Annotated in this window: 107 protein-coding genes, 1 tRNA gene and 2 pseudogenes (2 of these 110 only partly in view); 39 read left to right on the top strand and 71 right to left on the bottom strand. The window is 74.2% G+C overall.

Annotated elements, in window-relative coordinates; translation table 11 throughout:
• The 4 genes from KIN34_RS00500 to KIN34_RS00515 form a co-directional block, all read right to left on the bottom strand.
• Positions 1–699 carry the 5' portion of a BMP family lipoprotein gene (locus tag KIN34_RS00500; RefSeq protein ID WP_214345777.1) on the bottom strand. It extends 423 nt beyond the left edge of the window, so 699 of the gene's 1122 nt are visible here — the first part of the coding sequence; its start codon is at positions 697–699; its stop codon lies beyond the left edge, outside the window.
• A 203-nt stretch (positions 700–902) separates the two neighbouring features.
• Positions 903–2147, bottom strand: coding sequence for an amidohydrolase (locus tag KIN34_RS00505; RefSeq protein ID WP_372449546.1), 1245 nt, complete (start codon positions 2145–2147; stop codon positions 903–905).
• Between the two features lie 73 nt (positions 2148–2220).
• Complete coding sequence (locus KIN34_RS00510; RefSeq protein WP_214345778.1) at positions 2221–2742, bottom strand: hypothetical protein; 522 nt, start codon at positions 2740–2742, stop codon at positions 2221–2223.
• Entirely contained in the window at positions 2739–3851 is a 1113-nt protein-coding gene (locus KIN34_RS00515; RefSeq protein ID WP_214345779.1) for a mannose-1-phosphate guanylyltransferase, read from the bottom strand. The genes KIN34_RS00510 and KIN34_RS00515 overlap by 4 nt, the downstream gene beginning before the upstream one ends.
• 229 nt (positions 3852–4080) lie before the next feature.
• On the opposite strand from KIN34_RS00515, the gene sdhC reads away from it, so the two are divergent.
• From sdhC to KIN34_RS00540, 5 genes are read left to right on the top strand one after another with little or no spacing between them, the layout of a single operon-like run.
• Positions 4081–4500, top strand: coding sequence for a succinate dehydrogenase, cytochrome b556 subunit (gene sdhC, locus KIN34_RS00520; RefSeq protein WP_214345780.1), 420 nt, complete (start codon positions 4081–4083; stop codon positions 4498–4500).
• A complete protein-coding gene (gene sdhD / locus KIN34_RS00525; protein WP_214345781.1) occupies positions 4500–4958 on the top strand; it encodes a succinate dehydrogenase, hydrophobic membrane anchor protein in 459 nt (152 codons plus the stop codon). The genes sdhC and sdhD overlap by 1 nt, the downstream gene beginning before the upstream one ends.
• Before the next feature lie 12 nt (positions 4959–4970).
• Positions 4971–6818 (top strand): succinate dehydrogenase flavoprotein subunit, encoded by a 1848-nt coding sequence (gene sdhA / locus KIN34_RS00530; protein WP_214345782.1) that lies wholly within the window; start codon positions 4971–4973, stop codon positions 6816–6818.
• Positions 6818–7579, top strand: coding sequence for a succinate dehydrogenase iron-sulfur subunit (locus KIN34_RS00535; RefSeq protein ID WP_214345783.1), 762 nt, complete (start codon positions 6818–6820; stop codon positions 7577–7579). Before sdhA ends, KIN34_RS00535 begins: the two co-directional genes overlap by 1 nt.
• Positions 7580–7594: 15 nt before the next feature.
• Complete coding sequence (locus KIN34_RS00540) at positions 7595–8347, top strand: phosphotransferase (protein WP_214345784.1); 753 nt, start codon at positions 7595–7597, stop codon at positions 8345–8347.
• A 4-nt stretch (positions 8348–8351) separates the two neighbouring features.
• Here the strand turns inward: KIN34_RS00540 and KIN34_RS00545 are convergent, their stop codons facing one another.
• The 7 genes from KIN34_RS00545 to sigE all read right to left on the bottom strand — a co-directional run bounded on the left by KIN34_RS00545 (position 8352) and on the right by sigE (position 14534).
• On the bottom strand, positions 8352–9371 hold the full coding sequence (locus KIN34_RS00545; protein ID WP_214345785.1) for a YihY/virulence factor BrkB family protein: 1020 nt from the start codon (positions 9369–9371) through the stop codon (positions 8352–8354).
• 56 nt (positions 9372–9427) lie between these two features.
• Positions 9428–10018, bottom strand: a complete 591-nt coding sequence (locus KIN34_RS00550; protein ID WP_214345786.1) for a 2'-5' RNA ligase family protein — start codon at positions 10016–10018, stop codon at positions 9428–9430.
• Positions 10015–11037: a tryptophan--tRNA ligase gene (trpS, locus tag KIN34_RS00555; protein WP_214345787.1), complete on the bottom strand. Its 1023-nt coding sequence runs from the start codon at positions 11035–11037 to the stop codon at positions 10015–10017. The genes KIN34_RS00550 and trpS overlap by 4 nt, the downstream gene beginning before the upstream one ends.
• Positions 11038–11130: 93 nt before the next feature.
• The gene (locus KIN34_RS00560) at positions 11131–11502 is read right to left on the bottom strand and encodes a twin-arginine translocase TatA/TatE family subunit (protein WP_214345788.1); all 372 of its coding nucleotides are present in this window, start codon (positions 11500–11502) and stop codon (positions 11131–11133) included.
• Positions 11503–11539: 37 nt separating this feature from the next.
• Positions 11540–12913 (bottom strand): S1C family serine protease, encoded by a 1374-nt coding sequence (locus KIN34_RS00565; RefSeq protein ID WP_214345789.1) that lies wholly within the window; start codon positions 12911–12913, stop codon positions 11540–11542.
• The gene (locus KIN34_RS00570; RefSeq protein ID WP_214345790.1) at positions 12910–13872 is read right to left on the bottom strand and encodes a zf-HC2 domain-containing protein; all 963 of its coding nucleotides are present in this window, start codon (positions 13870–13872) and stop codon (positions 12910–12912) included. Before KIN34_RS00570 ends, KIN34_RS00565 begins: the two co-directional genes overlap by 4 nt.
• Complete coding sequence (gene sigE, locus KIN34_RS00575; RefSeq protein ID WP_214345791.1) at positions 13869–14534, bottom strand: RNA polymerase sigma factor SigE; 666 nt, start codon at positions 14532–14534, stop codon at positions 13869–13871. The genes KIN34_RS00570 and sigE overlap by 4 nt, the downstream gene beginning before the upstream one ends.
• Positions 14535–14724: 190 nt before the next feature.
• Here sigE and KIN34_RS00580 point away from each other — a divergent pair, with 190 nt between their 5' ends.
• A complete protein-coding gene (locus KIN34_RS00580; protein WP_214351581.1) occupies positions 14725–15372 on the top strand; it encodes an O-methyltransferase in 648 nt (215 codons plus the stop codon).
• Between the two features lie 6 nt (positions 15373–15378).
• Here KIN34_RS00580 and KIN34_RS00585 read toward each other — a convergent pair whose 3' ends face one another.
• The 6 genes from KIN34_RS00585 to dapE all read right to left on the bottom strand — a co-directional run bounded on the left by KIN34_RS00585 (position 15379) and on the right by dapE (position 21580).
• On the bottom strand, positions 15379–16995 hold the full coding sequence (locus tag KIN34_RS00585; RefSeq protein ID WP_214345792.1) for a leucyl aminopeptidase family protein: 1617 nt from the start codon (positions 16993–16995) through the stop codon (positions 15379–15381).
• Between the two features lie 3 nt (positions 16996–16998).
• A complete protein-coding gene (locus KIN34_RS00590) occupies positions 16999–17166 on the bottom strand; it encodes a DUF3117 domain-containing protein (RefSeq protein WP_214345793.1) in 168 nt (55 codons plus the stop codon).
• Positions 17167–17310: 144 nt separating this feature from the next.
• Entirely contained in the window at positions 17311–18582 is a 1272-nt protein-coding gene (locus KIN34_RS00595; protein ID WP_214345794.1) for a hypothetical protein, read from the bottom strand.
• Complete coding sequence (locus tag KIN34_RS00600; RefSeq protein WP_214345795.1) at positions 18579–19565, bottom strand: dihydropteroate synthase; 987 nt, start codon at positions 19563–19565, stop codon at positions 18579–18581. The genes KIN34_RS00595 and KIN34_RS00600 overlap by 4 nt, the downstream gene beginning before the upstream one ends.
• The gene (locus KIN34_RS00605) at positions 19562–20449 is read right to left on the bottom strand and encodes an LOG family protein (RefSeq protein WP_214345796.1); all 888 of its coding nucleotides are present in this window, start codon (positions 20447–20449) and stop codon (positions 19562–19564) included. The genes KIN34_RS00600 and KIN34_RS00605 overlap by 4 nt, the downstream gene beginning before the upstream one ends.
• A 42-nt stretch (positions 20450–20491) precedes the next feature.
• Positions 20492–21580, bottom strand: a complete 1089-nt coding sequence (dapE, locus tag KIN34_RS00610; protein WP_214345797.1) for a succinyl-diaminopimelate desuccinylase — start codon at positions 21578–21580, stop codon at positions 20492–20494.
• A 136-nt stretch (positions 21581–21716) separates the two neighbouring features.
• Here dapE and dapD point away from each other — a divergent pair, with 136 nt between their 5' ends.
• Entirely contained in the window at positions 21717–22664 is a 948-nt protein-coding gene (gene dapD, locus KIN34_RS00615) for a 2,3,4,5-tetrahydropyridine-2,6-dicarboxylate N-succinyltransferase (RefSeq protein WP_214345798.1), read from the top strand.
• A gap of 1 nt (position 22665) precedes the next feature.
• Positions 22666–23571 (top strand): hypothetical protein, encoded by a 906-nt coding sequence (locus KIN34_RS00620; RefSeq protein WP_307858017.1) that lies wholly within the window; start codon positions 22666–22668, stop codon positions 23569–23571.
• A gap of 50 nt (positions 23572–23621) precedes the next feature.
• Here the strand turns inward: KIN34_RS00620 and KIN34_RS00625 are convergent, their stop codons facing one another.
• The 4 genes from KIN34_RS00625 to fdxA all read right to left on the bottom strand — a co-directional run bounded on the left by KIN34_RS00625 (position 23622) and on the right by fdxA (position 27075).
• Positions 23622–24050, bottom strand: coding sequence for a YrdB family protein (locus tag KIN34_RS00625; RefSeq protein ID WP_214345799.1), 429 nt, complete (start codon positions 24048–24050; stop codon positions 23622–23624).
• A gap of 4 nt (positions 24051–24054) precedes the next feature.
• Positions 24055–25353: a citrate synthase gene (locus KIN34_RS00630; RefSeq protein WP_214345800.1), complete on the bottom strand. Its 1299-nt coding sequence runs from the start codon at positions 25351–25353 to the stop codon at positions 24055–24057.
• A 189-nt stretch (positions 25354–25542) separates the two neighbouring features.
• Positions 25543–26694, bottom strand: a complete 1152-nt coding sequence (dapC, locus tag KIN34_RS00635) for a succinyldiaminopimelate transaminase (protein WP_214345801.1) — start codon at positions 26692–26694, stop codon at positions 25543–25545.
• Positions 26695–26745: 51 nt separating this feature from the next.
• A complete protein-coding gene (fdxA, locus tag KIN34_RS00640) occupies positions 26746–27075 on the bottom strand; it encodes a ferredoxin (RefSeq protein WP_214345802.1) in 330 nt (109 codons plus the stop codon).
• Positions 27076–27170: 95 nt separating this feature from the next.
• Between fdxA and KIN34_RS00645 the strand changes: the two genes are divergently transcribed.
• A complete protein-coding gene (locus KIN34_RS00645) occupies positions 27171–27422 on the top strand; it encodes a putative acetyltransferase (RefSeq protein WP_214345803.1) in 252 nt (83 codons plus the stop codon).
• A 49-nt stretch (positions 27423–27471) separates the two neighbouring features.
• Here KIN34_RS00645 and KIN34_RS00650 read toward each other — a convergent pair whose 3' ends face one another.
• The 7 genes from KIN34_RS00650 to KIN34_RS00680 all read right to left on the bottom strand — a co-directional run bounded on the left by KIN34_RS00650 (position 27472) and on the right by KIN34_RS00680 (position 38273).
• Positions 27472–30489, bottom strand: coding sequence for a VanW family protein (locus tag KIN34_RS00650; RefSeq protein ID WP_214345804.1), 3018 nt, complete (start codon positions 30487–30489; stop codon positions 27472–27474).
• A gap of 197 nt (positions 30490–30686) precedes the next feature.
• Positions 30687–31187, bottom strand: a complete 501-nt coding sequence (locus KIN34_RS00655) for a flavin reductase family protein (RefSeq protein ID WP_214345805.1) — start codon at positions 31185–31187, stop codon at positions 30687–30689.
• Positions 31184–31606: a hypothetical protein gene (locus KIN34_RS00660; protein ID WP_214345806.1), complete on the bottom strand. Its 423-nt coding sequence runs from the start codon at positions 31604–31606 to the stop codon at positions 31184–31186. The genes KIN34_RS00655 and KIN34_RS00660 overlap by 4 nt, the downstream gene beginning before the upstream one ends.
• A gap of 4 nt (positions 31607–31610) precedes the next feature.
• The gene (locus tag KIN34_RS00665) at positions 31611–32555 is read right to left on the bottom strand and encodes a PIG-L family deacetylase (protein WP_214345807.1); all 945 of its coding nucleotides are present in this window, start codon (positions 32553–32555) and stop codon (positions 31611–31613) included.
• Position 32556: 1 nt separating this feature from the next.
• Complete coding sequence (gene typA / locus KIN34_RS00670; RefSeq protein ID WP_214345808.1) at positions 32557–34488, bottom strand: translational GTPase TypA; 1932 nt, start codon at positions 34486–34488, stop codon at positions 32557–32559.
• Between the two features lie 85 nt (positions 34489–34573).
• Positions 34574–36367: an ABC transporter substrate-binding protein gene (locus KIN34_RS00675; RefSeq protein ID WP_214345809.1), complete on the bottom strand. Its 1794-nt coding sequence runs from the start codon at positions 36365–36367 to the stop codon at positions 34574–34576.
• 37 nt (positions 36368–36404) lie between these two features.
• Positions 36405–38273, bottom strand: coding sequence for an ABC transporter ATP-binding protein (locus KIN34_RS00680; RefSeq protein WP_214345810.1), 1869 nt, complete (start codon positions 38271–38273; stop codon positions 36405–36407).
• Between the two features lie 77 nt (positions 38274–38350).
• On the opposite strand from KIN34_RS00680, the gene KIN34_RS00685 reads away from it, so the two are divergent.
• The gene (locus tag KIN34_RS00685; RefSeq protein WP_214345811.1) at positions 38351–38947 is read left to right on the top strand and encodes a PH domain-containing protein; all 597 of its coding nucleotides are present in this window, start codon (positions 38351–38353) and stop codon (positions 38945–38947) included.
• Positions 38948–39006: 59 nt separating this feature from the next.
• On the opposite strand, the gene KIN34_RS00690 is transcribed toward KIN34_RS00685, so the two are convergent.
• From KIN34_RS00690 to KIN34_RS00700, 3 genes are all read right to left on the bottom strand, one after another.
• A complete protein-coding gene (locus tag KIN34_RS00690) occupies positions 39007–40113 on the bottom strand; it encodes an ABC transporter permease (protein ID WP_214345812.1) in 1107 nt (368 codons plus the stop codon).
• Positions 40110–41648, bottom strand: a complete 1539-nt coding sequence (locus tag KIN34_RS00695; RefSeq protein ID WP_214345813.1) for an ABC transporter permease — start codon at positions 41646–41648, stop codon at positions 40110–40112. Before KIN34_RS00695 ends, KIN34_RS00690 begins: the two co-directional genes overlap by 4 nt.
• A 189-nt stretch (positions 41649–41837) precedes the next feature.
• Positions 41838–43706: an ABC transporter family substrate-binding protein gene (locus KIN34_RS00700; RefSeq protein ID WP_214345814.1), complete on the bottom strand. Its 1869-nt coding sequence runs from the start codon at positions 43704–43706 to the stop codon at positions 41838–41840.
• A 391-nt stretch (positions 43707–44097) separates the two neighbouring features.
• Between KIN34_RS00700 and KIN34_RS00705 the strand changes: the two genes are divergently transcribed.
• The 3 genes from KIN34_RS00705 (at position 44098) to KIN34_RS00715 (ending at position 47538) form a co-directional block, all read left to right on the top strand.
• Positions 44098–44577, top strand: a complete 480-nt coding sequence (locus tag KIN34_RS00705) for a nitroreductase/quinone reductase family protein (protein WP_214345815.1) — start codon at positions 44098–44100, stop codon at positions 44575–44577.
• A 142-nt stretch (positions 44578–44719) separates the two neighbouring features.
• Positions 44720–47044, top strand: coding sequence for an exo-beta-d-1,3/1,6-glucosidase (locus KIN34_RS00710; RefSeq protein ID WP_237689139.1), 2325 nt, complete (start codon positions 44720–44722; stop codon positions 47042–47044).
• Between the two features lie 137 nt (positions 47045–47181).
• Positions 47182–47538 (top strand): DUF4180 domain-containing protein, encoded by a 357-nt coding sequence (locus KIN34_RS00715; RefSeq protein ID WP_214345816.1) that lies wholly within the window; start codon positions 47182–47184, stop codon positions 47536–47538.
• Between the two features lie 65 nt (positions 47539–47603).
• Here KIN34_RS00715 and KIN34_RS00720 read toward each other — a convergent pair whose 3' ends face one another.
• Together KIN34_RS00720 and KIN34_RS00725 are read right to left on the bottom strand one after the other, a co-directional pair.
• A complete protein-coding gene (locus KIN34_RS00720) occupies positions 47604–48251 on the bottom strand; it encodes a 4a-hydroxytetrahydrobiopterin dehydratase (protein ID WP_214345817.1) in 648 nt (215 codons plus the stop codon).
• Positions 48252–48298: 47 nt separating this feature from the next.
• Positions 48299–48973: a CGNR zinc finger domain-containing protein gene (locus KIN34_RS00725; protein WP_307858019.1), complete on the bottom strand. Its 675-nt coding sequence runs from the start codon at positions 48971–48973 to the stop codon at positions 48299–48301.
• Between the two features lie 7 nt (positions 48974–48980).
• Between KIN34_RS00725 and KIN34_RS00730 the strand changes: the two genes are divergently transcribed.
• The 5 genes and pseudogenes from KIN34_RS00730 to KIN34_RS00750 form a co-directional block, all read left to right on the top strand.
• Positions 48981–49607, top strand: a complete 627-nt coding sequence (locus KIN34_RS00730) for a hemerythrin domain-containing protein (RefSeq protein ID WP_237689014.1) — start codon at positions 48981–48983, stop codon at positions 49605–49607.
• A gap of 86 nt (positions 49608–49693) precedes the next feature.
• The gene (locus tag KIN34_RS00735; protein ID WP_214345820.1) at positions 49694–50119 is read left to right on the top strand and encodes an iron chaperone; all 426 of its coding nucleotides are present in this window, start codon (positions 49694–49696) and stop codon (positions 50117–50119) included.
• A gap of 133 nt (positions 50120–50252) precedes the next feature.
• Positions 50253–50654: a hypothetical protein gene (locus tag KIN34_RS00740; RefSeq protein ID WP_214345821.1), complete on the top strand. Its 402-nt coding sequence runs from the start codon at positions 50253–50255 to the stop codon at positions 50652–50654.
• 16 nt (positions 50655–50670) lie between these two features.
• Complete coding sequence (locus KIN34_RS00745) at positions 50671–51267, top strand: DUF8817 family protein (protein ID WP_214345822.1); 597 nt, start codon at positions 50671–50673, stop codon at positions 51265–51267.
• Positions 51268–51438: 171 nt separating this feature from the next.
• Positions 51439–51774 (top strand): annotated as a pseudogene (locus KIN34_RS00750) (DUF6924 domain-containing protein); the annotation flags it as partial.
• Between the two features lie 58 nt (positions 51775–51832).
• On the opposite strand, the gene KIN34_RS00755 reads toward KIN34_RS00750, so the two are convergent.
• The gene (locus KIN34_RS00755; protein ID WP_214345824.1) at positions 51833–52474 is read right to left on the bottom strand and encodes a maleylpyruvate isomerase family mycothiol-dependent enzyme; all 642 of its coding nucleotides are present in this window, start codon (positions 52472–52474) and stop codon (positions 51833–51835) included.
• Positions 52475–52628: 154 nt separating this feature from the next.
• The gene (locus KIN34_RS00760; RefSeq protein ID WP_214345825.1) at positions 52629–53198 is read right to left on the bottom strand and encodes a TetR/AcrR family transcriptional regulator; all 570 of its coding nucleotides are present in this window, start codon (positions 53196–53198) and stop codon (positions 52629–52631) included.
• An 82-nt stretch (positions 53199–53280) separates the two neighbouring features.
• On the opposite strand from KIN34_RS00760, the gene KIN34_RS00765 reads away from it, so the two are divergent.
• Positions 53281–53733, top strand: a complete 453-nt coding sequence (locus tag KIN34_RS00765; RefSeq protein ID WP_307858020.1) for an anthrone oxygenase family protein — start codon at positions 53281–53283, stop codon at positions 53731–53733.
• A 104-nt stretch (positions 53734–53837) separates the two neighbouring features.
• Here KIN34_RS00765 and ychF read toward each other — a convergent pair whose 3' ends face one another.
• From ychF to KIN34_RS00795, 6 genes are all read right to left on the bottom strand, one after another.
• Positions 53838–54914 carry a redox-regulated ATPase YchF gene (gene ychF, locus KIN34_RS00770; RefSeq protein ID WP_214345826.1) on the bottom strand — a complete coding sequence of 359 codons (1077 nt, stop codon included), beginning with the start codon at positions 54912–54914 and terminating at the stop codon, positions 53838–53840.
• A 31-nt stretch (positions 54915–54945) separates the two neighbouring features.
• Positions 54946–56505, bottom strand: a complete 1560-nt coding sequence (locus KIN34_RS00775; RefSeq protein ID WP_214345827.1) for a hypothetical protein — start codon at positions 56503–56505, stop codon at positions 54946–54948.
• Positions 56481–57326: an ABC transporter ATP-binding protein gene (locus KIN34_RS00780; RefSeq protein WP_372449511.1), complete on the bottom strand. Its 846-nt coding sequence runs from the start codon at positions 57324–57326 to the stop codon at positions 56481–56483. Before KIN34_RS00780 ends, KIN34_RS00775 begins: the two co-directional genes overlap by 25 nt.
• A 30-nt stretch (positions 57327–57356) precedes the next feature.
• Positions 57357–58784: a DNA recombination protein RmuC gene (locus KIN34_RS00785; protein ID WP_214345828.1), complete on the bottom strand. Its 1428-nt coding sequence runs from the start codon at positions 58782–58784 to the stop codon at positions 57357–57359.
• 73 nt (positions 58785–58857) lie between these two features.
• Entirely contained in the window at positions 58858–59886 is a 1029-nt protein-coding gene (locus KIN34_RS00790; protein WP_372449547.1) for a 4-hydroxy-3-methylbut-2-enyl diphosphate reductase, read from the bottom strand.
• Positions 59887–59915: 29 nt separating this feature from the next.
• Positions 59916–61223: a hypothetical protein gene (locus KIN34_RS00795; RefSeq protein ID WP_214345830.1), complete on the bottom strand. Its 1308-nt coding sequence runs from the start codon at positions 61221–61223 to the stop codon at positions 59916–59918.
• A 99-nt stretch (positions 61224–61322) separates the two neighbouring features.
• Here KIN34_RS00795 and xseA point away from each other — a divergent pair, with 99 nt between their 5' ends.
• From xseA to KIN34_RS00810, 3 genes are all read left to right on the top strand, one after another.
• Entirely contained in the window at positions 61323–62576 is a 1254-nt protein-coding gene (xseA, locus tag KIN34_RS00800) for an exodeoxyribonuclease VII large subunit (protein ID WP_214345831.1), read from the top strand.
• Between the two features lie 92 nt (positions 62577–62668).
• The gene (locus KIN34_RS16535) at positions 62669–63037 is read left to right on the top strand and encodes an exodeoxyribonuclease VII small subunit (RefSeq protein ID WP_307858021.1); all 369 of its coding nucleotides are present in this window, start codon (positions 62669–62671) and stop codon (positions 63035–63037) included.
• A complete protein-coding gene (locus KIN34_RS00810; RefSeq protein WP_214345832.1) occupies positions 63034–63981 on the top strand; it encodes a carbohydrate kinase family protein in 948 nt (315 codons plus the stop codon). The genes KIN34_RS16535 and KIN34_RS00810 overlap by 4 nt, the downstream gene beginning before the upstream one ends.
• A gap of 32 nt (positions 63982–64013) precedes the next feature.
• Here KIN34_RS00810 and KIN34_RS00815 read toward each other — a convergent pair whose 3' ends face one another.
• Genes KIN34_RS00815 through KIN34_RS00830 form a run of 4 tightly spaced genes read right to left on the bottom strand, consistent with a single transcriptional unit; the run spans position 64014 to position 68408 of the window.
• Complete coding sequence (locus tag KIN34_RS00815; RefSeq protein WP_214345833.1) at positions 64014–65276, bottom strand: ABC transporter ATP-binding protein; 1263 nt, start codon at positions 65274–65276, stop codon at positions 64014–64016.
• Between the two features lie 14 nt (positions 65277–65290).
• Positions 65291–66124 carry a carbohydrate ABC transporter permease gene (locus KIN34_RS00820; RefSeq protein WP_214351596.1) on the bottom strand — a complete coding sequence of 278 codons (834 nt, stop codon included), beginning with the start codon at positions 66122–66124 and terminating at the stop codon, positions 65291–65293.
• Between the two features lie 8 nt (positions 66125–66132).
• The gene (locus tag KIN34_RS00825) at positions 66133–67119 is read right to left on the bottom strand and encodes a carbohydrate ABC transporter permease (protein ID WP_214345834.1); all 987 of its coding nucleotides are present in this window, start codon (positions 67117–67119) and stop codon (positions 66133–66135) included.
• Positions 67116–68408 carry a sugar ABC transporter substrate-binding protein gene (locus KIN34_RS00830; protein WP_214345835.1) on the bottom strand — a complete coding sequence of 431 codons (1293 nt, stop codon included), beginning with the start codon at positions 68406–68408 and terminating at the stop codon, positions 67116–67118. The genes KIN34_RS00825 and KIN34_RS00830 overlap by 4 nt, the downstream gene beginning before the upstream one ends.
• Positions 68409–68541: 133 nt before the next feature.
• Between KIN34_RS00830 and KIN34_RS00835 the strand changes: the two genes are divergently transcribed.
• Complete coding sequence (locus tag KIN34_RS00835; protein ID WP_307858022.1) at positions 68542–69177, top strand: carbonic anhydrase; 636 nt, start codon at positions 68542–68544, stop codon at positions 69175–69177.
• Between the two features lie 10 nt (positions 69178–69187).
• Here KIN34_RS00835 and KIN34_RS00840 read toward each other — a convergent pair whose 3' ends face one another.
• Positions 69188–69535: a DUF2087 domain-containing protein gene (locus KIN34_RS00840; protein WP_214345836.1), complete on the bottom strand. Its 348-nt coding sequence runs from the start codon at positions 69533–69535 to the stop codon at positions 69188–69190.
• Positions 69536–69572: 37 nt separating this feature from the next.
• Here KIN34_RS00840 and KIN34_RS00845 point away from each other — a divergent pair, with 37 nt between their 5' ends.
• Complete coding sequence (locus KIN34_RS00845; RefSeq protein WP_214345837.1) at positions 69573–70991, top strand: class II fumarate hydratase; 1419 nt, start codon at positions 69573–69575, stop codon at positions 70989–70991.
• Between the two features lie 125 nt (positions 70992–71116).
• Here the strand turns inward: KIN34_RS00845 and KIN34_RS00850 are convergent, their stop codons facing one another.
• Together KIN34_RS00850 and KIN34_RS00855 are read right to left on the bottom strand one after the other, a co-directional pair.
• Complete coding sequence (locus KIN34_RS00850) at positions 71117–72832, bottom strand: DHA2 family efflux MFS transporter permease subunit (RefSeq protein WP_214345838.1); 1716 nt, start codon at positions 72830–72832, stop codon at positions 71117–71119.
• A 143-nt stretch (positions 72833–72975) separates the two neighbouring features.
• Positions 72976–73605 (bottom strand): PadR family transcriptional regulator, encoded by a 630-nt coding sequence (locus tag KIN34_RS00855; RefSeq protein WP_214345839.1) that lies wholly within the window; start codon positions 73603–73605, stop codon positions 72976–72978.
• A 210-nt stretch (positions 73606–73815) separates the two neighbouring features.
• Here KIN34_RS00855 and KIN34_RS00860 point away from each other — a divergent pair, with 210 nt between their 5' ends.
• Genes KIN34_RS00860 through KIN34_RS00875 form a run of 4 tightly spaced genes read left to right on the top strand, consistent with a single transcriptional unit; the run spans position 73816 to position 81626 of the window.
• Positions 73816–77106, top strand: coding sequence for an ABC transporter permease (locus KIN34_RS00860; protein WP_214345840.1), 3291 nt, complete (start codon positions 73816–73818; stop codon positions 77104–77106).
• A complete protein-coding gene (locus KIN34_RS00865; RefSeq protein WP_214345841.1) occupies positions 77103–79874 on the top strand; it encodes an FtsX-like permease family protein in 2772 nt (923 codons plus the stop codon). Before KIN34_RS00860 ends, KIN34_RS00865 begins: the two co-directional genes overlap by 4 nt.
• Positions 79875–79893: 19 nt before the next feature.
• Positions 79894–80913, top strand: a complete 1020-nt coding sequence (locus KIN34_RS00870) for an ABC transporter ATP-binding protein (RefSeq protein WP_214345842.1) — start codon at positions 79894–79896, stop codon at positions 80911–80913.
• Entirely contained in the window at positions 80910–81626 is a 717-nt protein-coding gene (locus KIN34_RS00875; RefSeq protein ID WP_237689016.1) for an ABC transporter ATP-binding protein, read from the top strand. The genes KIN34_RS00870 and KIN34_RS00875 overlap by 4 nt, the downstream gene beginning before the upstream one ends.
• A gap of 47 nt (positions 81627–81673) precedes the next feature.
• Here KIN34_RS00875 and KIN34_RS00880 read toward each other — a convergent pair whose 3' ends face one another.
• The 3 genes from KIN34_RS00880 to KIN34_RS00890 all read right to left on the bottom strand — a co-directional run bounded on the left by KIN34_RS00880 (position 81674) and on the right by KIN34_RS00890 (position 84840).
• Positions 81674–81925: a TM2 domain-containing protein gene (locus tag KIN34_RS00880; protein WP_214345843.1), complete on the bottom strand. Its 252-nt coding sequence runs from the start codon at positions 81923–81925 to the stop codon at positions 81674–81676.
• Between the two features lie 123 nt (positions 81926–82048).
• Positions 82049–83449 carry an RNA 5'-3' helicase PhoH2 gene (phoH2, locus tag KIN34_RS00885; RefSeq protein WP_214345844.1) on the bottom strand — a complete coding sequence of 467 codons (1401 nt, stop codon included), beginning with the start codon at positions 83447–83449 and terminating at the stop codon, positions 82049–82051.
• Between the two features lie 629 nt (positions 83450–84078).
• A complete protein-coding gene (locus tag KIN34_RS00890) occupies positions 84079–84840 on the bottom strand; it encodes an isoprenyl transferase (protein WP_307858023.1) in 762 nt (253 codons plus the stop codon).
• 203 nt (positions 84841–85043) lie between these two features.
• Between KIN34_RS00890 and trhA the strand changes: the two genes are divergently transcribed.
• On the top strand, positions 85044–85769 hold the full coding sequence (gene trhA / locus KIN34_RS00895) for a PAQR family membrane homeostasis protein TrhA (protein ID WP_214345845.1): 726 nt from the start codon (positions 85044–85046) through the stop codon (positions 85767–85769).
• 19 nt (positions 85770–85788) lie between these two features.
• Here trhA and KIN34_RS00900 read toward each other — a convergent pair whose 3' ends face one another.
• Genes KIN34_RS00900 through mca form a run of 3 tightly spaced genes read right to left on the bottom strand, consistent with a single transcriptional unit; the run spans position 85789 to position 87822 of the window.
• Positions 85789–86616, bottom strand: coding sequence for a carbon-nitrogen hydrolase family protein (locus KIN34_RS00900; protein ID WP_372449512.1), 828 nt, complete (start codon positions 86614–86616; stop codon positions 85789–85791).
• Between the two features lie 16 nt (positions 86617–86632).
• Entirely contained in the window at positions 86633–86968 is a 336-nt protein-coding gene (locus KIN34_RS00905; RefSeq protein ID WP_214345846.1) for a hypothetical protein, read from the bottom strand.
• A complete protein-coding gene (gene mca, locus KIN34_RS00910; RefSeq protein WP_214351608.1) occupies positions 86965–87822 on the bottom strand; it encodes a mycothiol conjugate amidase Mca in 858 nt (285 codons plus the stop codon). The genes KIN34_RS00905 and mca overlap by 4 nt, the downstream gene beginning before the upstream one ends.
• Positions 87823–87993: 171 nt before the next feature.
• On the opposite strand from mca, the gene KIN34_RS00915 reads away from it, so the two are divergent.
• The gene (locus KIN34_RS00915) at positions 87994–88398 is read left to right on the top strand and encodes a DUF4307 domain-containing protein (protein ID WP_307858024.1); all 405 of its coding nucleotides are present in this window, start codon (positions 87994–87996) and stop codon (positions 88396–88398) included.
• 221 nt (positions 88399–88619) lie between these two features.
• Positions 88620–89105, top strand: coding sequence for a transcription elongation factor GreA (gene greA, locus KIN34_RS00920; RefSeq protein ID WP_214345848.1), 486 nt, complete (start codon positions 88620–88622; stop codon positions 89103–89105).
• A 176-nt stretch (positions 89106–89281) separates the two neighbouring features.
• Here the strand turns inward: greA and ilvA are convergent, their stop codons facing one another.
• Both ilvA and KIN34_RS00930 read right to left on the bottom strand, forming a co-directional pair.
• Positions 89282–90481 (bottom strand): threonine ammonia-lyase, encoded by a 1200-nt coding sequence (ilvA, locus tag KIN34_RS00925; protein ID WP_214345849.1) that lies wholly within the window; start codon positions 90479–90481, stop codon positions 89282–89284.
• On the bottom strand, positions 90478–91893 hold the full coding sequence (locus tag KIN34_RS00930) for an AI-2E family transporter (protein WP_214345850.1): 1416 nt from the start codon (positions 91891–91893) through the stop codon (positions 90478–90480). The genes ilvA and KIN34_RS00930 overlap by 4 nt, the downstream gene beginning before the upstream one ends.
• 380 nt (positions 91894–92273) lie before the next feature.
• Between KIN34_RS00930 and msrA the strand changes: the two genes are divergently transcribed.
• Complete coding sequence (gene msrA, locus KIN34_RS00935; protein ID WP_214345851.1) at positions 92274–92951, top strand: peptide-methionine (S)-S-oxide reductase MsrA; 678 nt, start codon at positions 92274–92276, stop codon at positions 92949–92951.
• Positions 92952–93156: 205 nt separating this feature from the next.
• Here the strand turns inward: msrA and KIN34_RS17225 are convergent, their stop codons facing one another.
• The 3 genes and pseudogenes from KIN34_RS17225 to KIN34_RS00945 form a co-directional block, all read right to left on the bottom strand.
• A complete protein-coding gene (locus KIN34_RS17225) occupies positions 93157–93342 on the bottom strand; it encodes an Rdx family protein (RefSeq protein WP_307858025.1) in 186 nt (61 codons plus the stop codon).
• 59 nt (positions 93343–93401) lie between these two features.
• Positions 93402–93503, bottom strand: a pseudogene (locus KIN34_RS16985) (Rdx family protein); the annotation flags it as partial.
• A 97-nt stretch (positions 93504–93600) separates the two neighbouring features.
• The gene (locus KIN34_RS00945; RefSeq protein WP_214345852.1) at positions 93601–94008 is read right to left on the bottom strand and encodes an FKBP-type peptidyl-prolyl cis-trans isomerase; all 408 of its coding nucleotides are present in this window, start codon (positions 94006–94008) and stop codon (positions 93601–93603) included.
• 184 nt (positions 94009–94192) lie between these two features.
• On the opposite strand from KIN34_RS00945, the gene KIN34_RS00950 reads away from it, so the two are divergent.
• Positions 94193–95032 (top strand): CPBP family glutamic-type intramembrane protease, encoded by an 840-nt coding sequence (locus tag KIN34_RS00950; protein WP_214345853.1) that lies wholly within the window; start codon positions 94193–94195, stop codon positions 95030–95032.
• A gap of 34 nt (positions 95033–95066) precedes the next feature.
• Positions 95067–96362 carry a D-arabinono-1,4-lactone oxidase gene (locus KIN34_RS00955; protein WP_214345854.1) on the top strand — a complete coding sequence of 432 codons (1296 nt, stop codon included), beginning with the start codon at positions 95067–95069 and terminating at the stop codon, positions 96360–96362.
• Between the two features lie 4 nt (positions 96363–96366).
• Here the strand turns inward: KIN34_RS00955 and KIN34_RS00960 are convergent, their stop codons facing one another.
• The 3 genes from KIN34_RS00960 to KIN34_RS00970 are packed head-to-tail and all read right to left on the bottom strand — an operon-like array spanning position 96367 to position 99242.
• On the bottom strand, positions 96367–97353 hold the full coding sequence (locus tag KIN34_RS00960; protein WP_214345855.1) for a transglutaminase-like domain-containing protein: 987 nt from the start codon (positions 97351–97353) through the stop codon (positions 96367–96369).
• Between the two features lie 55 nt (positions 97354–97408).
• Positions 97409–98398, bottom strand: coding sequence for an acetylxylan esterase (locus tag KIN34_RS00965; protein ID WP_214345856.1), 990 nt, complete (start codon positions 98396–98398; stop codon positions 97409–97411).
• Between the two features lie 49 nt (positions 98399–98447).
• Complete coding sequence (locus tag KIN34_RS00970; RefSeq protein WP_214345857.1) at positions 98448–99242, bottom strand: Bax inhibitor-1/YccA family protein; 795 nt, start codon at positions 99240–99242, stop codon at positions 98448–98450.
• 238 nt (positions 99243–99480) lie between these two features.
• Between KIN34_RS00970 and KIN34_RS00975 the strand changes: the two genes are divergently transcribed.
• Together KIN34_RS00975 and KIN34_RS00980 are read left to right on the top strand one after the other, a co-directional pair.
• Entirely contained in the window at positions 99481–100488 is a 1008-nt protein-coding gene (locus tag KIN34_RS00975) for an ABC transporter ATP-binding protein (protein ID WP_214345858.1), read from the top strand.
• Entirely contained in the window at positions 100485–101327 is an 843-nt protein-coding gene (locus KIN34_RS00980; RefSeq protein WP_214345859.1) for an ABC transporter permease, read from the top strand. The genes KIN34_RS00975 and KIN34_RS00980 overlap by 4 nt, the downstream gene beginning before the upstream one ends.
• Before the next feature lie 151 nt (positions 101328–101478).
• Here the strand turns inward: KIN34_RS00980 and KIN34_RS00985 are convergent, their stop codons facing one another.
• A complete protein-coding gene (locus tag KIN34_RS00985) occupies positions 101479–102708 on the bottom strand; it encodes an MFS transporter (RefSeq protein WP_214345860.1) in 1230 nt (409 codons plus the stop codon).
• Positions 102709–102833: 125 nt separating this feature from the next.
• On the opposite strand from KIN34_RS00985, the gene KIN34_RS00990 reads away from it, so the two are divergent.
• From KIN34_RS00990 to KIN34_RS01000, 3 genes are all read left to right on the top strand, one after another.
• Positions 102834–103277, top strand: coding sequence for a MarR family winged helix-turn-helix transcriptional regulator (locus KIN34_RS00990; protein WP_214345861.1), 444 nt, complete (start codon positions 102834–102836; stop codon positions 103275–103277).
• Between the two features lie 90 nt (positions 103278–103367).
• Positions 103368–104189 carry a siderophore-interacting protein gene (locus KIN34_RS00995; protein ID WP_214345862.1) on the top strand — a complete coding sequence of 274 codons (822 nt, stop codon included), beginning with the start codon at positions 103368–103370 and terminating at the stop codon, positions 104187–104189.
• Between the two features lie 47 nt (positions 104190–104236).
• Positions 104237–104310: transfer RNA gene (locus KIN34_RS01000), tRNA-Leu, on the top strand.
• A gap of 56 nt (positions 104311–104366) precedes the next feature.
• On the opposite strand, the gene KIN34_RS01005 is transcribed toward KIN34_RS01000, so the two are convergent.
• From KIN34_RS01005 to eno, 8 genes are all read right to left on the bottom strand, one after another.
• Positions 104367–105833 carry an NAD(P)/FAD-dependent oxidoreductase gene (locus KIN34_RS01005; RefSeq protein WP_214345863.1) on the bottom strand — a complete coding sequence of 489 codons (1467 nt, stop codon included), beginning with the start codon at positions 105831–105833 and terminating at the stop codon, positions 104367–104369.
• A gap of 89 nt (positions 105834–105922) precedes the next feature.
• Positions 105923–107458: a GH1 family beta-glucosidase gene (locus KIN34_RS01010; protein ID WP_214345864.1), complete on the bottom strand. Its 1536-nt coding sequence runs from the start codon at positions 107456–107458 to the stop codon at positions 105923–105925.
• 217 nt (positions 107459–107675) lie between these two features.
• Positions 107676–108638 (bottom strand): Ppx/GppA phosphatase family protein, encoded by a 963-nt coding sequence (locus KIN34_RS01015; protein ID WP_307858026.1) that lies wholly within the window; start codon positions 108636–108638, stop codon positions 107676–107678.
• Between the two features lie 64 nt (positions 108639–108702).
• Positions 108703–109203: a DUF501 domain-containing protein gene (locus tag KIN34_RS01020; protein WP_214345866.1), complete on the bottom strand. Its 501-nt coding sequence runs from the start codon at positions 109201–109203 to the stop codon at positions 108703–108705.
• A gap of 109 nt (positions 109204–109312) precedes the next feature.
• Entirely contained in the window at positions 109313–109852 is a 540-nt protein-coding gene (locus tag KIN34_RS01025) for an FtsB family cell division protein (RefSeq protein WP_214345867.1), read from the bottom strand.
• A gap of 441 nt (positions 109853–110293) precedes the next feature.
• Positions 110294–111559, bottom strand: coding sequence for a hypothetical protein (locus tag KIN34_RS01030; RefSeq protein ID WP_214345868.1), 1266 nt, complete (start codon positions 111557–111559; stop codon positions 110294–110296).
• Complete coding sequence (locus KIN34_RS01035; protein ID WP_214345869.1) at positions 111556–111885, bottom strand: PadR family transcriptional regulator; 330 nt, start codon at positions 111883–111885, stop codon at positions 111556–111558. The genes KIN34_RS01030 and KIN34_RS01035 overlap by 4 nt, the downstream gene beginning before the upstream one ends.
• 380 nt (positions 111886–112265) lie before the next feature.
• Positions 112266–113518, bottom strand: the 3' portion of a protein-coding gene (gene eno / locus KIN34_RS01040; protein WP_214345870.1) for a phosphopyruvate hydratase. The gene runs 28 nt beyond the window's last position; the window shows 1253 of its 1281 coding nt (coding positions 29–1281); the start codon falls outside the window, past its right edge; its stop codon occupies positions 112266–112268.

The following is a 113518-nucleotide window of genomic DNA, read 5'->3' on the forward strand; positions in this document are numbered from 1 at the left end:
CGCGAAGCCACCGGTGAACGAGCCCTTGTCGCCGCCCTCGAAGCCGACGACCTGGACGCTCGCGCCCTTCTGCTTGTTGTAGTACTCGACGCCCTGCTTGAAGCCGTCCATGAAGATCGTGACGGTCGGGTAGGGCTGGCCGCCGAAGGTGCCGACCTTGCCGGCCTGCGAGTAGCCGGCCGAGAGGTAGCCCGCGAGGAACGCGGCCTGCGCCGTGTCGTAGAGGAGCGGCTTGATGTTCTCCGCGTCCTTGGTGCCGTCGAAGTCGTTGTCCGCGGCGTCGTCGACCAGGATGTAGTGCAGGTCGGCGTTGTCCGTCGCCGACGTGACCGTGTCGGCCGACAGCGCGAACCCGACGGAGACGATCGTGTCGCAGCCCTCGGAGACGAGGCTCTGCAGGTTGCCCGCGAACTCGGTCGCCGCGTCGGACTGGACCTCGGCGAACTGGCCGCCCAGCTCGGTGACGGCCTTCTTCGCGCCCTCGTAGGAGAGCTGGTTGAAGCTCTTGTCGTCGAAGCCGCCCTCGTCGGAGACGATGCAGCCCTTGAAGTCCGACGTCGCCGTCGTGGGCTCGGCGGAGCCGGCCATGGTCTCCGTGCCGCCCGGGGTCGAGGTGGTGTCGTCGGGGGCGTCGCCGCACGCCGCGAGCGCGAGGGCGACGGCGCCGCTGAGCGCGGCCACCTGGATGAGCTTCTTCACGCGTCTCTCCTGATTGTCGTCAGAACGCCTGACCGCGTCGGTCCGGGCCCCGCGGGGCTCCCGGGCGCGCGCCGGCATCGATGACTGGACTCTAGTGAGCGGTGGATGACGCGCAGGTTACCGGCGGGTATCTCCGCAGGTTCCGTTACGGAGTTGGAACATCGGCCCAGGTGGCGGACCGAGGTTCCGCGATGCGAGACGCGTCAGGGCCGGGCGCCGGCGAGGAGCGCCGCACGCGCCAGGAGGAGCGCACCGGCCTCGACCGCCCGCTCGTCGACGACGAGGTCGCCCTGGTGGATGTCGTACGTGCGCCCGCCGGGGGTGCGCGTGCCGAGCCGCGCCATCGCGCCCGGCACCTTCTGCAGGTACCACGCGAAGTCCTCGCCACCGAGCGACTGCTCCGTGAGCGTGACCGACGCCTCCCCGAGCACGTCGCGCGCGGCGGCCTCGAGCACACCCGTGGCGCGCTCGTCGTTCTCCACCGGCGGGACGCCGCGCTGGTGCCGGATCTCGACCTCGACGCCGTAGGGGGCGACCACCTGCTCCACCGCGTCGTGGAACACCTGCGACGCCTTCTCCCACGCGCGCACGTCCAGGCAGCGCAGCGTGCCGCGCACCGAGCCGGAGCCGGGGATCACGTTGTGCGCGACACCGGCCTGCACCGCACCCCACGTGAGGTTGACGCCCGAGCGCGGGTCGAGCCGCCGGCCCAGGATCGCGGGGACCTGCGTCACCACCTGCGCCATCGCGTAGACCAGGTCGCCCGTCAGGTGCGGTCGCGACGTGTGACCGCCGGGCCCGGTGAACGTGACCGTGACCTCGTCGCTGGCCGAGGTGATGGGGCCGATGCGCGTGCCGACCAGGCCGACGTCGAGCTTCGGGTCGCAGTGCACCGCGAAGATCGACGAGACGCCGTCCAGCGCGCCCTCGCGGATCACGTCGAGCGAGCCGCCGGGCTGCACCTCCTCCGCGGGCTGGAAGACGAGCCGGACGCCCGCGGCGAGCTCGCCGGCGGCCGCGAGCTCCGCGAGCGCGAGCCCCGCCCCGAGCACGGCCGTGGTGTGCACGTCGTGGCCGCACGCGTGCGCGACCCCCCGGTGCGTCGACGTCCACGGCAGGCCGCACTCGTCGGCCACCGGCAGCGCGTCGAGGTCGGCGCGCAGCGCGACCCGGCCCCGACCCGTGGCCGCGTGGCCCGGGCCGATGTCGCACACGAGCCCGCTGCCGGGCAGCAGGTGCGGCTCGAGCCCGGCCACCCGGAGCCGGTCCGCCACCACGCGCGTGGTGCGCTCCTCGGTGCGCGCGAGCTCCGGGTGGGCGTGCAGGTCACGCCGGGTCTCGACGAGCTCGTCGCGCAGCGAGGCGACCAGCTGCGTCAGGCGCAGCGCCGCGGCCGTGGCCGGCGCGGGGCGCAGGGAGTCGAGCGACGGGACGGTGGGACCGGGCAGCACAGGCACCACGCGAGGTTATCCCCGCACCGGTGCGCGGGGTCGACGCGTCCCACCCCGCGGCGCCCCGCCCTCAGCGCTGCGCGCGCTCGGTGACCTGCGCGGCGACCTCCGGTGCGGGCAGCTCGAGCATCTCGGTCGGGTACGCGCGACGGCGCCCGTCCGCGCTGTGCAGCTCCAGGTGCTCGCCGAGCGCCGCCGACGGCCGCACCTGGGCGGTCGTGCCCGCGGTCGGCCAGGACTCGGCGGGCACGGCCTGCATGGTCGCCGCTGCCGACGGCTGCTCCGCGAACCGGATCTCGTCGTCCCCGACGACGAACGCGACCTCGTCGAGCACGGCCGGTGCGGCCCGCAGGCGCTCGCGGCCCCACCACGCGAGCAGCGGCAGCGGGACCAGGACCAGCAGCAGCAGGAGCGAGACCGCCTCGAACCCCTGCGTGGCGTTGACCACGACGAACGGGACCAGGACCAGCAGCGCGACCAGGACGCTCAGCCCGATCGCGGCGCGCCCCCGGCTGACCCGCTCCTGCGTCGACCGGCGCGCGAAGTCCGCGCGGGCCTCGGGCCGGTACCGCACGACCAGCGGCTCGGTCACAGCAGGTCGTCCCGCCCCGCGCCGCGCCAGCCGTCGACGGCGCCCTTGACCTGCTGCGCGTGCGCGCGCGTCGTGACCAGGAGCGCGTCGGCGGTGTCGACGACGACCGCGTCCGGCAGCCCGACGACGCTCACGGTCCGCCCGGCGGCGGGGACGACGAACGCGTCCGGCGCCCCGACGCGCAGGACCGCGGCCTCGTCGCCGAGCGTCGGCGTCGCCAGCAGCGAGGCGAGCGAGGCGAAGTCGCCGACGTCGTCCCAGCCGAACTCGCCCGGGACCACCGCGACGCCGCCCGCCGCCGCGACCGGCTCGGCGATCGCGTGGTCGATCGCGATCCGGGTCAGGGCCGGCCACACGCGCGCGAGCACCTCGTCCCGCGCGCCCGTGTCCCAGGACCGCGCGATCTCCCGCAGGCCCTCGGCCAGCGTCGGGAGCTGCGTCTCGAGGTGCTCGAGCAGCACGTCGGCCCGGACGACGAACATGCCCGCGTTCCAGCGGTACTCCCCCGTCGCGAGGTACTCGGCCGCCGTCTGCGCGTCCGGCTTCTCGGTGAAGCCGGCGACGTGGCGCGCGCTCGGGGCGCCGTCCAGCCCGAGCGGCGACGCCGAGCGGACGTAGCCGAACGCCGTCGACGGCCCGGTGGCCGCGATCCCGATCGTCGCGACGAAGCCGGCGCGCGCCGCCACGACCGCCTCGCGGACCGCGCGCTCGAACTCCGCCGACCCGTCGATGACGTGGTCCGCCGCGAAGGAGCCGATCACGACGTCCTCGCCGTGCCGCTCGAGCAGCACCGCGGCCGCGAGCCCGATCGCCGCCATCGAGTCGCGCGGCGAGGGCTCGACGAGCAGCCGGCCCCGCTCGTCGCCGGCGGCGAGCCCGGGGACCTGCTCCGCGACCGCGGCCGCGTGCCGCGTGCCCGTCACGACGACCACGCCCCGCGGGCCCGTGAGCGGGACCAGCCGGTCGACCGTGGCCTGCAGCAGCGTGCGCCCGGACCCGGTGAGGTCGAGCAGGAACTTGGGGTGACCGGCGCGGGACAGCGGCCACAGGCGCGTGCCGGCACCGCCCGCGGGCACGACGGCGTGGAAGCCGGGGATGGGCGTCGACATGCGGGTCAGGGTAGCCGCGGCGTCCCGGCAGGGCGGTCGTTCCCGGGTCGCCGGAGCCGCGTCTACGCGGCCGGCGGGTCGGGCTGCCGCGCCGTCCCATCCTGTGGACTTGCTCACACGGAGGGACCTTGGGCCCACCGCGGTAGGGCGACGCCCGTCGCGGTCGTTACAGTGAAGCAGCCCACGGGACGACGCCGTCCCACCCCTGACTCGCCAGGAGGCACCCCCCGTGTCCGCAGCGCCTACCGCGCCCTCCTCGCCACCCGCGAGGAAGAAGGCGCCCGTCGGCACGCTCTACCGAGGCCGTGAAGGCATGTGGTCGTGGGTCGCGCACCGCGTGACCGGCGTCGCGATCTTCTTCTTCCTCCTGGTGCACGTGCTCGACACCTCGCTCGTGCGCGTCTCCCCCGAGGCGTACAACGACGTGATCGGCACCTACAAGAACCCGATCATGGGCCTCGGCGAGGCCGGCCTCGTCGCCGCGATCGTGTTCCACGCCTTCAACGGCATCCGGATCATCCTGGTCGACTTCTGGGCCAAGGGCCCGAAGTACCAGCGCGTGATGCTCTGGGTGGTCCTCGGCCTGTTCGTCGTGACCATGGCCGGCTTCCTGCCGCGGCACCTCATGCACGTGTTCGGAGGCGAGTGATGACCACCATCGCCGACCCCAAGGCGCCGCGTCCGCCGCGCGCCCGCCCGTCGCGCCTCACCACGCGCGGCAACACCGAGCTCTACGGCTGGGTCTTCATGCGCGCGTCCGGCGTGCTGCTCCTGATCCTGATCTTCGGGCACCTGTTCGTGAACCTGGTCGCGGGCGAGGGCGTCAAGGCGATCGACTTCGGCTTCGTCGCCGGCAAGTGGGCGTCGCCGCTGTGGCAGGTCTGGGACCTGCTCATGCTCTGGCTCGCGATGATCCACGGCACCAACGGCATGCGGACGATCGTCAACGACTACGCGGAGAAGGACGGGACGCGCCTGGTGCTCAAGGGCCTCCTGTACCTCGCGTTCGTCGTGACCGTGGTCCTCGGCACGCTCGTGATCTTCACGTTCGACCCGTGCCCCACCGACGCGCCGCTCGACCTGCTGCCGTCCTTCTGCACGGCCTGAGAGGAACCCCGGATGCAGACCCATCAGTACGACGTCGTGATCGTCGGTGCGGGCGGCGCCGGCATGCGCGCCGCGCTCGAGTCCTCGACCCGCGTGCGCACCGCCGTGATCAGCAAGCTCTACCCGACCCGCTCCCACACCGGCGCGGCGCAGGGCGGCATGTGCGCCGCGCTCGCCAACGTCGAGGAGGACAACTGGGAGTGGCACACGTTCGACACCGTCAAGGGCGGTGACTACCTGGTCGACCAGGACGCCGCCGAGGTGATGGCCAAGGAGGCCATCGACGCGGTGCTCGACCTGGAGAAGATGGGCCTGCCGTTCAACCGCACGCCCGAGGGCCGGATCGACCAGCGCCGGTTCGGCGGGCACACGCGCAACCACGGCGAGGCCGCGGTGCGCCGCTCCTGCTACGCCGCGGACCGCACGGGTCACATGATCCTGCAGACGCTCTACCAGCAGTGCGTGAAGAACGAGGTCGAGTTCTTCAACGAGTTCTACGTCCTGGACCTGCTGGTCGACCACGACCTCGCGGCGGGCCACGTGCCCGACGGCGAGGAGGTCAACGTCTCCGGCGTCGTGGCGTACGAGCTCGCGACGGGCGAGATCCACGTCTTCCAGGCCAAGTCGGTCGTGTTCGCCACCGGCGGCGCGGGCAAGATCTTCAAGACGACGAGCAACGCGCACACCCTCACCGGCGACGGCATGGCCCTGGCCTACCGGCGCGGCATCCCGCTCGAGGACATGGAGTTCTTCCAGTTCCACCCGACGGGCCTGGCCGGCCTGGGCATCCTGCTCTCGGAGGCCGCGCGCGGCGAGGGCGCGATCCTGCGCAACTCCGAGGGCGAGCGGTTCATGGAGCGCTACGCCCCGACGATCAAGGACCTGGCGCCGCGCGACATCGTCGCCCGCTCCATGGCGAACGAGGTCCGCGAGGGCCGCGGCGCCGGGCCGAACAAGGACTACGTCCTGCTCGACCTCACGCACCTCGAGCCCGCACACATCGACGCCAAGCTCCCGGACATCACCGAGTTCGCCCGCACGTACCTGGGCATCGAGCCCTATACCGAGCCCGTCCCGGTGTACCCCACCGCGCACTACGCGATGGGCGGCATCCCGACGAACATCGAGGGCGAGGTCCTGCGCAACGAGACCGACGTCATCAAGGGCCTGTACGCCGCCGGCGAGGTCGCGTGCGTCTCCGTTCACGGCTCCAACCGCCTGGGCACCAACTCGCTGCTCGACATCAACGTCTTCGGCAAGCGAGCCGGCAAGGCGGCCGCGGCGTACGCGGCCACGGCGTCGTTCGTCGAGCTGCCGCAGGACCCCGCGGTCGTCGTGGAGGCGGAGCTCGAGACGATCCGCACGCGCGGCGACGGCGAGCGGGTCGCGGACATCCGCCGGGCGCTGCAGGAGACGATGGACGCCAACGCCCAGGTGTTCCGCACCCGGGACTCCCTGACGCAGGCGCTCGACGACGTCAAGGCGCTCCGCAAGCGGTACCAGGCGGTCTCCGTGCAGGACAAGTCGCGCACGTTCAACACCGACCTGCTCGAGGCGGTCGAGCTGGGCTTCCTGCTCGACATCGCCGAGACCGTCGTCGTCGGGGCGCTGCGCCGCGAGGAGTCGCGCGGCGGTCACTTCCGCGAGGACTTCCCCGACCGGGACGACGAGAAGTTCATGCGCCACACCATGGCGTACCGCCGACCCCTGCAGGCCGACGGCCGGCAGTGGGGCGGTGACTCCGACGGGGACGCCGAGGGTCCCTTCCACCACACCGAGGTCTTCGACGGGTACCAGCTCGTGCTGGGCTCCAAGCACGTCAACGTGACCCGCTACCAGCCGATGGAGCGCAAGTACTGATGACTGCCACGCTCGAGGGCGCCCCCTCCGAGGTCGGTGCCGTGCCGTCGTTCACGGTCACCCTCCGGGTCCTGCGCCACCTGCCCGCCGACGACGGCACGGCCGTGACCCGCTGGGACGAGTTCCAGGTCCAGGCGCACGGCACCGACCGCGTGCTCGACGCCCTGCACAAGGTCAAGTGGGAGGAGGACGGCTCGCTCACGTTCCGTCGCTCCTGCGCGCACGGCGTGTGCGGGTCCGACGCGATGCGGATCAACGGCCGCAACCGTCTGGCCTGCAAGACGCTGCTGAAGGACCTGGACCCGAGCAAGCCGATCACGGTCGAGCCCATCAAGGGCCTGCCCGTGGTCAAGGACCTCGTGGTCGACATGGAGCCGTTCTTCGCGTCGTACCGCGAGATCATGCCGTTCCTCATCACCACGGGGAACGAGCCGAGCAAGGAGCGCCTGCAGTCCGCCGAGCAGCGCGAGCGGTTCGACGACACCACCAAGTGCATCCTGTGCGCCGCGTGCACGTCGTCCTGCCCCGTGTTCTGGACCGACGGGCAGTACTTCGGCCCCGCCGCGATCGTCAACGCGCACCGGTTCATCTTCGACAGCCGCGACGAGGGCGGTGCGCAGCGCCTCGAGATCCTCAACGACAAGGAGGGCGTGTGGCGCTGCCGCACGACCTTCAACTGCACCGAGGCGTGCCCGCGCGGCATCGAGGTGACAAAGGCGATCCAAGAGGTGAAGCGCGCGATGATCACGCGCGCCTTCTAGGGCCGGGGTCTCCTGATGGACGTCGAGGTCCCGCTGCCGGGCGGCAACGTCGGCGGGGCGGTGCTCGTCGGGTCGACCGTGCGCCGCCCGACGGGACCGTGGACGCCCGCGGTGCACGAGCTGCTGGGCTTCCTGCAGGCCGCCGGGCTGCGGGCGGTCCCGCGCGTGCACGGGTTCGACGAGCAGGGCCGCGAGGTCCTGGACTACCTGCCCGGCGAGGTGGTGCCCGTCGGCGAGCGCGCGCTGACCGACGCCCAGCTCGCCTCCGCCGCGCGCTGGCTCCGCGACTTCCACGCGGTGGTGGCCGGGTTCGACCGCGGCCCGCGCCGGTGGCGCTTCGTCGAGCGCGCCCTCGCGCCCGGTGAGATCGTCTGCCACCACGACGCGGCGATGTACAACCTCGCGTTCGACGGCGACGAGCTCGTCGGGGTCTTCGACTGGGACGTGGCCGGCCCGGGGGTCCCGCTGGACGACCTGGCGATCCTCGCGTGGGTCTCGCCCCTGCTGTTCCCCGACGACGACGCCGGCCGCATGGCGCACGGGCTGCGCGTCATCGCCGACGCCTACGGCGACGTGGAGCCCGCCCGGCTCCTGCGGCACGTGGAGCGCCGGATGCGTGACGCCGCGGACCGCATCGCCGGGGGCCAGCGCGCGGGGGACGCGGGCATGCTCCGGCTCGGGGAGATCGGCGAGCCGGCGGCGACGCTCGCCCGGCTCGAGGTCCTGGTGGCCCGCACCGACGAGATCGTGGACGCCCTCGGGCGCTGAGGCCTCAGGCCTCGTCGGGCGCGTCCTGGGGCGGGTTCGCGACCCACGCCGACGCGAGCAGCATGATCCGCGCGATGAGGTTGACCCACAGCAGCAGGGTCACGATCACCGCGAACGGCGCGAGCGCGGGGTTCTTCGAGATGCTCCCGGCGACCACCGAGGTGCCGAGGTAGCGGACCACACCGATGCCCACGGCAGCGATGAGCGCCCCCCACAGGAGGTCGCGGGTCGGCGGCGACTCTCCTGCCAGGACGCGCACCACCAGCACGAACACACCGAGGTCCACGACGAGCGCCACCAGGATCCCGACGGCCTGCACCGCCACCGTCGCGACGCCGCCCCAGTCGAGCCCCTGCAGGACCCACTGCGCGGCGGCCGTCGCGCCCGTGGTCAGCAGCACCGAGAGCAGGATCGCGAACGCGAACCCCGCGAGCCCCGCGAGCTGCCGCAGCTTCCCGAGGACCGCGTTGTCACCGCCACCCGCCTCGTCGGCGAACATCGCGCGCACCCCCGTGCGCAGCGCGCCCGTCGCGGCGAGCGCGGAGAGCAGCAGCACCACCACCGCGATGATGCCCGCGACCGTGAGGCCGGCGCTGAGCTGGAGGTCGTCCGGAGAGATCACGCCGTCGTTGCTGCCGTTGTCGACCAGGCCGGGCAGCGCCTCGTCGATCGCGTCGAGCACCTGCTGGCGGAGCTCCTTGTTCCCGCCGAGCACCGCCATGAAGACGGTCCAGGCGAACGTCAGCGCCGCGAAGACCGAGAACAGCGTGGCGTACGCGATGCCACCCGTCAGGACCCCGCCGCCACGGGCGCCGAACCGCGCGTTGGCCCGGGCCGGGCGCGTGCGCTGCCACCACGCGAGCGCGGCCTTCGCGCGGTCGACCAGGCTCGGGCCGTGGCTGCCGACGGGGTCGCCCGTCGCGGCCGCCGCCCGGCGGTGCGCCGTCCCGGAGCCCGCGGCGGGCTCGACGACCTCGGCGCTCGCCTCAGGTGCCTGCGTCCTGCCCGCCTCGCGTTCGTCCACGTCACGAGGCTAGGCGCGGCCCGGTGGCTCGGCACCCCGAGCGGAGGGACTGGCGGTCAGACGTCCCAGACCGACGCCGCGTCCGCGGGGGTGTCGTGCCGCCGGGCGCGGCCGGTGAGGCGGTACTCCGCCTGCGGGCGCCAGACCTCGTCGTCCCCCCGCTGGTAGCAGTGGAAGCGGGTGACGACGAACGAGGCGTCGAAGTCCGCGAGCTCCTCGAGCGCGGCGTCGAGCTGCTCGTCCGAGAGCTCGTGCGCGACGGTGACGTGCGGGTGGTAGTGGAACCGCAGCTCCTGCGCGAGGGGGCCGCTCCGGATCGCGGTCTCCAGCTCCTCGCAGCCCGCGATGCCGTCCGCCACCTGCACGAACGCGACCGGCGAGACGGGCCGGAACGTCGCCGTGCCGCGCAGCCGCAGCACGAACGGGCTGCACCGCGACGCGACGGCCGCCAGGTGCGCGTCCACCTCGGCCGCGTCCGCCGGCGCCACCGCCGTGGGGCCGACGAGCGTCACGTGCGGCGGGATGAACGCCGCCCACGGGTCGCCCAGTCGTGCGCGAGCCTCCTGCAGCTGGGCGCCGTAGGGCTCGGGGACGGTGATCGCGACGCCGACGATCACCTGGTCGCCGGATCGCTCCGGCAGCCTCATGCGCGCCCCGGCCGACGAGCCAGCAGGCCGGTGCGCTCGTACACGCGGTCGAGCGTCACGGACGCGATCTCCCGGGCCCGCTCGGCGCCCTTCGCCAGCACGTCGTCGAGGTGCGCCGGGTCGTCGAGGTACTCGTGCACGCGCGCCTGGAAGGGAGTGACCCAGTCGACGACGACGTCGGCGAGGTCCACCTTGAGGTCGCCGTACCCCTTGCCCGCGTAGTCGGCCTCGAGCTCGGGGACCGTGCGGCCCGTGAGCGCGGAGTAGATCGTCAGCAGGTTCGAGATGCCGGGCTTGGCCTCGGGGTCGAAGCGGATCTCCCGGCCCGTGTCGGTCACCGCCGAGCGGATGCGCTTCGCGATGGTCTTCGGGTTGTCGAGCAGCTCGATGAGCCCGTTCGGCGACGCCGCCGACTTGCTCATCTTGGCCGTCGGGTCCTGGAGGTCGTAGATCTTGGCCGTCGCCTTGACGATGTGCGGCTCGGGGACCACGACGGTGTCCTTGCCGAAGCGCGCGTTGAGGCGCTGCGCCAGGTCCCGCGTGAGCTCCAGGTGCTGGCGCTGGTCCTCGCCCACCGGGACCGAGTGCGTGTCGTAGAGCAGGATGTCGGCGGCCATCAGCACGGGGTAGGTGAACAGCCCTACCGTGGTGCCCTCGGCCCCCTGCTTGGCGGACTTGTCCTTGAACTGCGTCATCCGGGCGGCCTCGCCGTAGCCCGTGAGGCAGGACAGCAGCCAGGCGAGCTCGGCGTGCTCGGCGACGTGCGACTGCACGAACAGCAGCGAGCGCGCCGGGTCCACGCCCGCCGCGAGGTACTGGGCCGCGGTGCGGCGGGTCCGCTCGCGCAGCACGGACGGGTCCGGCGCGACCGTCAGCGCGTGCAGGTCGACCACGCAGTAGATCGCCTCGTTGCCCTCCTGGAGGGCCACCCACTGCGTCAGCGCGCCCAGGTAGTTGCCGAGCTGGAGCGAGTCCGACGTGGGCTGCATCCCGGAGAAGACGCGCTGAGGCTGGGGCACTGCGAGACCAATCTGTGGCGGTGGTGGATCAGGGTCCTGGTGAGCGTACGGGGTCGGCGATCCCGCAGGCCACGTCGTTCTGGGGGGTGGGTGTCAGGTCGCCTCGTCGTCGAACGGCGCCGGCCCGACGAGGGGCGCGGCGGCCGCGGGCCGCGGCTGCGTCGCGGCGGCCATGGCCGCTGCCGCGGTGGACCGGCTCGCGCCCGATCCGGCCGGCTCGGGGTCGAGCAGCGCGTCGCGGACGATCCGCCGTGGGTCGTACTTGCGGGGGTCCAGCGCGGCCCAGTCCACGCCCAGGTCGCCGGCCTCGTCGTCGATCCGGGTGCGGGCCTGCGAGATCCAGTCCCGGCCCCGGCGCACCAGGGAGGCGAGCTGCTCGGCGTAGCCCGGCAGGCGCTGCGGTCCGATCACCAGAGCGGCGACGACGAGCAGCACCAGGAACTCGCCGCCGTTGATGTCGAACACCGGCACAGGCTACCTCCCGCGGCCGGGGGTCCCGACGTCAGGGGGACTCGTCGAGCTCCACCCGGACGACGCGCTCGTCGCCGTCCGCCCGCAGGGTCAGCTCGACGACGTCGCCGGGCTCGTGGGCGCGGATCGCGACGATCAGCTCGTCGGGGTCCGTCATCGGCCGGCCGTCGATCTCGACGATCACGTCGCCCGGCCGGATGCCGGCACGGTCGGCCGGCCCGCCCGGCGTGACGGCAGGCTGCCCGCCCTGGTCCTCGGTCGAGACCCGGACGCCCTCGCCCGCGTACTGCGAGTCGAGCAGCACGCCGATGATCGGGTACGTCGCGCGGCCGGTCTCGATGAGCTGGGTCGCGGTGCGGCGCGCCTGCTCGGCCGGGATCGCGAAGCCGAGGCCGATGCTGCCCCCGGCGGTGGACTGGCCCGGCGGCTGCGCGATCGCGGAGTTGATGCCGACGACCTTGCCGTTCGCGTCCACCAGCGGACCGCCGGAGTTGCCGGGGTTGATCGCCGCGTCGGTCTGGATCGCGTTGATGAACGCGGTGTCGGTCTGGTCGCCCGCGGACACCGGCCGGTTCATCGCGGACACGATGCCCGTGGTGACGGTGCCGGCGAGGCCGAGCGGCGCGCCGATCGCGACCACGGGGTCGCCCACGCGGACCGCGTCGGAGTCACCGAGCGCCAGCGGCACCAGACCCTCGGCGTCCACCTTGATCACCGCGAGGTCGTACTCGACGGTCCGGCCCACGATCGTCGCGGGCAGCTCCCGGCCGTCCGCGAACGTCACGACGAGCTCGCCGTCCGCACCGTCGGCGCCCGCCACCACGTGGCTGTTGGTGAGCAGGTAGCCGTCCTGGCGCAGGACGAACCCGCTACCCGTGGCGACGCCCGCGTCGTCCGTCGCCTCGATGGACACGACGCTGGGCAGCACGCTCGCGGCGATCGCCGCGACCGAGACCACGTCACCGGTCGGTGCGCCGGCACCCGGGCTGGCCTGCGGGACGGCGGCGGGCAGGCCGGCGTCGGCCAGGTGGTCGTCCTGCGCGAGCCGCGCCCCCACGACGCCGCCGACCAGGCCGGCGACGAGGGCCAGCAGCACGAGCGGCACCACCCAGGCCATCGACAGCGCGCGACGAGGCCGGCGCGGCCGCATCGGCGCGGGCTGGGTCACGGGGACGGGGCCCGGGGCCGGAAGGAACCCCGGACCCGGAGCGGCGTCGGGGCCCGGACCCGGAGCAGCGCCGGGCCAGCCGGGCGCCGGGCGGGCCGCCGGAGGGCCCCACGGCCCCGGGGGCGGCGCGCCCTGCGGGAACGGCTGGGGCTCGCCCGCGGGACGGGTCGGTGCACCGGTCACCCGGCCGGGAGGCGCGAACAGCGGCACCTCGCGGTCCTGCTCGGGCGTCGTCATGATCCCTCGAGGGCTCCCGTCACGGTCGACCAGCCGCGCCAGATGCGCGCCGGCACGCCGTCGTCGTACGCGCCGCCCGGAAAGGCTGCCACGATCGACGACGCGTCGCCTCCCGCGACCACCTGCACGACGGTGTCGTCGCACTGCCACACGGCGTGCCACGGCGCGTAGGACAGCACGTACGCCTGCCGGCCGCCCACCTCGATGACGTCCGCGCCGTCGAGCGCGGCGAGGTCCAGGCGGCCCTCCTGCTCCGTCACGACGAGCGTGCCCTCGGGGCCGGCGAGGTCGACCTCGAGCACGGGCGCGCCGTCGGTCTCGTCGGACCACCGCACGTCCGCGACGGACCAGCCCGTGGGCAGGCTCGTCGGGAAGCTCCAGCCGCCGTCGCGCAGCGCCGCCGCCACCTCCTGACCGTCCTGGCCCGCGAGTCCCGCGGGCATGCCGTCCGCCAGGGCCGTGGTGCGCGCCGAGGTGGCGGCCGCCGCGCTGCCCAGCAGGTCGAGGTCGGTGCCGGGGTGCCCCACGGGGACGACCGCCGGCTGCTCCCCCATCACGAAGAGCATCGCCGCGAGCGCCCCGACGCCGGCGAGCGAGGTGGCGGCGATCCGGGACACGGAGCGGTGCGCGGCGACGTCGCCGCGCAGCGCGCGCGCCTGCCGTCCGTGCAGCGCCGGGACCGTCAGCGACGGCGGTGCGAACGGGTCGCGCGGCGGGGGCGGCGGCACGGCGGACGGTGCGGGCGCCGACGACGCGAGCGAGAGGAGCCGGGCGGTCAGGTCCGGGGCGGGCGGGACGTCGTCCGCGCACTCCGCGAGGGCTCGTCGTGCCGCGCGCGCGTGCGCGAGGGCCTCCGCGCACAGCGCGCAGGACGCGACGTGCGCGAGTGCGCGCTCGGTGGCGTCGACGGACAGCTGGCCGTCGACGAGCGCCGAGATGCGCGACCCGAGGTGGCTCACGACCAGGCTCCCCCGACCGACGCGGACTCGCGCTCGACCACCGATGGTGTGCCGTCGTGTGTGGTCACGGCCTGTGTGGTCACGTCCTGCGTGGTCACGGCCTGCCCGGGTCCGACGTGCTGCGGCGCGCGGTGCTCCAGGGACTCGCGGAGGCGGGCGCGCGCGCGGTGGATGCGGGAGCGGACGGTGCCGAGCTTGATCCCGAGGGTGACCGCGATCTCCTCGTAGGACAGGCCCTCGATGTCGCACAGCACGACGGCCGCGCGGTACTCCGGCGGCAGCTCGGCGAGCGCCTGCTGCACGTCGGTGTCGAGGTTGCCGTGCTCGAAGGCGCGCTCCGGGGCGCCGAGCTGGTCACCGCTGACGTAGCGGTCGCTGTCCTCGCCCATCGCGTCCATGCGGATGCGCTGCCGGCGCCGCGCCTGGTCGAGGAACAGGTTCGTCGTGATCCGGTGCAGCCAGCCCTCGAACGTCCCGGGCGCGTACGTGTGCAGGGACCGGAACACGCGCACGAACGTCTCCTGCGTGAGGTCCTCGGCGTCGTGCTGGTTACCCGTCAGGCGGTAGGCGAGCCGGTACACGCGCGCGGAGTGGTCGCGCACGATCTCCTCCCACGTGGGGGGCTGCCAGCCCGCGGGGGCCGGGTGGTCCGTGCTCGGCACTGCTCTCCTGTCTCGGGTGGTGCTCTCGTCCTGGTCCTGACGTCCAGTGTCCCAGGCGTCGGGAGTAACCGCTGCAACGCGCGAGCCGCCGGGATCGTTCCCCGCGCGCGGGCTAGGCTAGCCACGGCCCGCGCCCGCGGGCGCTCGCTAGCCCGACCTGTCGCCCCGACCCGTCCCCCGGAGGCCCGCCATCACCGCCGACAAGGCCAGCAGCTGGGTGTACGCCGAGGAGTTCCTGGGCGAGGACGACGTGCTGCTCGCGGCACGCGAGCGCGCAGCCCAGCTCGGCACGGGTGCGGTGCTGCCCGGCACGGGCGCCGCGCTCGGCGTCCTGGCCGCCGCGGCCGGCGCGCGCGCGGCGGTCGAGATCGGCACGGGCACGGGCGTCGCCTCGCTCTACCTCCTGCGCGGGATGCCCGACGACGGCGTGCTGACGACGATCGACGCCGAGGTCGAGCACCACCGCGCCGCCAAGGAGGCGTTCGCGGAGGCGGGCCTGCGCCCGACGCGCACGCGCACCATCTCCGGGCGCGCGCTCGAGGTCCTCCCCCGCCTGACCGACGCGGCCTACGACCTGGTGCTGCTGTCCCTCACCACGGCCGGCGGCATGCTCGAGGCGGCCCCCGAGTACCTGGCGCAGGCGGTGCGGCTGCTGCGCCCGGGCGGCGTGCTGGTGATCGACCACGCGCTGTGGCACGACCGGGTCGCCGACCCCGCGCGCCGCGACGAGGCGACGACGGCCGTCCGCGAGCTCGGCCGCGCCGTCCGCTCCGACGACCGCCTGCGCCCCGCGCTGCTGCCGGTCGGCGACGGCCTCCTGGTGGCCGTCCGCCGCTGACCGGGCTCAGACCAGGTCGGTCAGGTAGCGCAGGAGGAGGCGGGCGCCGAAGCCGGTGGCGCCCTCGGTGACCTCGTGCTTGTCCGCGGTGGACCGGGCGGGTCCCGCGATGTCCAGGTGCGCCCACGCGCGGTTCCCGACGAAACGGCGCAGGAACAGCGCCGCGGTGATCGAGCCGCCACCGATCTTCTTGTCCGTGGGCACGTGCCGCAGGTCCGCGACCGTGCTGTGCACGGCCTCGTCGTACTCGTCGACCAGCGGCATGGGCCAGGCCAGCTCGCCCGACTCGTCGCCCGCGCGGCGCAGCGCCGCGACCAGCGCGGGGTCCGTGCCGTAGAGGGCGGCGTGCTGCTTGCCCAGGCCGAGGGTCGCGGCGCCGGTGAGGGTCGCGACGTCGATGAGGACGTCCGGCTCGAGCTCGGCGTCCGCCCAGGCGAGCGCGTCGGCCAGGACCAGCCGGCCCTCGGCGTCGGTGTTCGCGATCTCGACGGTCGTGCCGCCGTACATCGTCAGCACGTCCCCGGGGCGGTAGGACGCCGCGCCGAAGTGGTTCTCCGCGAGCGGCAGGACGGCCGTGACCTTGTGCAGCGCGCCGGCCTCCGCGGCCGCGAGCACCGCGGCGAGCACGACGGCGGCGCCGGTCATGTCCGTCTTCATGGGGACCATCGCCTCGCGCGGCTTGATGGACAGGCCGCCCGTGTCGTACGTGATGCCCTTCCCGACGAGCACGACGTGGCGGCCGGTGCCCCCGCGCGCACCGGCGGCGAACGTCTCGGGCGTGTACGTCACGGTGACCAGGCGCGGCGGCGACGCCGAGCCCGCGCCGACCGCGAGGATGCCGCCGAAGCCCGCGGCCGTGAGCTCGCGCGGCGTGCGGACGGTGACGTCGAGCCCGCTGCGACCCGCGAGGCTGCGGGCCTGCTCGGCGAGCCACTGCGGGTTCTTGGTGCTCGAGGGCGTGCTCGCCAGGTCGCGCACCAGCCAGGTCGCGGCGGCGGCCGTGCGCGCCGCGGCCACGGCCGCGGCGACGCGGGTGCCGTCGCGGCCCAGGAGGACGAGGTCCGCCGCCGGCTTGGCGGGCGGCTTGGCCGCCAGGCTCGGCGGCACGTAGGCGGCGAGCAGGTAGCCCTCGACGAGCGCCCGCGCCGCGCGCGCGGACTGCTCGGCGGACTGGCCGGCGTCGTCGCCGATCGTCGTGACGACCCGGCGCAGGCCGCGGGACGCGCGGGCGAGCGCGGCGCCCGCGCGGCGGAGGTCGGTGTCGGTGCTGCGGCCGACGCCGATCAGCACGATGCGGGGCGGCAGGCCGGTCCAGGGCAGCGTGATGCCCGAGCCCGCGGGCCGCGGGAGCTGGGCGACGTGCTGCTCGCCGGCGGCGCCGGTCAGGCCCGCGCGCTCCGCGAGGTCCGCCAGGTCGATGCCGTAGCGCGCGGCCGTCGAGGCGGCACCGCGTCGCGGCTGCGGACCCTCGTCGCCGTCACCCGCCGGCGCGAGCGGGACGGCGACGGCGTCGACGTCCGGCTCGAGCAGCAGCGGGCTGTCGGCGACGACCCCGCCCGTGAGCGTGACGGACGGAGGAGTGCGGTCGGTCGTCGGGCGACGGCCGGCCTGGGAGCCGGCCACGCGTCAGCCGACGACGGACGTGAGCGCCTCGCCGAGCTCGGAGGCCTCGGTCGCGTTGAGCTCGACCACGAGCCGGCCACCGCCCTCGAGCGGGACGCGCATGACGATGCCGCGACCCTCCTTGGTCACCTCGAGCGGTCCGTCGCCGGTCCTCGGCTTCATCGCGGCCATGCGGGCCTCTCCTTCGCCTCGAAAGTCCGGCCCGTGCGGCCCGTGACCAGGCAGGGCGCGAGGCTCCTCGCCCCGTCCGCGCCGGTCACCGACCGGCCCGTGGTGCCGGTTGTCCGGGGTCCATCCTAGTTCACGCGCCCGACGTCACGGTGGCCAGCCGCTCGTCAGGCGCCAGAACCGCCACACCCACACCGCCTGCAGGACCAGCATGAGCAGCACCACGCCCGCGAACCAGGCGCGGCGGGCGGCCGGCGGCCGCGTCACGACGCCCGCCGTGACGGCGCCCAGCGGGAACGCCAGGACCAGGAACCGCGCCAGGCTGCTGCCCGGCTCCACCGCGGCGGCCAGGTACAGCAGGTAGGCGGCGGGCCAGGCGTGCAGCTCGGGTCCCAGCCGCCACGCGGCGGGCACGACGAGCACGGCGACGACGAGCGCGACCGCCCCGGCCAGCACCCACCAGCCGGCCGAGCCGAACCAGAACTCCAGCACGTAGTCCCAGCCGCCGAACGGGGTGACCTCGCGCAGCCCGCGCCACGCCTCCTGCGTGCGCAGGTAGGCGCCGGGGACGCCGGTGACCCACTGGCAGATCGCCGGCCACACGAACCCGGACGCCACGGCGACGCCGCCCAGGCCCAGCATCGCCGCCCAGTCCCGCGGCCCGAGCTCGTCGTCTCCCCGCCGGGCGGCGCGCCACCGGGCCAGGACGTGCACGCCCACCACGACCGCCATGGGCAGCGCGACGGCGCGCGTGAACCCGAGCAGCACCAGCACGCCGGCGGTCGCGAGGTACTGCCGGCGGACCAGGAGGAGCAGGGCAGCCGCGACCAGCAGGAGCGCGAGGGCCTCGGTGTACGCGACCTGGAGCACGACGGCCGTGGGGAAGACGCTCGTGAGCGCGACGGTCGCGAGCGGGAGGCCGGGCCGGGCGGCCACCGCCCGTGGCGCGCCGACGGCCACCGCGCGGTGCACCAGCAGCACGGCCGCGGCGCCCAGCAGCAGCGACGTCGTCGGCGCGACCACCTCCCACGGCAGCGTCGTGATCGCCATGAGGCCGCGCACGAGCATCGGGTACAGCGGGAAGAACGCCCAGGCGTTCTGCTGCACGGTCCCGTCGTCGCCGATGGGCAGGGTTCCCGGGTAGCCCTCCTCGGCGATCCGGTGGTACCAGCCGGCGTCCCAGAAAAGCCCGGTGACCTGCGTGTACGTCGGATGGTCACCCGCCCACGGCGTGGGTCCCTGCGCCGCGGCGGCGACGAGCAGCAGCACCGCGGAGACGGCGCGCGCGGCGGCGTAGACCGCGAGCACCTGGACCCACCACCGCCAGGTGCGCGCGTCCCACCACGGGCTGCCGGCGGGCGTCGGGCGCTCGGGCGCGACGGCTCCGGCTCCGGGTACCGCGGTGCCCGGTGCGCTCATGCGAGCCCCCGCACGGCGCGCTCCGGCGCACGGTCGCCGCGGATCGTCGCGACCATGTCGAGCGTGCGGCGCGTCGCCCGCACGTCGTGCGTGCGGAAGACGCGCGCGCCGAGCCACGCCGCGACCGACGTCGCCGCGAGGGTCCCCTCGAGCCGGTCCTCGGGCGGCAGCCCCAGGCTCTCGCCGACGAAGTCCTTGCGGGACAGCGCCATGAGGACGGGGTGGCCCAGCGCGACGAGCGCCCGGGTGCGACGCACCAGGTGCAGCGAGTGCCACGTGTTCTTGCCGAAGTCGTGCGTCGGGTCGACGAGCACGCTCGCCGGGTCGACGCCCAGGGCGACCGCGCGGCGGGCGGCCGCGGCGAGCGTCGCGACCACGTCGTCCACGACGCCGTCGAGCGGATCCGCACGCTCGTCGAGGGCACGCTCGTCGAGGGCACGCTCGTCGGCTGCACCCTCGTCGGGAGGACGCCGGTGCGCGGTGCGCACCGGGTACGCCACGCGGAACGGGTCGGTGCGCGGCAGCGCGCCGCCGGTGTGCGAGCAGACGACGCCCAGGCCGTGCTCGGCGGCGACCGCCACCAGCTCGGGGTCGTGCCCGGCCCAGGTGTCGTTGAGCAGGTCGGCGCCCGCGTCGGCCGCAGCGCGTGCCACCGAGGACCGCCACGTGTCGACACTGACCAGCAGGTCGGGATGGCGCGCGCGGACGCGGGCGACCAGCGGCACCACGCGCGCGATCTCCTCGTCGGCCTCGACGCGCGGCCCGCGTCCGGCGCGGACGCCCCCGAGGTCGACCACGTCCGCCCCCTCGTCGGCCGCGCGCGCGACCGCGGCGTCCGCGCCCGCCTCGTCGTACCGCGCGGGCGCGTAGAACGAGTCCGTGGTGCGATTGACCACGGCCATGACGACGGGCCGGTCCGGGCCGAACGTCCGGTCCCGCAGCCGCACGGCCGCACCGGCCGCGGGCACGCCCGCGAGCGTCATCGACCCGCGTCGGCCGGGTCGACGTCCCCGGGCACCCCGTCCGGGCGCGTGCTGTCCTGCGAGCGCCCGGTCGAGTCGTCCGCCTCCTGCTGCGCCGCGCCCGCCTCCCGCGTCGCGGCGAGCTCCTGCGCCCGCAGCTCGGCGCCGCGCTCGACGATCTCCGCCACCGCCTCCTCGGCGGTGTCGACCACCTTGATCAGCTGCTGGTCGGGCGGCGAGATGAGGCCGCGCCCTGCCACCGGCCCGGCGAGCCAGTCGAGGAGCCCCTGCCAGTGGTCCCGCCCGACGAGCACGATCGGGAACTGGATCACCTTGTGCGTCTGCACCAGCGTCAGCGCCTCGAACAGCTCGTCGAGCGTGCCGAAGCCGCCCGGCAGCACGACGAAGCCCTCGGAGTACTTCACGAACATCGTCTTGCGCGCGAAGAAGTAGCGGAAGTTCACGCCGAGGTCGACGTAGTCGTTCATCCCCTGCTCGAACGGCAGCTCGATGCCGAGGCCGATCGAGACGCCGCCCGCCTGCTTCGCACCCTTGTTGGCCGCCTCCATGATCCCCGGGCCGCCGCCCGTGATGACCGCGTAGCCCGCGTCGACGAGGCGCGCGCCGACCTCCACCGCGAGCGCGTACTCGGGGTCCGAGCCCGGCGTGCGCGCGGAGCCGAACACGCTGACCGCGGGGCCGACCTCCGCGAGGGCGCCGAATCCCTCGACGAACTCGCTCTGGATGCGCATCACGCGCCACGGGTCGCCGTGCAGCCAATCCGCGCTCTCGGTGCGCGAGAGCAGCCGCTGGTCGGACGTCGTGGCGGGGATCTGCTGGCCGCGCAGGAGCACAGGCCCCTTGCGGTAGCCGCGCCCCGGCGCTGGGGTGCCGTCGTCGCTCATGCCTCGCACTCTAGGCGGGCGCACCGTCCTCGCGGGGGCGTGTCACGTCGTGAGCCACGTGCGCAGGGCCTCGTACGACGAGACGACCTGGTCGACCGGGCACCGCTCGTCGTCCGTGTGCGCGAGCAGGGGGTCACCGGGGCCGAAGTTCACCGCGGGCACGCCGAGCGCCGAGAAGCGGGCGACGTCCGTCCAGCCCTGCTTGGCCTCGGGCCTCCCCCCGGTCACCGCGAGCACCGCCTCGGCGAACTGCCGCGCGGCGGGGTCGTCCAGGCCCGGGCGCGCGCCGGGCGCCGCGTCCGTGACCACCACGTCGTACCCCGCGAAGACCTCGCGCACGTGCGCCTCGGCCTGCGCCACGTCGATCGACGGCGCGAACCGGTAGTTCACGGTGACCACGCACCGGTCCGGGACGATGTTGGTCGCCGTCCCGCCGCTGATCAGCACGGCCTCGAGGCACTCGCGGTAGACGAGCCCGTCCACCTCGACGTCCCGGGCCGTGTAGGCCTCGAGCCGGCGCAGCACCTCCCCCGCGGCGTGCACCGCGTTGACGCCCGACCACGCGCGCGCCGAGTGGGCCGCCACGCCGTGCAGCCGGACCTCGGCGCGCAGCGTCCCCTTGCAGCCTCCCTCGAGACCGCCGTTCGTCGGCTCCCCCAGGACCGCGAAGTCGCACGCGAGCCAGTCGGGGTGCTCGCGGACCAGGCGACCGAGGCCGTTGAGGTCGGCGGCCACCTCCTCGTGGTCGTAGAACACCCAGGTCACGTCGCTCGTCGGGGCCTCGAGCCGCACCGCCAGCGCGAGCGCGACCGCGACGCCGCCCTTCATGTCCACGGTGCCGCGTCCCCACAGCTCGCCGTCCTGCAGCCGGGTCGGCAGGTTGTCCGCGACCGGCACGGTGTCGAGGTGGCCGGCCACGACGACGCGCGTGGGCCGGCCCAGGTGCGTCCGCGCGACGACGGTGTCGCCGTCGCGCAGGACTTCGAGGTGCGGCGCCGTCCGCAGGGCCGCCTCGACCAGGTCCGCCAGCGCGGTCTCGTCGCCGCTGACCGACGGGACGTCGCAGATCGCCCGCGTCAGCTCGACGACGTCCCCGCGCGGATCGAGAGCCGGTGCCTGCGGTGTCGTCATGGACGCCGAGCGTAGCCCCGCCCCCGCCCCCGCCCACGCCCACGCCCGCGGGCTCGACCCGAGCACGGCGAGGGGCGGGACGGGGGTACTCGGCGGTAACCCGGGAGCGGGGTCCGGGGCGCCGTAGGGTGGCCGCATGACCTCTCGTCCCGCCTGGGGGTTCGGTCTCGCGACCACCACCCTCGACGGCGTCACCCTCGACACCTGGTACCCCGCACCCGCGCTCGGCGAGCCCGACGAGGACGCGGCGGCGCCCACCGACCTGCACGAGCACGTCGACGAGGCACGCCGCGTGCGCGTGCACGTCGTGCGCACGGTGATCGACCTCGACTCCGCCCCGTCCGGCACCGAGGACGCCTACCTCCGCCTGCACCTGCTCTCGCACCGGCTCGTCGCCCCGCACGGGCTCAACCTCGAGGGCGTCTTCGCCGCGCTCCCCAACGTGGTGTGGACCGACCGCGGCCCGTGCGCGGTCGACGGCTTCGAGGAGACGCGCGCCCGCCTGCGCGCCGCCAACCAGGCCGCACCCACGGTCTACGGCGTCGACAAGTTCCCGCGGATGGTCGACTACGTGCTGCCGACCGGCGTGCGGATCGCCGACGCCGACCGGGTCCGGCTCGGCGCGCACCTGGCGCCCGGCACGACGGTGATGCACGAGGGCTTCGTGAACTTCAACGCCGGCACGCTCGGCACCTCGATGATCGAGGGCCGCGTCTCGGCGGGCGTCGTCGTGGGCGACGGCTCCGACGTCGGCGGGGGCGCCTCGATCATGGGCACGCTGTCCGGAGGCGGGCGGGAGGTCGTCTCCATCGGCCGGCGCACGCTCCTCGGCGCCAACGCGGGCCTGGGCATCGCGCTCGGCGACGACTGCGTGGTCGAGGCCGGGCTGTACGTGACCGCGGGCACCAAGGTCGCGCTCGTCGGGTTCGGCGGGGACGACGAGGCGCCGCGCGTCGTCAAGGCGCGCGAGCTGTCCGGGTCGAACGGCGTGCTGTTCCGGCGCAACTCGCTCACGGGTGGGGTCGAGGCGGTCGCCCGCGCGGGCACGGGCGTCGAGCTCAACGCCGCCCTGCACGCGAACTGACGTGCCTGCTGGTCGGTCGCGCCGGCCGCAGCGTCGTCGGCGCGCGGGCCGCGCCCTGCTCGGCGTGACCGCGTTCGTGCTGCTCCTGGGCCTCGCCGCGGGCGGCGTGCTGCTCGCGCTGCAGCGGCTGTCACCGCCCGCGCCCGTGACGCAGCGGTGCGAGGCGACGGTCGACGGCTCGACGTACGCGCTCGGGCCCGACCAGGCGCAGAACGCCGCGCTGTTCGCCGGTCAGGCCGCCCGGCGCGGGCTGCCCGCACGCGCCGTGACGATCGCGATCGCGACGGCGCTGCAGGAGTCGCGCCTGGAGAACATCGACTACGGCGACCGCGACTCGATCGGGCTGTTCCAGCAGCGTCCCTCGCAGGGCTGGGGGTCGGTCGAGGAGATCATGGACCCCGTCTACGCCACGGGCCGGTTCTTCGACGGCCTGGTCGAGGTCGACGGCTACGAGGACATGGCCGTGACCGACGCCGCGCAGGCGGTGCAGCGCTCCGCGTTCCCGGAGGCCTACGCCCAGCACGAGCAGCGCGCCCGCGCCTGGGCGTCCGCGCTCACCGGCTTCTCGCCCGCCGCCGTCACCTGCACCCTCCGGGAGCCGGAGGCGCCGGGCGCGCTGGACGCCGCCGTCGCACGCGTGGCGCGGGACCTGGGCGACGTCGCGGTGGACCCGCGGGCCGCGCGCGACGACGAGCCGGCCCGGCTCGTCGTGCACGCCGAGGACCGGGGTGACGCGCCCGCCCGTCAGGCCTGGGCGGTCTCCGCGTGGGCCGTCGCGACCGCCTCGGTGCTCGGCACGACGCGCGTCGAGGTCGCCGACCGCGTGTGGGAGCGGTCGACCGGCGCCTGGACCACCGACCCGGAGGGCCGCGCGCTCCCGACGGGCCGGGTCCGCATCACGCTCTGAGCCGGAGGCGGGTCAGTCGGCCGGAGGCGGGTCAGACGGCCGGAGACGGGTCAGTCGGCCGGGGGCGGCGGCACGGGGCTCTCGCCGCCGCGCGAGACGCCGAAGGCCACCGCCGCGAGGAACGCGAGCACCGCGCCCCACCAGCCGAGCCCGACGGCCGCGGCGAGCAGCCCCACGACCACGAACGGGGCGAGCTGCGTGAGGTAGCGCTGCGGCCACGGGAGGCGGGACGCCGAGCGCGGCGCGTTCCACCGCGCCCACACCACGACGACGGCGACGACCAGGACGATCGCGACCACCACGGACAGCGCGGTCCGGCTGGGCACGTCGAGGCGCTGGCCCAGGCGCCAGCCCACCACCGCGGTGAGGACCAGGAGCGCCACCTCGCACGCGAACGCGAGGACCGCCAGCGCGCCGAGGGGCCCGGGCGGGATCCCCGGGACGGTCCGTCCCGTGCTGCCCGGCCCCCCGGCGGTCATGACGTCAGCGCTCGTCGAGCGGCGTGTAGGGGCGCTCGGTCGCGCCCGTGTAGACCTGGCGCGGACGGCCGATCTTGGTGGCCGGGTCGAGCATCATCTCGCGCCACTGCGCGATCCAGCCCGGCATGCGCCCGAGCGCGAACAGCGGCGTGAACATCGACGGGTCGAAGCCCATGGCCTTGTAGATCAGGCCGGTGTAGAAGTCGACGTTCGGGTACAGCTTGCGCGAGATGAAGTAGTCGTCGTGGAGCGCGATCTCCTCGAGCTTCATCGCGATGTCGAGGAGCTCGTCGTTCGCACCCAGCGCCGTGAGGACCGCGTGCGCGCTCTCCTTGACGATCGCCGCGCGCGGGTCGTAGTTCTTGTAGACGCGGTGCCCGAAGCCCATGAGCCGGACGCCCTGCTCCTTGTTCTTCACGCGCGTCATGAAGTCCGTCGCGTCGCCCCCGTTCGCCTGGATCTCGGCGAGCATCGACAGGACCGCCTCGTTGGCGCCGCCGTGCAGCGGGCCGGAGAGGGCGTTGATGCCCGCGGCGACGCTCGCGTACAGGTTGGCGTGCGAGGAGCCGACGATGCGGACGGTCGACGTCGAGCAGTTCTGCTCGTGGTCGGCGTGCAGGATCAGCAGCTTGTCGAGCGCCTCGACCACGACCGGGTCGGGCTCGTACTGCTGGTAGGGCACCGCGAACGTCATGCGCAGGAAGTCCTCGACGTACCCGCGGCTGTAGTCCGGGTAGAGCAGCGGCTCGCCCTTGGCGGTGCGGTGCACGTAGGACGTGATGGTGCGCGTCTTGGCGAGGATGAGCACGGTGGCGAGCTCGACCGTCTCCTCGTCGAACGGGTCCAGCGACTCCGGGTAGAACGTCGACAGCGCGTTGATGGCCGAGGACATCACGGCCATGGGGTGGGCGCCGCGGGGGAACGTGCCCATGAACGTCCGGAAGTCCTCGTGCACCAGCGTGTGCCGGTTCACGCGCTCCTCGAACGCCTCGAGCTCGGTGGGCGTGGGCAGCTCGCCCTTGATGAGCAGGTAGGCGACCTCGAGGAACGACGAGCGCGACGCGAGCTCGTCGATCGCGTACCCGCGGTAGCGCAGGATGCCCTGGTCGCCGTCGATGTAGGTGATCTTCGACTCGCAGGAGGCCGTGTTCATGAAGCCCGGGTCGACCGTGACCAGACCCGTGTCACGCAGCAGCGTCGAGACCACCACGCCGTCGTTGCCCTCGGTGGCGGTGACGACCGGCAGGTCCTTGGTCTGGCCGTCGACGACCAGCTGGACCGGCGTGGTGAGGGTCTCGGACATGGCGTTCCTTCCTGCGAACGGCGCTCGCGCTGGTGCGCGGCGGCGTTGCCGACGTCGGCCCGCGGGCCGTGTGCGGCCTCCGTTGGCCTGAGGCGACGGTACCTGCGGCCGGCGTGCCCTGACGAATCCTGGGACGAACCCGAGGATCGCTGTGACCGGAGTCACAGTCGCGCGCTCAGCGCGCGGGGATCAGGCGCCGCGCAGGCGTGCCGCGGCCTCGGCGATCGCGTCGTCGGACGCCGTCAGCGCGATGCGGACGTGACCCGCGCCGGCGGGGCCGTAGAACGCGCCGGGCGCGACCAGGATGCCGAGCCCCGCGAGGTCGGCGACCGTCTGCCAGGAGTCCTGCGCGCCCTGCTCCGGCCGCACCCAGAGGTAGAGGCCGGCGTGCGAGGAGTCGACCGCGTAGCCGGCGTCCTCCAGGGCACCCCGGAGCAGCCCGCGGCGACGGCGGTACCGCTCGCGCTGCGTCGCGACGTGCTCGTCGTCGTCGAGCGCGACCGCGGTCGCCGCCTGGACGGGACCGGGGACGATCATCCCGGCGTGCTTGCGCACCTCGAGCAGGGCGGCGACCACCGCCGGGTCGCCCGCGACGAACGCGGCGCGGTAGCCCGCGAGGTTGGACTGCTTGGACAGGGAGTACGCCGCGAGCAGGCCGGTCACGTCCCCGTCCGTCACGCGCGGGTCCAGCAGGCTGGGCACGCCCTCGGTCGCCCAGGGGGCGTCCCACGCGAGCTCCGCGTAGCACTCGTCGGAGACGACGAGCACCGGCCGGCCGTCGCGGGCCGCGGCCGCGCGCGCCGCCAGGACGACCGCCCGCAGCTGCGCGACGTCGAGCACCGAGCCGTCGGGGTTGCCCGGCGAGTTCAGCCAGACCAGGCGCACGTCGCCCCGGCCCTGCGCGAGCCGCGCAGCGGGGTCGAGCGCGGGCTCGGGGGTCGCCCCGGCCAGCCGGGCACCCACGTCGTACGTCGGGTAGGCGACCGCGGGGTGCAGGACGACGTCACCCTCGCCGAGACCGAGCAGCGCCGGCAGCAGCGCGACGAGCTCCTTGGAGCCCACCGTCGGCAGGACGGCCGCCGGGTCGAGCCCCGGCACGCCGCGTCGGCGGGCGAACCACCGGACGACGGCCTCGCGCAGCGCCGCGGTCCCGTGCGTCGTCGGGTAGCCCGGCGAGTCCGCGGCCGCGACCAGCGCCGCGCGGACCACGTCGGGAGTGGGGTCGACGGGGGTGCCGACCGAGAGGTCGACCAGCCCACGCGGGTGGGCGCGCGCCCGGTCCGCGTACGGGGTCAGCGTGTCCCACGGGAAGTCCGGCAGCGCACCGGTCAGCAGGCCCATCGAGGCAGTCCCCTCCCGGCGGTCGACGTGGTCGCGGCGGTCCGGCGGCGGTCAGTCGTCGCCGTGCACACGCAGCGGCAGCGTCGCGATGATCGGGTGGTCCTTGTCGATCTGGCCCATCTTCGCGGCGCCGCCCGGGGAGCCCAGGTCGTCGAAGAACTCGACGTTCGCCTTGTAGTACTCGGTCCACTGCTCCGGGACGTCGTCCTCGTAGTAGATGGCCTCGACCGGGCAGACCGGCTCGCACGCACCGCAGTCCACGCACTCGTCCGGGTGGATGTACAGCGACCGCTTGCCCTCGTAGATGCAGTCCACGGGACATTCTTCGATGCACGCCTTGTCCTTGACGTCCACGCAGGGCTCGGCGATCACATACGTCACAGGTCGGTCCTCCACTTGCCGGGGGTCGTCCCTAGTATTCCCCACATGCGAGCGCCTGCCGTCCGGTGTCCACGTCCGCTGCCCCGGGCGGCGACGTGACGTCGCCCACGAGCCACGGCGGCTGGCGCGACATCCCCACCGGCGTCCGCGTCGTCCTCCGGCACCGGCTGGCCGAGCCCGAGCCCGGCGGCCCGCACCTCACCGACGTCCTCGGCACCGTGGCGCGGGTCGACGACGAGGGCGTCGTCGTCGAGACCCGGCACGGCGCCGTCCGGGTGCCCGGCCCGGACGTCGTCCTGTGGAAGCCGGTGCCGCCCGCCCCGGAGCGCCGCGGCGCCCGGTCCTGACGGACGGCCGCGGACCGCTCCGGACCGGCTCAGCCCCGGTCCGTCGCGGTCAGCTCTCCTCGTCCTCGGAGGACGGCGGGTCCCCGCACACCACCGCGTTCTGCGGCCGGTAGCGCCACGTCTTCGACGTCGTCTCCTGCAGGTCGCCCTTGAGGTAGAGCTCGCGCGTGACCGTCACGGTGAAGCCCGGGTTGCCCGCCGACTGCGGCGAGCAGGTGTCCGAGTCCGAGTACACCGTGGTCGGCTGCACCACGCCGGAGCGCCCGCTCGTCGTCGACTCGACCGTGAAGTACTTCGTGCTCCAGATCCGCACGTACGCGCGGCCGTCGGCCACCCAGCCCTGGAGCAGCGCGCCGTAGGGCGTGGTGTTCTTCCACCGCATGTCGAGCACGCCGGTGAAGATCGTCGCCTCGCGGCCCTCCGGGTACCGGCTGAACCACTCGCTGTGCGGCGTGTGCTCGACGTCCTCCATGCCCGCGAAGTACGCGGCGTTGAACGTCGTGGTCGACACCTGCGACAGGCCGCCGCCCCACGCGTCGGTGTGCTCGCCGTTCACGATCGCGCCGGCCTGGACGAACCCGTGGGCGGCGTCGAGCGGCCCGAGCGCCTCGGTCAGCGAGAACGTCTCGCCCGGCCGGACCAGCACGCCGGTGATGTTCTCCAGGCCCTGCGTGATGTTGATCGTCCGCTGCGGCTCGCTGGTCAGCGGCGTCGAGAACTCGGAGACGACCTCCTTGACCCCGAGCTTCTTCATCGCCTCGCTGGTGTTCTCTGGGTCCGTCTCGGTGACCGCCACGGCCGCGGTGCGGTCCTGCGCGGTGCTCGCCTTGCCGAGCGCCTTCGCCAGGTCGTCGGGGTCCACCGTGGTCCCGACGCGGCCCGGGACCAGCACGGGCTTGTCGTCCTTGAAGCCGAAGTGCGCGTCCGCGGCGGTCTTCAGCGTGCCGTCGGGCAGCTGCGAGACGACCTCGTCGGCCAGCGCCTCGCCGTCCAGGTGCAGCACCAGGCTGCCGTCCTCCGGCTGCATCGACGCGGCCGCCGAGACGTCGGACGGCTGGAGCACCGCGAGCTCGCCCTCGACCGTCACCGAGATCGGCGCGTCGACCAGCGGCTCCGCCACGTCGTGCAGCGCCGCGTCGGTCTCCGCCTGGGTGATCGCGGGCTCGACCGTCGTGGTCGGCAGCTCGATCGGCTGCGCCGCCTCCAGCCACTCCGCGGCGACCGCGTCGGCCGCACCCTCGGCGTCCAGCGCCCAGCCGTCGGCCGCGTCGGTCGCCTGCGCCGAGCCGTCGACGAAGACGATCGCGCCGTCCACGGGCGCCTGCGAGAGCGACGTCTCGAGCGACTCGACCGCCCGGTCGAGCGCCGCGTCGTCGACCGTGGTGACCGGCTCGCGGTCGGCGACGCCGACCACCTGGTGCCACAGCCGCGACGGGTCCGCGAGGTCGACGCCGGTCAGGCCCTCGACCGTCGCCTGGGCGTCGAAGCCGAGCCCGGCCTCGACCGGGTCGATCGTCGCCTGCACCTCCTGCGCCACGACGTCGACCGGCGAGTCCAGCGTCGACGCCAGCTCGTCGTCGAGCCGCGCGACCGCCTCCTCCTCGGTCAGGCCGCCGACGTCCACGCCCGCGACGGTCGTCCCGCGGGGCACGCGGTCCGCGGTCGCGTAGCACGCGCCCACGTACGCGCCGCCCAGCACGACGAGCGTGGCGGCGCCGATCAGCAGGCGACGCGGCCACCGACGCACGGGCGGCTCCTCCTCCTCGAACGAGTCCAGCGGCGACTCGCGTCGCGCCTGGGGCACGGGGCCCCCGGTCACCTTCGACGACCCCGCCAGCGCCGGCGGCACCGGGGCACCGGGCCCGGCGGGCGCGGGCTGCGCAACGGCGGGGCCCGCGGGACCGGCGGATGTGGCCGCCGTCGGTGCGGGCTCGGCGCTGGCGGCCGGGGTCGGTGCCGCGGGGTCCGGCGAGGGCGCGTTCCTCCCGGGCATCGCGCTGGTGCGGACCGGCGCACCGGCGGCGGCGGACGCGGCTGCCGAAGCGGCGGCTGCCGAGGCGACGGCAGCGGAAGGGGCGGCTGCGGAAGGGGCGGTCGTGCGGCCGTCCGCGCTCTCGTCGAGCGGGGGCAGGACGGTGGTCGCGGCGTCGCGCGCCGCGTCGGGCTCGCGCACCGAGACCGCCTGCGCACGTGCCGCGGCTGCGGGGGTGGGCAGCGCGCGCGTCTCGGTCGCCGACTCGTCGGACGGCTCGGCGCCGTCGGTCGGCTCGGCGTCGTCAGTCGGCAGGGTGGACGCACCCTCGCGGTCAGCCGTGTCGCCGCGCGGCTCGTCGAGGTCGGCCGACGCGGTCGTCGACGTCACCGGGACCTGGCGCGTGGAGTCGTCGACGCCGTCCCTGGGCTCGTCGCGCGCGGGCGCCTCATCGGCGCCCGGCACCTCAGCCGGGGACCGGCCGTCCTGCGCGCCGCGCTCCTCGGCCGGGACCTCGACGGACTCGTCGGTGGCCGGGGTCTCGTCGGCCCCGTCGGTGGCCGGGGTCTCGTCGGCCCCGTCAGCAGCCGGGGTCTCGTCGGCCCCGTCAGCAGCCGGGGCCTCGTCCGTTTTGTCGGCAGCCGCGGCCTCGTCCGTCTTGCCCGCAGCCGGGGCCTTGTCGGCCTCGTCAGCGACCGGGGCGTCGTCGGACTCGTCGGCGACCGAGACGGCGTCTGACGCCTCGGCGACCGGGGCGTCGTCAGTCTCGTCGGCGACGGGCACGGCGCCCGTGGCAGGCATCTCGTCCGGAGCCGCCGCCTGGTCCGGGGCGGCGGCGTCGTCGGAGGGCTCGGCGACCGTCTCGGCGGACTGGTCAGCCGGCAGCGCCTCGCCGGGGGTCTCGCTGCGTGTCTCGCTCCGGGTCTCGTCGGACGTCGTGCCGGGGGTCTCGTCGGACGGCTGCGGGCGGCCGGCGCCGCTCGTCGCGCCCCAGACGGGCCAGGCGGCGGACGACGTCGACGACGCGGCGGGAACCGGCGGTCCCTCCGGCTCCTTGCCCTGCGGCCGGTCTGCTGGGTCGGTACGGTCGGTCATCGCTTCCCCTGCTCGGTCCTGGTCACGCCGCGGGCGAGTCTACGTCGCGCTCCCGTGCGGCCCGGGCGAAGCGCCGAGTCGTGATCGGACCGCGACCAACCGCTCGCACGACGCACACACCTGCGCACAGGTCGGCACCCGGGAGCCACACGAGCGGCACCCCAGCGGCACCTCACGCGTCCGCGCACCCGCGCGCCTCAGCGCAGGTCGCGCAGGCGCCCGTCGAGGTGCACCAGACCACCGGTCCCGCGGGTGCCGCGTTGCGCGGCGAGCACCTCCCCGACGACGACGTCGTGGTCGCCCGCGGGGTGCACGGCGGTCGTGCGGCAGTCGAACCAGGCCGCGGCGCCGTCGAGGCGGGCGCCGGCGGCGAGCACGGGGTCATGGTGCGGCACGCGCGCGAGCTGGTCGACGGCGGGCCTGCCGGGGGACGCGAGCCAGTCCGCCACCGGTCCCTGGCCGGCGGCCAGGACGCTCAGGGTCCAGGTCTCGACCTCGTCCAGCGCGTCGCGCAGGCGCGCGTCGGCGTGCACGCAGAAGAGCAGGAGCGGGGGGTCGAGCGACACCGAGGCGGCCGAGCTCACCGTCATCGCCCACGTGGTGCGCCGCCAGGTCGTCGTGACGACGGCGACGCCCGCCGGCAGCGCGGCGACGGCGTCGCGGAAGCCGTCCGCGGGTGCCAGGGGCTCCGGCGTCACGGCTGGTCCGGCGGCACCACGCTCGACGGCGGGACCGGCGCGGAGCGGGGCGCGTCCGAGAACCAGCGTCGCGGGGCGAGCGCGGCCAGGACCAGCGCGCCCATCGAACCGCCGAGCCACACGCCACCCAGCCAGACGTCGTTCACGTTGTCGCCGCTGGGGACCAGGACGTCGCCGCCCGGCCCCGTCTGCGTGAGCACCATGACCGCGAGGAACACGCCTCCCGCGACGCCGACGAACGCCGGCCAGCCCGCCCACGCGCGCATGGTCACGGCCGTCGCGAGCACGAGCCCGATCGCGGCGACCACGCCCCAGGGCGTCACCGCACGGTGCACCACGGTGCCGATGGTCCCGACGACGACGCCGAGCAGGAACGCGACGAACGCCCGGACGAACGCCTGGGGGGTCATGGGCTGCACGGCGTCAGGCTACCCGCGTGACCCCGGCGGGCCGGACGAGCGCGTCGAGCGCCCCCTCCGAGGTCCCGGTGGCCAGGCGGTACTGCTCGACGGGAAGGATCGGCTCGGACAGCCCCAGGCTCAGCGCGTACGTCCCGGCGAGGGCCGGCTCGTCGTCGACCGCCGCGACGTGCTGCACCTGCGTGGCGTGCGCGCGCAGCGCCGCCAGCACGGCGTCCCGCACGGCGCGCGTGTCGACCGCGACCGCCACGTGCTCGTCGTCCACGACGACCGATGCGAACACGTCGTCGTCGGCCGGGAGCGTCGCCCCGGACCCGTCGGCGCGACCGCGCCGCCGCAGCGCGGCACGCGCGGCGCCGGCGGCCGACCGCCCCTGCGCGGCCCACAGGACCACCGGGACGTCGACGGACGCCGCTCGCGCGAGCTCGACCGCGCGCTGCGTCACGTCGTGCGCCCGCACGTGGTCGGGGTGGCCGTACCCGCCGCGGGGCTCGTACGTCACCACCACGTCGGGGCGGCGCACGACGAGCAGCTGCGCGAGGGGGGCCGCGAGCGCGTCCAGCTCCTGCGCGGCGAAGGCCGTGCCCGCCGCCACCGCGTCGGGCGCGGCGACGGCTCGTCGGCCCTCGTCTGCCCAGGCCATGCCGGAGTCCTCGAGCCGGCCGCCGGTCCAGCCGGGCAGCGTGTCGAGGAACGCGTGTTCGCGGACGCCGAGCGCCGCGAGCGCCGCTGCCAGCTCGGTCTCCCGGTGCCGCGCGAGCGCCGGGCCGTCGCCCTGCAGGTGCGCCAGCGCGGCGCCGATCACCTCGCCGCGCTCGCCGCGCGTGCCGGTCACGACCATGACCGGGCGACCGGCTGCCGCCCAGGTGGCGAGCAGCGCGCCGGTCGCCAGGGTCTCGTCGTCCGGGTGCGCGTGGACCGCGACCAGCCCGCCCGACGGGACCCCCACGTCAGCCCTTCTTGTTGCGCGCCGTGATGCGGGCGCGCTCCGTCTGGTCGAGCACCACCTTGCGGATGCGCACGATCTCCGGGGTCACCTCGACGCACTCGTCCTCGCGCGCGAACTCCAGCGACTCCTCGAGCGTGAGCTTGCGCGGCGGCACCAGGTTCTCGAAGTTGTCCGCCGTGGAGGAGCGCATGTTGGTGAGCTTCTTCTCCTTGGTGATGTTCACGTCCATGTCGTCGGCACGGGCGTTCTCACCGACGATCATGCCCTCGTAGACCTCCTGCGTCGGGTCCACGAAGAAGGAGCCACGCTCCTGCAGGTTGATCATGGCGAACGGCGTGACGACGCCCGCACGGTCCGCGACCAGCGAGCCGTTGAGACGCGTCTCGATCGCGCCGGCCCACGGCTCGTAGCCCTCGGCGATCGAGGACGCGATGCCGGTGCCGCGCGTGTCGGTGAGGAAGCGCGTGCGGAAGCCGATCAGCCCGCGCGCCGGCACCACGAACTCCATGCGCACCCAGCCGGTGCCGTGGTTCGACATGGTCTCCATGCGGCCCTTGCGCTGCGCCATGAGCTGCGTGACCGAGCCGAGGTACTCCTCCGGCACGTCGATCGTCATGCGCTCCATCGGCTCGTGCACCTTGCCGTCGACCTTGCGCGTGACGACCTGCGGCTTGCCGACCGTGAGCTCGAAGCCCTCGCGGCGCATCTGCTCGACCAGGATGGCCAGCGCCAGCTCGCCGCGGCCCTGCACCTCCCACGCGTCGGGGCGCTCGGTGGGCACGACGCGGAGCGAGACGTTGCCGACGAGCTCCTTGTCCAGGCGGTCCTTGACCTGGCGGGCGGTGACCTTGTGGCCCTTGCCGCCCTTGCCCGCGAGCGGGCTGGTGTTGATGCCGATCGTCATCGAGATCGCGGGGTCGTCGACCGTGATGAGCGGCAGGGGCCGCGGGTCGTCGGGGTCCGTCAGCGTCTCGCCGATCGTGATGTTCTCGATGCCGGCCACCGCGACGATGTCGCCGGGGGCCGCCTGGTCCGTGGGGACCCGCTCGAGCGCCTTGGTCTCCAGCAGCTCGGTGACCTTGACGTTCTGCATCGTGCCGTCCGCGCGCGCCCAGGACACGACCTGCCCCTTGCGCAGGGTGCCGTTGAAGATGCGCAGCAGCGCCAGCCGGCCCAGGAACGGCGAGGCGTCCAGGTTCGTCACGTGCGCCTGCAGCGGGTGGCCCTCGGTGTACGTCGGGGCGGGGATCTTCTCGAGGATCGTGGCGAACAGCGGCTCGAGGTTCTCGCTGTCCGGCAGACCGCCGTCCGCGGGCTGCGTGAGCGACGCCCGGCCGGCCTTGGCGGCGGCGTAGACCACGGGGACGTCGAGGATCGCGTCGAGGTCCAGGTCCGGCACGTCCTCGTGCAGGTCGGACGCGAGGCCCAGCAGCAGGTCGGTCGCCTCGTGGACGACCTCCTCGATCCGCGCGTCCGGCCGGTCGACCTTGTTCACGACGAGGATGACGGGCAGCTTGGCGATCAGCGCCTTGCGCAGCACGAAGCGCGTCTGGGGCAGGGGCCCCTCCGACGCGTCGACCAGCAGGACGACGCCGTCGACCATCGACAGGCCGCGCTCGACCTCGCCGCCGAAGTCCGCGTGGCCCGGGGTGTCGATGACGTTGATCGTGATCCCGTCGGGCTGGCCCGCCGCGGCCGCCGCAGGGCCGGCGTACCGGACCGCGGTGTTCTTCGCGAGGATCGTGATGCCCTTCTCGCGCTCGAGGTCGCCCGAGTCCATCGCGCGCTCGTCGACGTGGTCGTGCGCGCCGAAGGCGCCCGACTGCCACAGCATCGCGTCGACGAGCGTGGTCTTGCCGTGGTCGACGTGCGCGACGATCGCGACGTTGCGCAGGTCGGACCGGACAGCGGTGCCCGAGGTGGACGAAGGCATGCGAACTCTTCTCGAGAAGGGGTGTGGGGTGCACGCCGACATCGGCGCCGATCGATCTTACCGGACCCTCCTCGGTCCACCCCACTCAGCCGGTCGCCCAGGCCCACCAGCCGGTCTGGTCCGCCCGGGACAGCCGCAGCGCCTCGACGTGCCCGACGTCCGGCAGGCCGGGCGTCGGCGTGCCGCTCTCCGGTGCACCCGCCACCGCCGTGAGGGCCGGCCCGCTCGTCAGCGGGAGCAGGGCGCCCGCGTCCGCCAGCCGGCGGGCGACCGCCGCGTACGCGTCGGCGAGACCGTCGGGGTCGGTGGTGGCCAGGAGGTCCGCGACCGCGTCGTCGGTCGCCTCGTCGGACCACGCCGTGGCGTTCGCCGCTCCCCCGGTGCCCCACGTCGCCGCGACCGCCGCGGCCGGGAGCGCGGACTGCGCGACGGGCACGAGGGCCACGTCCCACGCCTGCGGTGCGGTCCACAGGTCCGTCGCCGGGTCGCCGACCGTCGACACCGTGAAGCCCGCCGCCGCCGCCGCGGCGGTCAGGTCCTCGACCGCCCGGGCCCGGACCGGCTCGGCCGTCGACGCCAGGAGCCGGACGGGCACCGGCAGGGTCACCCCCGCGTCCGCGAGCAGCGAGCGCGCGCGGTCCAGGTCCGCCGCGGCCGTCGCGACCGCCCCGCCGGCGGCGGGCCCGACGACGGGCAGCACGCTCGTCGTCGTGGCCGCGTCGGGCCACAGCGGGACGACCTCGGCGACCACCTCCTCCCGCGGGACCGTGAGCCAGAACGCCTCGCGCACGAGCGCGCCGCGACGCGCGGCCGCCTCGTCCTCGTCGTCCGCCGCGAACACACCAGGGCCCGCGCCGCCGGTCCGCGCGACGAGCTGCCACGCGGCGTCCCCCGCGGTCGTCGTGACCGCGCCGGCGTCGTCCAGCGCCGCGCGCACGTCCGCCGTCGCGACCGGCGCGACCACGTCCACGTCGCCGTCGGCCAGCGCCGCCGCCTGGTCGAGCGGGTGCAGGTCGCTGCGGACCACCACGGTGTCGAACCGCGCGGGACGCGAGCCGCGGTACCCCGGGTTGCGCGCGAGCTCGACCCGCTGGTCCGGCAGCACCGCCGAGACCACGTACGGCCCCGTGGTCACGGCGTCCGCGGTGCTCGCGCCGAGCTGGTCGTCGTCGAACAGCGTGCGCCACCCGTGCGCGACGGCGCCGAGCGCCTCCGTGTCCCCCGCGTCGATCGCCGCGGTCACCGCCGCTGCCGGGTCGGTCGCGGCGCCGAGCGCCGTGCGCCCGAGCACGTGGGCGGGGACGTTGACGTCCAGCGCGACCGGCCAGTCCGGCACCGGGCGGGCGTACACGACGACGAGCCTGCCCTCGTCGTCGACGGTCGGGGGCTCCTCGGCGTGCACGAGCGCGGGCGACGTCGCCGCGAACGCCACGCCTGCGTCGAGCTCGTCGGTGTTGGTGATCTCCCCCTGCTCGCCGAGCCGGGGCACCACGTCGTCGAACGACCCGGACCGCGCGGCCCACTCCAGCAGCAGGTCGTCGGCGGTGACCGGCACGCCGTCCGACCACGTCGCCGTGGGGGCGATCGTGTACCGCACCGTCAGCGGGTCGTCGTCGATCTTCTCCACCGTGCCGAACGTCTCGTCGGGCACGGCGACGCCGTCCTGGTCCAGCGAGACGAACCCGTCCTGCACGAGCGCGCGGACCAGCTCGCTGCCCGGAAGGCGGCCGTCCGGCGTCGCGGGGTTGAGCGAGCCGAACGGCACGTCCACCGCGACGATGACGTCGGCCGCCCGGTCCGGGCGCGGCGCGGGCGGCGGCGACGAGGTGCACGCCGCGAGCACCACGACGACCGCGGCCAGGCCGACGACGCGCCTCACGCCCACCCCCTCGACCGGCGCTGCCGCCGGGCCGTGCTCAGAAGCCGCGACCCGCCTCGCGCTCGTTGTCGACCTCGGAGATCTCGTGCACCTCGCGCCGGGCGGCCTCGCCCGCGTGCTTCGCCTCGTCGCGCTCGAGCTCGAGGCGCTGCGCCTCGAGCAGCGCGTCCCGGCGCTCGCGGCGCTCCTGCTGCGCGGCCGGGTCCGGGACCGGGACCGCCGCCAGGAGGCGCTGCGTGTAGGCGTCGCGCGGGTGGTTGACGACCTGCGCGGTCTCCCCCACCTCGACGAGCTTGCCGTTGTGCATCACCGCGATGCGGTCCGAGAGCATCTCGACGACCGCGAGGTCGTGGCTGATGAACAGGCACGCGAACCCGTGCTCCCGCTGCAGCTCCTGGAACAGCTCGAGCACCGTCGCCTGGACGGAGACGTCCAGCGCCGAGGTCGGCTCGTCGGCCACGAGCAGCTGCGGCTCCAGCGCGAGGCTGCGCGCGATGCCCACGCGCTGGCGCTGGCCGCCGGACAGCTCGTGCGGGTACCGGTTGCGCATCGCACGCGGGAGCTGCACCTGGTCGAGCAGCCGCTCGACCTCGCGCTGCAGGCCCTGCCCCTTGGTGCCGCGGTGCAGCAGCAGCGGCTCCGCGATCGACTCGCCGATCGGCAGCCGGGGGTTGAGCGAGCTGCCCGGGTCCTGGAAGACGATCCCGACCTTGGTGCGCAGCGGCTTGAGGTCGCGCATCGAGGCGCCGACCATGTCGTGCCCCACGATCTCGAGCTTGCCCGCCGTGACCGGCAGGAGCCCGACGACCGCGCGCCCGATGGTCGTCTTGCCCGAGCCCGACTCGCCGACCAGGCCGACGACCTCGCCCTTGCGGATCTGCAGGCTCACACCGTCCACCGCCCGGAACGCGGGGGTCCGACGACGCGCGGGGTACTCGATGACCATGTCGACCGCGTCGAGGACGACCTCGCGGCCGTCGGCGGAGGTCGTCGCGCCGGCGGCGTCCGTGGTGGCGCTCGTGCCGGCGGACGTGGCGGACGTCCCCGCGGCAGCCTCGGCCGCGGCGGCCTCCGCGCTGCGCCCCAGGTGGGGCACGGCCTCGAGCAGCTTGATCGTGTACGGGTGCTGGGGGTTGGCGAACAGCGCGCGCGCCTCACCCTGCTCGACGACCTGGCCGTCCTTCATCACCAGGATCTTGTCCGCCATGTCCGCGACCACGCCCATGTCGTGCGTGATCAGGACGATGCCGGAGTCGATCCGCTCGCGCAGGTCGCGCATGAGCTTGAGGATCTCGGCCTGGACCGTCACGTCGAGCGCGGTCGTCGGCTCGTCCGCGAGCAGCAGCTTGGGGTCGCACGCGAGCGCCTGCGCGATCATCGCGCGCTGGCGCTGGCCGCCGGACAGCTGGTGCGGGTAGGAGTCGACGCGCTTCTCCGGGTCCGGGATCTCGACGAGCGTGAGCAGCTCGATCGCGCGGGCGCGGGCCTCGGCCGGCCCCATCTCGAAGTGGGTGCGCAGGGTCTCGACGATCTGGAAGCCGATCGTGAAGACCGGGTTCAGCGCCGTCATCGGCTCCTGGAAGATCATGGCGACCTCGCGGCCACGGATCCGGCGGAGCTTCGACGAGGGCATGCCGATCAGCTCGCGGTCACCCAGCCGGGCGGAGCCGCGGGCGCGGCCGTTCGGCGGCAGCAGACCCATGAGCGCCATCGACGACTGCGTCTTGCCGGAGCCGGACTCGCCGACGATCGCCAGCACCTCGCCCGGGCGGACGTCGTAGGTCACGCCCTGGGCGGCGGGGTACCAGGTGCCGTCCACGTAGAAGTCGACGCCGAGGTCGCGGACCTCGAGCACGGGCGTGCTCGTGTCGGCGGGGACGGGGGCGTCGGTGGTGTCGATGGCCACGGTCAGGATCCTTCCTGCATCAGGTGCCGACGCCCGGTCCGGGCGGCGCTCACCTGCGGGTCTGGGAGCATGGCGGGGTGGGTCCCACGCTGAGGTTCTCGTCGAGGTACGGACGGTGGCTGACGATCGCGGCCGGTGTCGCGGGTGTCGTCGCCGTGGTGGCGGTCGCCGTGTCGGACGGCCCGGTGGCCGGCCTGCGCGCGCTGCCCGTCGCCGGGGTGGTGGTCCTGCTGACCTGGGCGCTGTTCTGGCGACCCGAGGTCGAGGTGGCCGACGGCGGCGTCACGGTGCGCAACGTCTGGCGCACCGTCGTGGTGCCGTGGCCGACGTACCGCGGCGCCGAGGTGCGCTTCGGCCTGCGCGTCGAGACGAGCGACGGCACCGTCGAGGCCTGGGCACCGCCGCGGAGCAGCAGCTCGGCCCGCTGGTTCACCCGCGGACGCGGGTCCACCGGCACGCTGCCCAACGAGGACGCGCGCGTGGACGCCACCGCCGAGACCGCGCTCCGCGCGATCGTGGACCGGCATGCCGCGCTCGAGCGCGCCGGGCACCTGGCGGGTGCGCGGGCAGCGGTCGCCGCGGGCGCGGTGCAGGTCCGCCGGACCTGGCACCTGCGCCTCGCGGCGGCCACGCTCGTCCTGCTCGTCGCGAGCGTGCTGGCGCTCACGATCTGAGCGGGCCCCTGTCGCCCCGGCGTGACGCACCGGGGTCATCGGGACCGTGGTCCGAGGCACTAGCCGCCCATTCCCGCGTTGCGGACGTCGTCCTGCGGTCGCACCGTCGAGACGTACGCACGACGACCCGTGCCGTCCTCCGCCATGGCCTTCGCCATCTTGCGCTCCGAGGGGATGCGCTTCTGGCGCGGGTCGAACGCGTCGCGCAGGCCGTCGCCGATGAAGTTGACGGTCAGCGCGATCACGACGATGAACAGGCCGGGCCACCAGAACAGCCACGGACGCGTGGAGAACGCCTGCTGGTAGTCGTAGATCAACTTGCCGAGCGAGATGTCCGGCGGCTGGATCCCGAAGCCCAGGAACGACAGCGCGGTCTCCAGCAGGATCGCCGAGCTCATGAGCAAAGTCGTGCTCACGATGATCGTGCCGATCGCGTTGGGCAGGATGTGCTTGAAGATGATCCGGCGGCTGCTCGCGCCCGCGACGCGCGCCGCGTCGACGAACTCGCGCTCGCGCAGCGCCAGGAACTCCCCGCGCACCAGGCGAGCGAGACCGGTCCACAAGATCAGACCGAGCGCCACGGCGAAGAGCCAGCCGCTCACGCGTCCCGCGATCTTGCCGATGACCGCGCCGATGACGATCGTCGGCACGGTGATGAACAGGTCCGTCGTGCGCATGAGGAGCGTGTCGAGCCGGCCGCGGTAGAAACCCGCGAGCGAGCCGACGAGCACGCCGATCGCGCACGCGACGATCCCGATGATGAACATCACCATGAGCGAGGTCTGCACGCCGTGCATCACCCGCGCGAACATGTCGCGGCCGAGCTCGTCCTGCCCGAACGGGTGCGAGCCGATGGCGAAGCCTTCTCCGCCCAGCCACGTGGGCATCTGCAGCGTGGGCGCGCCGCCCGGGTTGACGATCGCGAGGGTCGTCTCCTTGCCGGTGAACTGCCACCAGCCCGGGATCGGGCCGACGCCCACGGACGTCAGCGCCAGGAGGGCGACCGCGACCAGGACGACGAGCCCGACCATCGCCCCCTTGTGCCGGAAGAAGCGACGCCGGACGATCTCGCCCTGCGAGAGACCGACGACGTCCTTCAGCTCGATCTCGTTCTCGGTGCGGCCGGCCTGGTCGGCGGGCAGCTGCGGGTCGGGTGAGGTGCTCATGCGTCCAACCGGATTCTCGGGTCGATCACCGCGTAGATGAGGTCCGCGACGATGTTGGCGATGATGGCGAGCGCGGCGGTGACCAGCAGGTACGCCATCACCACCTCCTGCTCGGCCTCGAGGAGTCCGCGCACGAAGAGCTGGCCCATACCGGGCCGCGCGAACACGGCCTCGGTGATCACCGCACCACCGATCAGGGTGATGACGTCGATCGGGACGATCGTCGCGAGCGGGATCAGCGTGTTGCGGAACCCGTGCCGGACGACCACCACGCGCTCGGGCAGGCCCTTCGCGCGGGCGGTGCGGATGTAGTCCTGGTTCATCACCTCGAGCATGCTCGAGCGCGAGTACCGCGTGTACGCCGCGAACGCGATGAGGACGAGCGTCGCCGTCGGCAGCATGAGGTGGGTGAACGAGTCGAGCACCTGGACCCAGTAGTTGCCGCCGAGGCCGGGTGTCTGGTCACCGAAGGTCGGGATCGGTCGTCCGCCGAGCGCCTTCGAGTACGGCGGCCAGACCTGCATGACCTGGTCGACGAAGGTGAGGAAGGCCATGACCAGAGACACGGCCACGCCCACCTTCGCGGACACGCCCCAGTCCGGCCCGCCGAAGAGCCGGCCGATGACCCATCCCACGACGGCGGTGGCGACCGCGAGCCCGAGGAGGATCCAGAAGGCGCCCTGGCCGTCGACACCGAAGGGGTCGAGGTCGAACACCGACTGCATCGGGAAGTACAGGACGAACCCGAGCACGACCGACGAAAGTGCCGTCCACAAGGCACGCCTGTTGTGCAGTCCGGCGAACACCCCGACGACCGCGAAGCCGATGGCGCCGCCGAGCACGAGCAGGAGGATCGGCCCGATCTGGGGCTCGAGCCACCAGTTGGAGAGCTGGAGGTAGGCGAGCATCGCTGCGGTCGCCACACCGGCGACCAGGAAGACCTGAACGCGCCGGAGGGTCGTCCCGCCGATCGCGAGCGACCACAGGAAACCCATGACGGCGGCGATCACCGCGATCGTCAGCCACGCCAGGTTCGGGTCCCGCAGGAAGTCGTTGAACCCGATCGCGACCCACTGCTTGAGCATGACCGCGACCCAGAAGGACGGCAGCGAGTACAGCAGGAAGGACAGGAAGATGATCAGGTAGTCGAACGTCGCGTACTGCCGCAGCGCGCTCACGATGCCGACGGTGATGCCGAGCAGGAGCGAGAGGAAGGTCGCGGCTGTCACGAGCTGCAGGGTCGACACGATCGCGTGCCCGAGCAGCGCGCTCACGGACTCACCGGTGCGCCATGCGACGCCGAGGTCACCCTGGAGCAGATCGCCGACCCACTTGAAGAATCGGACGACGGCGTTCGTGTCCAGGTCCAGCTGCTCGATCCGAGCGGCGATGAGCTGCTGCTTGTTCGGCGCGGTGCTCTCGCGCAGGTCCTGCAGCGGGTCGATCGCGCGGGCGACGAGCAGGTACATCAGGAAGAGGGCCACGAAGAGCGTGGCCAGGCCGGCCAGAAGCCGGCGGGTGAGGAATCTCAGCACGGGTGGGCTACCTCTTGTTTGGTGCACCGCGGTCTCGGGGATAGTAGTCCCCGCGGCGGCCACGGTCCGGGTCGAACCGGTCGTGCACACGCTCAGGGCGCTGGGATGGTGCTCCCAGCGCCCTGAGCAGGAGTCACAGGCCGGCGACGCCCGGCCCCGCCACGGAGGCGGGACCGGACGTCACGGGAATCACTCCGAGGCAGCCTCGCCGGCCGTCCAGTTCCAGAAGCCGTAGAAGATCGTCGGCGCGATCGTCAGCTTCGAGACGTTGCTGATCTTCTCCGGGTTCCAGGCGGTGACGCCGGGGAACTGGAAGATCGTGACACCGAAGGCGTCCTTGACGAGCTCGGCCTCGACGTTCGACAGGATCTCCTCCTGCGCCGCCGGGTCGGTCTCGACCTGGAGCTTGTCGAACTCGGCGTCGACCGTCTTGTTCGAGTAGCCGTAGAAGTTGTTCGTGGCACCCGTGCGGTAGTTCGCGTCCGACTCGGTCACGGCCGTCGACGTCGACTGCCAGCCGAACAGCGCCGCGTCGTAGAAGTCGGTCGCGTTCGACAGGTCGGTGCCCCAGTCGGTCTGGACCTCGTACGGGACGACCTTGAAGCCGGCCTGCTCGGCCGAGGCCTTGATGAGCTCGAACTCGTTCTGGCGGCGCGTGTTGTTCGGGTCGAACAGCACGCGGACCGTCACGTCCTTGGCGCCGGCCTCGGACAGGAGCGACTTCGCCGCGTCCACGTCGACCGTGCCGTACTCGTCGGACTGGCCGTTGGCGCCGACGATGCCGTCGTACATCGGCGAGCCGGGGACCTGCGTGAAGGAGTCACGCGTGGTCGTCATCGTCGGGTCGAGCGGGGTGACCAGCTTGTCGACGATGTCCTGGCGCGGGATGGTCTTGAGGAACGCCTGGCGCACCTTGAGCGCCTTGGCCGCGTCGCCGCCGTAGGACTTCGGGTCGAACGGGCCGCCGTTGGCGAACTGCAGGTCGACGTGCTCGTAGGTGCCCTCGGCACCGGTCGCGACCTCGACGCCGTCGAGCTTCTGGACCGCCGTCAGGAGGTCGGCCGTGGCCTGCGGGTTGATGAGGTCGACCTCACCGTTCTGCAGAGCCGTGACCTGGCCCATCGGGTCGCCGTTGTAGCGGACGGTGACCTTGTTGATCGCGGCCTTGTGCTCACCCTCGTAGTCGGGGTTCGCGGTCAGGGTGATGTACTGGTCCTTCACGAAGTCCGTGATGGTGTAGGCACCCGAGGTGACCAGCAGGTTCGCGTCGGCCTCGGCCGGCATCGACGCGTAGTTGAAGTCGGTGCTCCACACCTTGGAGATCTTCGAGACCGACGCGGTGTCGTTGTCCTGGATCGCCTTCACCAGGGCGTCGGCCGCCTCGGCGCCGTCCTCGATGCCGAGGGCGCGCTGCGCGACGACGTGCGCCGGCAGGTTGACGCCGATGGCCGTCTCCCAGTCCGCGAACGGCTTGGTGTAGGTCATGGTGATCGAGTTGCCCTCGATGACCGGGGTCTCCTCGATCAGGGCGACAGCCGGGCTCGCGGCGTCGAAGTACACGCCCGCGTCCAGCTCGTCCTGGTTGGTGATCTCGCCGGTCTCGGGGTCGGTCTCGGCCTCGACGTTGTTGAACTTCCCGCTCTGGGCGGCCCACTCCAGGAGGAGGTCGGCGGGGCCCGCCGCGACGCCGTCCGACCACTTCGCGGTGTCCGCGAAGGTGTACTTGATCGTCAGCGGGTCGTCGGAGACCTTCTCGTACGAGCCGAACGAGGTGTCCTGCACCAGGTTCAGGTCCTCGTCGTAGTAGTTGAAGCCCGAGTTGAGCATGTACAGGATGACGTTGTTGGCCGTCGCGTTGCCCGTGATGCTCGTGCCGTTGGCCGAGTAGAAGGGCTGGTTCCACGCGATGTTGACCGACGTGTCCTGGCTGATGCCGGCGTTGTCGCCGTCGCCCGTGGCGTCGTCGTCGGCGTTGCCGCCGTCGCTCGAGCATGCGGCGAGCGACAGCGCGCTGACCGCCGCGATCGCGGCGAACGCGACCTTACGGTTGATCCTCAATTGATCCTCCTGGAGAAGGTGGCGAGGCGTTCCGGTCCCGGCCGCGACGAGCACGCGACCCGGCCCGGGCGGCAGACCCGCCAGGGTTGAGAGCAACGGTAGTCAAGTGAAATCGGGCATAACGGGCCAGCGGAGGCGCTTCGACTGATCGTTACCCGATTGATACTGACCGGTAGCGTCCGCATCGTGAGACAGGCCCGGGGCTTCGCCCCGTTTTCATCGTGTCCACGTGCGTGATCTCGGTCCACCCGCTGTCAAACCGACGCCGCTCTCCTCGGGCCTGTGTTATGCGCCCGAAACACGACTGGTACGGCAAGTTCACACGCGGGCTCGCGCCACGGCCGGCTCCGGCCACGCTCCGGCCTCGCGGCACGGCCCCGAGAATGTCGGGGTGAACCTCAGCGACCTGGCCCGCAGCCTCGGCAGCACCCGCGCGTTCGCCCGCGTCGGCCGCGCCGCCTCTCGACTGGACCGTCGGATCCAGCGCGCCACGGACGGCCGCTGGTCGGTGCTCGGCCGAGCGCGGCTCCCCCAGCTCGTCCTCACCACCACCGGGCGCCGCACGGGCGAGCCGCGCGACGCGGTGCTGCTCTACGGGCGCGACGGCACCGCCTGGGTGGTGCTGGCGTCCAACTGGGGCCAGGGCCACGACCCGGCCTGGGCGCTCAACCTCCTCGCCGAGCCGCACGCGAGCGTCACGGTCGGCGGCGTCACCACCCGCGTCGTCGCGCGGCCCGCCTCCGACGACGAGCGCGTACGCCTGCTGCCGCGCATGCGCGAGATCTGGCCGGGGTACGAGGCCTACGCCGAGCGCGCGGGCCGGTCGCTGCCCCTGTTCGTGCTCGAACCACGGCTCGACCCGCGCTCCTGACGGCGGCAGCCGGATCGCTGCACGAACACTTACCACGCGGTAAGCCGAGTCGCGCTAGGCTCCCCCGTGGAAACGCTCCCGCACGCCGCGGGGACCACGCCACCGAAGCCGTGACGCCGACGAAGGACTGCCCGTGACCGCCCTGCACACCGATCCCGCCCAGGACCCCGCCGCCACGTCGGAGCCGCCCTACCTCGATCCCGCCCGCCCGGTCGCCGAGCGCGTCGCGGACCTCGTCGGACGCATGACGCTGGCCGAGAAGGTGGGCCAGATGATGCAGCTCGACTCGCGTGACAACGTGCGCGAGCTGATCGAGGGCAGCCACGTCGGGTCGATCCTGCACACCTCCCCGGCGGCCGTCCGCGAGGCGCACGAGGTGACGGCGACCACGCGCCTGCGCATCCCGCTGCTCATCGCCGAGGACTGCATCCACGGCCACTCGTTCTTCGAGGGCGCCACGATCTTCCCGACCCAGCTCGGCATGGCCGCCTCGTGGGACCCGGAGCTCGTCGAGCGCGCCGCGCGGATCACCGCCGTCGAGGTCGCCGCCACGGGCATCCACTGGACGTTCTCGCCGGTGCTCTGCATCGCGCGCGACCTGCGCTGGGGCCGCGTCTCGGAGACGTTCGGCGAGGACCCGTTCCTCATCGGCGAGCTCGCGTCCGCGATGGTCCGCGGCTACCAGGGCGAGGGCCTGGGCGACCCGACCGCGATCCTGGCGACGGCCAAGCACTTCGCGGGCTACTCCGAGACGCAGGGCGGGCGGGACGCGACCGAGGCGGACATCTCCCGTCGCAAGCTCACGGCCTGGTTCCTGCCGCCGTTCGAGCGCGTGGCGCGCGAGGGCTGCGCGACGTTCATGCTCGGCTACCAGTCGATGGACGGCACGCCGATCACGGTCAACGACTGGCTGCTCACCGACGTCCTGCGCGGCGAGTGGGGCTACACCGGCACGCTCGTCACCGACTGGGACAACGTCGGCCGCATGGTCTGGGAGCAGCAGATCCAGCCCGACCACGCGCACGCGGCCGCCGCCGCGGTGAAGGCGGGCAACGACGTCGTCATGACGACGCCCCAGTTCTTCGCGGGCGCGCAGCGGGCGGTCGCCGACGGCCTGCTCGACGAGGCCGCGATCGACGCCGCCGTCTCCCGCATCCTCACGCTCAAGTTCCAGCTCGGCCTGTTCGAGGAGCCGCGCCGGCCCGACGACGCGCGCATCGCCGAGGTGCTGGGCGTCGCGGCGCACGAGGCCGTGAACCTCGAGCTCACCCGCCGCTCGGTGGTCCTGCTGCAGAACGACGGCGTCCTCCCGCTCGCCGGGGGCTGCACCGCGGCCGCCGGCGACGACGAGCGCGCGGTCGCCCCGGCCGGCGCCGAGCGCCGCCGCGTGCTCGTCGTGGGCCCGAACGCGGACGACACCGACACCCAGCTCGGCGACTGGGCCGGGCGCTCGGGCCAGGCGGACTGGCTGCCCGACGGCCACCCGCGGCACATGATCGAGACCGTCCTGGACGGTCTGCGCGAGCGCTCGCCGGAGGGCTGGGACGTGACCTACGCGCGTGGCGCGGACATCCTCACGCTCGCGCCGGACCCCGAGGGCGAGCTGTTCCCGGACGGGCAGCCGCGCCCGCAGGTCGTCGTGCCGTGCGCCCCCGACGAGGCGCTGATCGCCGAGGCCGTCGCGGCCGCGCGCGACGCCGACTACGTCGTGGCGGTCGTGGGCGACCGGATCGAGCTCGTCGGCGAGGGGCGCTCCACCGCCACGCTCGAGCTCATCGGCGGCCAGGTCGCGCTGCTCGACGCCCTGGCGGCGACCGGCACCCCGATGGTCGTCGTCGTCGTCGCGTCCAAGCCGCTGGTCCTGCCGGACTCCGCCCTGGACGCCGCGGCCGTGGTGTGGGCGGCGAACCCCGGCATGCGCGGCGGGCAGGCGATCGCGGAGATCCTGCTCGGGCTCGTCGAGCCGTCGGGCCGCCTGCCGATCTCCTTCGCGCGGCACGCGGGTCAGCAGCCCACGTTCTACAACCAGCTCCGCGGCCAGCACGGCACGCGCTACGCGGACCTGACGCAGCGCCCGGCGTTCGCGTTCGGCCACGGGCTGACCTACACCACGGTCGAGTACGACGAGCTCGAGGTGCTGACCCCCAGCGTGGCCGCCGACGGCGACGTCCGGGCACGGGTCACGCTGCGCAACACCGGCTCCCGGCCGGCCCTGGAGACCGTGCAGGTCTACGTCTCCGACCTGGTGACGACGACCATGTGGGCGGAGTCCGAGCTCAAGGCCTACCGGCAGGTCGCGGTCGCGCCCGGCGAGTCCGTCGTCGTGGACCTGGCGGTGCCCGCCGCGGCCTGCTCGATCGTCGACGCGGACGCGCGCCGCGTGGTCGAGCCCGGCGACTTCGAGCTGCGGGTCGGGCCGTCGTCGGTCCGCGACGCCCAGCTCGTCGCGCGGTTCGCGATCGCCTGACCGACCGGGAGGAGCGCGGGCCCGGCGAGCTGTCGCCGGGCCCGTGTCCGGGCGGTGGCCGGATCGTTGGACGACCGTGACGTGCCCGAGTCCCGGAACCGCTCCCGTGGCGCGCCGGGCCCGGTTACGGTGGGCCCATGCACGTCGAGGTCATCGGTGATCAGCGGGTTCTCGTCCTGGACCCCGCGGGGGCTCCCGTCGGTGCCGCCACCGCGACCGACCTGATCGGTGACGCGTGGGGTCACGGCGTGCGGGTGGTGGTGGTCCCCGTCGAGCGCCTCGACCCCGCGTTCTTCGAGCTGCCGACCGGCGTCGCGGGCGAGCTCACGGGCAAGCTCGAGCGCTATCGGCTCCACCTCGCCGTCGTGGGCGACATCGCCGCCCAGGTCGCCGCCTCGGACGCGCTGCGCGCGTACGTGAGCGCATCCAACGAGGGCCGGCACGTGTGGTTCGTCGCGGACGGCGACGAGCTCGAGTCCCGACTGAGCGCCTGAGCCGCGCGGGCCGCCGAGTCCTGCCGAGCGCCGCCGAGCACCGCCGAGCGCCGTCCAGGGTTCGGTCAGCCGCGGTCCTGCCACGTGCACAGGCAGACGCGGTTGCCCTCGGCGTCCGCCAGCACCCAGAAGCTCGGCGCCGCCTCGTCGTCCACGAGCCGTCCGCCCGCCGCGACGGCCGCGTCGATCCGCGGCTGCACCTGCCCGGGGTCGACCCACACGTCGAGGTGCCAGCGCTGCCGCGGCTCCTCGGACCCCGACTCCTGGAACCAGACCGGGGGCAGCGCGCCCGCGGCATCCCGCACCTCGTCGTCCATCCCCTCACGCGGCTCGAACCCGAGGACGGCACCCCAGAACGGCAGCACCTGCGCCCGGTCCGGCGTGTCGAGCGCGAGCTCGAACCGGCTCACGTCCGCGCCGTCGAGCGCATGGCCCGCCGCGTGCGCGTACGCCGTGACCACCCGCGCGAGCGCGACGTCCCGCTCGGTCACCCCGCCGGCGTCGTGGCTGGTCAGCCGCACGTCCACGAAGCCGTAGCGCAGGTCGACGTCGGGGTGGTGGTCGCGAGCCTCCGCCTCCTCCCCGATCCGGTTCACCAGAGCGAGTCCCGCCGCGAAGTCACCCGTCGCGACGCGTGTGTGCAGGCTCCCGCCCAGGTTGACCCAGCCCGTCAGGCCGGCGTCCGCGACCTGCTGTCCCGTCAGCGTCTCCATGAGGCCATGGTGACGAGGACCACCGACACGCGCACGTCAGCGGGAGGTCACGCCCCGGCCCGCGAGCGCGCGCGGTACGCGCGGGCCTTCATGACGTCGCCGCACTCGCCCATCGAGCACCAGCGTCCCGACCGGTTCCGCGACGCGTCGTAGTACACCCACTGGCAGGCGGGGTTGGCGCACGCCTTCAGTCGCTGGAGCCGCCCCGCGCGGTGCTCCTCCAGCACGTCGACGAGCAGGCCGGCGACGTGGTCCTCCTCGTCGGACGGGACCAGTGCCGGACCGTCCGCAGTCACCCGGAGCACCAGCCGGTGCCCGGCGGCGACCCGGTCGAGGGCCTCCTGCTCCCCCGCCACGACGTACGCGCGCAGCCCGTCCCGCAGCTCGCGGAGCCCCGCCGGCGCCTGCGCGCCCAGGCGCTCGACGCCGTGGAACCGGTCGTCGGTGTTCAGCAGCGCGCGCACGCGCTCGAGCCGGCCGGGGGCGACGCCGGGCTCGGTGCCGAGGGTGATCCAGGGCTCGAGGGTGTTGACGGGCGGCACGGTGCCCAGCATAGTCGTCACCGTCGTTCGTTGTTCACTAGTGACGTTGGAGCCGACCATGACCGCCCCCAGCACCGCCCGCGCGTCCCGCAGCTCGTCGAGCCGGTCGTCGAACCGGTCGTCGAGCAGGTCGTCGAACCAGTCGTCGGCGCGTCCCGCCGAGGCCCCCGGCTGCGACACCTCCGACATGCTCACGATCCACGCGCTGTTCCGGCGCGCGTTCACCGACGCACCGGACCTGGTGCGCGGTGTCGACGACGGCGACGTCGAACGCGCGCTCGTCGTCGCGGCGCACGTCCGTGAGGTCGCGGGCGCGCTGCACCACCACCACTCGGGCGAGGACGAGCTGCTGTGGGAGACGCTCGAGACGCGGGCGCCGGCCTGCGCGCTGCACGTGGGCCGGATGCGTGCCCAGCACGCCGCGACGGCGGCGCAGCTGCGCGGGCTCGACGAGGTCCTGCCCGCGTGGGAGCACGCCGCGCGCGCCGACTCGCGCGCGGTCGTCGCCGCGACGCTCGACGCGATCCGGGACACCCTGCTCACGCACCTGGGCGACGAGGAGAGCGCGATCCTCCCGACCGCGTCGACCGTGATGACGCAGCGCGAGTGGGGCGCGCTGCACGAGCACGGGATGTCCACGATCCCGCGCGACAAGCTGCTGCTGCAGCTCGGCTGGATCCTCGAGGTCGTCCCGGCCGACGAGCGGGCGGGCTGGCTGCGCGGCAACCTCCCGCTGCCGGGCCGGCTCGCGTGGCGGCTCGTCGGGCGACGGCAGTTCGCCGCCCACCGGGCGCGCGTCTACGGCACCGCCTGAGCGCGTCAGGAATCGAGAAGCACGGCCCGCAGCCGCCTCCCTAGCCTGGTGGGACACCGACCAGGACGACGAGGGAGCACGACGACATGGCGACGAACGACGAGAACGACGGCTTCACCGCCGAGGAGCGCGCGGCGATGAAGGAGCGGGCGAAGGAGACCCGCGCGACGAAGGGCAAGGTCGACCCGGAGGCCGAGGTGCTGGCGAAGATCGCCGAGCTCCCCGACGACGACCGCGCGATCGCCGAGCGGATCCACGCGCTCGTCGCCGAGCACGCCCCCGCCTTCGCGCCGCGGACCTGGTACGGCATGCCCGCGTACGCCAAGGACGGCAAGGTCGCGGTGTTCTTCCAGCCCGCGTCCAAGTTCAAGGCGCGCTACGCCACGCTGGGCTTCAACGACTCCGCCGCGCTCGACGACGGCTCGATGTGGCCGACGTCCTTCGCGATCACGACGCTGACCCCGGCCGACGAGAAGCGCATCGGCGAGCTGATCGCGCGCGCCGCAGGCTGACCCCCGCCCGCGAGGTCGTGACCTCCCGTCGAGATCGTTCTGTCGAGCTCACGACCGCAACGGGACGTCGCGACCTCGCCGCTGTCCGACCTTGCCGGTGGACCGGGACGCCGGCCGGGGCGAGCATGTCGTGATGACGCGCTTCGCGATCGACGCTCCCGCCCTGCTCCGGCTCGTCGACCAGGACCGCCCGCCGGCCGCCGACGTCCAGCTGGTCGCACCCAAGTCGATCCTGGTCGACGCCCTGCAGCTCCTGCTCGACGACGTGCGCGGCGGCCGCCGTGACCGCGCCGACGCGCTGCTCACGCACACCCGCATGACGGAGACGAAGATCCGGCTGCTCGGCGACCGCGTCTCGCGGCGCCGGGCGTTGGACCTCGCGCTCGAGCACGGCTGGGCGCAGGTGCGCACCGCCGAGTACGTCGCCGTCTCCCAGCTGCAGGCCGACGCGCTCGTCGCGGTCGACCCGGAGCTCCGCGCCGCCGTCACCGGGCTCGTGCCCCTCGCCTCGCCCGACGACCTCGTCGCCGGCTGACCCCCGGGAACCCGGCATGCCGCCTCCGCAGACCGTCCCGCTGCTGCCCTGCGCCGACATCGACGAGATCGAGCCGTTCTTCGCCGCGATGGGGTTCCGCACCACGTTCCGCCAGCACCGCCCGTACGCGTGCCTCGCCCTCCACGGCCACGGGTTCGACCTGCAGTACTACGGTCTGGACGGCCACGTCCCGGAGGCGTCGCACAGCTCGTGCCTCGTGATCGTCGACGACACCGGCCCGATCTGGGACGAGCTCGCGGCGGGGCTGCGGCAGGCCTACGGGCGCCTGCCCGTCGCGGGCTTCCCGCGGATCACGCGACCACGCCCCCGCAAGAATGCCGACGGCGTCACCGGCTTCAGCCTCGTCGACCCGGCAGGGAACTGGATCCGCTTCTTCCACCGCGGCCGCGGTGCGCCGGCGCCCGCCGCCGAGCTCAGCCGGCTCGGCGAGGCCGTGCAGAACGCCGTCGTCCTCGCCGACAGCAAGGGCGACGAGGCCCAGGCGCTCAAGGTCCTGCAGGGCGCGCTGCGGCGCGCCCCGGCCGACGACCCCGCTCTCGAGGATGCGCGCGAGCTCCTGGCCGAGCTCGAAGAGCGCCAGGTCGAACGCTGACACCCACCGGCGCGGCTCCGGCGGGTGCGCCGCCGAAGTGGTCGGCCGAACCACCCCTGGGGCGGTCGTCGAGATGGGAGGCTCGCTCCATGGCGACTCTCCGCGCACCCGACGGCGGATCTCCACTGATCCGCACCCACTTCACGGACGACCCCGCGTAGCTGGCAGCCCTCGCGGCGGCGACGGCGCCGGTCGAGACCCCCGTACGGCCCGCACGAGGCATACCTCGTCCCGGTCGAGGATCCCGCCCTCGCCGGGATGCGGCCCGAGGACCTGGCCGGGCTGGACCGCTCCGGCGATCTCTCCTACGCGTTCGTCGCTGACGCGCAGACGATGGTCGACAGCACCTTCGTCGTGCTCAGCCTCGGTGCGGAGAACGGCCGGTGGTTCCGCTGCACCGCCGCCGCGGTCTACGCGATCGAGACGAACCTCTCGGTCGCGAACATGGACTTCTTCGAGTTCGCCGACTCTGCGGGCGAGGACGGCGTGTTCCGCGGCTGGGAGTGACGCCCGCGGCAGGGCACCACGCGGTGGCGCCGCTGAGACGGTTCTGGTGTCCGCCTCGTCAGGAGAGGCGGCGCTCGAGCTCGACGACGCCCGGACCGCTCAGGTGCGGGAGGTGCGACCGGCGCCCCGAGGCGACCAGGAGCAGGGACGTCAGAGGACCGCGCACCGCTGGTCCGCTCCCCACAACGACGTCGGCGTCGTCGGCCTCGAGCGCCAGGCCGACGACATGCTGGCGACCGCCGCCGAACGACACCGAGGTCCGCGCCTGGTACCGCAGCGCGCGCTCCACCGCCTGGTGCGGGTAGTGCCCGGTCGCTCCGAGCGGTACCCGGACGTCCTCGCCGTGCACGACGGCCTCGACCAGCCGGGTCTCCGGGGCCGCCGGAGGGGACGCCGTCAACCCTGTGACCGCCCGCAGACGCTCCAGCGTGATCGCGGGCGTGGCGCCCCGCTCGCGCGCGACCCCCTTCGCGTTCTGGCGGTCGAAGTCGAAGCGCGCCGCCGCCAGACCGACGACGAAACGTCGCCGCGTGGTCCGCGCGGTGTCGACGAGGTGCGCGACGACGTCGTGCACGCTCCATCCTTCGCACAACGACGGCGTCGCCCAGCGCTCCTCGGCGAGCGGTTCCAGGAAGGACACCAGTGCCTGCCGCTCGGCATGCACAACCGGCCAGACGTCGCTCGTTCGCACACCCGACATCATGCACGTCCCCGCAGCCCCAGACGTGTCCGAGCCCCTCGCGATCGCGCGGCGCCGGCGTGAGGTCCGTGCGCTGCCCTGGTGCACGCCGCTCGCCGGGTGCACGCCGAGCTCGCTCGGACCCGTGCCGACGATGAGCCACTGAGCGGGGTCGTCACCCCCTGGGCGCCGCGAACCGCGTCCCGAGCTGGGCGACCCGCCACGGACGAGCCTCGACGCGCATGCGCTCGGCGCGCTCCAGGAGGCTGATCCCGTGCAGGGCGCCCCAGAAGACCTCGGTCGCGGAGCCGTCGCCGTCGTCGCCGACGGCCGCCGCCAGGACGTCGAACCCGGCGCGTAGGTCGGGCACCGTGTCCTCGCTCGCGAACCGAGTGCCGATCGGCTGCTGGAACATGGCCTCGTAGACGGCGGGGTGCTCGCCGGCGAAGTCCAGGTAGGCGACGGCGACCGCCTCGACCGCCTCCCTGCCGCGCCGGTCGCCCAGCGCAGCCCGGCAGCGGCGCGTGAGCTCGACGAAGCCCTCGAGCGCGACGGCGAGCATGATCTCGGGCTTCCCGCCGGGGAAGTGCCCGTAGAGGACGGGCTGCGTGTAGCCGATCGACGCGGCGAGGTGGCGGGTCGTGACCGCGGACCACCCGTCGGCGTCGGCACGGTCGCGCGCGGCGTCGAGGATGCGACGCCGCCGTTCGGCGTGGCGCTGCTGGCGCACCGTCTGCTCCGGCATCGGCTCTCCCTCTTGCGCTGCGGTCGGGACAGCCATACGTTAGCACTGCTAGAAATTCTAGCGTCGCTAGATAGGAGTTCTCGTGGAGACTGCTCTCGCTGTCGTCACCGTGACCGTGGTCGGCCTGATGGTCGGCGTCGAGCTCGCGGTAGCCGTCGTGATCAACCCGATCCTGCTGCAGCTCGACGCCGGGGCGTCCCTGACCGCGCGGGCCTACGGCGCCCGGATGCTCGGGCGCGCGATGCCGTTCTGGTACGTCGGCTCACTGGTCCTGGCGGGCGCCCTCGCGGCCGTCGCGTGGGGCACGTCGGCAGCGACCGCGTCGCTGGTCGCGGCCGCACTTCTCGTCGTCACGGTCCTGATGTCGGTGCTCTGGCTGGTGCCGATCAACAACCGGTCGTCGAGCTGGACCGCCGAGGACCACCCCGCCGACTGGCGCGAGCAGCACCGGCGCTGGGACCGGCTGCACATCGCCCGCGTCGCGTTCCTCGTCGCCGCGTTCGCGCTCGTCGGGCTCGCTGCGGCCCTGATCTGACGGCGCCCCGGGCCTCGAGCGCGAGGTCGTGAGGTCCGGCGAGGTCGTCACCTCAGGATGACGATCTCGGCCGGAGATCACGACCTCGCTCGGCCGCCCTGGGCTCAGACGTTGAAGCGGAACTCGACGACGTCGCCGTCGTGCATGACGTAGTCCTTGCCCTCGACGCGGGCCTTGCCGGCGGCGCGGGCGGCGGCGACGGAGCCGGCCTCGACGAGGTCGTCGAAGCCGATGACCTCCGCCTTGATGAAGCCCTTCTGGAAGTCGGTGTGGATCACGCCGGCGGCCTGCGGGGCGGTCCAGCCCTGGCGGATGGTCCAGGCGCGCGACTCCTTGGGGCCCGCGGTGAGGTAGGTCTGCAGGCCGAGCGTGTGGAAGCCCACGCGCGCGAGCTGGTCGAGGCCCGCCTCCTCCTGGCCGTTGGCCTCGAGCATCTCGGCGGCCTCGTCGGGCTCGAGCTCGACGAGCTCGGACTCGAACTTGGCGTCGAGGAAGATCGCGTCGGCGGGGGCGACGAGCGCGCGCAGCTCGGCCTGCATCGCGGTGTCGGCGAGGCCGGCGTCGTCGGTGTTGAAGACGTAGATGAACGGCTTCGAGGTCATCAGCTGCAGGGCGCGGACCTGCTCGTCGTCGCCCAGACCGGCGGCGAACAGCGTCTGGCCGGTCTGCAGGACCTCGAGCGCACGGCGCGCGGCGTCCAGGACCTCGGGCTCCGTCTTCTTGCCGCGGACCTCCTTCTCGAGGCGCGGGATCGCGTTCTCGAGGGTCTGCAGGTCCGCGAGGATCAGCTCGGTCGAGATGATCTCGATGTCGTCCTTCGGGTTCACCTGGCCGGAGACGTGCACCACGTCCGGGTCGGCGAAGGCGCGGGTGACCTGGCAGATCGCGTCGGCCTCGCGGATGTTGGCGAGGAACTTGTTGCCCAGGCCCTCGCCCTCCGACGCGCCCTTGACGATGCCGGCGATGTCGACGAACGACACGGTCGCCGGGACGATCCGCTCCGAGCCGAACACCTCGGCGAGCTTGCCGAGCCGCTCGTCGGGCAGCGGGACCACGCCGACGTTGGGCTCGATCGTCGCGAACGGGTAGTTCGCCGCGAGCACCTGCGCACGGGTCAGGGCGTTGAAGAGGGTGGACTTGCCGACGTTGGGCAGGCCGACGATGCCGATGGTGAGTGCCACGACGGGCAAGTCTACGGGGGTGCGGACCGGCTCAGGCGAACGCGAGGATCCGCTGGAGCAGCACCGGGCCGCGCCGGTCGAGCTCGCGCCCGCCCACCCGCACGCCGACGACGAGCAGGACCGACCCGAGCACCAGACCGACGACGAGCGCCGCCCAGCCGAGCACGGCCGACGACCGAGCGACCGCGAAGCCCGCCAGCAGCGCCTCCGGCAGGCTCGCGAGCGCCACGACGAACCAGCCCGCGGTCTGCGAGAGGACGGTCGTGAGCGACGTCCCCTGCCGGGTCTGGAACGGGCTGTCCCCCGGCTGCTGCACGGCCTGCACGACGAGGGCGGACACCACGCTGGCGCCCGCGTACGAGGTCAGGAGGACCCCGGCCGCGACGCCGAGGAGCGCCGGCAGGTCCGCCGCATGGTCGGTGAGCAGGGCCGTGACCACCGTGATCAGCGTGACCGTCGGCACCGCGATGACCGCCGACGCCAGCACCCGGCCCAGCCGGTCCACCGTGCCCGGGACGCCCGCGCTCACGTGCGTCCAGAACGCGCTGCCGTCGTAGGACACGTCCGCCGAGACGCCCCACCCGCACAGGAACGCCGCCGCGGCGCCGGACAGCAGGACCAGCGCCCCGCCGCGGCCCACGACCCACAGCAGCAGCGGCGTGAACGGCACGATCGCGATCGCCATCGCGTACCGGGGGTCGCGGATCCAGTAGACGAGGCAGCGCGCGGTGACCGCACCGAGCGGGGTCGCAGGCAGCCGTCCGAACGGGCCGAGCCCGGTGCGCCTGGCGGTCGGCGCGTCCCGGATCGGCTCGACGAGCGTGCGGGCCAGCGCGCGGTCCCAGGCGAGCAGCGCGACGAGGACCGTCGCCGCGGCGATGCCGAGCCGCGCGAGCGCGAGGCCCCAGTCACCGGCGGCGACGTCGGCCGGAGCGGCGAAGGCCGCCCCTGCGGGTGTCCACGCCAGGACGCCGGCGACCTGGGCGAACGTCTGGCGCGAGGCGCTGAACGAGCCCTGCAGCCCGGACACCGCGGGGCCGATCATGACGATCACGAGCAGCGCACCGACCGCCAGCAGCTCCCGCACGCGCCGGCGCGACGCGAACGGGGAGGCGACCGCGACGAGCGCGCGGCCCCCGACCACGGCGGTCGCGAGACCGAGCACGGCGCCGACGAGGCCGACGAGCAGCGCGGCGGGGTGCTGCCACCACGCGAGGCTGGTCGACAGCGCGGCGACGGCGCTCAGCGCCCCGGTCAGGCCGACAAGCGCGGCGAGGGACAGGCCCAGGAGGAGCGGACGTCGCGGGATGCCGAAGGTGGCGAACCGTTCCGGGTCGAGGGTCGCGTCCACCCCGAACGCCAGGAGCGGCACGAACCACCAGCCCAGCACCAGCGCCGAACCGACCAGCGTCGTCACGGTCCGCTGGAGCGCCACGTCCTGCAGGCTCACCGCGACCATCCCCGCGACGACGAGCACCACGATCCCGAGCCCGTACAGCCCGCCGAGCACCAGCCCGACCAGCTGCCAGACGCTGCGACGCAGCCCGTTGCGGAGCAGGGTCAGCTTCAGGCGGACGAGGTGCGCAACCACGCGAGCCCCTCTCCCCCGACCCGTCCGCCGACCAGGTCCACGAAGCGGTCCTCGAGGCTCGCCCCGGCCCGGACCTCGTCGACCGTCCCGGCCGCGAGGACGTGCCCGCCCGCGACCACCGCGACGTGGTCGCACATGCGCTGCACCAGGTCCATCACGTGCGAGGAGACGATCACGGTCCCGCCCGAGCCGACGTAGCCGGCCAGGATGTCGCGGATGTTCGCGGCCGACACCGGGTCGACCGCCTCGAACGGCTCGTCGAGCACCAGCAGGCGCGGGGCGTGCACCAGCGCGCACGCGAGGGCGACCTTCTTGGTCATGCCGGCCGAGTAGTCGACGACGAGCGTGCCCGCGTCCGCCACCAGGTCCATCGCCACCAGCAGGTCACGCGCACGCTGGGCCGTCGTCTCACGGTCCAACCCGCGCAGCAGGCCGGCGTAGGTGATGAGCTGCTCGCCCGTGAGCCGGTCGAACAGCTTCACCCCGTCGGGCAGCACGCCGAGCAGCGCCTTGCCCGCCACCGGGTCCGCCCACAGGTCGTGGCCCAGCACGCGCACCGTGCCGGCGTCGGGCTGCAGCAGCCCGGTCGCCATGGAGAGCGTGGTCGTCTTCCCCGCCCCGTTCGGCCCGACGAGCCCGTAGAACGACCCCGCGGGCACGGTCAGGTCGATGCCGGCGACGGCGACCTTCTGACCGAACCGCCGCCACAGCCCGTGCAGCTCGAGCGCCGGGGTGGGTGCTGGGGTGGGTGTTGGGGTCGGTGTTGGGGTCGGTGCGGAGGTCGACGAGGGCGGGGGCTGCGGCGTCACGTCGTCGGGCACCCGGCCAGCATAGGGACGCCCGGCACGCGCTCAGGCACCGGCGACGGCACCCGGCGCGGACCCACCCGGCTGCGGGGTCGCGGCGCCCGCCGATCGGGTGACCTCCGCGTCCAGCGCCCGCGCGTCACGTTCCGCGCTCGTGTCGAACCCCTCGAGGCTGACGAGCTGGTCGGCGGCCGACGCCAGCAGCTCGGGCGCGCTGATCGCGGACAGCTGGGGGTTCGCCGCCGCGGGCGTCTCCAGCGGCGCGTCCACGACGCCGAGGTCGGCGAACCGGCGGGCGCTGACCAGCACCCGCGTCTCGAGGGAGCCGACCGTCTGGTTGTACGCCTGCGCGGCGCCGTCGAGCGAGCGGCCGAGGCGCGCCAGGTGCCCGCCCAACGTGGCGAGCCGGCCGTGCAGCTGCTTGCCGAGGTCGAGCACCGCCTGTGCGTTGGCCGCCAGCGCGTCCTGGCGCCAGCCGTAGGCGACCGTCCTCAGGAGGGCCAGCAGCGTCGTCGGGGTCGCGACGATCACGTTGCGCTCCGCTGCGTACTCCCACAACGACGCGTCCTGCTCGAGCGCGGCGTGCAGGAACGCCTCCGCGGGGACGAACATCACGACGAACTCGGGTGCGGGGGCGAACTGGTCCCAGTACCGCTTGGCCGCCAGCTGGTCGACGTGGGTGCGCACGTGGCGGGCGTGCGCCGCGAGCCGCTCGGCCCGCGTGCGCTCGTCGGACGCCTGCACGGCGTCGAGGTACCCGAGGAACGCGACCTTGGCGTCGACGACCACCTGCTTGCCCCCGGCCAGCCGCACCACCATGTCCGGCCGCTGCAGCCCGTCGTCGGTCCGCACCTGCTCCTGCTCGACGAAGTCGACGTGGGCGAGCATGCCCGCCGCCTCCACGACCCGCCGCAGCTGCATCTCCCCCCACCGGCCCCGGACCTGGGAGGCCCGCAACGCCGTGGCGAGCTGCGCGGTCTCGGTGCGCACGCCCTCGGAGACCGTGCGCATGGCCTCCACCTGCTCGCGCAGCGCGGCGTCGCTCTCGGCACGCGAGCGCTGGACCGCGGTGAGCTGGCCCCGCACCTCGTCGAGCGTCCGGGTCAGCGGCTCCACCAGCGCCCGGACGGCCTGCTCACGCTGGGCGAGCTCGCCCACCTGGGTCTGCCGGTCCGCGGCGAACCGCTGCGAGGCGAGCGCGAGGAACTGCTCGGAGCTCTGGGACAGGGCGTCCGCCGCGAGCGCCCGGAACTGCTCGGCCAGCCGCTCGCCGTCCCCGAGCGCCGCCGCGAGCCGGTCCGCGGCCGCCGCCCGCTCCGACTCGAGCCGTGCGGTGGCCTGCGCGGCCGCGACATGCGCGGCGCCCACCTGAGCCTCCGCGCGCCGGGCGGCCACCGCCCACGCGACGGCGGCACCGACCGCCCCGCCGAGCGCCAGGCCGACGACGAGGCCGAGAAGCATCTGTCCGTCCATGCCGCGCACGCTGCCAGACACCACCGACAGACGCTCGGCGCCCTGCCCGTGCCCGGCGCCCGCAGGCCCGGCGTCAGACGGGGGTGATGTCCAGGGTGCGCCGGGCCTCGCGGCGCGGGCGCGCCGGGGCGTGGCCGGCGGCCTTGAGGTCGGCGCGCAGCTCGCGCGGCAGCGAGAACATGAGGTCCTCGGTGGCCGTGCGGACCTCCTCGACGGTGCCGAAGCCGAGCGACGCCAGCACGTCGAGCACGTCGCGCACCAGGATCTCGGGGACGGACGCGCCGGACGTCACGCCCACGGTCTCCGCGCCCACGAACCACGCCGGGTCCAGCTCCGCGGCCTTGTCGATCCGGTACGACGAGCGCGCGCCGCTCTCGAGCGCGACCTCCACCAGGCGGACGGAGTTCGACGAGTTCGCGGAGCCGACCGTGATGACCACGTCGCACTGCGGCGCGATCTTCTTCACGGCCACCTGGCGGTTCTGCGTCGCGTAGCAGATGTCGTCGGAGGGCGGGTCCTGGAGCGCGGGGAACCGCTCGCGCAGCCGCCGCACGGTCTCCATCGTCTCGTCGACCGACAGCGTGGTCTGCGAGATCCACACGACGCGCTCGGGGTCACGGACCACCACGTCGTCGACCGCGTCCGGCGAGTTCACGACCTGGATCCGCTCAGGCGCCTCGCCCTGCGTGCCCTCGACCTCCTCGTGACCCTCGTGCCCGATCAGCAGGATGTCGAAGTCGTCGGCGGCGAACCGGACGGCCTCCTTGTGCACCTTGGTGACCAGCGGGCACGTGGCGTCGATGGTCTGCAGCGACCGCGCCGCGGCGGACGCGTGCACCGCCGGCGAGACGCCGTGCGCGGAGAACACGACGCGGGCGCCCTCGGGCACCTCGTCGGTCTCGTGCACGAAGATCGCGCCGCGCGCGGCGAGGGACTCGACCACGTACTTGTTGTGCACGATCTCCTTGCGGACGTACACGGGGGCGCCGTAGTGCTCGAGCGCCTTCTCGACCGCGTCGACCGCGCGGTCGACGCCGGCGCAGTACCCGCGCGGGGCGGCGAGGAGCACGCGCTTGGTGGGGGGAGAAGTCGTCACGACCACCGAGTCTACGGCGGTCTGCCGCACACCTCTCAGCCGGCGACCGGCAGCACCGCGAGGTGGGACTTGTCCTGCTCCACCCAGCCCGCCGCGCCGGCCGCGACACGGGCGGAGGAGACGACGCGCACGTCCGACGAGCACCCGGCCCGCACCCGGAACCGGACGGACAGGTCGAGCTCGTCGTGGTGCACCTCGGTGTCCACGCCGAGCTTGCGCCAGGTCGGCCCGGCGAGCTGCACGCAGCCGGCCGGGTACGGGGTGCCGTCCGCCTGCACGATCGAGACCCGCCCGACGAACAGGGAGCGCAGCCCGCCGGTGCCGACGTCGCTGCGCCTGCACGGGCTGACGCCGCCCTGGAGGCCCGCGCAGGTCGTCACGCGCAGGGTCGCCTCGGCGCGCATCCACCGCGTCGGCGCGTTCGGCCCCGGTCGCGGCACGCTGGTCCGGAGGCGGTTGACCGTCGTGGACGCCGCCAGCGGCTCGAGCCGCTCGTCGTCCAGCGGCAGGGCCCCGCCGAGGCAGCCCGAGGGCCGCGAGCCGGTGCGCTGCAGGTCACGCCAGAAGCACTGCACGGCGGACGTCGCGTCGTTCAGCGGCGCGGACACCACCACCGACCCCGTGCCGCTCATGACGACGCGGTCACCGTCGGTCGCGCCCGGCGACCGCGCCCCCCACGTGGCGAAGCAGGTGTAGCGCCCCGGCGCGGTGAAGTCGAAGACCGCCCGGACGGTCGCGGTGTGCGGCCGGCCCGGCACGACGTTGCGCAGCGCGGCCATCCAGTCGGTCGAGCCGTCCGCGAGCAGGTCCTTGCCTGCGCCGGAGACCCGCGCCGTGAGCGCCCACCGGGTCGGCTCCACGTCGCTGCGGATGTTGGCGCGGCGCGGGCTGTACGCCTCGCTCTGGACGCAGCGGACCTTCCAGATCGTCATCGCGAGGATGTCCGGGTCGGACTTCCAGATGGTCTGCCCCGCGGCGTTCACCCGCACCACGCGGGACGGCACGGTCAGGGTGACCGTGCGCTTCTCGCCGGCCGTGCCGACACGGAACGTGGTGGCGCTGCCGCGCAGGGTCGCGAAGTTGGTGTCGAAGCCCTGACCGACCGCGATCGACAGCGCGCGCCGCGCGTCGGCCGGGCCGGTCTGCAGGAACCGGCGCGAGACGGCGCCCGAGGCGACGGGCGCGGAGGGCACGAGGGCCTCGACCGCGGAGGTGTCGACGAGCCCCGCCACGGGTCCGGCGAAGGGGCCCGCGAGGGTCGGCAGGAGCTGGGTGAGACTCGCCGTGACCAGGGCCACGGCGACAGAGACCACCCGCGATCGGGTCAGTCTCGTCCTCAGCACGCCCGCACGGTAACGGGTCCGACCCAGGATCGACGATCCCCGTCGCGTGTCAGTCGGCGTGGCGTGGGCGATGTCACCCCCGTGGTGCAGTCTGGTCGGGTGACGGAGCAGGACGACGCCCGCCGTGAGCCCCTCCCGCTCCGGGCGGCCGAGACGACGCCGGACCGGCCGTGGCCGGTGCGGCACCTCGCGCCCAAGATCGCGGACTACGTGCAGCGCATGCCGCCCGTGTGGATCGAGGGTCAGGTGCTCGACCTCAAGCGGTGGAACTCGACGTGCTTCCTCACGCTGCGGGACACGGACGTCGACATGTCGATCTCGGTCACGACGAGCGCGGCCGTCGTCGCCCGGCTCGGCAAGGGCGTCGGGGACGGGGCGCACCTCGTCGTGCACGCCCGCCCGACGTACCACCTCAAGCGCGGCAGCCTCGCGTTCGCGGCCGACGACGTGCGGCTGGTCGGGCTCGGCGAGCTGCTCGCGCGGATCGAGCACCTCAAGGGGGTGCTCGCGGCCGAGGGCCTGTTCGACGAGCGGCGCAAGCGCCCGCTGCCGTTCCTGCCGCGCGTCGTCGGGCTGGTGTGCGCGCAGCAGGGCGACGCGGAGCACGACGTGGTGTCCAACGCGCGCCTGCGCTGGCCCGCGGTGCGCTTCGAGATCCGCCGCGTCACGGTGCAGGGGCCGCGGGCGGTGGCGGAGGTGGGCGCCGCGATCGCGGAGCTCGACGCGCGCCCGGAGGTCGAGGTCGTCGTGGTCGCACGCGGGGGCGGGTCGTTCGAGGACCTGCTGCCGTTCAGCAACGAGGCGCTGGTGCGCGCCGCCGCCGCGTGCCGCACGCCGCTGGTCAGCGCGATCGGCCACCACCTGGACGCGCCGCTGCTCGACCTGGTGGCGGACCTGCGGGCCTCGACGCCGACCGACGCCGCCAAGCGGATCGTGCCGGACGTCGCCGAGGAGCGGGCACGGCTGGCGCAGGTCCGCCTGCGCACGCGCGCGGCGCTGACCCAGCGCCTCGCCCGCGAGCAGGCCGGGCTGGACCACTGGCGCTCGCGTCCCGCGCTGGCGCGGCCCACCACGCTCGTGGACGCGCACGCGGCGCGGGTCGCGACCCTGCGCGACCAGGGCCGCCGCGCGCTGCACCACGCGGTCGAGCACGCGTCGGCCGAGGTCCGCGGGCTCGCGGCGCAGGTGCGCGCGCTGTCGCCGGCCGCCACCCTGGACCGCGGCTACGCCGTGGTGCAGCGCGCGGACGGCGGCGTCGTCCGCGACCCCGCCGACGTGGCCGCGGGCGACGAGCTGCGCGTGCGGGTCGCGCGCGGCGAGCTGGCGGCGCGCGTCGAGGTCGCGTCCGACTGAGGCTCTCCCGACGCGAGCACCGGGGACGAGCCCGCGACGCGAGCACCCCTGGGCGTGCGGAGGTGTGGGCGGGGTCTGGTTGACTGGCCGCCGTGCCGAAGCAGACCACGCGAGCCGTCCCCGACGGGCGGGACCCGTCTCAGGAGCAGGGTCCGTCCGACGAGGGAGCCCGGTCCGACGAGCGAGCGCCGTCCGACGAGCAGGCCCCGTCCGACGAGCAGGCGAACGCGGACGTCGCCGGGCTGAGCTACGAGCAGGCGCGGGACGAGCTGGTCGCGGTCGTGGCACGGCTCGAGAGCGGCGCGGAGTCGCTCGAGGAGTCGCTCGCGCTCTGGGAGCGCGGGGAGGCGCTGGCCGCGCGCTGCCAGCAGTGGTTGGACGGAGCGCGGGACCGCCTGGCGGCGGCCCGCGGGGGCGGCTCGGACGACGCGCCGCACGACGACGGGACGGATCAGGCATGACGCAGCAGTCGGATCAGGCGCAGCGGCCGGACGAGCGGGCCCTCGTGATCGGGGAGGCGCTCATCGACGTCGTCGAGCGCGCCGACGGCACCCGCGACCAGCACCCCGGCGGCAGCCCTGCCAACGTCGCGCTCGGCCTGGGGCGGCTGGGCCGCGCGGTCGAGCTGCTGACCTGGCTCGGCGAGGACGCGGAGGGCGACCTGGTGCGGCACCACCTGCGCTCGTCGCACGTGGACGTGCTGGTCGGCGACCGGTCCGCGATCCGCACCCCGATCGCGACGGCCCACCTCGACAACGAGGGCGTCGCCACCTACGAGTTCGACCTCCGGTGGGACCTGCCCTCCGCGTGGGAGGGCGACGAGCGCGTCCCGCTCGTCGTGCACACCGGCTCGATCGCGACCGTGCTCGAGCCGGGAGCGGCGCGCGTCGCGCACGAGGTGGCGCGGCGCCGGCCGTCGTCGACGGTCACCTACGACCCGAACCTGCGGCCCGCGCTGATGGGCAGCCCGGAGCACGCCGGGCCGTTCGTCGACGCGATGGTCCGGCTCGCCGACGTGGTCAAGGTCAGCGACGAGGACCTGGCGTGGCTCCACCCCGGCGTGGCCCCCGCGGAGATCGCCGAGGACTGGGCACGTCGGGGGCCGGCGCTCGTCGTCGTGACCCACGGCGGTGAGGGCGCCTTCGCGGCGACCGCCGCCGGTGCGCGCCTGCAGGTCGCCGCGCCGTCGGTGCAGGTCTTGGACACGGTCGGCGCCGGGGACTCCTTCATGGGCGGCCTCATCGACGGGCTGTGGACCGCCGGCCTCCTGGGCGGCGACCGCCGCGCCGCGCTGCACGACGTCGACGCCGGCACGGTCGAGGCGGTGCTCGAGCGCTGCGCGCGCATCGCCGCGATCACCGTGTCCCGGGAGGGCGCCAACCCTCCCCGCAGCGACGAGCTCTGACAGGACGCCTCAGCACGCGCTGACCGCACGCCTCAGCGTCGAGCGCCCTGCTTCTCGCGGGCCTGGGCGCGCTCGAGGGAGGCCTTGCGGTCGGCCTCGTTCTGCTCGTCGATGGTCCTGGCGGCGTCCTCGTCGAACGTGAGGTTGTCGCCCGACTCCGGGTCGAAGACCATCATCTTGGCCGGGTCGAAGGACAGGGTGGCGGAGTCGCCGTCGCGGACCCGCGACTCGGTGTCGAGCGCGACGACGAGCTGCGTGCGCATGCCTTCGCCGTCGAGGTCCCGGTCCAGCTCCTCGAGCTTGCCCGCGACCTCCTGGCTCGTCTCGAACGGCACGTAGGCGTAGAGCTCGGAGCCCAGCCACTCGGTCACGTCGACCTCGGCGTCGAAGGCCACGCCCGCCTCCTTCTTCGCGTCCTCGAGCAGCGCGGCGTCCGAGAAGTGCTCGGGCCGGATGCCGACGATCACGATCCGCCGGTCACCGATCCGCGAGCGCAGGTCGTCGGACAGCGGGACGTCGACGAACGGGAGCTTCAGGACGTCCCCCTCCACCTCGCCGGGCAGGAAGTTCATGGGCGGGGAGCCGATGAACCCGGCGACGAAGAGGTTGACCGGCTGCTCGTACAGGCCGCGCGGCGACGCCACCTGCTGGAGCTCACCCTTGCGCAGCACGGCGACGCGGTCGCCCAGCGTCATGGCCTCGGTCTGGTCGTGCGTGACGTAGACCGTCGTCGTCCCGAGCCGCCGCTGCATGCGCGCGATCTCGGTGCGCATCTGGCCCCGGAGCTTGGCGTCGAGGTTGGACAGGGGCTCGTCGAACAGGAACGCGTTGGCCTCGCGGACGATCGCCCGGCCCATGGCGACGCGCTGCCGCTGCCCGCCGGAGAGGTTGGCGGGCTTGCGCTGGAGGTGCTCCTGCAGCTCGAGGGTGTTCGCCGCGAACTCGACCTTCTCGCGGATCTGCTCCTCCGTGAACACGCCCTTCTGCAGCCGCAGCGGGAACGCGATGTTCTCGAACACGGTGAGGTGCGGGTACAGGGCGTAGTTCTGGAACACCATCGCCAGGTGGCGCTCGCGGGGGGCCTTGTCGTTGACGACCTCGTCGCCGATCTTGAGCTCGCCGGAGGTGATGTCCTCGAGCCCGACGATCATCCGCAGCAGCGTCGACTTCCCGCAGCCGGACGGCCCGACGAGGATGACGAACTCGCCGTCCGCGATGTCCAGGCTCACGCCCTTCACGGCGGGGAACCCGTCGCCGTACTTCTTGACGATGTCCTTGAGGGTGATGGCAGCCATCGAAGTCTCCTTGGTCAGCCCTTGACGGCGCCCTGGGTCAGGCCGGACACGATCTGGCGCTGGAACAGCAGCACCAGGATCACGACGGGGATGGTCACGACCACCGCGGCGGCGGCGATCGCGCCCGTCGGCTCCTCGAACTGCGAGGCGCCGGTGAAGAACGCGAGCGCCGCGGGCACCGGACGCGCCGCGCTCGTGGAGGTCAGCGAGATGCCGTAGACGAAGTCGTTCCACGCGATGAAGAAGGCGATCAGCGCGGTGGTGAAGACGCCCGGGGCGGCGAGCGGGACGATCGCCTTGCGGAAGGCCTGCCAGCTCGTCGCGCCGTCCACCTGCGCCGCCTGCTCGAGCTCCCAGGGGATCTGCCGGAAGAACGCCGCGAGCGTCCAGATCGAGATCGGCAGCGTCAGCGAGAGGTACGGGATGATCAGGCCGAGCCAGGTGTCGTACAGCCCGATCGAACGCCACAGGTTGAACAGCGGCGTGACGATCGAGATGACCGGGAAGATCGAGACGCCCAGGGCGGTGGTCAGGATGAGCCGCTTGCCGGGGAAGTCGAGCCGGGCGATCGCGTAGGCCGCGAGCGTCGCGAGGACCACCGCGATGAACGTCGCGATGAGCGAGATGCCGATCGAGTTGCGCAGCGCCGGCAGGAACAGGTCCTTGGCGGAGCCGGTCAGGATCTGGTCGTAGTTCGACGTGGTCCAGGTGCCTGGCCAGAACGTGCCCAGGTTGAGCTCGCTCGGCAGCTTGAACGAGGTCGCGAAGATCGAGAGCACGGGGAACAGCGCGTACACCAGGACCAGGACGGTGATGACGCCCCAGCCCACCTTGAGGCGTGTGGACATGGCGCCCATCAGCTCTCCCCCCTCGCGCCGGCCAGGTCGACCTTGAAGAGCTTGATCGCGGCGAAGCAGATGCCGATCACGCACAGGAACAGCAGCACCGAGATCGCCGAGCCGAGGCCGATCTCGAGGCGCCCGATCGAGGTGCGGTAGGCCAGCAGCGACAGGACGTCGGTGTTGTTCGCGCCGTTGGTCATGATGAAGACGTTGTCGAAGATCCGGAACGCGTCCAGCGCGCGGAACAGCACCGCCACCATGATCGCGGCCTTCATGTTGGGGATCAGGACCCGCCGCAGCCGCTGCCACCAGGTCGCGCCGTCCACCTGCGCGGCCTCCTCCAGCTCGGTCGGGACCTGGGCCAGGCCGGCGAGCAGCAGGAGCGAGATGAACGGGGTGGTCTTCCAGACCTCGGACGCGATGATGACGAACAGGCTCGTGCCCTGGTGCGCGAACCAGTTGAGGTTCTCGTCGATCCCCGGCAGCCACGCGAACCAGTGGTTGACGAAGCCGGAGTTGATGTCGAACGCGTAGAACCACGCGAACGCGGAGACCACCGTGATGATCCCGTACGGCACCAGGATCGCGGTGCGCAGGACGCCGCGCAGCGACTTCACCGCGCGGTGCATGACGAGCGCCAGGGCGAAGCCGAGGACCAACTCGATCACGACGGTCACCACGGTGATGAACGTGGTCACGCCCAGCGCCTGCCAGAACAGCGGGTCGCTCAGCACGACGACGTAGTTGTGGCCGGCGTTGAACGCCTTGTCGTCGGGCGCGGTGAGCCGGTAGGAGAACAGCGAGTCGTAGATCGCCTGCAGGATCGGGTAGACGGTCACGGCCAGCATGACGACGAACGCGGGTCCGGCCAGGAGCCAGCCGAGCCGCGCCTCGTCGCGCGCCCGCTCGCTGCGGGCGACCTTGGTGCGACCGCCCTTCCCCCGTCCTGCGGAGGCCGGTTGCTGCTGCGCGACCCCGGCCGCGCTCGAGGTGGTGCTCACAGGAGTGCCTCCCCTCGCAGGACGGCGGTGATGTAGTCGGTGGAGTCCTGCGGGGTGGTCTCCGGGTCGACCGAGGCCGGCGGGTGCCAGGTCTCCTGCAGGCCGATCGAGACCTCGTTGTAGTACGGCGTCTGCGGGCGGGGCGCCGCCTTCTCGAGGGACTCCCGGATCACGTCCGCCATCGGGAACGCCTTGCGGACCTCCGGGTCCTCGTAGGCCTTCGTCGAGGCGGGCGGGTTGCCGTTGGTCGCGAAGTAGTACGCCTGGTTCTCGGGCTTGACGATGCAGCGCGCCGCCTCGAACGACTCCTCGACGTGCGAGCTGTACGCCCCGACGCCCAGGCTGATGCCGCCGTACGGCGGGCGGGCGTCCGTGCCCTCGTCGACCTGCGGGTAGATGGCCCAGCCGATGTCGTCGACGACCGCCTTGTCGAGGGTGCCCTCCTCGACGGCCGCGTTGCTCGCGGACCAGACGAACGGCCAGTTGACCATGAACGAGCCGCGGTCCCCCTGGAACAGGCTCATCGAGGCGTTCTCGTCGGCCGTCGGCAGACCCGGCCCGCCCAGCCCGTCCTTGCCGATCGTGCCGATGATCTCGGCCGCCGCCTTGCCGGCGTCGGACTCCAGCCCCAGCTCCAGCTCGTCGGCCGGCGCCTCCGGGTTCTGCAGGACGTGCCCGCCGGCCGACTCGACGAGCGCGTTGATCCAGACGGTCAGCGACTCCGCCTTGGCGCCCTGCACGCCCAGGTACTTGTCCTGGTCCCGCGCCGCGTCGATGACCTGCTCCCAGGTCACCGGCTCCTTCTCGGGGTCGAGGCCGGCCTCCTTGGCGACCGACTTGCGGTACCACAGCAGCTGGGTGTTGGCCCAGAACGGGATCGCGACGAGCCGGTCCTTCCACGTCGAGCCGTCGATCGCGCCCTGCACCACGTCCTGCGTGACCTCGTCCGCCACGTCGTCCGGGATGGGCGCCAGGAAGCCCGGCTCGGCGAGCTCCGGGATGAACGGCGGGTCGAGGCTCATGAGGTCGATGGACGAGTCCTGCGCGGCGAGCCGGCGGGCCAGCTGCTCTCGCTGGGACGCCGCGTCGCGCGGCAGCACCGACGTCTCGATCCGGTAGGCGCCGTCTGCGGCCTCGGTGCACCGCTGCGCGATCTCGTCCTGCCCGCCGGCGTCCGGGTTGGTGTACCAGGTGAGCACGGTCGACCCCGAGTCGGTGGCGCAGGCCGCGAGCGGCAGCACGAGCGCGAAACCGGCCGCGATGGCCAGGCCTCGGGTGCGTCGTCGCACGGTGACCTCCTCCGGGTGGCGTCGTTGCGTCCCAGGTCATGGCTACACCAGCCCGACGAGCCCCGCACGCCGAGAGCCGTCCGGAGAGCGGTCCGCCCGCGCTCGTCGGCCCGCGTCCTGCCACCATGGCCCCGTGACGACGCCGCTGACCCCCGCCGAGGCATGGACCGCGCTCAAGGCCGGCAACGACCGGTTCGTGCGCGACGAGATGCAGCACCCCTCCCAGGACGTCGGCCGGCGCGCCGAGGTCGAGCACGGGCAGGCGCCGTTCGCGGTGCTGTTCGGCTGCTCCGACTCCCGCGTCGCCGCCGAGATCATCTTCGACCGCGGGCTGGGCGACCTGTTCGTCGTCCGGACCGCGGGCCACGTGCTCGACACCACCGTGATCGGCTCGATCGAGTACGGCGTCGAGATCCTGGGCACACCGCTCGTCGTCGTCCTGGGCCACGACTCGTGCGGCGCGGTCGCCGCCGCCACCGACGCGCTCGCCGCCGGGAGCGTGCCGCCGGGCTTCGTCCGTGCGGTGGTGGACCGGGTCATCCCCAGCATCGTCGGGCTGGTCTCCGACGGCGGCTCGATCACGGACGTCGACGCCGCGACCCTGGGCCACGAGCACGTCAAGCACACCGTGCGCATGCTCCAGGGCTACTCGGTCTCGCTCGCGACCGCGGTCGCCGAGGGGCGTTGCGCGATCGTCGGGCTCGAGTACGCGCTGGCCGACGGGCGGGTCCGCGTCGCCGAGGTCGTCGGCGACATCGGCGAGGTCTGACCGACCCTCGCTAAGGGAACCAGGGCTCGTCGGGGCGCGGGCGGGCGCCGGGCTCGTCGTCGTGCGGCGTGCCGCGCTCGCGCCAGTAGACCGACCCGTCCCCGCGCCGGCCGACGAGGCCGGCCTCGACCAGGTCGCGCCGGGTGCGCACGGGGTCGACGACCAGGGCCGCGAGCCGGGCGGTGAGCTCACGCTCGTCGGTCCGCTCCCCCGGTGCGAGCACGCGTCCGGCCAGGTGGTCCAGGACCAGGTCGCGGTCCTGGGCCCGGCGGGGGCTGCGGACCAGGCGTCCGTGCTCCAGGAAGCGCTCGGCGGCGCACGGCCGCCCGTCGGGCGTACCCGGTGTGTCGACGCTCACGACGACCAGTCTCCACGGGTGGGGCAGGATGAGTCACATGACTTCTGCGCTTCCCGACGACGGCGTCGAGTACCGGATCGAGCACGACACGATGGGCGAGGTCCGGGTGCCCGCCGACGCCCTGTACCGCGCGCAGACGCAGCGTGCGGTCGAGAACTTCCCCATCTCCGGCAGCCACCTGGAGCGCGGGCACATCGAGGCCCTCGCCCGGATCAAGAAGGCCGCGGCACGCGCGAACGCCGAGCTCGGCGTGCTGCCGGGCGACGTGGCGGAGGCGATCGTCGGCGCGGCCGACGAGGTCGCGTCGGGCGCGCACGACGCGCACTTCCCGGTCGACGTCTACCAGACCGGCTCGGGCACCAGCTCGAACATGAACACCAACGAGGTGCTGGCGACGCTGGCGACGCGTGCGCTCGGCGCCGACGTGCACCCGAACGACCACGTGAACGCGTCGCAGTCGTCCAACGACGTCTTCCCGACGAGCGTGCACGTGGCCGCGACCGCCGGCGTGGTCCGGGACCTGGTCCCCGCCCTCGAGCACCTGGCCGGCGCGCTGCAGGCCAAGGCGGACGCCTGGGCCGGCGTCGTGAAGTCGGGCCGCACGCACCTCATGGACGCGACGCCAGTGACGCTCGGGCAGGAGTTCGGCGGGTACGCCGCCGCCGTCCGGTACGGCGTCGAGCGCCTGCAGTCCGCCCTCCCGCGCGCGGCCGAGGTGCCGCTCGGCGGGACCGCCGTCGGCACCGGGATCAACACCCCCGCGGGCTTCCCGCAGCGCGTCATCGAGCTGCTGCGCGAGGACACCGGCCTCCCGCTGACCGAGGCGCGCAACCACTTCGAGGCGCAGTCCTCCCGCGACGGCCTCGTGGAGCTGTCCGGCGCGCTGCGCACGATCGCCGTGAGCCTCACCAAGATCTGCAACGACCTGCGCTGGATGGGCTCCGGCCCCAACACCGGCCTGGGCGAGCTCGCGATCCCCGACCTGCAGCCCGGCTCGTCGATCATGCCCGGCAAGGTCAACCCGGTGGTGCCCGAGGCCGTCCTGATGGTCGCCGCGCGCGTGGTGGGCAACGACGCGACGGTCGCCTGGGCCGGCGCGTCCGGCTCGTTCGAGCTCAACGTGCAGATCCCCGTCATCGCCTCGGCGGTGCTCGAGTCGATCCGCCTGCTCGCCAACGCGAGCCGGGTGCTCGCGGACAAGACCGTCGCGGGGCTCGTCGCCAACGAGGAGAGGGCCCGCGCGTTCGCCGAGTCGTCGCCGTCGATCGTCACCCCGCTGAACCGCGTGATCGGCTACGAGGCCGCGGCGAAGATCGCCAAGCACGCCGTCAAGCACGGCCTGACGATCCGCCAGGCCGTGGTGGACCTGGGCTACGTCGAGCGCGGCGAGGTCACCGAGACCCAGCTCGACGAGGCCCTCGACGTCCTGAGCATGACCCGCCCGCCGCAGGCCTGACGCTCCGGCCCCCGCGCCACGGTGCCGCGTCCTCCCGACGCGCGCTCCATGAGGCACCCGCGACGACGACGAGACGGTCGGTCCCCGCTCGGGACCGACCGTCTCGTCGTCGGGGTGCGGTCGGCTCAGGCCGTCGTGGCCCGGGCCGTCGGCGCCGCGTCCGCGTCGGCGCTCCGGTCGGCGACCGCGTCCGTCGTCGTGGTGCCCGCCCCGGCCGGGACAGCGCCGTGGTGCTGCGGACGGATCGCGTTCATCGCCAGCGCCGCGATCAGACCGAGGACGAGCACCGCGGCCGTGAGCAGCAGCGTCTGCGAGACGGCGGTCGAGAAGCCCGCGTGCAGGGCGTCCATCGCCGCGGAACGGATCTGCTCCGCGACGTCGGCCGGCACGCCGTCCGGCACCGGGAACGAGGCGCTGCCGCCGCCGGAGACCTGCGACGCGTCGACCTGGGACATGCCGTCGACGAACGGCTGACGTGCCTGCTCCGGCAACGACGCCGCGGCGTCGCTCGCCGCGCTCGGGATCGTCGTCGCCAGCCGGGACGTCAGCATCGCCACGATGGCCGCGGAGCCGACGACACCGCCGATCTGCCGCGTCGTGTTGAACGCCCCCGCGCCGGCGCCGGCGGTGCGCTGGTCGAGGCCCGAGGTGGCCGCGGACGCGAGCGGCGAGAACAGGAAGCCCGTCCCGATGCCGAAGACCGTCATCGGCACGACGAGGTGCCAGACCTCGGCGTCGGGCTCGATCACGAGCGTCAGCCACACGACGGTGGCCGCGACGATCGCGAAGCCCGTGGCGACGATCCACTTCGCCGGCACGCGGTCGGACAGGCGGCCGGCGAAGGGCGCGACCACGCCGGAGAGCAGCGAACCGCCGGCCCCGACCAGCGCAGCCCGCAGCGGGGTGAGCCCCAGCACGAGCTGCAGGTAGATGGTGAAGGGGAAGAACAGGCCGGTCATGGCGAAGGTCACCGCGAAGCCCGCGACGTTCGACAACGAGAAGTTGCGGACGTGGAACAGGCGCAGCGGCAGCAGCGCGTCGTCACCCATCCGTCGCTGCCACCAGACGAACGCCCCGAGGACCAGCGCACCCGCGGCGATGCTCAGCCAGATGCCGGTGCCCCAGTCGAAGTTCTCGCCCTCCTGCAGCCCGAAGACGACCAGGAACATCCCGACGATCGACAGCGCGACGCCCACGCCGTCGAACCGGCGCTGGTGCGTGGGCAGCGTCGGCAGGTTGCGGACGGCGAAGTACAGCGCGACCGCACCGACGGGGATGTTGATGAAGAAGATGTACTCCCAGCCCCACGTCTCCACGAGCAGGCCGCCGAGCACGGGGCCGGTGATGGTCGCGACGCCCGCGACGGCGCCCCACACGCCCATGGCCGCGCCGCGACGGGCGGGCGGGAAGACCCGCGTGATCATCGACATGGTCTGCGGCGTCATGAGCGCCGCACCGATGCCCTGGAGCGCGCGGGCGGCGATGAGCAGCCCGATGGAGTCCGCCAGCCCGCACAGGAACGACGTCAGCGTGAAGACGACGAGGCCGACGATGAACACGGGTCGGGGGCCGAACCGGTCCCCCAGGCGGCCCGTCACGAGGAGCAGGACCGCGAACGTCAGCAGGTAGGCGCTGTTGACCCAGCCGACGGCGGTGATCGACGCGTCGAGCTCCTTGACCAGCGTGGGCACGGCGATGTTCACGATCGTCGTGTCCAGCATGATCATGAAGAAGCCGAGGCACAGCGCGGGCAGGACGCTCCACGGGCTGCGGCCGTGCAGGTCGACGAGCGCGGTCGCCGGCCCGGGGCGGCCGGGCGTGCCGGCGGAAGGACTGGTCATGGGTGGTGCCTCTCGCGGAGGGGCGCCGGCACGGGCCGGCGCCGCAACGGGCTCGGTTCGAGCGTAGGTCGGGGGTCTGACACGCGCCTGGCGCGGTCAGCGGGACGGGTCGACGGGGTCGGCGGGACGGGTCGACGGGTCGATCAGGGGGCTGGGTCGGCGGGTGCACCCTCGGCCAGGGCGGCGCGGCGCCGGGCGACGAACTCGTCCGGCTTGCCCTCGCCCCAGCCCAGCCGGCCGGCGGCCAGGTCCTCGAGCAGGGCGGACAGCCAGGCGGTGCGGGCCTCGAGCAGCGCCAGGTCGTGCTCCAGGTCCAGGAGGTAGCGCCGCGGCAGGCCGTCGGCGCGCAGCTCGTCGTAGCGCGCCCGCATCGTCGCCGCGTCGGCGGTCTCGCGGTCCCGGCGCCGCGTGAGCTCGGCGAGGACGACCTCGACGGGCAGGTGCGTCGACTCCGAGAGACCCACCGGGAGCACGGGGTACTCGGTGTGCGGATCACCCAGGAGGTGCGCGACCTGCTCGGCGAACGCGGCCCGCCCCGCCTCGGTGATCCGGTACGTGGTGCGCTCGGGCCGTCGGCCCTCCCGCTCGGTCCGGACCGGCTCGACGAAGCCGTCCCGCTCGAGCCGCTCGACGCCGTGGTAGACCGCGCCGGGGTTCACGCGCACGAGGCGCGTGCTGTGCCGCAGGACCAGCGTCTGGTGCAGCTGGTACGGGTGCATCGGCTGCTCGTGCAGCAGCGAGAGCAGCACGACGGCGACCGCCGAGAGCGCCATGACCGACCTCCGATGCCTCAGCTTTGAATATTCCGTCCGGAATAGTACGCCCGAACTACTCCGCGACACCACGCGGACGGGTGTGTCTTTCGCCACCCGGAACCGGTACCGTCTCCCTCCGTGGACGGCGGGTGGGAACGCTCCCGCACCGCTTCTACGATCCACCGGGCGCACCGCCGCGCCGCACCGCCGCGACGACGAGGGGGCTCGATGGGCTGGATGACGCGGCTCGTGCGCCACCGTGCCCGCGCCCAGGTCACGATCCTCGCGACGGTGACCGCCGTGACCGTCGTCGGCGCGACGCTGCTCGGGTCGTTCGCGCTGCTGCTCGCCGTGAACGAGAACCGGGCGCTCGACGTCGCGCTGAGCCGCGCGCCGGCCGCCGTCACCGACGTGGGTGTCCGCCTCGACCTCAGCCCGGACCAGCCGGCGCGCCCGGCCCTCGAGGCCGCCGACGAGTACCTGGACCGCCTGCTCGCCGGGCTGCCCGACGCCCGGACCCACTGGCTCCAGTCGCAGTGGCTCGCGGTGCAGGGCACCACGGACCCCGTCTCCCCGCTCGTCTACCTCGGAGCGGTCCCGACCGAGGTGACCGTGGTCGAGGGCACCTGGCCACCGGCGGCGGACGCCGACTCCGCCGTGCCCGTCGCCGTGCCCGTCGCCGTGCCGAGCGCTGCTGCCGAGAGGTACGACTGGGAGCCCGGCGACCGGATCGCGTTCGAGGGCACGAGCGAGCGCTCGCAGGGCGAGCTCGTGGTCGCCGCGGTGTACGTGGCGGAGCCGCCGCGCGCCGCGTGGAGCCGCGAGGTCCTCAGGGGCCGCCTGCACGAGGCCGCCTACCCCTACCCGGGGACGTTCGGCTTCGTCACGACGAACGCGTGGGGACCGCTCCTGGTCGACCCCGACGTGCTGCTGTCCGGGAAGGTCGCGACGCAGTCCGTTCAGGCGGTCGCGCTGCCGGACCTGGACCACGCGACGCGCGCGGACGTCGAAGGGCTGCGGACCCGGCTGTCCACCGCGCAGCAGGACGCGACCGCCGCCTCGGGCGAGGTCGCGGCCTCGGCGGACGTGACCACGGACCTCGACACGACGATCGACACCGCCACGGCCGACCTCGACGTGACGCACGTCAGCGTGGTCCTGCTCGGGCTGATGCTCGTCGTCGTCGCGGTCACCGTGCTCCTGCTGGCGGCGCGCCTGCTCGCCGAGCGCCGGGCGCCCGAGCAGACCCTCATGTCCTCCCGCGGCGCGTCCGGCGGCCAGCTCCTCGGGCTCGCGGCGTCCGAGGCGCTCGTCGTCGCGGTGCTCACGGCGCTCGCGGCACCGTGGCTCGCCCGGCTGCTGTTCTGGGGCGTCACCAGCGTGCCGGCGTTGCGGGGCGCCGGGCTGCACGTGGACCCGGGCCACCCGGTGTCGCTGTGGGTCACCTGCGGCGTGGGGGCGGCGCTGCTCGCGGGCGTGCTCGTCGGTCCCCTGCTGCGGCGCCGCGGTTCGGTCGTGGACACCGAGCAGCAGCTCGTCCGGCAGGACCGCAAGCAGGCGCTCGCACGGTCGGGCGCCGACCTGGCGGTCGTCGCGCTCGCCGCCGTCGCGCTGTGGCAGCTGTCCACCCAGGGCTCGCCCGTGGTCGCCGGGTCGGGACGCATCGACCCGCTCCTGGTCGCCGCGCCGGCGCTCGCCCTGCTCGCGGGCGGCGTGCTGGCCGCGCGCGCCCTCCCGCTCGTCGCGTCGGTCGGCGAACGGCTCGCGACCCGGACGCGCACCCTCGTCGCACCGCTCGCCACCTGGGAGGTCAGCCGCCGCCCGGGGCGTGCGTCCGGAGCCGCCCTGCTGCTCACGCTCGCCATCGCGGTGGGCACCTTCGGCCAGGGCTACCTGCAGACCTGGCGCACCTCGCAGCAGGACCAGGCGGAGGCGGCGATCGGGACGGACCTGCGCGTCGTCGACGCCGACGGCACCCCGCTGGAGCAGGCCGCGGTCGTCGCCGACGAGCACGCGCTGCAGATCGCCAGTCCCGTCGGGTTCGCCGACGCGGGTCTGGGCATCGCCACGGGCCGTGAGGACGCGACCAACGCATCCATGACGCGGCTGCTCGTGCTCGACACCCGCCACACCGCCGATCTGGTGCGAGGGCGGGCGCCGGACGACGCACCCGGCGGCTGGGCCGCCCTGACCGGGGGCCTCGCGCCGACGTCCTACGTGACGGGTCCGCCCGTCCCCGCCGGCACCACCGAGCTGACGCTCACGCTGACGACCTACCTCTCCCTCCCGCTGCCGTCCGCGCTCTCGATCTCGCTGGTCGTGCAGGACCAGCACGGGCTGCGCACGCCGCTCGAGCTGCCGTCGTTCTCGGTGGGCTCGGAGGAGCCGGTCGACCACCGGGTCGAGCTCGCGATCCCGGAGGGGGTCGGTCCGCTGCAGATCGTCGCCGCGACCGCCCGGATCGCCCTCGGCGAGGGCGAGGAGCCGGCCGAGCCCGGCGACCGGACGCTGCCGACCTTCGCGGTGCACCTCACCGACCTGACCGCCCGGGCGGAGGACGGGACCACCACCCCGATCGACCTCACGCGCGCGACCTGGGTGGTGCAGGCGACCACGCCCGGCTGGAGCAGCCAGCTCCCCACCACCTGGGCCGACGAGGAGGGCATGCACCTCGCGGGCGCGCTGCCGCTCGTCGTCGCCGACGCCTCGGCCTTCTCGATCACGTCCTTCCGGCCCGAGCCGATCGTGCACGCGCTGGTCACCCCCGGGGTGCTGGAGGACCTCGGCGCCGACCAGGACGACACGCTCGTCGTCGACGTCGGGGGCGCCCCGGTGCAGCTGCGGGTCGACCGGGTGGTGGACTACCTGCCGGGCATGCCGCGCGGGCAGGGCGTGCTCGTCGACGCCGACGCGATCAGCCGCGCGTCGTGGGCGCGCGGGTCCGCCGCGACGTTCTCCGACGAGTGGTGGGCACGGGTCGACGAGGCCGACGCCCCGGCCGCCGCGCAGCGTCTGACCAGGGCCGAGATGGGCACCGTCACGACCCTCGTGGGCGTCCGTGCCGAGGCGACCGACGGCCCCCTGCGCGTCGGCATCCAGGCCGCGCTCTGGCTCGTGATCGTGGCGTCCGCGGGCCTGGCCGTCGCGGGCATCGCGATGAGCGCGACCGTCGCGGTGCGCACGCGGCGCCTCGAGCTCGCGCGGCTCCAAGCGCTCGGCGCCTCGCGGTCCTCGCTGGTGCGTGCCGTGCTCGCCGAGCACGCGCTGCTCGGCGCGGTGGGCATCGCCGCGGGGCTGGCCGTGGGCTACCTGCTCGCCACCGTGCTGTCCCCGGTGATCACCGTCTCCGCCGCGGGCCTGCCGCCGGTGCCGCCCGTGGTGCTGCAGTGGCCGTGGGCGGCGCAGCTGGCGTTCGTCGGCGGCACCGCCCTGGCGTGCGGGATCGTCGTGCTGACCGTCGCCCAGCTGCTGCTGCGGCGCGCGTCCGGCGCACTGCTCCGACTGGGGGACGAGGGATGACGCACCGACCCACCGCCCCGGACGCGACGCGCGCGCCACGCAGCCTGCGCACGTCGTCGCGTGCGGTCACGGCCGCCGGCCCGCTCGTCGCACGGCGACGCGCCGCGGCCGACCGCGGGATGCTCGTCCTGCTCGGGCTCCTGCTCGGGGCCGTCGTGGTCGCGGCCCTCGCCGCGCCCCGAATGGTGAACTCGGTCGCCGACGACGGCATCCGGTTCGCGGTGCAGGAGTCGCGCCCCTCGAGCGACCTCGTCGCGCGGTTGGACCCCGGCGCGGGCACCGGGGCGATCCGGGACGACGCCGCGGCCGAGCGCACGGTCGTCGCCGCACGCGACCTGGACGCGAACCTGCCCCCCGAGCTCGCGGACGTGCTCGGCGAGCCGGGCATCGCGCTGACGGCCTTCGCCTGGCCGGCGCGGCCGGAGGGCGTGCAGGTCGTCGGCCGCCTCGGCTACGCGGGCAGCGACGTCGTGCGGTGGGTCGACGGGCGCGCGCCGGAGGCGTCGCCCCAGCCGGAGCTCGCGGACGACGCCCCGGTGGCGTCGCTCGCCCGGCGGGTGGAGGTCGGGGTCACCGCCCGGGCCGCGCGCGAGCTCGGCTTCTCCCCCGGCGACGAGATCCGGGTCGGCGGGCTGCTCGTCACCCAGCTCACGGCCGTCGTCACCGGCACGTACGAGGTCGTCGACCCCGCGCAGGCCCAGTGGGTCGACCTGCCGGAGTTCGTCGCACCCACGCCCGGTCCCGCCAACACCGACTCGGTCGCCGGCGTGGGCTTCCTGACGACCGACGCCTCGCTGCCCGACCTCCTCGCCGCCGTCCAGCCCAGCGCCGCCACCCTGCTGGTGCGGTTCCCCGCCGACGCCCCCTCGCTGACGGCCGCCGAGGGGCCCGAGGTCGCCGCGACGGCGACCGGGCTGGTCGCGGACCCCACGCCGCTCACGGTCGGCGACGGTCGCGTGCCCTCCGTCACGACCGAGCTGCCGGCCGTGCTCGAGTCCTACGCGAGCAGGCTGGCCGGGGCGACGGCCCAGGCGTCGGTCGTCATGCTCGGCCTCGTCACGGCCGGCGGGCTGGTCCTGGTGCTCGCCGCCCGGCTGCTGACGATGCGGCGGCGGCGGTTCCTCGACGTCGAGCGGGCACGCGGCGCGGCCGTCGCCTCGGTCGGCTGGCGGGCGCTGCTCGAGTCCGTGCCGCTCACCGCGCTCGCGGCGACCGCGGGCGCGCTGCTCACCTGGGCGCTGCTCCCCTCGGGCCGCGGCACCCCGTGGCCCGCCGTGCTCGTCGTGCTCACCGGCGTCCTGGCGCCGCCCCTGCTCGCCGCGACGGCCGTCATCCCCGCGTGGGCCGGCCGGCGGGTCCCCGCCAACCGCGCCGACCGCGAGCGCGCGGCACGCCAGCGCCGGACGCGCCGGCTCGTGGCCGAGCTGGCCGTCCTCGCCCTCGCGGCTGCGGCCTTCTTCTCCGTGCGAGCACGCGGGCTGCGGCCGACGCGCACCGGTGACGTCGACTGGCTCCTGGCCGCGACGCCCGTGCTCCTGGCCGCCGCCGCGACCCTCCTCGTCGTGCACCTGCTCCCGCCCGTGGTGCGCGCGGCGGCGCGCACCGCCGTGCGGGGGACCGGGGTCGCGGCGCTGGTGGCGACGCGGCGCGCGGTCGCCGGGAGCCGGACCGCGATCCCCGCGCTCACCACGACGGTCGCGGTCGCGCTCGTCGTGTTCTGCGGCGTGACGTCGACGACGGTCGACCGCGGGCAGGAGCGTGCCGCCGACCTCGTCGTGCAGGCCGACGTCCGGCTGGACGGTCCGGTGCCCGACGAGGCGGTCGCCGCGCTCCGCGCGGCGCCGGGAGTGGTGGCCGCCGCGGGCGCGACGCGCCTCGAGGGCCGGACGTTCGGCATCGGCTCGGGCATCAGCGCCCGGCTCCTCGCGGTCGACGCCGAGCAGCTCGCGGCCGTGCGGGCCGCGCTGGGCGCGGACGACGACGGCCTCGCGGCCCTCGCCGCCGCCGACGGCGGGACCCGCGTCCCGGCGCTCGTCAGCCCGAGCCTGCTCAGCACGGCGCGCACCCTCGACCCGCACGTGTGGGTGCGGGAGGAGTTCGCGCCCCTGGAGGTGCTCGGCACGACGAGCATCACGGGCAGCGCCGAGCCCACCGCGACCGTCGTCGTGGACCGGTCCGCCCTCGAGGCGGCGACGGGCAGCGACCTGCAGGTCGACACGGTCTGGGTGGCCGGACCGGGCGCGACGGAGGCGGTCGCGGCGAGCGGGCTCGCCAGCACCGGCGGCGTCGCCGTCCTCTCGCGCTCGGACTGGCTCGACGCGTGGCAGCTGTCCCCGCTGACGGCCGGGCTGCGCAGCCTGCTGGGCGCCGCGGCGCTCGCGCTCGCGCTGCTCGCGGGCATCGCCCTGCTGCTCACCGTCGTCGCGACGTCCCGCGACCGGCGGGCGACGGTCAACGTCCTGCGGACCCTCGGGGCGTCCGAGCGCACCGGGAGCCGGATCGCGGCCGTCGAGGTGCTGCCGACGGCGATCGCCGCGCTGCTCGCCGGCTCCGTGATCGGCGTCGCGGTCCCGTGGCTGCTGACGAGCGCGCTCGGGCTCGGTGCGCTGACCGGCGAGCCGTCGGGCACGCGGGTGGTGGTGACCTGGCAGCCGTTCGCGCTCGCGGTCGTGGCCGTCGTGGTCGCGATCGCGGCGGCCACGCAGGTCGAGGCCTGGCTCCGGCGGCACGACGACCTGGCGGGGGCCATCCGGGAGGCGGAACGATGAGCACGACGAGGGAGGGCGCATGACGACGCTGGACACGCTCGAGGAGCGCGCACAGACCCGCTCGGCCGCGTTCGGCGCGGACGCGCTGATCGTGTGCGACTCGCTGGTGCGCATCTACCAGTCCGAGGGCATCGAGGTGCAGGCGCTGCAGGGGCTCGACCTGCTGGTCGACGACGGCGAGCTCGTCGCGATCGTCGGCGCGTCCGGCTCCGGCAAGTCGACGCTGCTGTCGGTGCTCTCGGGCCTGGACGTCCCGACGGCCGGCCGGGTGCGCGTGGGGCCGTGGGACCTCATGGCGATGACGCCCGCGCAGCGCGTGCAGTACCGCCGGACGATGGTCGGGTTCGTGTGGCAGCAGACCGCGCGCAACCTGGTGCCCTACCTCACCGCGGCGGAGAACGTCGCGTTCCCCCTCGCGCTGGCCGGCACGGGCAGCCGGGAGCGCGCGGCCCGCGCGGCGGAGCTGCTCGAGCTGCTCGGCGTCGCGTACTGCGCCGAGCGGCGCCCCGGGCAGATGTCGGGCGGCGAGCAGCAGCGCGTCGCGATCGCGGTGGCCCTCGCGTGCTCGCCCCGCGTCCTGTTCGCCGACGAGCCCACGGGCGAGCTGGACACGGCCACCTCCCACGACGTGCTCGAGGGCCTGCGGATGGTCAACCGCGAGCTCGGCACCACCGTCGTCGTCGTGACCCACGACCCGGGGGTGAGCGAGCACGTCGAGCGGACCGTCGCGATCCGCGACGGGCGCACGTCGTCGGAGGTCGTGCGCCGCCGGCACACGGCCGACGACGGCACCGAGCACGTGGTCGCGGAGGAGTTCGCCGTGCTCGACCGCGCGGGCCGGGTGCAGCTCCCGCAGGAGTACCGCGAGGCGCTCGAGCTGGCCGGTCGCGTCCGCCTCGCGCTCGAGGACTCGCACGTCTCGGTGTGGCCGGACAAGCCGCGCGTGACGCCGTCGCGCGGGCCCGCGACGGGTCGGCACGCGGCCGTCCCCGAGCCGAGCCGCGGCGAGGCCGCGTCCGACCAGGAGGAGCAGCGATGAGCGTCGAGACCGCGCCGGCGGCGAGCGCCGAGCCGACGAGCGAGCCCATGGTGCTCGTCGAGCACGTGTCCCGCACCTACGGCTCGGGGGACGGGGCGGTGCACGCGGTGCGCGACGTGTCGTTCGCGGTGCACCCGGGCGAGCTCGTCGTGCTCGTCGGACGCTCGGGATCCGGCAAGACGACCCTGCTCAACATGGTGGGCGGGCTCGACAAGCCCGACGAGGGCCGCGTCGTGGTCGACGGGCGGGAGGTCTCCTCGCTCGGCGAGCGCGGGCTCGTCGAGCTGCGCCGCGACGTCGTGTCGTTCGTCTTCCAGACGTTCGGGCTCGTGCCCGTGCTCTCGGCGGCGGAGAACGTCGGCGTCCCGCTGCGGCTGCGCAAGATCGCGCCGAAGGCGCGCGACGAGCGCGTCGCGCTGCTGCTCGACCTCGTCGGGCTGGGCGACCACGCGAACCAGCGGCCGGGCGAGCTGTCGGGCGGTCAGCAGCAGCGGGTCGCGATCGCGCGCGCGCTCGCGAACTCACCGCGCCTGCTCGTCGCCGACGAGCCGACCGGTCAGCTCGACTCGCAGACCGGCGTCGCGATCATGGGCCTGCTGCGTGCCGTCGTCGAGGCCGAGCGGACCACGGCCGTCATCGCGACGCACGACCCGGTGATGATGGCGCTCGCCGACCGCGTGATCCGCGTCCAGGACGGCGTCCTGGTCGACTGACGGGACGGCGGCCCCGGCGCGTCGCGTCCCGGGCCGCCGTGTCGCGGTCAGCTGTTGACCGACGTCCAGCGAAGCGTCTGGCCGTCCGAGTCCTTGAACGCCTGGACCAGCAGCATGATGAAGTCGATCAGCGTCCAGATGCCGAGTCCGCCGAGCGTGAAGATCATCGCGATGCCCGTCCCGACCTTGCCGACGTAGAAGCGGTGGACACCCAGCGTGCCCAGGAAGAAGCACAGGAGGGTGGCGACGAGCAGGTTCTTCTGGCTCGTGTCGGGCAGCGGCGCGGCGGGGTAGGTCATGGTCTCTCCTCGTCTGGCCGTCGGTCAGCGGGGGTGCCGGGCGACGGGCGTCGCGCCGAACCTAGCGACTGCCGCGCGGTCCGGTGGGCCGCTTCCGGGTGAAAGCGCCCACCGGACCGCTCCTCACGCCTCGATGCCCTCCAGCAGCTCGGTGACCAGCGCGGCGACGGGCGAGCGCTCCGAGCGGGTCAGCGTCACGTGGGCGAACAGCGGGTGGCCCTTGAGCGCCTCGATGACCGCGGCGATGCCGTCGTGCCGGCCCACACGGAGGTTGTCGCGCTGCGCGACGTCGTGCGTGAGCACGACGCGCGACGACTGGCCGATGCGGGACAGCACCGTGAGCAGGACGTTGCGCTCGAGCGACTGCGCCTCGTCGACGATCACGTACGCGTCGTGCAGCGAGCGGCCGCGGATGTGCGTGAGCGGCAGGACCTCGAGGATGTCGCGGTCCAGGACCTCCTCGACGACCTCCTTGCTCACCAGCGCGCCGAGCGTGTCGAACACCGCCTGCGCCCAGGGGTTCATCTTCTCGGCCTCGGAGCCCGGCAGGTAGCCCAGCTCCTGCCCACCGACCGCGTACAGCGGCCGGAACACCATGACCTTGCGGTGCTGCCGGCGCTCGAGCACCGCCTCGAGGCCCGCGCACAGCGCGAGCGCGGACTTCCCGGTGCCCGCGCGCCCGCCCAGCGAGACGATGCCGACCTCCTCGTCGAGCAGCAGGTCGATCGCGATCCGCTGCTCGGCGCTGCGGCCGTGCACGCCGAACACGTCCTGGTCGCCCCGGACGAGCTTGATGTGCTTGTCCGCGGTGACCCGGCCGAGCGCCGAGCCGCGCGGGCTGTGCAGCACCAGACCGGTGTGGCACGGCAGGTCGCCGGGGCTCGTCGTCGCACCCGGTGCCCCTCGCAGGTCCGCCACCGGCATGACGTCCGCGAGCGGCAGGGACTCGTGCTCCCACAGCTGGGCCATCTGCTGCTCGGCCAGGTCGAGCGCGTCCATGCCCGTCCAGCCCGACTCGACCGCGAGCTCGTGCCGGTACTCCTCGGCACGCAGCCCGACCGCCGAGGCCTTGACCCGCATCGGCAGGTCCTTGGAGACCACCGTGACGTCGTGGCCCTCTGCGCCGAGGTTCGCCGCGACCGCGAGGATGCGGGTGTCGTTGTCACCCAGGCGGAAACCTGCCGGGAGCACCGTCGGGTCGGTGTGGTTGAGCTCGACGCGCAGCGTCCCGCCCAGGTCCCCGAGCGGGATCGCCTGGTCGAGCCCGCCGTGCTGGATCCGCAGGTCGTCCAGCATCCGCAGCGCGGAGCGGGCGAAGTAGCCGAGCTCCGCGTGGTGCCGCTTGGCCTCGAGCTCCGAGATCACCACGACCGGGAGGACGACGTCGTGCTCCGCGAAGCGGTAGATCGCCCGCGGGTCGGACAGCAGGACCGAGGTGTCGAGCACGTGCGTCCTGCGGCCCTCGTCGGGCGACGACGGGTCGGTCGAGGCGGACGTTCCCTGCTGAGCTGCGCTGCTGACCACGGCCTGCTCCCTCCGGCGCTACGTGCGCCGCAGAAGGCGCCTCCTGCCGGCGTCCCGGTGCGGGACGTGCTGCCGGCGTTCGGCGGCGGGACGGGGGCGGCCGGGCCCTGCGGAGCAGGACCGGGGCCGGCCCTCCTCCCGGAGCGGATGCTCCATGGGCTGGCCTCCCGGGGACGACGGGTGCCGTCCTCTGCCCCGGACGCTAACCCCACCGCGGGCGTGTGACGCGCAACACGCCCCGCCGAAACGCGATGTTCACCTGCGCCCCTCCCGGTGTTCGCCCCGCACCCCACCCACGCCCTGCCCGTCCCGCACCACCCCCGCGCCAGCCCCGTCCGCGAGCGCGGACGCTCGCGGCCCACCGCGGACGCTGACCGTCCGCATTCGACCCGCGTCCGCGCCCGCCCCGTCCGCGAGCGCGGACACTCGCGGCCCACCGCGGACGCTGACCGTCCGCATTCGACCCGCGTCCGCGCCCGCCCCGTCCGCGAGCGCGGACGCTCGCGGCCCACCGCGGACGCTGACCGTCCGCGTTCGACCCGCAACGTCCGCGCTCGGCGGTTGAGGTGGGGTTGGGGGTGAGGGTGAGGTTGGGGGTGGGGTGGGGGCGGGGGTGGGGTGGGGTGGGGTCAGCGGCCTAGGCGGCGTTCGCGGGCGGCGTAGGCGCGGACCGCGCGCAGGAAGTCGACGCGGCGGAAGTCGGGCCAGTAGGCCTCGCAGAAGTAGAACTCCGAGTGCGCCGACTGCCACAGCAGGAATCCGCCGAGCCGCTGCTCCCCCGACGTGCGGATCACCAGGTCCGGGTCCGGCTGGCCCTTGGTGTAGAGGTGCGCGGCGATGTGCTCGACGTCGAACGACTCCGCCATCTCGTCCAGGCTCGCCCCCGCGGCCGACGCGGCGCGCAGGTAGGAGCGCACGGCGTCGGCGATCTCGCGGCGCCCCCCGTAGCCCACGGCCACGTTGACGTGCAGCCCGACGACGTCGCGCGTCGCCGCCTCGGCCGCGCGCAGGGCCGCCGCGGTGCGCTCCGGGAGCAGCTCGAGCGAGCCCACCGCCTGCAGCCGCCAGCGCCGGGTCGCGGCCAGGTCGCGCACGGCGTCCTCGATGATCGCGAGCAGGTCCGCGAGCTCCTCGGGCGGCCGCTGGAGGTTGTCCGTGGAGAGCATCCACAACGTGACGACCTCGACGCCGACGTCCTCGCTCCACCCGAGCAGCTCGGCGATCTTGTCCGCCCCGCGCTGGTGCCCCGTCGCGGCCGACTTGCCGATCGACCGCGCCCACCGGCGGTTGCCGTCCAGGATGACCCCCACGTGCCGCGGTGCACGGTCGGCCGGCAGCGACGCGGCGAGCCGGCGCTCGTACAGCCCGTAGAGCAGGTGGGGCATGCGCACGCGGGCACTCCTCGGGCTGGTCCTCGGGCGGGTGTCGGGCTGTGGTCGGGCGGCGACCGCGCCCACCGTACTCGTCGGACGTGACGTCGTGGCGGGGTCCGCGGACCCGTGGCGTGGCAGTCTCGTGAAGGCCGGTCGACAGCACTACCTACGCCCGCGTAACCTACGGAGACGTAGGTTACGACGAGCGAACACGAGGACCCATGACCGCGACCCCGGACCCGGCCACCTCGGACCCGCTCGCCCCTGAGCCGTCCGGACCGGTCGCGCGCGCCGTGGAGCAGGTCACCGACGCGGTCAAGCCGCACCTGCGCGGCTGGATCCACGCCGGCGTCGCCCCGTTCGTCCTCGCGGCGTCCATCGTGCTCGTCGTGCTCTCCCCCACGCCCGCCGCCACGTGGTCCACCGCGGTGTTCGGGCTGTCCGCCGTGATGCTGTTCGGCACCAGCGCGGTCTACCACCGCGGGCACTGGTCGCCGCGCGTCGCGGGCGTGCTGCGCCGCCTCGACCACACCAACATCTTCCTCATCATCGCGGGCACCTACACGCCGCTCGCGGTGCTCCTGCTCCCGACGAGCACCGCGCGCACGCTCCTCGTCGTGGTGTGGTCCGGCGCGCTGCTCGGGCTGCTGGCGCGCGTGTTCTGGCTCGGTGCGCCGCGGTGGCTCTACGTGCCCATCTACGTGGCGCTCGGCTGGGTCGCGGTCGCGTTCCTGCCGCAGTTCTACCGCTCGGGCGGCCCGGCGATCATGTGGCTCGTCATCGCCGGCGGGCTCGCGTACACGCTCGGCGCGGTCGTCTACGGCATCAAGCGGCCCAACCCCAGCCCGCGCTGGTTCGGGTTCCACGAGATCTTCCACGCGCTCACGGTCGTGGGCTTCACGTGCCACTACGTCGCGGTGTCGATCGCGAGCTACGCCTCGGCGTGACCGCGGCGCGGGCGTCCCGTCAGACGGGGACCACCGCGTACCGCCGGTTCGCGAGCGACGGGTTGCCCACCCGCACCTCGCGCAGCTCCTCCGGGTCGAGGTCCACCGTGCGCAACGCCGGGTCCGGCCCCAGCTCCAGGCCGACCACGCCGTCCGGTCCCACGACGAGCGACCGTCCGACCACGCCTTTGCCCGCCATCCCGACCGCCACCACCGCGCACGTGTTCTCGATCGCGCGCGCGATCGCGAGCGTCCGCCAGTGCATCGCCTTGAGCGGGCCGTCGGCCCACGCGGCCGGCACGACGAGCACCTCCGCACCCGCGTCCACCAGCCGCCGCGCGGACTCGGGGAAGCGCAGGTCGTAGCAGGTCAGCACGCCGAACCGCAGTCCGGCGACGTCCAGCACCAGCGGCGGGGCGTCCGCCGGTCCGGGCTGCAGCCGGTCGGACTCGCGGGTGCCGAACGCGTCGTACAGGTGCACCTTCCGGTACGTCCCGACGAGCGCGCCCGCCCCGTCCACCGCGACGACGGCGTTCACCGCGCGCGGGTCGGCGTCCGTGCCGGGCAGGGTCGTGCCGGCCAGCACCGCGGTGCCCGTGGCGGCGGCCCGCTCGCGCAGCGCGGTCACGAAGGGGCCGCCGAGCGGTTGCGCGTGCTCGCGGCCCACGCCCGCGCGGTGGAACGCCGAGGCGTACTCGGGCAGCACGAGCAGGTCGGCGTGCACCCCGCCCGCGACGTCGAGCGCGTCGCGCGCGGCCTCCCGGTTGGCGGCGTGGTCGTCGGTCGCGGCGACCTGCCCGAGCGTCACCCGGACCGCGGGCCGGCGCGGGGGCTGCGGCGCGCTCACCAGGACCGCACCGGCCTCACGGACGCGGCTCGTCGGGCTCGTCGTCGGCGGGGGAAGCCGGGGGCGTGCCCCAGGCGGGTGCGCCGGTCGGGCGTGCTTCCGGCGCCGCGGGACCGGCCGGGCCGGGGGCCGACTGGCCGCCCTCGTCGTCCTGCTCCGCCTGCTCGCGCGCGCGCCGGTCGACGATCCGCAGGTGCCGCGTGAGCGACAGGAAGATCCCGGCGGCGGCGATCGCCAGCCCGAACGTGAACACGAAGCCCAGGAACCCCGGCGACCCGCCGCCGGCGGGCGTCACGCTCGGGCTCGGGCTGGGCGCCGGGGCAGCCGCCAGCGCGGCGAGCAGCCCGGTCACCGCAGGGCCTCGCGGACGCCCGCGAACAGGTCGTCCTCCGGCAGCGCGGTGCGCACGCGCGACTCGGCGAGCTCGTACTCCTCGGTCGACCACCTCTCGACCTCGACCTCCCGCGGCACCGCGAAGAAGAAGCCGGCGGGGTCGATCTGGGTCGCGTGCGCCCGCAGCGCCGCGTCCCGCTGGTCGAAGTACGCGGCGCACTCGATCCGGGTCGTCACCTCGCGCTCGGGGATCTCCCGCGCCTGGCGCGACTCGATCCAGTCGCCGAACGGCGACTCGCCGCCGGCCTCGAGGATCGCCTCGTGGACCGCGCGCAGCCGCGCGAGCGAGAAGCCGTGGTTGTAGTAGAGCTTGAGCGGGGTCCACGGCTCGCCGCGCCCGCGATAGCGCTCGGGGTCACCCGCGGCGGCGAACGCCTCGACCGAGACGCGGTGGCACATCACGTGGTCGGGGTGCGGGTAGCCGCCCGTCGGGTCGTACGTCGTCATGACGTGCGGCCGGAACTCGCGGACGATCTCGACGAGCGGCGCGGTCGCCTCCTCGAGCGGCACCAGCGCGAAGCAGCCCTCGGGCAGCGGCGGCAGCGGGTCGCCCTCCGGCAGGCCGGAGTCGACGAAGCCGAGCCAGTGCTGGCGCACGCCCAGCGCCGCGGCCGCCTCCGCCATCTCCACGCGCCGGACCGCGCGCATGCCCTCGATCCCGCCCTCCACGGCGCCGTACGCGGCGTTGAGCACGTCGCCGCGCTCGCCGCCCGTGCACGTCACGACGAGCACCTCGACGCCCTCGGCGGCGTAGCGCGCCGTGGTGGCGGCGCCCTTGCTGGACTCGTCGTCCGGGTGGGCGTGGACCGCCATCAGGCGGAGGGGCTCGTGGGCCGCTCCGGCGGTGGGGTGGGCGGTCGATGGCACGGCAGTCTCCTCGGGCACGGGACAATGATCCCCTACGACCGCCGCAGGCGGCGCGTGCCTGCCGGCGTCGACCCGCCGGGTCCGGCGCGCGGCCGCCCCGAGCCCCTGGAGGACAGCGTGACGAGCAGCTCACCGGCGCTCCCGCCCGGCCGCTACGGCCCGGAGCCGGGACGTGGCTCCCGGTGGGCGCGCGTGCTCGTCGTCGGCGGCGCGGTGCTCGTCGGGCTCGTCGTCGTGGCGTTCCTCGCCACCGGCGCGCTGCGCGACCCGGTGCAGTGGAAGGACGTCGGCTTCTCGGTGCACGACGCGGGGTCCATGGACGTCACGTTCGAGGTCACCAAGGACCCCGAGGCGACCGCGGTGTGCCGCGTCCAGGGGCTGTCCCAGTCCTACGCCGAGGTCGGCGTCCAGGAGGTCGAGATCGGCCCCGGCGCCCGCACCCAGCGGGTGACCGTGACGGTGCCCACCGCGGAGCTCGCGGTGTCCGCCACCGTCGACACGTGCGAGCTCGCCGAGGGCTGAGCGGGCACGCTTGCTATCCTGGGCGTTTCGCACGCCGCCCCGGCTGCTGCGCCGCCCGCGTGACCATGCTGACGTCAGCTGAACTCACGCGGCCGGCCCCCAGCCCACGGTCGACACGCGACCGGACGGCGACACCCCCGACGCACCGGTCCCGCCTGCGGTCCCACCGCGGTCGCGGGTCTCCGGCTGCCCAGGACGACGAAGGCAAGGAAGGAGCGATCGTGACCGACACGACTGCGGCCACATGGCTGACGCAGGAGGCCTACGACCGCCTCAGCGCCGAGCTCGAGGAGCTCAAGGGTCCCCGGCGTGAGGAGATCACGCAGCGCATCTCCGCGGCGCGCGACGAGGGCGACCTCAAGGAGAACGGCGGCTACCACGCGGCCCGCGAGGAGCAGGGCAAGAACGAGGCGCGCATCCGCGAGCTCGAGGCCAAGCTGCGCAACGTCCAGATCGGCACGCCCCCCGACGACGGGGTCGTCGAGCCGGGGATGGTCGTGACCGCGCTGGTCGCGGGCGACGAGGAGCGGTTCCTGCTCGGCTCGCGCGAGATGGCCGGCACCACGGACATCCAGGTGTTCTCCCCGACGTCGCCGCTCGGCGCGTCGATCAACGGCCGCTCGGTCGGCGAGACCGTGAGCTACGAGGCGCCCAACGGCCGCGAGATCACGGTCAAGATCGTCGACGCGAAGCCCTTCCAGGGCTGAGCGCCGCACCCCGCACCACCCCGGGAGGGGCGCCGACGACCGCGTCGGCGCCCCTCCCGTCGTCTCCGGCTCGTCTCCGGCACGGCGGGTCGTCCGGCAGGGCAGGTCGTCGAGCACGGCGGGTCGTCCGGCACGGCGGGTCGTCCGGGACGGTGGGCCGACGCGCGCGCACCCCGTCAGTCGGTGAGCCGGTAGCCCTGGCCGCGCAGCGTGGCGAGCACGCTGGCGCAGTGGTCGGGACCCTTGGTCTCGACCTGCACCTCGATCGCGACCTCGTCGACCGCGAGCTCGCCCTGCGTGCGCACGTGCGACACGTGCATGACGTTGGAGCCGGTGGCCGCGAGGTCGCGCAGCAGGTCCGCCAGCGCGCCCGGCCGGTCGGCGATGCGCAGGTGCAGCCACAGGAACCGGCCCGCCGACGCGAGCCCGTGCCGCACCACGCGCAGCAGCACCTGCGGGTCGATGTTGCCGCCGGACAGGATCGCCACGACCGGGCCCTCGAACTCGCCCGGAGCCGCCATCAGGGCGGCGACGGCCGCGGCCCCCGAGGGCTCCACGAGCAGCTTCGCCCGCTCGGCCACCAGCAGGAGCGCGCGGGACAGGTCCTCCTCCGAGACCGTGCGGATCTCCGTGCCCGCGCGGGCGAGGACGTCGAACGGCACGTCGCCGGGCAGCCCGATCGCGATCCCGTCGGCCATGGTGCGCAGCTCCGGCGCGCGCTGCGGCCGACCGGCCGCGAGCGAGGCCGGGTACGCCGCGGCGTGCGCGGCCTGGACGCCGACCACCCGGACGTCCGGCCGCAGGGCCGCGAGCGCGGTGACCACGCCGGCCGCCAGACCGCCGCCGCCCACAGGCACGATCACCGTCGCCACGTCCGGCACCTGCTCGACGATCTCGAGGCCGACCGTCCCCTGCCCCGCGAGCACGTCGGGGTGGTCGAACGGGTGGATGAGCGCCGCGCCGGTGCGGGCGGCGTACTGCCGGGCGTGCTGCAGCGCCTCGTCGACGCTGGTGCCCGCGAGCTCGACGCGCGCGCCGTACTCGCGCGTCGCCGCGATCTTGGGCAGCGCGGCGTCCACGGGCATGAAGACCACTGCGTCGAGGCCGAGCAGCCGTGCCGCGAGGGCGACGCCCTGCGCGTGGTTGCCCGCGCTCGCGGCCACCACGCCGTGCGCCTTCTCGTCGTCCGACAGACCGGACATCCGGGTGTACGCGCCGCGGATCTTGAACGAGCCAGCGCGCTGCAGGTTCTCGCACTTGAGGAGCACGGGGACGCCCGCGATCTCCGAGAGGGCGCGGCTGGTCTCCACCGGGGTGCGCTCGGCCACGCCGTCGAGCAGCGCCGCGGCACGACGCACGTCGTCGATCGTGGTCACCGCAGGGTGCCGGCCTCGTCGTCGCCCCCGCGCCGGCCGTCGCGGGCGCCCGGCTCGCCGCCACCCGCGTCGTCGAGGTCCGTGGCGGCCCCCGTCTCCGCGCCCGTGGCCGGCTCCTCGCCGAGGTCGACCTGGTCCCCGGTCGCGGCACGCTCGACCTCCTGCTCGGCCATCTGCGCGATCGCCCGGTCGAGCACGGGATGGCCGCGGCCGCGGAGCGCCACGTGGTCGTCGTGACCGAGCTGGGGGAACTTGTCGTGCCCGTGCAGGTACAGGATCACGGTGTTGAGCACGGCGATGACCGGCACCGCGAACAGCGCGCCGAGGATCCCCGCCATGAACGAGCCCGCCGCCACGCCCAGCAGCACCGCGACCGGGTGCAGCGAGACCGCGTGACCCATGAGGAACGGCTGCAGCACGTGCCCCTCGAGCTGCTGGACCCCCAGGACGACCGCGAGCATGATCAGCGCGACCACCGGTCCGTGCGCGACGAGCGCGACGAGCACCGCGACGGCCCCGGTGACCACCGCACCGACGATCGGGATGAACGACCCGAGGAACACCAGGATGGCGAGCGGGAAGGCGAGCGGCACCTGCAGGATCGCCGCGCCCACGCCGATGCCGGTCGCGTCCACCGCCGCCACGAGGATCTGCGTGCGGGTGTAGGCGCCCAGGGTGACGAGCCCGCGCCGGCCGGCCTGGTGCACGTGCTCGCGCGAGCCCCGCGGCAGCAGGCCGACGACCCAGGACCAGATCGAGCGGCCGTCGAGCAGGAAGAAGAACGTGCAGAACAGCGCGATCACGGCGCCCGCCAGGACGTGCCCGATCGTCACCGTGGCGTGCAGCGCGCCCGCGGCGATGGTCGAGCTGTTGGCCGAGGCCGCCTCCTGCGCCTGGTCGATCCAGCCCTGCAGGTTGTCGGTCGACAGCTGCAGCGGGCCCTCCGCGAGCCAGGTCATCACCTGGTCGATGCCCTGCTGCGCCTGGTCCCACAGGTCCGCCATGCCGACGACCACCGAGCGTCCGGCCAGGACCAGCAGGCCCACGACGAGCACGACCATCCCGACCACCGCGATGCCGGCCGCCGCCGCCTTCCCGAGCCGGGCGCGCCCGTGCAGGAACGTCACGACGGGGTGCAGCAGCACAGCCAGCAGCAGCGCGACCGCCACCGGCACCACGACGAGCTTGAGGTAGGCGATCAGCGCGACGACCACGACCGTCGCGACGGCGATCAGGATGAGCCGCCAGGACCACTCGGCGGCGCGGCGCACCGAGATCGGCACGGCCTGCGCCGGGTCCGTCCCCACCGTGCCCCCCTGGCCCGCGGCCGCGGCCGGCTCGGGCGGTCCGGCGCTGGTGACCGGTGCGGTCTGCTGCTGGGCGGCCGGGGCCGGCTCACGCGTGGGCGTCATGCTGCTCAGGTTATGTCCACCGGGTGGGCGGCGCCGTTCCCCCCGCCGCCGCCCACCCGCCGGCCGCACGGGTTCCCCCGACCCCGCACGGCGTCACGTGGCTCTGCCGCCGGCAGGCCGCGGGCGACGAGCCGCGCGGCAGCGACCGGCTGGGTCTGACGGTAGGGCTCCCGCGCCGCGCGCGGAACCCGCTGTCCACGTGGAGCCGGACCACGGTCCAGGTCGCGGCGCTCCTCTCCCGCCCCGCCTCGCCCTCGCGCGCGTCGGGAACACGCGCACGCGCGCGACGGTTGATCGCGTCGGAGGGCGAGACCCGCCGCGGCACCGCGGTCGGGAGGGACCGGTCTCCACCGGCCCGCCGCCCCCGGAGAGGACGCATCATGACGAACTTCGGATCGCTGTTCGGCTCGGCGCTGCGCTCGACGATGGTCTCGCCCGAGCGCGCGCTGTCCGGCCGCGACGGCTACCGCTACGAGATCCCGGCCACCCACACCGTGCTCGGGACGCCGCTGCAGGGTCCGTGGCCGGAGGGCACCGCGACGCTCTACGTGGCGATGGGGTGCTTCTGGGGAGCCGAGCGCGCCTTCTGGCAGCTGCCGGGCGTGGTGACCACCGCCGTCGGGTACCAGGGCGGGTTCACGCCGTTCCCGAGCTACCAGGAGGTGTGCACCGGGATGACCGGGCACACCGAGACGGTCCTGGTCGCCTACGACCCGACCGTGGTCAGCCACACCGACGTCCTGCAGAAGTTCTGGGAGTCGCACGACCCCACGCAGGGCTACCGCCAGGGCAACGACGTCGGCACGCAGTACCGCTCCGCGGTGTTCACGACGAGCCCCGAGCAGGCCGAGGCCGCGCGCACCACGCGCGAGGCGTACCAGCCGCGCTTGACCGCCGCGGGGTACGGCGCCATCACCACCGAGGTGCGGACGGCCGACGAGGCGGGCACGTTCTTCTACGCCGAGGACTACCACCAGCAGTACCTGGACAAGAACCCGGGCGGCTACTGCGGCCTCGGCGGCACGGGTGTCTCCTGCCCCCTGCCGACCGGCGCCTAGGCATGACGCGAGCCCGGCCCTGCGGGACCGGGCTCGCGGTGTCGCCATGGCCTCGAGGAGAGAGTCGGCGGACCGTCGCACCCCGTTGTGCTCCGGCCGAGCCCGACGCTAGGTCGTCGACGGTTGCCCCGGTGCGCGTGTCCACGCGGCGTGGGACAACCGTCCAATTGCGGCAGAACGGACGGCGAGGTGCCTGGTCGCGGTGCTAGTCACCCGTCCCGTCGGTCTCGGCGAGGCGGTCGGCGTGCCCGAGCGGCTTGTCCGGCGCGACGACGTCGCGGATCCGGCGCTTGAGCTCCACCACGTCGGGGAACCCGCCGTCGCGCGCCCGGTCCCACACGACGACGCGTCCGGGCGCCGCCTCGTCGTCGCCGCCCGCCGCACCGGCCACGCCTCGACGACGAAGACGCCGCCGGTCCCGGGACGCAGCGCGACCTCCGCCAGCTCACGGTGGAACGTGGTGAGCAGCTCCTGGGCGTACCAGGAGGCGCGCGGCAGCCAGCGGCACTGCGTGCAGTAGGTGATCGCGACCCCGGGGCCGACGGCTGTCATCGGTGGGTAGCCGTCATCGGTACGTGGCCGTCATCGGTACGCGGGCGTCATCGCTCGGCCGGCGTCATCGATGCGGGCACGGAGCCCCGCGGGACGCTCAGCGCTTGGTCCCGACGACGTCGACGACGAACACGAGGGTGTCGCCGCCCTTGATCCCGGCCTGCGGGACGCCGCGGTCGCCGTAGCCCAGGTGCGACGGGATCGACAGCAGCACGCGCGAGCCGACCTGCTGGCCGACCAGCCCCTCGTCCCAGCCGGCGATGACCGCGCCGACGCCGATCGGGAAGTTGATCGAGGAGCGACGGTCGTACGAGTTGTCGAAGACCCCGCCCTGCCACGACTGGCCGAGGTAGTGCACCTCGATGTCGTCGCCGGCCTCGACCAGCTCGCCGTCGCCGCGGCTCAGGACCAGGACCTCGAGCTCGCCGGACGGAGCCGCGTCGGGGAACGTCAGGGTCGGCTTCTCGCCGAACGAGCCGGACACCTCGGGCAGGGCAGCGGACATCACAGGTCTCCTCAGGGTCGATGACGCACCCGCCCCGGGTGCGCCCGTCCATGGTGCCCCACCCCGCCGACACGCGCCGCACCACGCCCCTGCCACACCACACCGCTGCCGCACCACACCGCTGGCACACCCGGGCGGCCGGCCTCGGTGCGCCGGTGTCGGCGCGGCATGTCAGGGTGGGCGGATGCTGGAGCAGACCGAGGTGACGCGGGTGCGCAGCCCTGTGGTCTCCGCCGGCCGGCTCGTGGCCGCCGCGTTGGTCTGCGGTGCGGCCGTCCTGATGTTCGCGGTGCACGTGCGCCCGCTCGCCTACGTCCCGCTCGTCGCGGGCGTGCTGCTCGGCCTGGCGGTGGACCGGGTGCTCGGCAAGGACCTGCTGCTGGTCGCGACCGGCATCGCGATCGTCAGCACCATCCCCCTCGCCGCGGACCTGTCCGACGCGGCGATGCTGCGGTTCACCGCCGCCCTCTCGCTCGCGGTGCTGGTGCCGTACGTGCTGTCCACCTTCGTGCGGGGCGACCGCGTGATCCGCTTCCCGTGGCGGACGGGGCAACGCTGGACGCGGCTGCAGTGGTCCTACCTCGTCGTGGTCGTCGGAGCCGGCTACCTGCTGCTGCCCTTCTACTTCCTGTCGTCGGGCGCGTACCAGAACTGGCCCACCGTCACGGAGCCCGGCGAGATCGCGCGCCTGTTCGTCGGGGTCAACGCGGTGGGCACGTGGGACGAGCTGTTCTTCGTGTGCACCGTCTTCGCGCTGCTGCGGCGGCACTTCTCCGTGCCGGTCGCCAACCTGCTGCAGGCGACGGTGTTCGTGTCCTTCCTCTGGGAGCTCGGGTACCGGGAGTGGGGGCCGCTGCTGACGATCCCGTTCGCCCTGGTCCAGGGCTGGACGTTCAGCCGGACCAAGTCGCTCACGTACGTCCTCGTCGTCCACCTGCTGTTCGACGCGGTGGTCTTCATGGTGCTGGTGCACGCCCACACCCCCGCGCTGTTCGACATCTTCGTGACCGCACCGTCGTCGTGACCGCGCCGATGCCGCGGCCACCGGGAGGAGCCTGATGACCGACGTCCTGACCACCTGGGCCGGGAGCCACACGTTCCGCGGCGGGCCGCTGGTGCACCCGACGAGCGTCGAGGAGGTCGCCGAGCTGGTCGCGGGCGCCAGGCGGGTGCGCGCGATCGGCTCACGCCACTCGTTCCACGACCTCGCCGACTCCCCCGGCACGCTCGTCGCGCTCGACCGTCTCGACATCCCGCTGGAGATCCGGTCCGACGAGGGTGCCCCCGGCACGGGTGCGGCGGGCACCACGGTGACCGTCGGCGGTGGCGTGCGCTACGGCGAGCTCGCCCGGGCGCTGCACGCCGCGGGCTGGGCGCTGCACACCATGGCGTCGCTGCCGCACATCGCGGTCGCCGGGACGGTCGCCACCGCGACGCACGGGTCGGGGGACTCCGCGGTCAACCTCGCCGCGGCGGTGCGCGGCCTCGAGCTCGTCGGCGCCGGCGGGGAGGTCCGGCACCTCGGTCCGCAGGACGACGAGCTCGCGGGGTCGGTCGTCGCGCTCGGCGCGCTCGGCGTCGTCACCCGGGTCACGCTCGCGGTCGAGCCCACCTTCGACGTCGCGCAGGAGGTCTGGCTCGACCTGCCGTGGGAGACGGCGCTGGGCCGGTTCGACGACCTGATGGGCTCGGCGTACTCGGTGAGCCTGTTCACCGACTGGCGAGGCGGCGCCGTGCAGCAGGTCTGGCGCAAGCACCGGGTCCTGGACGCGTCATGGACGACTCCGCCCGCGGGGGACGAGCTCGCCGGGGCACGCCGCGCCCCGGGACCCGTGCACCCCGTGCCGGGCGTGGACCCGGTCGCGTGCACGCAGCAGGGCGGGGTCCCTGGACCGTGGCACGAGCGGCTGCCGCACTTCCGGCTCGAGTTCACGCCGTCGGCGGGTGCCGAGCTGCAGTCCGAGTACCTGGTGCCGCGGGCGCGGGCCATCGAGGCGATCGAGGCCGTGCGCGCCCTGCGGGACCGCGTCTCCCCGTTGCTGCAGGTGAGCGAGATCCGGTCGGTCGCCGGGGACGACCTGTGGCTGTCCACCGCGGCGGGCGGCGGGCACGTCGGGCTGCACTTCACGTGGCTCCCGCTGCGCGACGAGGTCGAGGCGGTGCTGCCGGCGATCGAGGCCGCGCTCGCGCCGTTCCAGGCCCGGCCGCACTGGGGCAAGCTGTTCGCGGACCGCGACCGGTCGCTGGCCGGCCTCTACCCGCGCTGGGCGGACTTCCGCGAGCTGGTGACCCGTCGCGATCCCGACGGCGTGTTCGGCAACGCGTACCTGGCTCGCCACGGCCTGCGGGACTGACGGGTCAGTCCCACGCGGTGGCGCGCGCCACGAGGTCGGTCCAGCCCGCGCGGCCGATCGGGGACCGCGTGCGGATCCGTCGGCCCGGGTGCAGCCGGGGGTCCGCCGCGTACCGGCGCGCCGCCTCCGCCTCGGCACCGACGTCGCCGTCGTCCGCGCGCAGCAGCAGGTCCGCGACCTCGTCGGCCAGCGTGTCGGCCTCGTCGGACGGGACGAGGGCCGCGTGCGCGCCCTCGTCGTCGGGGAGCGCGCCTTCGGGGGGAAGATCCTCGGCCACCAGGCGCGCGCCCCACAGGTCCCACAGGAGCAGCTCGTCGCCGCGCCGGTGCGCCAGCTCGCCGACCACGTAGGTCCGCACGAACTCGCGTCCGCCGATGCCCAGGCCGGGCCACACGCCGTACGCGTCCAGGTCCAGCCCGTCCCGGCGGTGCGCCGTCCACGCCTGCGCCGCCGTGGTGAACGCGCCGTCGAGCCCGGTGGTCATGTCGCGGACGTCGAACGTCGGCCCGGCGAAGGGTGCTGCCCCGAAGGCGGCCGGCAGCTCGGGGTCCCAGAGCACCCAGCGCGCCCCGTCCCAGTGCTCCACCACCACGTGGTCGACGTGGTACCCGTCCGTGAGGTAGCGCGCGAAGCCCACCCGCGAGCGGGCCGGGACGCCGTGCTCGCGCAGGACCGCGAGCGCCAGCAGCGTGTGGTCGCGGCAGCAGCCCGCGCCGCGCGCACCGGACGCGCGGCCCTCGAGCTGCGGCGAGCGCGCGAGGCCGACGTCGAGGATCGCCGCGCACCAGCGCAGGTCGACCTCGGGCAGGCGGGCGTCGTCCAGCACGTCGGCCTCGCCGCGGTAGTGCGCGACGAGCCCCGTGACCGCCCGGTGGATCGCCTCCGGCTCGGGCGGCACGGCCGCGAGCGCCGCGCGGTGCGGGCCGGGGTCGGAGTACTCGGTCTGCGCCGCCCAGGCGTCCGGGGCGGTGCCGCGCTCGTCGGTGAGCATGCTGTCCTCCTGAGGTGCGGTGCCGGTGCTGGTCGCCGGGCGCGTCGTCCGGTGCTCAGCCGACCAGCGCGTCGAGCCAGCGGATCTGCCGGTCGAGCTGGAAGGCCTGGCCGCCCTCGTGCCCGTTGAACTCGTAGACCTCGATCGCGGTGGCCGGCCGCTGCGGGGCGAGCCCCGCCCAGTGGTTGTACGCGGCGAACACCGTCGAGGGCGGGCAGATGGCGTCCCGCAGCGAGACGCTGAACAGGGCGGGCGCGGTCGCGCGGCGGCCGAGGTGGACGCCGTCGAAGTAGGCGAGGGTCTGGAACGTCCGCTCGGCCGCGCCCCGGTGCACCGCCAGGTACTGCACGATCTCGCCGTAGGGGAAGCCGTCCGTGATGTCGACCGCGCGCCGGTAGTGGCACAGGAACGGCACGTCGGGCATCGCGGCGACCAGACCGTCGGACAGGCCGGCCGCGGCGATCGCGAGCCCGCCGCCCTGGCTGGCGCCGGTCACGGCGACGCGCGCGGGGTCCACCCCGGGCAGCGCCCGCACCGCGTCGACGGCTCGGGCCGCGTCCGTCATCGTGCGCCGGTAGTAGTAGCGCGCCGGGTCCTCGACGCCGCGCGTCATGAAGCCCGGCGCGGACGGGCCCGTGCCGGCCTCGTCGGGCGTGTGCGCGCCGTTGCCCCACGCCGAGCCCTGCCCGCGCGTGTCCATCAGCAGGTGCACGTAGCCCGCGGCGGCCCAGCCCAGGTGCTCGTGCGCGAACCCGCGCCCGCCGCCGTACCCGACGAACTGGACGACCGCCGGCAGCGCGTCGCCCTGGCTGCCCGCCGGGCGCGTGACCCAGGCCTTGACCGGCTGTCCGTCGTACCCGGCGAAGGTGAGGTCCGTCGTGTCGACCAGGCGCAGGCCGGTGTCGGCGGGCCGGGCGTCGACGATCGGCTCGTGCCGACGCGCCTCGTCGAGCGTGGCGGACCAGAACGCGTCCAGGTCCTCGGGTTCGTCGAGCTCCGGCAGGTAGCGCTCGAGCTCGGGCAACGGCAGGTCGAAGAGAGCCACCCGCCGACCCTAGCGAGGGTCGGCGGGTGGCTCGTGTCGGTGCGCCGGTTCAGTTCCGGAAGATCGCGAGGATGCGCAGGATCTCCAGGTACAGCCAGACGAGCGTAACGGTCAGGCCGAACGCCGCGGACCACGCCATCTTGCGCGGGGCGCCGCCCTCCACGCCACGCTTCACCGCGTCGAAGTCCACGAGGAAGCACGCGGCTGCGAGACCGACAGCGAACAGGCCGACGAGGATGCCCCAGTTGTCGCTGCGCAGGGGGCCGTACTGGCCACCGCCGACGCCGAACAGCATCAGCACGACGTTGAGCAGCGAGAAGACCAGGTAACCGCCCATCGCGATGATCAGCCAGCGCGTGAACTTGGGCGTCACCCGGACCTTGCCGGACTTGAACACCACGAGCGAGGTGGCGGCCACCGCGAGCGTCCCGAGAACCGCCTGACCGACGATGCCGGGGTACTGGGCCTCGTAGAACGCCGAGAGCCCGCCCAGGAACACCCCCTGCGCGACCGCGTACAGAGAGATGAGGACCGGGCTGGGTTCGCGCTTGAACGCGTTCACCAGACCCAGGACGAGTCCGACGACCGCGCCGATGATCCACAGCCCGGGGGCGACCACCCAGGTCACGGCCCCGGACAGGACGAGCAGCGCGAGCAGCGCACCCGTCTTCATGATCACGTCGTCGTACGTCATGCGCCCGGTGTCCCGCGGGGTCGCGGCGGGAGCGTCGTACATGTGCTCGAGCGAGGCGGCGTCGATCGTCGACGGCGCGGCGAGGGTGGCACCCTGCCGCTGCTGCTTCTCGCCGAACACGGGGCTGTTGCTGAACACGGGGTTCGCCACGGCGTCCTCCTGGTCGGCCTGCGCCGGTCGGCGCTGGTCTTGTGGTGTCCCAACGTACCCGCGGCGCGTGGAGTTCCCGGGTCCGCCTCGACCGGCGCCCACCCCGTTGACCAGGGTCGTCTCCGGGTACGCGTCAGGGTGGTCCCGGGTCCCAGATCCTCCCCAGGTCTGATGCGATGACCCCGGCGTCCCCCCGTAGGGTCGTCGTGACCACGCTCCCGACCGGAAGACCTCCACGATGATCGAGGCCCAGAGCCTGACCAAGCGCTACGGCAGCAAGACGGCCGTGGACGGCATCTCCTTCACGGTGCAGCCCGGCAAGGTGACCGGCTTCCTGGGCCCGAACGGCGCCGGCAAGTCGACGACGATGCGCATGATCATGGGCCTCGACCGGCCCACGTCCGGCCGCGTGACCGTGAACGGCAAGCCGTACGCGGAGCACGCCTCGCCGCTCACCGAGGTGGGCGCGCTGCTCGAGGCCAAGGCCGTGCACACCGGGCGCAGCGCCCGCAACCACCTGCGCGCACTGGCTGCGACCCACGGGATCAGCGAGAAGCGCGTGGACGAGGTCGTCGAGATGACCGGCCTGCAGTCGGTGGCCAAGCGGCGCGTCGGCGGGTTCTCGCTCGGCATGGGCCAGCGCCTCGGCATCGCGGCCGCGCTCCTGGGCGACCCGCGCACGCTGATCCTCGACGAGCCGGTCAACGGCCTGGACCCCGAGGGCGTGCTGTGGGTGCGCAACCTGGTCAAGTACGTCGCGTCGCAGGGCCGCACCGTGTTCCTGTCCTCGCACCTCATGAGCGAGATGGCCGTGACCGCGGACCACCTCATCGTGATCGGGCGCGGTCGCATCGTCGCCGAGGGCCCGGTGCAGGACGTCGTCGCCCGTGCGACGAGCGCGTCCGTGCGCGTGCGCTCGCCGCAGGCGGCGCGCCTCGCCGAGCTGCTGACCGGGCCGGAGGTCACCGTCCGGCCGCTCGAGCCCGGGCTCCTCGAGGTGCTGGGCTCGTCGGCGCCCGGTGTCGGCGAGGTCGCCGCTGCCGCCGGCATCACGCTGCACGAGCTCACTCCCATGACCGGCTCGCTCGAGGAGGCGTTCATGTCGCTCACGCAGGAGACCGTCGAGTACCACTCGACCGCCCTGCCGTCCGCGGGTTCCGGACCCGGCGGGCCGCCCCCGTCCGCGGCACCACCGGCGCCCGCCCCCACCTCGGCACCCGCCCCGACGCAGGAGGGTGCCCGATGAGCGCCGTCGCCACCGCACCCCGTCCGCAGTCCGTCGGCACCGACGCCCGGGTGACGTTCCCGCGCCTCCTGCGGTCGGAGTGGATCAAGCTCTGGTCGGTGAAGTCGACCGTGTGGACGCTCGCGATCACCGCCGTCGTGATCGTCGGGCTCGTCCAGCTCATCACGTGGGGCGAGCTCAACGTGCGCGAGTCGCTCGACGACACGTCGCCCATGAACGCGCTGAGCGCGTTCGGCGGCACCGCGTACGTCGGCCCGCTCGCGGTCGCCGTCCTGGGCGCCCTGAGCATCACCGGCGAGTACACCACCGGGATGATCCGCAGCAGCCTGACCGCCGCGCCGCGGCGACTGCCCGTCCTGTGGTCGAAGGCCGCCGTGCTGGCCTTCGTCGTCTTCGTGGTCTCGGCGGTCTCGGTGGCCGTCGCCGCGCTGCTGCAGGCGCTCTTCTTCGGCGGCCGGGGCGTCTCCGTCGACGCCGGCGACCCGCAGGTGCTCCGCGCGCTGGTCGGCAACGCCCTGTACGTGACGGCGATCGCCCTGCTCGCGTTCGGCCTCGGCGCCCTCATGCGGCACTCGGCGGGCGCGATCACCACGACGCTCGGCATCCTCATGGTGCTGCCGATCCTCTTCCAGCTGATCCCGTGGGCGCCGCTGCGCGACCTCGTCCCCTACCTGCCGAACGTCGCGGGCAGCCAGATCACCCTGACCGACGCGATGATCGCGGAGCAGGGCGGCGACGGCGTGGTGCTCTCGGCGTGGGCCGGGTTCGGCGTGCTGATGGCGTACGTCGTCGTCGTGACGGCCGCCGCGGCCGTCCTGCTCAAGAAGCGCGACGCCTGACCCGCCCCACGGGCGGCTGACGGTCCGCGAGGACGTCGGTTCGCGCCGAGCACGTCGGGGTCGTCCGACGTGCTCAGCGGGAACCGACGTCCTCGTCGCGTCCGGCTCGTCGTGGGAGCGGTGAGCAGGAGCAGGGAGCAGTCCGACGGGGTCAGAGGAGCTCGAGGGCCTCTTCCGGGGTGTGCTCGACCGCCCGGGCGCCGGCGTTGGCGCGGGACCACAGCACGCGCTCCCCGATGCCGTGGGCGATCACGTGACCGGCCACCAGGAAGGTCAGGACGCCGACCCCGAGCACCGCGACGCCGACCCAGAACGGCGAGGCGAGCCCGACGTGCTCGGCGAGCAGGCCGGCCACGACGGGGGCCGGCGCCGCGAAGCCCCAGCGGACCAGGTTGAACGCGCCGGTGGTCACGCGGCGGTCGGGCGAGCCGGTGGCCAGCGCGAGGTCGGTCAGGTTCGCGTTCGCGATGCCCATGCAGACGCCCGCCACGACCAGCCACGCGATCGTCGTCGCCGTCGTGTGCGAGGTCGCCATCCCCACGAGCGTGCCCAGCAGCACGACGAGCGCGAAGCCGACGGTCTGCACCGCCCCGAACCGGTGCGCGAGCCGGTGCCCGATCACCAGGATCCCGAACGCGAGCCCGACGCCCCACCCGGTGAACACCAGGCCGAGCGGCACGACGTCGAGACCCAGGAACACCGGGGTGTACCCCAGCACGATGAAGAACACGAAGTTGTAGGTACCGGTGATGACCGCCAGCAGCACGAAGCCGGCCCGGCGGAACGGCTGGAACACCTCACCGAGCCGCAGCGGCGCCGGCATCACCTCGGGGTCCTTCAGCCGGGTCAGCGACAGCGACAGCGCGACGACCATGAAGACGCCGCACAGCAGGAACGGCACGCGCCACGAGATCTGGCCGAGCAGGCCGCCGAGCAGCGGGCCGATCGCGAAGCCCAGGCCGACGCAGGTCTCGAACAGCTCCACGGCCCAGGCACGGTCGTTCGCCAACGAGACCAGCAGCACCATCGCGGTGGCGAAGAACATCGCGTTGCCGAGTCCCCAGAGCCCGCGGAGCGCGGCGAGCTGGCCGATGTTGACGGTGAACGCCGCCGCGATCGCGGCGACGGCGACCACGCTGACACCGGTCGCGAGCACCTTCTTGTAGCCGAGCCTCCCGGTCAGCATCACCGCCGGGATCATGCCGATCGCCATGACGGCGATGTAGGCCGTGAACAGCAGCTCGACCTGCCAGGTCGACGCCCCGAGCTCGGAGCCGATGGCGGGCAGGATGGGGTCGACGATCGCGATCCCGGCGATCGCGAAGAAGGCGGTGACCGTGGTCGCGAGGATCGCGGTGCGGTTCGGCTCGTTGCGTGGCATGGCGTCCCTGACAATTGCTGTAGCGGGCAGGTAGTTATCTGTACGATACACCTACCTCACGCGCCGAGTCGATCTACCCTGAGCACGAGCGCCGCCCGGCGCACCGCCCCCATCAGGAGAGCCGCATGGATCCCGTCATCGGCGACGTCGAGCGCCAGGTCGCCCTGCTGCTGCGGCTGGCCGACCGCAACCGGCGCCGCAGCCGACGCCTCGACGGCACCCTCGAGCGCTCCGCCTACCTGGCCCTGAGCCGGCTCGCGGAGGACGGCCCCGCCGGGATCAACGAGATCGCCGACCACCTGCGCCTCGACGCCTCCACCGTGACCCGCCAGGTGCTGCAGATGGAGGCCGCCGGCTACGTGGAGCGCGGCCGCGACGAGAGCGACGGGCGGCGGTCGGTCATCGCGGTCTCGGCGGCGGGCCTGGACGCCCTCGCGGCGACCCGCCACGCGCGCGCCGAGGTCTATGGCGAGGTCCTGGCGGGCTGGTCCGCGCAGGAGCTGGACACCTTGGCGACCTCGCTGCGCCGGCTCAACGAGTCGCTGGACGACAGCATCGACAGGAACTGAGTGCCCGACGTGACAGGGTCCCCCGCGCCCGGCCGTCCCCTGCCGCCCGTCTCGCCTCAGCCGCAGCAGCCGCGTCGCCGCTCGGCCCCCGTGATCGCCCACGTGCTGCGCACCGAGCGCCTCACGCCCGGCCTCGTCCGGCTCGTCGTCGGCGGCCCCGGCATGGCGACCTTCGAGCCGAACCCGCACGCCGACGCGTACGTCAAGCTCATGTTCCTGCCCGCGGGCCCGCGCCCGCTGACGGCGGACGGCCGCCTCGACACGGAGGCGGTGCGGGCCACGCTCCCCCCAGGCGTGGTCCCGCGCCAGCGGGCCTACACCGTCCGTTCCTACGACGAGGCCGCGCGCGAGCTGACGATCGACGTGGTGGTCCACGGCGACGCCGGGCTGGCGGGGCCGTGGGCAGCCGCGGCGCGCGGCGGCGAGGAGGTCCTGGTGCTGGGTCCGGGCGGCGCCTGGACGCCGTCGGCCGACGTCGACCACCACCTGCTCGTCGGCGACGCCAGCGCGCTGCCCGCGATCGCGGCCGGGCTCGAGCGCCTGGCCGTCGGCGCCCGCGGCCACGCCCTCGTCGAGGTCGACGGCCCGCAGGACGAGCTGACGCTCGCGGCGCCCGCCGGCGTCGAGGTGCGCTGGGTGCACGCGGACCACGCGGCGCCGGGCCGCAGGCTGGTCGAAGCGGTCCTCGCGCTGCCGTGGCCGGGCGGCCGCGTCGGCGCGTTCGTCCACGGCGAGGCCGGGGCGGTCAAGGAGATCCGCCGGTACCTGCGCCTCGACCGTGCCGTGCCGCGCGAGGACCTGTCCGCGTCCGGGTACTGGCGCCTCGGCGTCGACGACGAGGGCTGGCGCAGCGCCAAGCGCGAGTGGAACTCGCAGATCGAGCAGTCGGAGCAGGTGGCCGGGCTCGCCTGAGCGCGGACGCCCGCGGCCGCACCGGCTCTGGGAGGATGCACGGGCACGCGCCCGTAGCCCAACCGGCAGAGGCGGCCGGCTTAAACCCGGCTCAGTGCGGGTTCGAGTCCCGCCGGGCGCACGACGACGAGAGCCCCGACCCGCGGTCGGCGGGTCGGGGCTCTCGGGACGAGCGGATCAGCTCGCGGACTTGGCCTTCGCGGCAGCGCCGGCGCCCGCGATCGCGGGGTCGGCCTCGCCCGGCTCGACCACGCGCGGCTTGGGCGGCACGGAGGCGGCGCGGAACTCGGCGCGCGGGTCGTGCAGCGCGCCCAGCGGGACCACCTCGCGGCGGAGCAGGAGCGAACCGGTCCAGCCCGCCATGATCCGCAGCTTGCGGTTCACGGTCGGCATGGCGAACACGTGGTACGAGCGGTGCAGCACCCACGCGAGGAAGCCGCGCACCTTGATGCGGCCGAACATCTGCGCGACGCCCTTGTACATGCCGAGCGACGCGACCGCGCCGATGTTCTTGTGCTTGTAGTCCGTGACCTCCGCGGAGCGCAGGACGCGGGCCAGGTTGTCGCCCAGGTGCGCGCCCTGGCGCAGTGCGTGCTGCGCGTTCGGCGGGCAGAACTTGCCCGGGTTGAACAGGTCCGGCACGGCGGCGCAGTCACCGGCGGCGTACGCGTCCGGCACGACGTTGCCGTCGGCGTCGACGACCTGCAGCGCGGCGTTGCAGGTGACGCGACCCATCTGGTCGAGCGGCAGGTCCGACTGCTGCAGCACCGGGTTGGCCTTCACGCCCGCCGTCCACACCACGGTGTCCGCGTCGAACTCGACCTTGTTCGACAGCACGATGTGGCCGTCGACGCAGGAGCTCAGGAACGTCGACAGGTGGATCTCGATCTGGCGCTTGCGCAGCTGCTCGAGCGTGTAGCCGCCCAACTCCTCGCTCACCTCGGGGAGGATGCGCGGACTGCCCTCGACGAGGACGAACCGCACCTCGTCCTGCTCGATCTGCTTGTAGTGCTCGACGGTGTAGCGGGCGATGTCCTCGAGCTCGCCGAGCGCCTCGATGCCGGCGAACCCGCCGCCGACGAACACGAACGTGAGCATCCGGCGCCGCAGCTCCGGGTCCCACGTCGAGGACGCGACCTCGATGCGGTTGAGGATGTGGTTGCGGACCGCGATGGCCTCTTCGACGTTCTTGAAGCCGATGGCCTGCTCCGCGAGCCCGGGGATGGGCAGCGTCCGGGCGACCGAGCCCAGCCCGACGATCAGGTGGTCGTACGTCACCCAGTACGGCTCGCCCTCCTCGGGCGTGATCTGCACGGTGCGCTCGGCGTGGTTGATCTGCGAGACCTTGCCCTGCAGCACGTCGACGCCCTTGAGCGCGCGACGGTGGGGGGCGACGACGTTGCGGGGGTCGATCGAGCCCGCCGCGGCCTCCGGGAGGAAGGGCGCGTACGTCATGTACGGTCGCGGGTCCACGACGACGATCGCGGCCTCGCGCCGGCCCAGCCGCTTGCGCAGCCGGCGCGCGCTGTACAGGCCCACCGTGCCGCCACCGAGGATGACGATGCGGGGCACCTTGCGGGACTTCGCCGGGCGTGCGGGAGCGGCCGTCGAAGCTTCATCCGGGGTCGAGACAGAGGAAGGCATACCTTTACGGTATCCGTGTGCACGGCGGAGCGGGCACCCGAGCGCCGGTGACGATGCGCACAATCACGCCGCAGAGCCTGTGAGTGTCGTCACGACGGGACCGCGTTGGCGGCGCACACCTCCGCGTACCACCGCGCGCTGGCCTTGGGGGTGCGCTCCTGGGTCGCGAAGTCGACGTGCACGATCCCCCACCGCTGCGTCATGCCGCGCGCCCACTCGAAGTTGTCCAGCAGCGACCAGGCGTAGTACTGCCGCAGGTCCACGCCCTCGCCGACGGCGCGTGCCGCCTGCTGCAGGTGCGTGCGCAGGAAGTCGAGCCGCGCGGGGTCCTCGATCTGTCCCTGCGGGTCCGCGTCGGGGATGCCGTTCTCGGAGATGACGAGCGGCGGCAGGTCCGGGTAGTCCGCCGCGAGCCCGACGAGCGTCTCGTACAGCCCCTCCGCGTGCACCTGCTGCCAGCCCGCGGGCGAGGGCGGGAACAGCTGCAGCCACGCGCCCGTGCTGTCGATCCCCGCGGCGCCGTAGTACTGCACCGCGAGCACGTCGGCGGGCGTCGAGATGACCTCGAGGTCCCCGTCCTGGACCAGCGCCTCGAACGCCGCGGCGTCGGCGTGCAGCTGACCGGGGCCCGGGCCCACCGCCTCCGGCGGGTACTCGCCGAGCAGCACGGGGTCGAGGTAGAGGCGGTTCTCCGCCGCGTCCAGGTTGCCGGCGGCAGTCTCCGCGCCCGGCGCCGCGTACACGGGCATGAGGTTGAGGGCGATGCCGATGCTGCCGCGGCCCCCCACCTCGCGGAACGCCTGCACCGCGCGACCGTGCGCGAGCAGCTGGTGGTGCACGGCGGCCATGCCCGCGTCGAGGTCCCCGAGCGCGGGCGCGTGCTCGGTGCCCGCGTACCCGACCATGGCCGTGGTCTTGGGCTCGTTGATGGTCAGCCACGTGGCGTCGACGTCGCGGAACGCCTCGAACATCACGGCGGCGTACTCGCCGAACCGGTCGGCGGTCTCGCGGGCCGTCCAGCCGCCCGCGTCCTGGAGCGGCTGCGGCAGGTCCCAGTGGTACAGCGTGATCGCGGGGTGCATCCCGCGGTCCAGGAGCCCGTCGACCACCCGGCGGTAGTGGTCGACGCCCTTCTGGTTCACCTCGCCGCTGCCGGTCGGCACGATCCGCGGCCACGACACCGAGAAGCGGTACGCCTGCAGCCCGAGGCCGACCATCAGGTCGAGGTCCTGCTCCCAGCGCAGGTACTGGTCCGCCGCCGGGTTACCGGTCGCGCCGTCGTCGATCCGTCCGGGCTGCGCGCAGAACGTGTCCCAGATCGAGGGCCCGCGCCCGTCCGCCGTCGTCGACCCCTCCACCTGGAACGCCGAGGTCGCGGCGCCCCACACGAAGCCGTCCGGGAAGGACATCGCGCCGGCGGGCGGCGCCCAGGCGGCGGCGGTGGCGCCCCCGCTCGCGGTCGCGGTGCCGCTCGCCACGGGCAGCGGCGTGGTCCCGTCGTCGGTGCAGGCCGCGATCAGGCCGACGCCGACCAGCCCGCCGAGCTGCAGGACGGTGCGGCGCCGGATCGCCGGGTCGGCCCGGCGTCCGGCCAGGTCGGTGGTCTGGACGGTGGGCTGGTCCATTCGTGCTCCTCGTCGAGCGGGCGTCTCTCCCCCTTGCGCGGATCCGTGCCCGGCGACGACTGCCAGGGGGACCGTTCCCGCGAACGAGACCTCGTCATGCTGCCAGGAACCCGTCTGCCAGGTCGACCTGCCCCCGCCCCCTGTGGATGACGGGACGGAACCGGTTCCGAGAGCGCACGTTACCGCGTCCGGGGCGGCACCGTGGGACGAACTTCCCTCAGGCGAGGGAGCGCTCCGCGACGCTCCAGGCGATCCCGTCGAGGATGTCGTGCTCCGAGGTCACCACGTGCTCGAGCGTCCGCCCGGTCGCGGCCACCTCGTCCCGCACCCGCGCGACCACGTCCCGCCAGACCAGCGCACCGGCGCCGATCACGTCGACCCGGCCCGGGTGCATGAAGCCCAGCGCCGCGCGCTCGTCGCGCGTCATCGCCAGCAGCTCGTCGCACGCCGCGAGCACCTGGTCCACGCCGAGGACCGCGCCGTCGATCCGCCGCGGCTCGTACGCCGCGAGCCCCAGGGCGTGCGCGGTCACCGTCGTCACCGAGCCCGCAAGCCCGACGAGCGTCACGGTCTCGCCGAGCGGCACCGCGTCCGCGGCCTCGTCGAGCGCCGCCGCGACGTCCCGGTGCGCGGCCGCGCGCTCGTCCTCCCCCGGCGGGTCACCCGGCAGGTGCCGCTCGGTCAGGCGCACGCAGCCGACGTCCATGGACCGCGCAGCGCGCGGCGTGCTCTCCCCCAGCACCAGCTCGGTGCTGCCGCCGCCGAGGTCGACGACGAGGTACGGGCCCGGGTGCCGCGCGGCGACGACGCCCGTGGCCCCGCGGAATGACAACGCGGCCTCCTCGGCGCCCGTGACGACCTCCGGCTCGACGCCCAGCAGCGCCCGGACGCCGGCGACGAAGACGTCCCGGTTCTCGGCGTCGCGCGACGCCGACGTCGCGACGAAGCGGACCGCCTCGGCGCCCAGCTCACGGCACACGGCGGCGTAGCGGCGGCACGCGTCGAAGGTGCGCTCCAGCGCCTCCGGGGCCAGCCGGCCCGTGCGGTCCACGCCCTGGCCCAGCCGCACCACCTCGGACCGCCGGTCGAGGTCGACGAGCGTCCCCACCGCCAGGTCGACGTCGGCCACCAGGAGCCGGATCGAGTTGGTCCCGCAGTCGATGGCAGCCACACGCGTCACGCCGGACATCCTCGCATCCCGGCCACCGTGCCCTGCGACGTGCCCCGTGGCTTGCCCTGCGACGTCAGCACGTGCAGCGGTCGGGCCGCCAGACGTCGCCGATGCGGTCCAGCGCCTCGTCCCCCAGCGGGTTCACGCCGGGTCCGGCCGCGAGCGCGTGCCCGACGAGGACGTGCAGGCACTTGACGCGCGTCGGCATGCCGCCGGCCGAGATGCCCGCGATCTCCGGGACGTGGCCCAGCGCCTCCCGGTCCGCGAGATACGACTCGTGCGCGCGGGCGTAGGCCTGCGCCAGCTCGTCGTCCTCCGCGAGCCGGGCGGTCCACTCCTTCATCAGGCCGGACGCCTCGAGCGTGCTGACGGCCGCGACCGCCTGCGGGTTCGTCAGGTAGTACGTGGTCGGGAACGGCGTGCCGTCGTCCAGCCGCGGCGCCGTCCGCACGACGAGCGGGCGCCCGCACACGCAGCGTGCGGCGACACCCACCACGCCGCGCGGAGGCCGGCCGAGCTGCTCGGCGAGGACCTGGAGGTCCCGCTCGGTCACGTCGGGTGCGCTGGTCGGCACGGGAGTGGTCCTCCGATCGGTGCGCCGGGACCGCCCCGGGCGGCGACCATTGTCCCCCGCACGGGCCGGGCAGCGCTCGCGTCCCGCGGCAGCCGCGTCGGACGCGGACCTACGGCGTCGCGCCGGAGTCGTCGTCGCTCGTCGTGTCCTTGCCCGTCGCGTCCTTCTCCTTGGTTGCCTTCTCCTTGGCCGCCTTCTCCTTGGCCGCCTTCGCCTTGGCCGCGGCGGCGACCTCCTCGTTCGTCGGTGCCGCACCGGCGACCTCGACCGAGTCCCACACCGACGTGTACCAGGGCACCGCCGTGGTGGTCGCGGCCACCGGGGTGTCCTGCTCGTCGGCGGGCGCGACGTCCTCCTCGACCGTCTCCGGGTCGATCACGCGGTACGCCGTCTCGCCGGGCAGGACGTAGGACAGCCGCTCGCGCGCCTGCGCCGTGACGTAGGCCGGGTCGTCCCAGCGCGCCAGCTCGGCCTCGAGGTCCTCGTTGCGCTGCCGCGCGTCGGCCACCTCGCCCCGCAGCGCCCGCAGCTCCACCTCCTGCCGCAGATAGGTGTGGAGCGTCGGGTAGACCAGGATGAACGCGAGCACCAGGACCAGGCCGAGCACGATCGTGCGGACCGAGAACAGCCGGGGCGTGCGCTGCTGCACCACCTCCGCGCGAGCGGTGCCGCGCGGCGGGGTCGTCGGCGTCCGTCCGCCCGGCCGCGTCGCTCCCGGCCGCGGCGCGCTCGCACGGGGCGTGCTCGGGCGTGGCGCGCTCGGGCGTGGCGTGCTTGCGCCCGGGGTGCTCGGGCGTGGCGTGCTCGGGCGTGGCGTGCTTGCGCCCGGGGTGCTCGGGCGTGGCGTGCTCGGTGACGCTCCCCGCGACGACGGGACGGGCCGACCGGCCGTCGGCCGAGGAGGCGCCGGCGTCCCCTCCCGTTCCGCGCGCTGGCCGGCCGGGCGCGGCTCGACCGGGCGGCGGGGTGCGGACATGCCCTGATCATGCCCCGGGTGCCCCTGCTCGCCCGGGACCCCGCCGCGCGGCGCCGTGTCCTTCACCGTTCGTCCACCACCGGCGTCGACGCGGCCGGCCTCCGGCCGTCGTCGTCAGCGTCCGCCCGCGTCCGCGCTCTCCCGCGGCTCAGGGCCGGCGCCTGTCGTTGCGTCGTCGCCGGGAGTCGTCGCGTCCGCCGTGGGGCCGGCCGTCGGGGTGGTCGTCGCGTCGGGCACGGCGGTGGGGCTCGTCGCCGCGTCAGGTGCCTCCGTCGTGTCCGCGTCCGGCGTCGCATCGCCACCCTCGTCGGGCACCGGGGCGGGCGCGCCGGTGGGGATCGTGAGGGGCTGGGCCGCCGCGAACGGCCACCCGGGGACCGACGGCTGCCACGTCGTGTCGGTGCGCCAGACCAGCTCGCCGCCCGCCCAGTAGGCGTCCTCGTCGAGCGCGTACACCGGGTAGGAGCGCAGCGGGTACGCGTTCTCGACCACGGCGCCGTCGGCGGACAGGCCACCGTTCCGGAACGAGTTCTCGAGCCCGTCGGTCGAGTACCACGGGCCGGTCGAGCCGTTGGCGCCGAGCGTCACGGGCCGGCCCGCCTGGTCGAACACCTGCGCGCCGTCGACGACCGCGCCGGACGCGTCGTAGACGAACAGGTCGGTCGCGTACTCGCCGCCGACGACGACACCGTCGTCGACCCACGGCGCGGAGTACGCGTCCGTGCTCGGGCGCTCCTGGACCCACGGGAGCGTGATCACGAGCACTGCGGCGGCGAAGGCGCCCAGGACGCTCACCGCCATGAGCAGACCGTTCCATCGCTCGCGAGCACGCCAGCGCCCGCGGCCCCACTGCACGCTCGTGACGACGAGCACCAGGAGCAGCACGTACCCGAACCCCGTTGCGGGCAGCGGCAGACGGTCCCCGCGCCAGCCGCCGATCACCGTGAGCACGAGAGCCGTCAGCGCCCAGCCACGCAGCAGCCACCACACCGGCCGTAACGCGACCAGGAAGTCCTCGGTCGGCGGCCACCACCGAGTAGCGCGCAGGACCTTCAGCAGCTCCGTGCCGGTGGCCACGGCCCGGGCGCCCCGCGCACGGACACGCTCGTCGAGCGTCCGGCGCCGCGGAGCGCCGGGCGCCGCGAGCCCGGCGGCCGAGCGCAGCTCCGCCGCGTACTCCGCCGGCGTGCCGAACAGCTCGGCGAGCGTCCCCGCCGGCCGCCCGGCGCCCGGCGCGTCAGCGAGCGCCTCCGCGAGGTCCGCCTCCAGCCCGTCCGTGAGCTCGTCGACCTGGTCCGTTCCGAGGTCCGCGAGAGCCGTCCGCACCTGCGCGGCGTAGGCCGCGACGTCGGCTGTCCTGGGCGTGTCCGTGATGCTCACTTGCGCTCCCCCGTCTCGAGCAGGCGCGTCATGGTGCCCGCGAACTCCTGCCACTCCTTGCGCTGTGCGTCGAGCATCGCCCGGCCCTGCGCGTTGATGCCGTAGTACTTGCGGTGCGGTCCCTCGTCGGACGGCACCACGTACGACGAGAGCGCGCCGCCCGCGTAGAGCCGCCGCAGCGTGCCGTACACCGACGCGTCACCCACGTCCTCGAGACCGGCGGTACGCAGTCGGCGTACCACGTCGTACCCGTACCCGTCGGCGGCCTCGACGACCGCGAGCACCGCGACGTCGAGCACCCCCTTGAGCAGTTGTGTCGTGTCCACGCACCCTCCGATCCTCACCGCTCCCGTGCTCTCGCACCGCACACTACTGCGCATCCCGCACTACCGCCTACACCGACACACCGTGCCCACGGGAACGGGTGACACGCGCGTCGACTCATGCCTCAGCACAGTCGTCGGAAGCCGAGCCGACGCCTCCCCCGCCGCCGCGTGGCTGAGCGCGTGGTTGCACGGGTCGTTGCTCCACACGCCGCGAACGCCGCGGCGTGTCATGCAACCACCGGTGCAGCCACGGGTGGCGAGCGGATCGGGCGGGGGGCGAGCGGATCGGGCGGGGGTGGGGACGGCGGAGGCCGGCCGCCCCGGGTGGGGCGACCGGCCTCGGGTGCGCGCGGGTGGCCGCGCGCGTCAGGCTGAGGTGATCAGGCCTGGAAGCGCGGGAAGGCCGAGCGGCCGGCGTAGCGCGCGGCGTCGTCCAGCTCCTCCTCGATGCGCAGCAGCTGGTTGTACTTGTTGATGCGCTCGCCGCGGGCGGGGGCACCGGTCTTGATCTGGCCGGCGTTGGTCGCGACGGACAGGTCGGCGATCGTGGTGTCCTCGGTCTCGCCGGAGCGGTGCGAGGTCATCGTCGTGAAGCCGTTGCGCTGCGCGAGGGTCACCGCGTCGAGCGTCTCGGTGAGCGTGCCGATCTGGTTGAGCTTGACCAGCAGCGAGTTGGCGGCCTTGAGCTCGATGCCCTTGGCGAGGCGCTCCGGGTTGGTGACGAACAGGTCGTCGCCGACGATCTGCACGCGGTCGCCCACGTCGCGGACCAGGTGCGCCCAGGAGTCCCACTCGTCCTCGGACAGCGGGTCCTCGATGGACACCAGCGGGTAGTCGCGCACCAGCTGCTCGTAGTACGCCACCATCTCCTCAGGCGTCTTGGCGACACCCTCGAACTGGTACGCCCCGTCCTTGAAGAACTCGGTCGAGGCGACGTCGAGCGCGAGCGCGACATCGGTGCCGGGCGTGAAGCCGGCCTGCTCGATCGCGACCAGGATCAGGTCCAGCGCGGCACGGTTGGACTCGAGGTTCGGCGCGAAGCCACCCTCGTCGCCCAGGCCGGTCGACAGGCCCTTGCTCTTCAGCACGGACTTGAGCGAGTGGTAGACCTCGGCGCCGGTGCGCAGGGCCTCGCGGAAGGTCGTGGCGCCGATGGGGGCGACCATGAACTCCTGGATGTCGACGTTGGAGTCCGCGTGCGAGCCACCGTTGAGGATGTTCATCATCGGGACGGGCAGCACGTGGGCGTTCGGGCCGCCGACGTAGCGGAACAGGGGCAGGTCGGCCGAGTCCGCCGCGGCCTTGGCGACCGCGAGCGAGACGCCGAGGATCGCGTTGGCGCCGAGCTTGCCCTTGTTGGGCGTGCCGTCCAGGTCGAGGAGCGCCTGGTCGACGAGCCGCTGCTCGCTCGCCTCGAAGCCGATGACCTCAGGCGCGATCTCGTCGATGACCGCGTTCACGGCCTGCTCGACGCCCTTGCCCAGGTAGCGCGACTTGTCGCCGTCACGGCGCTCGACGGCCTCGAAGGCTCCCGTCGAGGCGCCCGAGGGGACGGCCGCACGGGCGATGGTGCCGTCGTCGAGTGCGACCTCGACCTCGACAGTGGGGTTGCCGCGCGAGTCCAGGATCTCGC

Origin of the sequence: Cellulomonas fulva (assembly GCF_018531375.1) — a bacterium.
Lineage (GTDB): Bacteria > Actinomycetota > Actinomycetes > Actinomycetales > Cellulomonadaceae > Cellulomonas > Cellulomonas fulva.

Bases quoted from the DNA above. Each gene is read 5' to 3' on its own strand.
- KIN34_RS00870 (WP_214345842.1), top strand. From the start codon at position 79,894: ATGACGACGCTGGACACGCTCGAGGAGCGCGCACAGACCCGCTCGGCC.
- KIN34_RS00950 (WP_214345853.1), top strand. From the start codon at position 94,193: ATGCTGGAGCAGACCGAGGTGACGCGGGTGCGCAGCCCTGTGGTCTCC.
- KIN34_RS00815 (WP_214345833.1), bottom strand. From the start codon at position 65,276: ATGGCTGCCATCACCCTCAAGGACATCGTCAAGAAGTACGGCGACGGG.
- KIN34_RS00745 (WP_214345822.1), top strand. From the start codon at position 50,671: ATGCCGCCTCCGCAGACCGTCCCGCTGCTGCCCTGCGCCGACATCGAC.
- KIN34_RS00785 (WP_214345828.1), bottom strand. From the start codon at position 58,784: ATGGACGGACAGATGCTTCTCGGCCTCGTCGTCGGCCTGGCGCTCGGC.
- KIN34_RS00550 (WP_214345786.1), bottom strand. From the start codon at position 10,018: ATGAGGCTGCCGGAGCGATCCGGCGACCAGGTGATCGTCGGCGTCGCG.
- KIN34_RS00880 (WP_214345843.1), bottom strand. From the start codon at position 81,925: ATGACCTACCCCGCCGCGCCGCTGCCCGACACGAGCCAGAAGAACCTG.
- KIN34_RS00515 (WP_214345779.1), bottom strand. From the start codon at position 3,851: ATGTCGACGCCCATCCCCGGCTTCCACGCCGTCGTGCCCGCGGGCGGT.
- KIN34_RS00875 (WP_237689016.1), top strand. From the start codon at position 80,910: ATGAGCGTCGAGACCGCGCCGGCGGCGAGCGCCGAGCCGACGAGCGAG.
- KIN34_RS00720 (WP_214345817.1), bottom strand. From the start codon at position 48,251: ATGGAGACGCTGACGGGACAGCAGGTCGCGGACGCCGGCCTGACGGGC.
- KIN34_RS00990 (WP_214345861.1), top strand. From the start codon at position 102,834: ATGGATCCCGTCATCGGCGACGTCGAGCGCCAGGTCGCCCTGCTGCTG.
- KIN34_RS00605 (WP_214345796.1), bottom strand. From the start codon at position 20,449: ATGAGCGACGACGGCACCCCAGCGCCGGGGCGCGGCTACCGCAAGGGG.
- sdhD (WP_214345781.1), top strand. From the start codon at position 4,500: ATGACCACCATCGCCGACCCCAAGGCGCCGCGTCCGCCGCGCGCCCGC.
- KIN34_RS00715 (WP_214345816.1), top strand. From the start codon at position 47,182: ATGCACGTCGAGGTCATCGGTGATCAGCGGGTTCTCGTCCTGGACCCC.
- KIN34_RS00650 (WP_214345804.1), bottom strand. From the start codon at position 30,489: ATGACCGACCGTACCGACCCAGCAGACCGGCCGCAGGGCAAGGAGCCG.
- typA (WP_214345808.1), bottom strand. From the start codon at position 34,488: ATGCCTTCGTCCACCTCGGGCACCGCTGTCCGGTCCGACCTGCGCAAC.
- KIN34_RS00730 (WP_237689014.1), top strand. From the start codon at position 48,981: ATGCTCACGATCCACGCGCTGTTCCGGCGCGCGTTCACCGACGCACCG.
- KIN34_RS00855 (WP_214345839.1), bottom strand. From the start codon at position 73,605: ATGGCGCTCTCGGCGGTCGCCGTCGTGCTGCTCTCGCTGCTGCACGAG.
- KIN34_RS00630 (WP_214345800.1), bottom strand. From the start codon at position 25,353: ATGTCCGAGACCCTCACCACGCCGGTCCAGCTGGTCGTCGACGGCCAG.
- dapE (WP_214345797.1), bottom strand. From the start codon at position 21,580: ATGACGACACCGCAGGCACCGGCTCTCGATCCGCGCGGGGACGTCGTC.
- KIN34_RS00810 (WP_214345832.1), top strand. From the start codon at position 63,034: ATGACGCAGCAGTCGGATCAGGCGCAGCGGCCGGACGAGCGGGCCCTC.
- KIN34_RS00755 (WP_214345824.1), bottom strand. From the start codon at position 52,474: ATGTCGGGTGTGCGAACGAGCGACGTCTGGCCGGTTGTGCATGCCGAG.
- KIN34_RS00540 (WP_214345784.1), top strand. From the start codon at position 7,595: ATGGACGTCGAGGTCCCGCTGCCGGGCGGCAACGTCGGCGGGGCGGTG.
- sdhA (WP_214345782.1), top strand. From the start codon at position 4,971: ATGCAGACCCATCAGTACGACGTCGTGATCGTCGGTGCGGGCGGCGCC.
- KIN34_RS00860 (WP_214345840.1), top strand. From the start codon at position 73,816: ATGGGCTGGATGACGCGGCTCGTGCGCCACCGTGCCCGCGCCCAGGTC.
- KIN34_RS00975 (WP_214345858.1), top strand. From the start codon at position 99,481: ATGATCGAGGCCCAGAGCCTGACCAAGCGCTACGGCAGCAAGACGGCC.
- KIN34_RS00760 (WP_214345825.1), bottom strand. From the start codon at position 53,198: ATGCCGGAGCAGACGGTGCGCCAGCAGCGCCACGCCGAACGGCGGCGT.
- trhA (WP_214345845.1), top strand. From the start codon at position 85,044: ATGACCGCGACCCCGGACCCGGCCACCTCGGACCCGCTCGCCCCTGAG.
- KIN34_RS00985 (WP_214345860.1), bottom strand. From the start codon at position 102,708: ATGCCACGCAACGAGCCGAACCGCACCGCGATCCTCGCGACCACGGTC.
- KIN34_RS00690 (WP_214345812.1), bottom strand. From the start codon at position 40,113: ATGAGCACCTCACCCGACCCGCAGCTGCCCGCCGACCAGGCCGGCCGC.
- KIN34_RS00930 (WP_214345850.1), bottom strand. From the start codon at position 91,893: ATGACGCCCACGCGTGAGCCGGCCCCGGCCGCCCAGCAGCAGACCGCA.
- KIN34_RS00590 (WP_214345793.1), bottom strand. From the start codon at position 17,166: ATGGCCGCGATGAAGCCGAGGACCGGCGACGGACCGCTCGAGGTGACC.
- KIN34_RS00820 (WP_214351596.1), bottom strand. From the start codon at position 66,124: ATGTCCACACGCCTCAAGGTGGGCTGGGGCGTCATCACCGTCCTGGTC.
- KIN34_RS00845 (WP_214345837.1), top strand. From the start codon at position 69,573: ATGACTTCTGCGCTTCCCGACGACGGCGTCGAGTACCGGATCGAGCAC.
- KIN34_RS00980 (WP_214345859.1), top strand. From the start codon at position 100,485: ATGAGCGCCGTCGCCACCGCACCCCGTCCGCAGTCCGTCGGCACCGAC.
- KIN34_RS00535 (WP_214345783.1), top strand. From the start codon at position 6,818: ATGACTGCCACGCTCGAGGGCGCCCCCTCCGAGGTCGGTGCCGTGCCG.
- msrA (WP_214345851.1), top strand. From the start codon at position 92,274: ATGACGAACTTCGGATCGCTGTTCGGCTCGGCGCTGCGCTCGACGATG.
- KIN34_RS00850 (WP_214345838.1), bottom strand. From the start codon at position 72,832: ATGACCAGTCCTTCCGCCGGCACGCCCGGCCGCCCCGGGCCGGCGACC.
- dapC (WP_214345801.1), bottom strand. From the start codon at position 26,694: ATGGGCCTGCTGACCGGTGCGCTGCCGGACTTCCCGTGGGACACGCTG.
- KIN34_RS00625 (WP_214345799.1), bottom strand. From the start codon at position 24,050: ATGACCGCCGGGGGGCCGGGCAGCACGGGACGGACCGTCCCGGGGATC.
- KIN34_RS00865 (WP_214345841.1), top strand. From the start codon at position 77,103: ATGACGCACCGACCCACCGCCCCGGACGCGACGCGCGCGCCACGCAGC.
- KIN34_RS00595 (WP_214345794.1), bottom strand. From the start codon at position 18,582: ATGAGCGCACCGGGCACCGCGGTACCCGGAGCCGGAGCCGTCGCGCCC.
- KIN34_RS00565 (WP_214345789.1), bottom strand. From the start codon at position 12,913: ATGACGACGCCCGAGCAGGACCGCGAGGTGCCGCTGTTCGCGCCTCCC.
- KIN34_RS00945 (WP_214345852.1), bottom strand. From the start codon at position 94,008: ATGTCCGCTGCCCTGCCCGAGGTGTCCGGCTCGTTCGGCGAGAAGCCG.
- KIN34_RS00735 (WP_214345820.1), top strand. From the start codon at position 49,694: ATGGCGACGAACGACGAGAACGACGGCTTCACCGCCGAGGAGCGCGCG.
- KIN34_RS00960 (WP_214345855.1), bottom strand. From the start codon at position 97,353: ATGCTCACCGACGAGCGCGGCACCGCCCCGGACGCCTGGGCGGCGCAG.
- KIN34_RS01010 (WP_214345864.1), bottom strand. From the start codon at position 107,458: ATGGACCAGCCCACCGTCCAGACCACCGACCTGGCCGGACGCCGGGCC.
- dapD (WP_214345798.1), top strand. From the start codon at position 21,717: ATGACCTCTCGTCCCGCCTGGGGGTTCGGTCTCGCGACCACCACCCTC.
- KIN34_RS00955 (WP_214345854.1), top strand. From the start codon at position 95,067: ATGACCGACGTCCTGACCACCTGGGCCGGGAGCCACACGTTCCGCGGC.
- KIN34_RS00600 (WP_214345795.1), bottom strand. From the start codon at position 19,565: ATGACGCTCGCGGGCGTGCCCGCGGCCGGTGCGGCCGTGCGGCTGCGG.
- mca (WP_214351608.1), bottom strand. From the start codon at position 87,822: ATGGCGGTCCACGCCCACCCGGACGACGAGTCCAGCAAGGGCGCCGCC.
- KIN34_RS00740 (WP_214345821.1), top strand. From the start codon at position 50,253: ATGACGCGCTTCGCGATCGACGCTCCCGCCCTGCTCCGGCTCGTCGAC.
- KIN34_RS01005 (WP_214345863.1), bottom strand. From the start codon at position 105,833: ATGCCTTCCTCTGTCTCGACCCCGGATGAAGCTTCGACGGCCGCTCCC.